Here is a 115,343-nt window from a genome sequence, read left to right on the forward strand (position 1 = left end):
GAATACGATATGGGCACTCGTTCTGCCAGGTGCTGTCCCCATATTCAGTGTCATCCTCGTGATGAATTTCTTCTCCGCTGTACCTAAGGCGCTTGAAGAAGCAGCGTTCATCGATGGAGCAAATCCCATTCAGGTCTTGTTCAAAGTGTATGTCCCTGTGTCCATTCCTGCGCTGGCGACAGTCGCCTTATTCAGTATCGTGGGTACATGGAATGACTTCTTCAGTGGTTTGATCTATATGACCAAAGTTAGCAATTACCCGCTAATGACCTATATTCAGTCCCTTAACGTGAATATTGCCGATTTGCTTCAAGCAGGCACCAATTCCAGTGAACTCAGCAACCTGACTGAAATTTCGAACAAAAACCTGAACGCAGCCAAAATCGTGGTCGCTGTTATCCCGCTTTTGCTGATTTATCCGTTACTGCAAAAATACTTTGTGACTGGCATTGTCGTCGGATCGGTCAAAGAATAACGTTAAGGAGGTTTAATGAACATGGAAAATAAAAAATGGTGGAAAGAAACCGTTGTGTATCAAATATATCCACGGAGCTTTCAAGATAGCAACGGAGATGGCATCGGCGACTTGAAGGGCATTGTGTCCCGATTGGATTATTTGCAGCAACTCGGCATTGGTGCGATCTGGTTATCACCCGTTTGCAAGTCTCCTCAAGATGATTACGGATATGATATTTCAGATTATCAGGACATTGATCCGATGTTTGGGTCTTTGGAAGATATGGAAACGTTAATTCTTGAAGCCAAGAAACGAAATATTCGGATCATCATGGATCTGGTGTTGAACCATACATCGGATGAACATCCCTGGTTTCAAGAAGCCAAAAAAGGCAAAGACAATCCGTACCATGACTACTACGTCTGGAGAGATGGTGTTGAAGGAACACCTCCGAACGACTTGGGGTCCACCTTTGGTGGTTCAGCTTGGGAATGGGTGCCTGAAATCGGGCAATATTATTTGCATCTATTTTCCGTAAAACAGCCAGATCTCAACTGGGAAAACCCGAAAGTCCGACAGGAAATATACAACATGATCAATTGGTGGATCGACAAGGGTGTGGGTGGTTTTCGACTTGACGTGATCGACTTAATCGGTAAAGAGCCAGATGCAAAGATTACGGGAAATGGACCTAATCTGCATCAATATATCAGGGAACTGAGCAAGGAGACGTTTCAAAAAGCGGAAGACCTGCTAACGGTTGGAGAAACATGGGGCGCTACTCCGGAAATCGCCAAGCTGTACAGCAATCCAGACGGTAGTGAGTTTTCAATGGTCTTCCAATTTGAACACATCAGTTTGGATGAACAAGAAGGCAAAGGAAAGTGGGATCTTAAACCTTTGGATGTGATGGCATTAAAAAAAGTGCTGTCCAAGTGGCAAACGGAGCTCAAGGGTGATGCCTGGAACAGTCTGTTCTGGAACAACCACGATTTGCCACGTATCGTATCACGTTGGGGAAATGATGGAGAATTCAGAGTTGAATCGGCTAAAATGTTGGCTACCCTTCTTCATGGCATGCAAGGTACGCCTTACATATATCAAGGTGAAGAGTTGGGTATGACGAATGTTCAATATTCGATCGAGGATTATCGGGATATTGAATTGCTCAACTTTTATAAGGAAAGAATGGGGAATGGTTATCCTGAACAAAGCGTGATGGAGTCGATCTACGCCAAGGGACGTGATAATGCACGCACACCTATGCAATGGGATACTTCCGATAACGCGGGTTTTACACAAGGGGAACCTTGGATTAAGGTGAATCCAAATTATAAGCAGATCCATGCCGAGGAAAGTTTGAATAATCCCGAATCCATATTCCATTATTACCGGAAGTTAATTCAATTACGAAAAGATCATGGAGTCATTGTGTATGGTGATTATGAGCTGATCTTTCCAGAGAACCCAGACGTGTTTGCATATACCCGAACGCTGAATGGTACGACAATTCTTGTGGTATGCAATTTCCAGGGATATACGACAGAACTCCCGCTTCAGGAGCAATTGACAGGGTCCCATCGGCTTTTGATAGCTAACTATACAGGTGAACTATCGGAGAGCGAATTACGTCCATACGAAGCCAGAATGTACCTTATCCATGATTAAAGCATAATACGTTATATAATGTTGAGTTCTCAAGAAAGAAGGATTGTATTCAATGAAAAGAGTATGGTGGAAAGAAGCAGTAGCTTATCAAATCTATCCGAGAAGTTTTATGGATTCCAACGGAGATGGGGTTGGTGACATCAAGGGGATCATATCCAAACTGGATTATATTCAAGATCTCGGTATTGATCTGATATGGATCTGTCCGATGTATAAGTCACCTAACGATGATAATGGTTATGACATCAGTGATTACTGTTCCATTATGGATGAATTCGGCACGATGGCTGACTTTGATCAATTATTGCATGAAGTGCATCACCGCGGCATGAAACTCATTATGGACTTGGTAATCAATCATACAAGTGACGAACACCCGTGGTTTATTGAATCCAGAGCTTCACTGGATAATCCCAAACGGGATTGGTACATCTGGAGAGATGGGAAGAATGGGGACGAACCAAACAACTGGGAGAGCATCTTTGGCGGTTCTGCTTGGGAATATGATGAAGTCTCCGGACAGTACTATCTCCATCTGTTCTCCAAAAAACAACCGGATTTGAATTGGGCAAATAAAGAAGTTCGGAAATCCATATATGAAATGATGAATTGGTGGCTGGATAAAGGGATTGATGGTTTCCGTGTGGATGCAATCAGCCATATTCACAAAGAAGAGGGCCTCTTGGATATGCCAATCCGAGAAGGCGTCAAGTACATCTCCTCTTTTGAAAAGCACATGAATGTCAAGGGAATCCAGAGTTATCTGCAAGAAATGAAAGAGAACACTTTATCCAGATATGACGTCGTGACTGTTGGGGAAGCGAACGGAGTAAAGGTAGAAGACCAGGAGGATCTGCTGGATTGGATCTGTGAAGTCAGAGGGAAATTTAATATGGTTTTCCAATTCGAACATCTTGACCTTTGGAAAAACAGCACGGACAGAGAACTGGATATCCTCAAATTGAAAAACGTCTTGACCAAGTGGCAGAAATCCCTGGAAAACGTCGGTTGGAATGCTTTGTTTATTGAAAATCATGATCAGCCCCGCAAAGTTTCATCTTGGGGAAATGACAGTGCTTATTGGTATGAAAGTGCCACTGCGCTTGGTGCCATGTACTTTTTCATGCAAGGTACGCCTTTCATATATCAAGGGCAAGAAATAGGCATGACCAACGTGGCTTACCCATCTATAGAAGATTATAACGACATCGCTGATCGGAATATGTATCAGATCAAACGCGAAGAGGGGATGTCGCATGAGGAGATCATGAACATCATCTGGGCTTCAAGTCGCGATAATTCCAGAACGCCGATGCAGTGGTCTTCGTCCAAAGAGGCCGGGTTTACCACCGGTACGCCATGGTTAAAAGTGAATAAAAACTACGTCAATATTAATGTAGAGAAACAACTTCAGGAACCACGTTCCATCCTTCACTTTTATAAACAAATGATTCAGCTGCGAAAAAAACACGATACGTTGACTTATGGTATTTATGAGCTTCTTTTGCCGGATCATCCGAGTGTATATGCATATACACGTACACTGGCAGACGAACAGGTGCTGGTCGTCATCAATCTTACTGAACACATCGTGGAGCTTGAGGAAGCTGAGCTTGGCCTCAACTTTTCAGAGATCTGGCTTACCAACTATGAGAAAGGTTTACTGCCACTGGTGTTGCGACCGTTTGAAACCATTGTTGGATTAAGCAATAAAGTAAAGTAAAGTAGAGTAGGATACGGAAAAGGAAAAAGGCGCCTATATCATTCAGAAAATGATATAGACGCCTTTTATTGTTGTGTAACCACATGAAATCAGCTGCGAATATTCGTTTTATTGATGGAGAACATCCGCGTATTCAGAGATACGTTCGAAACGTCCCTTGGCAAACGGGCATAAAGGTAAAATCTTAATACCGTTTTCTCGCGCGTATTCCACCATAGCTTTGATAAGTTCATCGCCAAGCCCTTGTCCTCGGTAAGCATTTTCCACCAAAGTGTGATCAATTATGTATAGCTCTGGACTCGAGATTACATAGGTCATCACCGCAGCAATGTCACCGTTATCTTGAATAAGGAATCTTTTATTGGCAGGTTCATGTTCTACGTTATGCATGTTCATCCTCTTTCTTTGTTGAATATTCACCGTCCAGAAGCTTATACGTCAAAGCTCCGCTTGGACATGTGTCAATATGCCGGGCAATGGCCTCCGAAGTGTCACCATCAGGATCAACCCAAGGACGCTTGCTTAAATCAAAAACAGCAGGGAGGCCCTTTACGCAAATCCCGGAATGAATGCAGACATCCGAATTAAACATGACCTCGATATCTTTGCCGTAGTATAACTTTTGTTTACTCATAATTCCTCACATCTTTCACTGTTGAGTTTATTTACAGATCTATAAGTTCAGGCTTACATGGCAAGCAGTATCTGCTTGGCTCTCAATGTCCGAATTATAAATGAGGAATCGTTAATTAGTCAACGTGACAAATCTCCTAATACGTTGGTGGATGCTGTCCTATACTGATCATTCTCTTCCAGAGGTATTTCTCATCCGCCTCGCACACATCATCTAACAACACCTTTAATGAGATTGTGATTTAGTCACTTCGATCTGAAATTGATCGGAATATGATTTGAGATTGCCTGCAAGACCGGCGAGTTCCCCGGAGATGTTCGACAGTTCACTTGCCGATCGCTGCTGCTCCACAGCACTAGCCGTGACTTCTTCGGCCATGGCTGAAGTTTCCTCGGTTGCGGAAGCAATATAACTGAGGTTTTGTTCCAGCTCCTGACGAATAGAGTGCATATCGATCGTCCGGCTGTCTAAACTCTGAGCCAACTCATGCACTTCGGTCGATAAGCGGCTAACCTGTCCAAATGCCTGGAGGCAATCAGCGATCTGTTTCTCTTGTTCCTTAACAGCTACCATATTCGCATCAAAATGACTGCCCATCCGATGTATCTCTTGAACAAATGAACCCAGGATCTCATCAATCTCCTGGATCGAACGTTCGGATTGTTGAGCGAGCTGTCCCATTTCACCTGCAACGACTGCAAAGCCTTTACCCGCTTCTCCAGCTCGGGCTGCTTCAATTGAAGCATTCAGGGATAGTATTTGAGTTTGTTTTAAAATGTTGTGAATTTGACCGCTAATAGAGGAAGCGAGTTCGGATTGAGTCGTCAGAGACCTGGAAATATCCTGTTGATGCTCAACACGCTTGGCATTCTCTCGGCCCTTCTCAAGCAGAACCTCATGTTCACGTGTAACTTGTACTTGAACAGAAGATAGCTGCTCTGAAGTATAAGTAAACTGTTTCACATATGAACCTACTTCATCCATTATTTTGCTCAGATTCTCTGAATGCTGGACGGAGTGTTCTGTCTCTTCAGCCTGTTTCATTGAACCTATGGCAATTTCCTCAATCGCTCTGGAAAGTTCTTCGCTTTGACGCTGGTTTGTCTGAGCGGTTTCCGAAATATCTTTTGATGACTGTTGTAATGTATCTGAACCTTGCTGTATTCCCATCAGAATGTTCGTCAATTGGGCAACCATGATGTTAATCAAATCACTGATGTCACCGAGTTGATCATTGGTCATATGTGTGGATACGACTTTGAGATTCCCATCAGCAACCTGTTCGAGGCTTGACTTAATATCGCGTACTTGTCTAAGAATACCTCGTACTACGAATAACATCATGATCAAAGAAAGAATCAGTACAATCACAAAAATCGGGATTATGGTCGAATATGCATTATTCAGAGATGTCGCGGAGACTTGATTCACTGCTCCAGCAGAAATATCAATGCCCAGATAGCCAATGACAATACCTTGCGAATCCTTGATTGGTGTAAAGGAGGACAATAGCTGTCCCCAAGTTGGATCATCTACAATGCCTGTTGTGACGACTTCACCGCGTAACAAGCGTTCCTGAATCTGGGGATTAAATTCCATTGGAGTCGCGTAAGGGCTATATTCCGTATCGTCCCAATCAGCTCCATCTACGGTGTAGAACCACCCGTCTGAAGTTTTGTTATACATATAAACATACAAGGCTCCCGATTGAAGCCTAACTTTAACGAGTTCGTCCCTAAGACTTTTATATTCGTTGCTCTCCTCTGAAGCAGTAGAAGATAATGTCTTAATTAATTCCGACTCCTGACCTAGTTGAGAGGCGGTATTCACAGCCAGCTGCTGATTGTTATGCTGCATGGTCATTAATGATGCATTTTCACTGGAGTCGATGGTGGCCCATATGATTAGACCGCCCATAGCCAGTAGCGGAACCAGAATAATCAAATACAGTTTGAACCTTAAATCCATCTTTTTTTTGCGAGTCTGTCTCACGTACGGTTCCCCCTTGGATGTAATAAAGTAAATATGGTTATTCGTATAACCCCATACTATTTATCGTAATATTGGAGGGGGAAATGAAGACTAACACTAAATTTGTATATACATATACGTAGGAGAATATGATCATTTGTGCTACCAGTGCACTCAACCCGAATGTAGAAGTTACGTCTTGCATCAAGAAACGTTGTCATTACCAAAAAAGCTCCACCAGCTTTGGGAATGACATGTAGACAAGCATGAGGGATATCCTGGACAAACCTCTTTGCATAAGCGAGGGGCTGCCATCATCTTCCTCTCCCCATAGAACTTGAACAGGAACCTTCAGCTCGGGTAAATCTGTTCTATTGGATTCAGTATATTTTGCATTATAGTGAGCTACTTACCCTTTATTTGATCGAATTGATAAGCGGGTTATTTTAACGGAGACTGGGAAAAAATTGTTGCTACATGCCCAAAAAATGCTTGAGCTGTATCATATGATTAAGGAAGTGACTGCTGCACAATGGGAATTAACAGGTAATATCGTGATCAGTATTGGGGAAACGTTGTTGATCTATCGTTTTCCACCTATTATTGAAGAGTTCAAAATGCATTGAAGAGTATCAGATCGGGATTACTTCCAATATTGAATTCTGGAGTATTGAAGCTGTGAAACAGTCGATATTGAGCGGTATGGGCATATCCTTGTTACCTCGAATTACGGTAGAGAGATCCCAAAAACAAGTGGATCTCTCCCCAAGTGGAAGCTTTTATCGAGATCGTTAGAAATCATGCCTCCCTATGGTAAGAAATGAGAAGAGTGTCTTCTGTTAATTTCCCGTTAAAATACTTCTTCCGCTTTAGACAAAAATGAAGAGACTATAGCTCATCACTATGGTCTCTTTCTGCTGGTCATAAAGATTAACAAAAAAGTGCCTGCTCATTTCAACTGTCCTTTATACTCTACCATTGAACCGTTTGATTGCTTCCTCGGTCATCGGCGTGAAGAGATTAACCAGATTACCGTCAGGATCGCGAAACAGCACAGCACGATTCCCCCACGGCATTGTGGTAGGTTCCTTTACCCACTCATCGACAAACGGCTTCAAACGCTCGTATTCGGCATCAACATCGTGGACGTGGAACTCAATAATGACAGTACGATTGTTGGCCGCCACAGCGGAACCAGCGCCAAATAGTTGCACCGTCTGGGAGTGGCCGATCGCTAGAGTGCACGATGGCATAACGAGTTCGGCAAAGACAGGTGCAGGGCGTTCTGCTGAAACACCCATAATTTTCTCATAGAACTCGACGAGACGATCCACGTCATCAGTAATGATGCGCACAGAAGCAAAATTCACGAGATATCATCCTTCCTATAATAAGTAATACATTTTGGATCAAAAACACTTCGTATTTACTTCTACTCCTTTACAATTGCTTACTCCAACTATACAAATACACTACTGACAACAGTATGTCAGTAGTGTTTTATGAAGAAACCACCGTCCACTAGCCATCATTCTATAGAAAGTATTAGAGTTTTAAAGTGAGGGTACGTGCTAAAAATCGATTGTACTTGGTGGTAAACAGTGTTACTCTAAAAGTCTGTGTTCGACAATATATTCAACACTAGCCACCAATTTAGTTATAAAGAAAGGTAACACTATGATAAAAGTTGAAAACTTATCCTTCTCATTTCCACAAAAGGAACTATATAAAAACATTTCATTTACGTTTGAAGAGGCACAACATTGTGCTTTTATCGGAACAAGCGGCAGTGGAAAAAGTACATTGATCGATATCCTGATGGATCCGGAACGATATTTGTTCGAGGGCAAGTTAGAGATAGACCCCGATTGCAGAATTGGGTATGTGAGTCAGTTTTTGCAAGTAGACAAAACAAAAGAAATGACCGTTTTTGAATATATCGCAGAAGAATTCATCAAGATACAAGATGAAATTACAGCAATTTATGCGGAGATGGCCACCACATCGGATATGGATTCCCTGATGGAAAAGCTTCAATTGGCTTTGGATGCCTTCGAAGCGATGGATGGGGACAATTTCGAAAAAAACATCAATAAACAGTTAAACCTTGCCAACCTCATGAAGCTCAAAGATCTTAGTATATCCGCCGTAAGCGGCGGGGAATTCAAACTTATTCAAGTGATGAAGGAAATGCTGAATCGTCCAGACTTCATGATTATGGACGAACCCGATGTATTTCTAGACTTTGAAAACTTGAACGCGCTTAAAAAATTGATTAACACCCACAAGGGAATGCTGCTCGTTGTTACGCACAACCGATATCTGTTGAACCATTGTTTCAACAAAATCATACACCTTGAAAACACAGAGCTCCAAGAGTTTGACGGGCGATATATCGATTATAACTTCTCACTGCTTCAGTCTAAGATCGAACTGCAAGAAATCGCAGTTGCTGAAGCTGAAGAAATTGAGAGATATGATCACATCATCGACAATCTTAGAGAGATCGCCACGTATAATTCGGAAGCCTCCAGAGGAAGAGCGTTAAAAGCCAGAGTCAAGTTTCAAGAGAGATTGGAAGCACGTCGAATAAAAGAGCCATTTGTCGATATCAAACAGCCGAATATCCGTTTTGGGATCGATAAGGAAATGGAAGACACCGTTGTGGTTAACGTCAATAACTATAGCGTTTCCTTTGACGAGTTGCTTTTGGAAAATGTGAACTTTGAGATCAAATCGACAGATAAAGTAGCCCTGATCGGTCCTAACGGTACCGGGAAAACGACTTTACTCCGAGAAATCTTTAAAAATAATCAGGATTCCATTGAAATAAATACCGACGTTAAAGTGGCCTATTTATCTCAGGTTCAAGGCGAAATGCTAAAAGATTCGAATACCATACTAAATGAATTCATTGATTCCGGGTTTCAAACGTATGATGAAATTAGATCGTATCTTCCAAACTATGGCTTTGAAGGAGAAATCCTTGATCAAAAGATTGAATCGTTATCTGGCGGAGAAAAAAACTTGCTTCAATTGGCTAAAGTTTCTGCCAGTCAAGCCAACGTATTGCTTCTGGATGAACCGACAAGCCATTTAGACATCTATAGCCAAATCGCATTGGAGAAAGCAATTGAGGACTACAAAGGTGCGATTATCATGATTTCTCATGATTTCTATTCGGTTGTAAATGGTATGGATTATGTTTTAATTATCGAGGACAAAACGATTAGTAAAATGAGTATAGAAGAATTCAGACAGATGATTTATGCGAGTCATTTTGATGAAAACTATCTAGAAAATGAACAAAAGAAAAAGTCTGTTGAAATGAAAATTGAATTGGCTTTAAAAGATACTAATTTTGAACTTGCAAAGAGTTTGGTTGATGTGCTAGAAAAGCTGATTAAGTTGCTTTAGACAAGGTGAATATTCCATAAATCTAAATCCCCCTGTATGTGGATTAATCCGCATACAGGGGGATTTACTTCTAGAAACAGCTAAACGAGCTGATTCGCTGCAGATCAATGCCGGTGTATAGCCAGAAGAAGCCATTCCAACGAAAGCCAGCCACCGAATTTCTACCTACAAATACCGGGTACATCCAGAAGCCGGGACCACGATCCGGCCAAATATATGTGTAACGAAACAGGCAACCGGATATGGCTCTTGGATCTACCGCATATAACGAAGCGGGTTGCTGTGGAATGAATGATGGTGGCGGTCCGGTAGGTGCCTGCACGCCTTGTGGTCCGCCGCCTCCACCCCCGGGGAACGGTGGAGGACCAGGAATTCCACCGGGTCCTCCCGGTCCTCCGGGACCCCCAGGTCCGCCAAAGCCTCCACCAGGTCCAAAAGGAGGTAAAAATGTCATATCACATCACTCCTGTTCATTAGTCTAATGTATTGTATGTAGGCAATTGAGCAGGGGAATGGGTGGAAGCCTATAGAAGGCCGCTAAAAATCAAGTCGAATCAAGCAAATTAAATTGCAGAAAAATGTCGAATAAAGTGATTGCTAACTAATTTATTATAACGAATTGAATATTAGCAGTGTTTGGCTGTTACTGGTAAAGCAGGCATGACCAAAATGATTTTGCATTTTCCTTATGTAAGTAGGGGAAGGCATATCGTTTTGGTCTTTTTTATATCCAAATCGAATTCCGGCAAAAATAACGGACCAAAGCAAAAACAGAGTTGGATTTCCAGCTTCCTAACTCACACAAGATTACCAAATGATAACTTTTTATTATAACTATTGGAAATTTGTTATATGTAAGCGCTATCCAAAGAACTATAATCTATTTATCTGGATGTTAATCCGTTCAGAAATACTTAGACCAAATCAAGAGGAGGAATTGTATGAAACGGTTAGGTCGATGGAATATAACAGCCTTGGTTCTTGTGCTGGTACTCGCCATGCTTCCATTTTCGAATGTCTCACATGCAGCCAAGGCAGTTACGGAAGTGGAGGGAGGTCATATGAGCACAAACTTTGAAGACGGTACACTTCAAGGATGGAATCCACGTGTCGGTAGTGAAATTCTGACAGTGACACAGCAGGAAGCACACGAAGGTCAGTCCAGTATGCTGGTCGCCAACCGTGAGCGTTCCTATCATGGGCCGATGTTATCCATGAAGGATCTGCTTAAGCGTAACCAAGAGTACGAAATTACGGCATATGTAAGACTTACCCAGCAGCCCACCACGGATCAAACACTACAGCTTACCACATATAAAAAAACAAATGCCGAAAGCTGGAACCCGATCGGCAGCGTGAAGATTGCCAAAGCAGAATGGAATACATGGCACAAGATCACCGGAAAATTTCAATATAGCGATGATCCCACTGAATTGAATTTGTTCATCGAAACACCCTACATCTCTGAAGATAGCGTAGATACGTTATCGTTCTATGTGGATGATGTATCATTTACTCTGGCCGAGCAACTGGAGATTGAAGAAGGGATTCGATCTCTGGAGGACCTGTATCAAGATGATTTCCCCATTGGTGCAGCGGTGTATCGCTGGCAGTTGGAAGGCGCATATGGACAACTGCTCACAAAACACTTTAACAGCTTGACCGCAACCTATGAGATGAAACCGAAGTACATTTCTCCTTCCGAAGGTGTTTATGAGTTCGAGGCAGCCGATCAATATGTTCAGTTCGCCGAGGAACATGGTATGGGCGTACGCGCACATGCGTTGTTGTGGCATATTGATGCTGCAGAGTGGATGTTCAAGGAACCTCAGGGTAACCCTGCGAGTCGAGAATTACTACTTGCCCGGATTCAGGATTACGTTGAAACCGTCATGACCCGATACAAAGGTAAGATCTATGCCTGGGATGTGGTAAACGAGGCGATTGCGGATAGCAATGGTGATGCCAACGGTTTACGTAAAAGTCCCTTTTATGAACTAATCGGTCCGGATTACATTGAGAAAACCTATGAATTCGCCCGTGCAGCCGATCCGGATGCCAAATTATACTACAACGAATACTTCACGGAAATCCCTGAGAAAAGAGAGCATATGTATCGGTTGGTCAAACGACTGAAAGAGAAGGGGCTCATCGATGGTGTGGGTTTGCAATCCCACTATAACATGGAATCCCCGCCCATCGGCGAAATTGAAAAAACGATCAACATGTTCGCCGAACTTGGATTGGATATTCAGATCACGGAACTGGATGTGGATAGCGGAATTCCATTTGGTGAAGAGATGTCCGATGAAGTTGCGGTAAAGCAGGCGTATCGATATAAGGAACTGTTGGATTTGTACAAAAAACACAAAGATCACATATCTTCAGTTACCTTATGGGGACTCCAAGATGAGAAGTCTTACAACAACCAGGCTATGCTGTTTGATTCAGCCCTGAAGGCCAAAAAAGCATACTGGGGACTCGTGGATGAATCCAGCTTGCCTGTGTTGACACAGAGAGCCGTCTCACTTTCAGGTAAACCGGATATCAAAAAACAGTCACAAGATCCGCTCTGGAACAAAGCGGTGTCTACTCCACTGAAGGGTGATTCTTCAGGATCAGCTAGTTTCCGCACCTTATGGGATCAAAGTAACCTATATATCCTTGTGGATGTTCAGGATGCGAAGGCTGACGTGAATGACAGAGTAGAACTCTTTATTGATCTCAATAATGGCAAGACCACCTCATATGAAGCAGATGACCGACATGTAATCATTAAGCGGTCGGGTAAAGCTGAGGGCGCGGAGCAACGTTCATATCGTGTACGTGAGACAAAAGTCGGATATCAGGTTGAATTGTCCATTCCATGGGGTGGTATCCAAGTCGGATCAGAATATGAAGCCGGCTTGGATATCCGTGTGACTGACGGCGGTGCAAGTGGGGCACAACATTATAATCCACTGTACTGGAATGATCGAACACAATCACAGGAGCAAGATACAAGCAAATACGGCGTGATTCAACTTGCTCCTATGCCCAAATCTGCACAAGCTGTGCAAGGGATTGTTCAGATTGATGGGAAGAAAGACGCATCATGGAATAAGGCTGTACCATTTGAAGTAAAACGGTTGAACCAGAGCGAAGGTGCAGAGGCAGTGGCTCGCGCAATGTGGTCAGGTGAGTATCTATACCTGCTGATCGACGTCACTGATCCAAACATCATTACAGACAGCATTAACCCATGGGATCAGGATTCGGTTGAGATTTTCCTGGACGAGAATCACCAGCGCACACCGTATTTTCAATATGATGATGCCCAGTTCAGAATCAGTGCAGACAATGTGGGAACCTTTGCAGGGGGGGCCTCACCCGGACGCCTTGTAAGTGCTGTGAAGAAAACAAATAAAGGATATCTCGTAGAAGCAAGAATCCAATTACATTCACTGACACCCAAAGCTGGAAATGTTCTCGGTTTCGAGCTTCAAATTAACGACAACCAGGGCGGAGGTAAGCAGAACGTAGCCAAGTGGAATGATATGACCAATGAGAGCTGGAGAAACACTTCCCAGTACGGAATAATCACTTTTGTTGGAAAGAACAAACTCGGGCATTAAACCATCGGCAGTAATTGCAAGAATAGAAACCATCATAACAGTGGCTAAAACTCAACCATTGTTGTGATGGTTTTCATCGTTTACATACGTCACCGAAGGGTGATAAGGGGCGATACAATCTGCCTTGACTATATTTAACAGCCCTTGATATACTAAATGGATGTTATTTTCTCTTTTATGGGGATAAGAAAGTTATCAACTACATACAACCGTTTGCGAGGGAGCCTTAACCGGCTGAGAGGGTGTTAAACCGACCTTACCTGATTTGGATAATGCCAACGTAGGGATGCAACGATGAAACGCTGACTTGGGTAGCTCATGCGAACCCCCCTTGTTTTAGTGTATTTGTCTGCGAAACATCCATAGGATGTTTCGTTTTTTTGTTTTTAAATACGTACATTATGAATTGGAGGAACATATGTTGACTATTTCAGAGAGACTGTATCAGGCAGCACAGCCCGTGTGGAAGGAATGTCTCGAGCATCCCTTTGTTAAAGGAATCGGAGATGGTTCCTTACCGGTCGAACAATTTCGTTATTATTTGCTGCAAGACTACTTGTACCTGTATGATTATGCCCGTGTATTTGCACTAGGTATCGTCAAGTCGCACGATCCCAAATTGATGCAGTTTTTTAGTAAAAACGTAGATAACATCTTGAATGGCGAAATGAAAATTCATCGTTCTTATATGGAGCGATTAGGAATTACAGAGGATCATGTTTTTCAGGTAAAACCTGCACTGAAAAATGCAGCTTACACTAACTATATGCTCTCTGTTTCCCATGCGGGTGGCATAGCAGAAGTACTTGTATCCATTCTGGCCTGCTCATGGAGTTATGCAGAGATTGGTCAAGTCCTTGCTCAAAAACCAGGTGCAGCTGAGCATCCTTTTTACGGAGAGTGGATCACAGGATATGCTTCCTCTGAATACAACAACAGCAATCAATCCCTTGTGACGTTAACGGATAAACTATTAGAAGGCTGTAGCGAGGGAACGTACCAACGGATGGAGGATATTTTCGTGATGTGCAGTCGTTTTGAGCTTGATTTTTGGGAGATGTCATGGGGGCTGGAGCCTTGAGTTCAATGTTAGTTAATTCAATTAGAGAGCAGCTAATCAAGATGAGTACAGCGAATAATCAGAACGTGTCAGCCCCAAAAGAGATGATTAAACATTTCAACAACAAGCCCTGATATAATAAGCAAATAGCAACTATCTATTTTCTATGGAGGTGAGGCTATTGAAAACAATCGGGGTAGGGTTCTTACATGCACGGCTCTATGCAAAGCCAGTGAAGGATATGGCAATGCTTTGCATAGAGCCCGGGAATAATCACATTGCCAACGACGAATCGTAATATTCTACTAACTGGCTTTGCACCTTATTGATCTATTAAATAAGGAGTGAGGCCCATGAAATATTCAAAAGCCGAGTCTATTTTTCCGGAAGAATTGTTACGGATCATTCAAGAATACGTTCAAGGGGAATTGGTTTATATCCCAAAACCCAAAGAGGCGCACCTAAAATGGGGCGAGAAAACAGAGAGCAAGAGTAGGGTCTCTGCTCGAAACGCTGAGATTAAATCCTTATTCTGCAATGGAGTCAGGATAGAGGAGTTGGCGGGTCGGTATTTCTTGTCCTGCGAAAGCATAAAGAAAATAGTCTATACAAAGAACTAATGAAATCCGCTAACTCGTCGTTTCGACGGTTTAGCGGATTTTGTGCAAAGATGACTTAAATCAACTTATACATAGTAACCGCACCTCTAAATCGATAGACTCAAGTTAAGGTTGTTGTGATGAAGGACGGCCGGATCATACAAAGAGGTGTAACGAATGAACGAAATCATAAAGAAGAAGCTGCTGGACAAAAATGAACTGCTCATTAACATGGTGATTGAACGCGTAAAAAGAGATTTTCTAGAGGATATCGCCATTATTGGGCTTACTGGTTCATTTAGCACCGGTGACTTTCACGAGAAGAGCGATCTTGATTTAGTCATCATAAATAATACAGAAAAGGGATGGGAAATATCCGATTGCTTCATCTTGGATGACGTTGGATATGATATCTATTGCACGCCATGGGATTCAAGAATACAAGAGCAATCCACCTTGGAGAGTTCCAACGTATCCAGCCTAACCGACCTAAAAATACTCTACTATGCAACGCCTGAGGATTTGGAAAAATTGAACGAATTCCAGCAAAAAGCTCTTGATGCACTTGCGAATCCGATAGGAGAAGCGTGTCTTAATCGGGCAAATAAATGGATCGATCTGGCTAAGCAAGCATACAGCAATACGATGCTTGGTGAAGATATCGGTTCAGTGCGATATGCATCTGCTGGGGTTCTGTACAATCTAGTCAATGCCTTGGTGAGTATGAATAACACGTGCATTAAACGAGGGATCAAGCGATATTTGGAAGAGATACGTTCGTTTCGTTATGTTCCGGATGATCTCGAATCCTTATACATGTCAATCATCGAAGCTCATACCATTGAAGATATTCGAATAACATCTTTTAATATGTTGAATAGCGTTACGAGGTTACATAGCACGATGTGTGATAACTTCATTGTTAAACCGGTTCCGACCTTTGATAATCTTGGAGGAACATACGAAGAACTGTGGTGCAACTACCGCAATAAAATTTTGAACAGTGTTACAACGAACGATGCTTCCTACGTCTTTCTTTCGGCCTTTGGAGCACATGAGTATCTTGATGAAATGGCCACGGAGAAAGGCACCAAGAAATATGAACTTATGCAATACTTTGATGCAAGCAATTTACCAGTTATGAAAGAGAAGCTCCTTGAAGTGATGGATGAATATCTAGAAGAGTATGATAAGGTCGGCAGAGAAGTCGAACGTTTTACAACCTTTGAGCAACTATATGCCCATTATATGAATCAATGACCTTACGTTCCAGCTAGTAATAAGTCCGGGAATTGAACACAAGGAAAAAATTATTTTACAATGATTGTCAGTACGTTTATAATACAATCACCACGTAGATTACCCAACAAAAAAGTGAAATATTGTAATATCTAGCCACACTCGGCTCGTCATATTCTTGAGCCGCTTATTACAACATAATAGATATCGGAGGTATGGTTATGGTCAAGAAGAAAATTTCGACAGCCATCAGCGCAGCTTTAATCGTTTCTATGCTGGCTACTGGCGTGATCGTCGCTATTGAAGGTAAAACAACGTTAGAGGTAGCGAAGTCAGCAGGGGATAAAAAGGTTGAAGTTATTAAATGAAAGCAAGACATTAATTAACCTGTAGCGGGACAAGAACATATTCCAATTAAAGTCGCTATTTTAGCGACTTTTTTTGTTTTATCGGTACATGTTCGGGTCTTGGGCTAAGGACAAGAACTTGTACCGATTGCGGATAGATGTTGATGTGCAAATTTTCTATTTTGAAAATCCAGTCGTACTTGTACTGAAACAAGCCCCTTAAACAGCGTTTTTTTCGTATTCCAAACGCCTTCCAATGAATCTCATTTAGCCAATTGCGGAATGCCTCACCCAAGCTATTTACTAGCGTTTTTGGCGTGAGAGAAAGAGGGGGCAGCTTAACATACGTTTTCGTCCAATACCATTTGACGCTTAGATATGTATACGTTTAGTTCAGTTCTTACCACACTTATTATCAGTGACCCTATATCCGTCTCCAGTCTTATTCTAACTAGACTAAAGTCTCGATTGGTTGCTAGGCTCAGGTTTGTTTCGCGAATTCTAACACAGTGTTAAACTCCTAATCGGAATACATATACTTAAAGGAGTGGTATGAATTGAGTACATATATGATAAAAGACAGAAAAAAGAACTCCGAGGACGGAAGCACGATTCAATCATCAAGGAAAGGGTTATTCGTTTTTTTCGCTATGCTGATTCCATTAACGATTATCAGCTATGTTCTGGCCTTAAACGTATCACCCGTGTTTGGTCTGCTGCTCATGTGGGCACCTGGCCTATCCTCCATATTTGCCCGTTTAGTACTGCATGAAGGATTTTCGGATATTTCACTGCGGATCGGAGGAAAACGAACCTTAAAGGCCATCCCATTTGTGTTGCTATTACCGGTTATCATTGGTTTATGTGCTTACGGATTCGCCTGGGTTACGGGGTTAGTGGACTATGTGAAGTCAGGAGATGTCTTTATTGTCAGCCTTGTACTATCTATTATCTACCAAATGTTCGTAGGCACGGCCATCGGTGTGATCAGCAGCGCGGGAGAAGAGTTGGGATGGAGGGGATACATGCTCACCAGACTCATCAAAGCGAGAGTGCCTAAACCCATTTTAACAAGCGGTTTGATCTGGGGAGCGTGGCATATTCCGGCCATTCTGCTAGGGAACTATTATTCGGGACCGTCACTCGCCTTGTCCATTGTACTGTTCCTGATTACCATCAGTTCTTTTAACTTCATAATTAGTCACCTGCGATTGAGCACAGGCAGCATTTGGCCCGCAATTCTGCTTCACGCTTCCTGGAATGCCATCATTCAAGATGCATTTGACGAGTCAACAAAAGGAGAAAATGTCTTCCTATGGACGGGTGAGTCGGGTATATTGGTGGCTTGTGTGATGTTGATTGCCACCTGGATCTTTTCTAAAAAATCTGACTATAAGCAGCGTATATGATACTCTCTGGGTACAGAAAAATCCTTCTACTGGTGATAGAAGAGAAAGGGCGAACCTTAGAAATTGAATTATTTACGTTTCTTTAAAATATCAAAACCGAGCTAACGGGAAACGTTAGTCCAATAAAACCAAGAAAACAGTCGATTATGAACTACTCCCTGTCAAGTTGACAGTTAAAAAAACAAAATAATGGTTTCATTGAGATGCCTTGGCTCGGATGACGTGCTAAGGCATTTTATTATGCTGCTCTTCGGTATTCGTTCGGTGATATACCGCCCAAACGCTCTGTGTAACGGTAGTTGTTATAGTAGCGCACGTACCGCTTAACCGCGCTGTGAAGATCTTCATAGGTGTCATACTTCGTCAGATAATAGCTTTCTGTATGGCTTGATACCGCCTCCAGCAGGCTGCCTTTTGTAATGAGCTGAACGAGACTAGGATTTTACAGCACAGACTATTTGTAATATTAAAACTTAACACAAAATAATTATACCCGGGTAATATTGATTTTATCTTTTTACCCGGGTATAATTATTGGGCAAGGAAGAAAAAGGAGGTATAACATGGAGGCTTCACCTGCTCAAATAAGCTGTACTGCTTTTTTAGAGAAAGATTGTTTTGCCAAAGGCACTTTAGATTACGTTGTCGGAATCGTAAAAGATACCTTGGAGGACAGTAAGTTCGTACAACTGCTTATATTTGACGATTTGACGGGTAAACCACTAGATATTGATTTTCGTGGAAAAACAGCTGAGGTGCTTGAGCGGTTAAACAGCCAGGCTGGACATATATCGGATACGAAAGAAAATGAACAACCCTCTCGCAGGGTTGGCCGTCCTAAGCTGGGAGTGGTGTCCGGTGAAGTTACTTTGCTTCCTCGACATTGGGACTGGCTTAAAGCTCAACCCGGAGGAGCCTCCGTAACGCTGCGAAAATTGGTTGATGAAGCTCGCCGCTTGGGAGAGAACGAAAGTAAAGTTCGCGCCGCACAAGAAGCAAGTTATCATTTTATGACTGCAATGGCGGGCGATTTCCCTCAATATGAGGAGGCTTTGAGAGCACTGTATGCCGGGAATAAAGATCACTTTTACGGATTAATTGATGATTGGACACCCGATATCAGAGACTATATTAAGACTTTAGCCAAGGGTGCATTCATACAGGAAGAGAGTTAATAACCACTTAAACGACGTTCACAACAGCAGATAAAGAAGGAAAGTGGGGTATGTAACGTGACTGAATCATCTCGTTACATTGAACCGACTAAAACTGGTCCCGAAACTGAACATTGGGATTTTGTCATGTTCGTCAGAGCAACACAGCGTCGTTCCTGGCCTTTTCAAATCATGTATCCTACTTGGAAGGGACTGGACGGCGAACTGCCGCCATTGAAGATTCTCGACTATTGCCCATAACAGAGTTACCATAAAATTAAGTTTAAGGAGAACATAACAATGAATATGTTAAGAGCCAACGGCATAGAACTCGCCTATGACAGTTATGGCAGCGAAACGGATGAAACCATTCTGTTGATCGCGGGGCTCGGTACCCAGATGATCCGTTGGACCGTTCCATTTTGTGAAATGCTGGCGACCCGGGGATATAGAGTAATTCGTTTTGACAATCGGGACACGGGTCTATCCACACACTTTAGCCATCACGACACATTGGATTTTGAAACACTTGCTAAAACACTCATGTCGGGACAACTCCCGGTTATTCCATACACACTTGATGACATGTCTGATGATACAATTGGATTGTTAGATGCCCTGGGGATAAAAAATGCACATGTCGTTGGACGTTCGATGGGCGGCATAATTGCCCAGCTTGTTGCCAGCCGATATCCGGAACGTGTTCTCTCGCTTACTTCCATCATGTCAACAACAGGAAATCCCGAACTTCCACCAACATCGCCTGATGTAATGGCGTTAATGACTCGGCCAGCACCAAACCCGATGAAGGATGAAGCTATGTACTTAGCTCATAGTGTAGCTTTTGCCACACGTATTGCGGGTACGGGTTATCCATTTGAAGAGAACGAATATCGTTTAATGATTCGAGAAGAGGTTCAGCGAGCTTATGATCCGGGGAGTATTGGGCGGCAAATTGCAGCTATTGCAGTTTCTGGAGACCGTCGTCCACAACTTGCAAAAAAGTGAAGGTTCCATCTTTGGTAATCCACGGGGTGGAAGACCCTATGTTTGTGCCAGCATGCGGACAAGATACGGCTCAATCCATCTCTGGTGCAGAATTTATGTTACTTAATGGCATGGGACATGATCTGCCGGCACCATTGTTTGAAACGGTTGTAGATGGAATCGTACGGACAGCCCGGCGAGGGCGCTGATGGTAAGCGTCCTCAATTCTTTTAAAATGGTTCTTCAGCTTTCGAAAAGAAGTTTTCCTACGATGACACAGTGAACTGTACCAAAACTTACCGCTTCAGCTATCGCGAGGAACCCTTATCATTATGAATAGTGCCATGGAATATATCGAAACAAATTTTGCAAGCTGTCTAAGAATAGTGCAAATCCAAGTAATGTCGTGGGGCAAGACTATGGTCCCATTGAAGTCGCTAATATAGCGGCTTTTTTATTTTATCGGTACAAGTTCTTGTCCCGAGCCAAGGACAAGACCATAATCCAATAATTCATTCGATGAGCATGAAATCGAGAATGTAACGCAGGATTAATACATAAAAAATTGTGCTTTTATTGGGTTTATAATACTAACGATATTTTGTCGAACAAATTAAAGAGAAGCCTAGATGTAAACTTTTGATTGTACGTGTCCGACTAATTGCAACATTCGAATTCAAAATTAAGGAGATGCACTGACTGCCGAATAAGCGCTTTTCAATAGCCATCTTTAATTTACATTTGTAATCATTTTGTTTTTAAAAAATAAAGAAATGATTAGATCAACTTAAATAAAAGTTGTTATTTTCAAATAATCAGTCATAAATTGTGCAAATGTAAACTTAAATAGATATTAATATATGACTAAATGTTCATTTATCCAAAAAAACTTTGACAAATGAAAACGAGTGGATTATTTTGTTAAGAAGGAATGTATTTTTTAGACACCTTTTACGATTCTATTAGAAAAGAGGGTATGGAATGAACGATAAATCTAAATTCGCAATATGTCTTCTGGTGGCAACGGGATTAACTTTGACTTCAAACGGTATTTTTACATCTAAATCAATTGCGGCTAGTACTGTACTTGCTGATCAGGAAACAAATAAACAGGCAAAGGAGGAGCTTGATATTTTTGAAAGCGCATCCAAATCAAATACCAATCTGATAGGCTGGCAAGTGAAAGGAAAAGGAGGATTAGAGGATACTTCAGAAGGAATCTTGCTAACTTCACAGCCTAAAGAAAATGTAATGGCCATCTCAGAGACAGTGTCCGATGATTTTATCTATGAAGCTGATGTCATGATCAGGGATACGAAGGCAGATGCAACATTGTTGTTTCGATCTAATGAGGATGGCTTTAGCTCGTACATGCTGCAAATCGTTCCGGACGCAGGTCTGATTCGGTTAAGAGATGCAAGAAATGGAGATGGGAGATTAAAGGAGGAGCGTAAAGTTTCTGTTGAAATGGGGCAAATCTATCATCTCAAAGTGAAGGCAGTGGGTTCCTCGCTAAAAGTATATTGGGGCAATCAATATAAACCATTAATTGATGTTCAAGACATTTCGTATCAAAGCGGTAAGCTTGGACTCCATGTATGGGATGGATCCGCCTTGTTTTCGAACATCGTGGTGAGCGATCTGAAAGGTAATTTGGGTACGGTGCTTTCTAACAAGGGAAAATGGCAGCCTGATATCTACGGAAAAAGAGGGACGGTAGAACAGGAGAGCAAAGCACAGCAAATCTATAATAAAGAGGCAACTGATATGGTCTATGAAGGGAATATTACCCTTCGTCCTGATTCTATTGCAGCTCTCGCATTTCGATCTTCAAGCGATGGAGCTGAAGGATATGAAGCTACTCTTACGAAGGAAGGAGATCAGGTCCGTGTAAGTTTGACGAATACAAAAGGAACAGTGATTGCAAGTTCGCAACGTACTTATCCGAGTCAGATGGGAGCCAAACATCATGTGGAAATCAAGGCAAAGGGAGATCGAATTCAGGTCTTCCTGGACGGGTACACTACGGCCGCGATTGACGTGAAAGATTCAACCTACAGAAGTGGAAGTACTGGAATCGTCGTAAAAAAGGGAACGGCTTACTTTCAGGATACTTATGTGACAGAACAGAGCCAATATTACAATGAGATATATCGTCCACAATATCACTACACACCAATACGTGGTTCAGCGAGTGATCCGAATGGACTTGTCTACTTCGAAGGAGAATATCATCTCTTCCATCAGGATGGGGGAACATGGGCGCATGCGGTAAGTAAAGATATGCTGAACTGGAAACGGCTTCCGATTGCACTTCCCTGGAATGATCACGGACATGTCTGGTCTGGGTCGGCTGTTGCGGATATGACAAATGCATCTGGTTTATTCGGAGATTCAGGAGGCAAGGGCCTTATTGCATACTACACTTCCTTTAATCCGGATAGCCCAAATGGGAACCAGCGTATAGGTTTGGCCTACAGTAAAGACCTAGGCCGTACTTGGGAGTATTCGAAGGAGCGCCCGATTGTGATCGAGAACCCAGGTAAGAGCGGAAATGAAGTTGGGAATTGGGATTTTCGCGATCCGAAAGTGATCCGTGATGACGAGAATAACCGCTGGGTTATGGTTGTGTCCGGAGGAGATCATATTCGTTTCTACACCTCAACGAATTTACTTGACTGGACATTGACAGATAATTGGGGATATGGGGATTACGTTCGCGGAGGCGTATGGGAATGCCCTGATTTGTTCCAGCTTCCGGTAGATGGAACGTCACAGAAGAAGTGGGTTATGATGATCAGTACAGGAGCGAATCCCAAAACAGGCGGATCAGATGCCGAGTATTTTATCGGTCATTTGACAGCTGATGGTAAATTCGTGAACGATAATCCGGCGGGTAAGGTGCTAAGAACAGATTTTGGTAAAGAATTTTACGCTTCGATGTCTTTCGCTAATATGCCTGATCATCGCACAGTGATGATGGCGTGGATGACGAATTGGGACTATCCGTTCGCTTTCCCAACGTCCAATTGGAAAGGTGAACTAACCATCCCGAGAGAAGTATCATTGGTAACGACCGAAGATGGAATTCGTATGGTGCAAAGTCCAATCAAAGAATTGGAATCACTGCGTAAACCTTTGTATTCTGCTTCTAACAAGTCGGTGAGCCCTTCTTCCGGGAATCTGCTAAAAGGTATTATTTCAGGTGCTTACGAAATTGAAGCTGAAATTGAAATCCCTGAAACCAGCACAGTGACCGAGTTTGGCTTTAACATTCGTGAGGGTGCAGATCAGAAGACGGTCGTGGGTTATAAGGCAAGCGATAGTCGTATGTTTGTGGACCGAACTGCATCGGGCGAAACGGATTTTTCTAACCTTTTTAGTAAGAAACATGAAGCACCTATGCAAATGGAGAATAATCGGATCAAGATGCGTATTCTTGTGGATGAGTCTTCCCTTGAAGCCTTTGGTAACGACGGCAAAGTCGTCTTTTCAGATGTTATATTTCCGGATCCTGCTAGTAGAGCAATGAGTTTTTACGTAAAAGGTGGGAATGTGAACGTTGTTTCCTTGAAAGTGCATCAACTTGAATCTGTCTGGAATGAGGACATTCCTTCAAAAGCTCAAATAAAGATGGATATGAGTGTTCGGGAACTGGGGGTAGGCGAGTCGGATACACTGCAGGCGATGGTTGAGTACGGACCAGGTTTAGGCGTTCAACCGCTTAAGTGGAATTCCAGTAATAACGAAGTAATAACCATAGACTTGGCAGACAACTCACACGCAGTTATTAAGGCAAAAAAAGAAGGGGAGTCCACCGTCACTGTATCTACTCCGAATGGTAAAACTTCCACTAGTGTGCTCGTTAAAGTCATAGGTGGCGAGTTCCGGACAAACCTCAGTGGATGGACTAAAGATCTATCTGCTGCTTCATGGTTAGTTAGTGAACATGGAATTCGTGGTAAATATTTTAGCGATGCGAATTATATTGCCAAAGAGAAGGCTGGGAATTTTACGTATGAAGCAGACATGATGCTCAGTGAAACAGGAGGGGCAGGTTCTGTTTTGTTCAGGGCTAGCGAAGATGGTCGCAGTGGTTATTATCTGAATCTAGACCCTAACATGAAGGCAATCCGTCTGTTCTATAAAATCAATGGAGGATTTGAAGAACGGCAGGTTCTTGCAAAAGTACCATCTTTCATTCAGCCAGGTCAAACGTATAAGGTGAAAATAGAAGCGAATGGTCCGCATATTGTCGTTCACGTGGACAGTCAAAAAGTCATAGATATCATGGATGGTACTTTTGCAGAAGGCCACTTTGGACTCCATGTATTTGGCGGCTCCGCATCTTATCAGAACGTCAATGTCAGCAACGATGAACCTGCAAACATCACCAAGTCCAGCCTTGTAAATACCGTAACACAGAAATCCATTTATACAGTGAACCTTGTCAACGGGGAGCCCGTTACCTTGCAGGATGCAAGTGCGGCTTCCGTCCAGAAGTGGGTATTTGTTCCGACAGGCGACGAAGCAGGTTCGTATTCGATTCGTACTACGGGCGGTCAGACGCTTGATCTGGATATAGGGCAAAACAAACTTCAGCTGTATCATTACTTAGGGTACAATAACCAGCGTTGGGTCCTTCACGAGAACAAAGACGGATCAGTTCATATTACTTCAGCTCATCATCAAAAAGCATTAGAAGTATCGGAAGATGGGACCGAACTCTTCCTAAATGAACTGAATCCATCACTTGATCGACAAAAATGGATATTAACGAAGTAATTAAAATTTATTGCATGATGGCATATCTCATAGATATTCCAATAAAGAAGTGCCGCGGGACAGGAACATTGTTCTATTCAAGTCGCTATTATAGCGGCTTTTTTCTTTTAACGAGAGGAATCAATCATATATTATATTTTTTCCTTCTTCACTTAGTTTTCTCAAAGATGTAATCATGTGATTAATCTCTTCTTCAGTGTGTCTTTCCCATGAAGCTAATTCAGCTACTATTTTAAGTGGCGATTTAGATCGATATGAACGTGTTGGGTTTCCAGGAAACCTTTTATCAGTTACGTTTGGATCACTTTCAAAATCTCCTAATGGTTCTACAATGTAGATTCTTTCTTTTGCATTAGATCTTGCCAATTCAGCACCCCATTTGGCAGCATTTAATGTTGCAGTAAAGTATATATGGTTAGAATTTTTCTCTTGGTAATTTGATAAGAACTGTGGTTCTAATAAATCACCAATTTGCAGTTCTGCTTTTGTACCATGAAAAAAAGGACCTTGATCTATGATCACTTTTTTGTCATCCATACTGATCCACCTCTTTTTTAGTATTGTATTTAGCAGTATAGTGTAGGAATTTCAAAAAAAACAGTCTATAAAAAAATAAAAAATAACGGTATAATTTAAGTAGAGAGAATGATACTGAGTCCAATAACCCAAGTTTAAGAAGACAGCCGATCAGCGTGATCGGCTGTTTTTTATTAACTAACGAGCAGCTTAAAAGATAATCCGTTCAAGGCAGGTCTCTGATTATCGAGTAGTGTTGTAATGCCAGAATATATAGTTGATAAGAATTATCATCCATGATATATTGTTAACCAGTAAACTAAATATAAGAATTTATTCAGAAACACCCCATTTTTAAAATTGATATTTTTGTTTACAAGTAAATAAGGAGCGATCAAAGAATGATCTCAAAAGATCGAACAAAACAGTTGCTTTATGACCAATTTATCCGTTTTTTACATGTGTATGAGAACCACAAGGATACAGAAATCGAGCATTTCCTAAGTATCGCCCAGCGAGAAAGCATCGAGAAAATCCCTCAGCATTTGACCGCGGTTCATATGATAGATTGCATTGGCAAGCATGAGCCCATTAACAACACGGGTATTGCCGAGGCGATGAATTTGTCCAAAGCAAGTATCACCAAAATTGGCAACAAACTGCTGGAGGAAGGATTCGTCAAACGCACGAAAATGAATGACAACAAAAAGGAGAGCTATTTCCGGTTGTCACCGCAAGGCAAAAAAATCTTTGAACTGCATGAACGTCTGCATATACATAAGGCAGAGCGCTTCTATCGTACTCTCGACAAATATTCGGAAACGGAGCTAAAAGTAATCCATCAATTTCTTCAAGACAGCAGTATAAATATTGAATCCAGATAGAACAAAGGGGAGTGAAACATTTGAGTCTGGCGGAATTGATCAGGGAGCGCAGGAGTATTCGTAAATGTAACTCTACGCCGGTGGACCAGGAGTTAATTGTAGAATTACTGCGTAAGGCTATACGGCTTCAACCATTTGTTGAGTCTGGCTCGTGGCGTGTAGTATATGCCGGAACGCCGGAAGCGCGCAAACGGTTGGTGGACTGCATGCTGGAACAGATGTCACAGAGCAAGCTCGGCAAGCTGATTCCCGGGAAACTTCTGGATGTTTTTAAAAAGAGATTTACCGATATTCCTGCCCACGTCATTGTTATGTCCACTGTAGGACCGAATCGTCTGACCAATGACCGTAATTATGCGGCTGCCTGCGGGGTGATGCAGAGCTTCCAACTGCTGGGCTGGGAACGAGGGTTAGGCATGTTGTGGGATACAGAGTCCATGATTCAGCATGAAGGGTTCTTCAATGGTATTGGCTTACGTGAGGATGAAAGATTTGTTGGGATTCTTCATATAGGATATTACGACAAAGCGCCAAGAAGTCGGAAAAGGACACCAGCCGAGCAAAAGTGGACCGTATTGCGAGGACAGTCTACATAGAAGAGGAGGATATGAAAATGAAATTGTCAGATCTGGAAGGAGACATGGACGGTCCGAGTGAGTTTTTGGAACAACCGGTATCGCAGGATCTAATCCTTGAAATGCTCAATCATGCCGTATGGGCGCCAAATGATGGCCTCCGAGAGCCGTGGCGATTCATCTTTGCCGATAACCGGTATGGGGACATCATGCAGGGATTACAGGGGCCTGCCCCTGCATATCTTCTGGTCTTGGTGAAGGAAGAGGCGGATCAACATAAGCGAGAAGAAGACTTTGCGGCTGTCTGCTGCCTAATTCAGAATTTCCGCTTGCTGGCTCATGAGCAAAGTCTGGGCGTGCGTTGTACCTTGCATGACTGGATGTACGACCCGAGCCGTACTGAAATGTTTGGTGTACTGAGTAACGAGCGCATTGCTGCGGTTCTGGAATTGGGATACGGTGAGAATCAGTGGAAAGGAAATACGGAGTTACCTGAGACTCAACTTCATTTTGAACTGCTGTAGGGGTGGAGATGATGGGATGAGACTCCAAATGGAAAACCTCGGCTCGTCATCGTCTTGAGCCGCTTATTACATAATAAATATAGGAGGTATGATTAGGGTCAAGAAGAAAATGTCCACAGCACTCAGTGCAGCTTTAATCGTTTCTATGCTGGCTACTGGCGTAATAGTCGCTATTCAAGGTACAACAACGTTAGAAGTAGCGAAGTCAGCAGGGGATAAAAAGGTTGAAGTTATTAAATAAAGCATACGCGAGACCTGCTAGAAAGTTAAAAAAACCTCAGCTCGGTTAACCCGGCTGAGGTTTTTTCTGTATCATTATGCATTGAAAAAATGCATGCCTAGATGAAATAAGAATAGAAAAAAAGTAAAGTGATGCTGCGGTGCAAGAACTTCTACCAAATGCCTATTAGGCGTATCTAATCGTTATTTTCCCTTTAATTCGTTAAGCTGTTCACGAAACCGCAAAATCAGTAATAAACTTTAGAATTTTTTAATATCTTACCACTATTTTCTTAAACACTCTTTTCTAAAATGAGTGGAAAGGGAGGCAAAACAGGAAACAGAATGAAAGACTAAAGTTAACAGTGAAAGGAGGAATTTAGAAAACCATGAATAAATGGCTCCGTAAGGATGCTTCGGCGGCCATGTTCTTCCTTGTGCCAAGCGGCATCGGATTTGCACTCTTTTACCTTATCCCGTTTGCCATGGGCGTGTATTATTCGTTTATGAGCCATTCGGTAGACGGTCATTTTGTGGGACTCGATAATTATCGTGAGCTGCTCGGAAGTGCTTCTTTCCTCAAAGCAGCTTCCAACACGTTATACTTCACTACGATCAGTGTTCCACTTATGATCCTGCTGTCATTGGGGCTCGCGATGCTTCTGCATAAAAATGTCTATATCCAAAAATGGCTTCGAACAGCTTATGTGATGCCGCTTGTTGTGCCCACCGCCTCGATCATCATGATTTGGCAGATCCTTTTTGATTGGAATGGGTCCCTTAACGCCTGGCTGGATAGTTTCGGATACGGACGGATGGATTGGATGAAATCCGAATCGGCACGTATAGTCGTGATTATGGTCTATATATGGAAGAACATAGGTTACAACGTTATCTTATTCCTTGCCGGGCTTCAGCAAATACCGAAGGATTACTATGAAACGGCTCGTATTGAAGGTGCAGGTCGTTTACGGCAATTTCGGAGTGTTACACTGGTTTATCTGACTTCAACGATGTTTTTTGTAGTGATTATGTCCATTATTAACTCATTTAAAGTGTTTCGGGAAACGTATCTGATTGCAGGCGACTATCCCCATGACAGTATTTACATGATGCAGCACTATATGAACAATATGTTCATATCACTCGACATTCAGAAACTAACCGCAGCGGCATCCTTGATGTTTGTCAGTATACTGCTGGTTGTTCTAGCTCTGTTTGCGATGGAGCGTCGGCATCGGCAGTACATGGAATAGGAGGTGAAGCAAAGTCTGTGCGAATAGTCTACATATTGAAAAATGGTGTGTTAACATTCATCCTGAGTGTTATTGCCTTGATCTTAATATCACCTATTGTGATTATATTCACAAATTCTATGATGACAGAACTGGAAATTGGGATCAATTATGGTCTCATCGGGCAAATGAATGAATCAGCCGTCGGTAGAGATGGTGTATTTGCAAACTTGAAACTGATACCGGATAAGGTGTCCTTTGCACAGTACGGCAAGGTATTTCTCGACAACCCGAAATATCTGATGATGTTCTGGAATTCGGTGTTCATGGTCGTACCGATTATTGTAGGTCAGACTCTTGTTGCGGCTCTGGCTGCCTATGCATTCTCCAAGCTAAAATTTCGCGGCCGGGACTCTATGTTTTTGGTATATGTCATGACGATGCTCATGCCATTCCAAGTCACGCTGGTACCCAATTACATTATGGTCGATATGCTTGGGATGCTGAATACTACAAGTGCTATCATTCTTCCTGGCATCTTCGCAGCTTTTGGCGTGTTTATGCTCAGACAATTCATGCTGGACATTCCCTACGCCTATATTGAAGCTGCCAAAATGGACGGAGCAGGACATTTAAGGATATTTGTTACGATGATTGTTCCGATGATCAAGCCAGGATTAGCGGCACTTGTGATTTTGCTCTTCGTTGATTATTGGAACATGGTGGAACAGCCTCTTATTTTTTTAGACGACCCGTTCAAGCAGCCGCTGTCCGTCTTTTTATCTACGATTAATCAAAGTGACAAGGGTATCGCTTTTGCTGCATCCATGCTCTATATGGCCCCGATGGTGATGGTATTTCTGTATGCGGAGTCGTATTTCATTGAGGGTATTCAATTATCCGGAGTTAAAGGTTAACTTTTCAGTGCTGGTTTTGGGAGGAGAAGAAAGGATATGGAGTTAAATACAGGGTTTGCTGAGCAAAGACGAAAGCGAATTATTGTAGTCGTGTTCATAAGCTTTATGGGATTGCTGCTGCTCTTCACATTGTTTAGCAATACGCTGCAATCGCTGACTTTACCGAAAGTGACTACGGAGCAGCCCAAAATGGGAGACATTCAGTTAGTTATTGAAGGTAGCGGAATCCTTCAGCCGATTGCTGAAGCCAAGGTATCCGGTTCAACAGAACGGAAGACTCAGCAGATTCTTGTGAAAGAAGGCGAACGTGTAAAGAAAGGACAGAAGCTTATCACCTATGATAGTCAATCGACAAAACAAGAAATTGAACTTGAAGTAACAAATCTGGATAAGCAGAAGATCGAGCAGCAGAATCTTCAGGACCAATTCATCCAATCGTCCCTCGAAGAAGATGAACTTAAGCTGCGCAGCGCACAACGTGAAATTGAAAAAGGCAAACTTGATATTGCTGCGCAGGAGCGCAAGATCAACGAAATGAGAGAAAAACTGTCCAAAGATCAGGTACTGACCGCTCCGTTCGACGGTATTATAACGAAGTTGAACGCGGTAGAAGGACTGGCTTCCGCAGGCGAACCGGATATCATTGTCTCGAACAGCGGGGAAGGTTACAAGTTCGAGGTTAATGCGGATGCAAAGCGTTTATCCAGGTTAGGGGTATCCATCGGAGAACAGGTCAAGGTAGAGGTAGATACAGATCAAAAGCGGCAAGCCAACAGCATGGATGGCATCATTGAAGAAATCATTAATAGGGAGCCACTTATAGAGGGAGCCTCTGATAAAGGAGCGGGGATGGTAACCATCCCGCAAAAGATCCTTCGTATTAAGCTCCTCAATGCCGAACTGAAGGGAGGTGAGCAGGCTCGGATTAAAATCGAGAAAAGTTCTCTCGATCAAGGGCTGCTTGTTTCCAATGAAGCTATTCATCAGGACCGGGAAGGCACTTATGTTTTTGTAGTCGAGGAGAAGCCGGGGGCACTCGGTAATGTATTTGTTGTTCGCAAAGTCAAGATTGAGTCCAGCGAGAAGAATGACAAAGAAACGATGATCCAAACCGACATCATCTACGCAGAGGATAAGATCATTCTGAACAGTAGCGAGCCTCTGCAAGATGGTGACCGTATCCGCTTGGAATAGTGAGACGTAACAATAAGAAGAGTTCAGGAGGAATTTTACAATGAAAAAATGGCTTTTGCTCCTTTCTATGGGGGCTATTATCACGAGTTTAACCGCATGCAGTTCAGGGGGAAGTAGTACAGCAGATAAAGTGACATCGAAAGATGGAAAAACAGTGCTTACCCTGTCTGTGACAGAGTCGATCCCATTCTATCAAACAGTGGAGAAAAAATTCGAAGAGAAATACCCGGACATCGATCTTCAGATCAATGCATATAAGACGGGAGAACAATGGGGATCAGGGGAATACGAGAAGTATCGGAATTCTATGAATACCGCCATGTTATCGGGAAAAAGCATGGATATCATTGAAGTTGATGACCTACCGTTGAAAGAATATGTAAGCAAAGGTTTTCTTCTCGACATGAACGACTTGCTCAATAAAGATCAGACATTGGATAAAGACGATTTGCAAATGAATATTTTGGACGGTTTGAAGGTGAATGATGGAATGTATACCGTACCTTTGGGGTACAGGTTACGAGCATTTGTAGGAGATGGGGAAATGCTGAGCAACGCTAATGTTAAGTTTGATGATAAGACCTGGAACTGGAAGGAGTTTGAGAAGGTTTCAAAGGAAGTAATCCAAAAGAAAAGTGGTACCGATAAGCTTTATGCCTTAGCGTCCTACCCGCCGGAACTCCTCTTTCAGGAGATGCTTGTCGAGAACTACGCTGCATTTGTCGATCCTTCGGCCAAAAAGGCAACATTCGATTCTCCCGAATTTGTGAATCTGTTCGAGCAGGTTAAACAAATGTACGAGGAAAAGATTGTGACATCGGAAGAAGCAAAGCCGGGCAATCAAATGTTCAATTCCACATCAATTACGTCGCCAATTGATTTTATCGAAGGTCCCTACATGCTTTTTGATCAACCCAAGCTGCTGCAATCACCGCAGGCGGGAGAAACCGGAGATCGAAAAGGCTCGCGAGTATCTACTATAAAACAGTTCGCAATCCATGCCAAATCGCCCGTAAAGGATGAGGCCTGGAATTTCATCAGCTTCTTATTGTCGGAAGAAGTGCAAATGTTACAAGATCGAGAAGGATTCTCGATGCTTAAATCCGTGAATGAAAATAAGATTGATAATCTTCGAGAAAAAGTTAAAAATGGCGAATACAAGCTTCCAAATGGGGAGATGGCAAAAGTATCGGATGAACAGTTCGCCGTGTTTAAACAAGTTGTTCAAACCGCCGATCAATATGTAGATCTGGATGTTAAAGTGTTAAGTATTGCCGGAGAAGAGTCCGTTGCATTCTTCAGCGGACAGAAAACTGCCGAGGAAGTAGCCAAACTGATCCAAAACCGGGTCACAACTTATCTAAACGAATAGGTAAATGGCGGGAAGCAGCCTGCATTCGTGCGATGCTTCCTGCTTCACAGAATTAAAAGCGGGCAAATGTCTTTTTATACAGGGAGGTAGATTCATGTATAGGCCGAAAAAAACATATGTGACAATACTACTCACTGCCGCCGTGTTGGGTCATTTCATGGCCCTTGACGTATACGGGGCATCCACGGCTGATCACCTCGTTTCCAAATCTACTGTAGCCAGGTCAGGTCTGACATTAGATCAACTGGGCTCAGTTTCGTTGAAGCAGAGCGTCCATGTAAAGCTGACGGAGATGGATGTTTTTACTCAGCCAGGTGGAAGTATTCTCATATATACGCTTCGTTACAGTAACAGCAGCGGCAATAGAATGGATCTTATCGATTATTTTTCCAAGGTTTCTACGCCGAGTGGTACGACTATAAAAGGAAAAGCAGTGACCCGTGATGCTGATAAACGAACGGTGCCTGCGAACAGCAGCCTGTCTGTGACGTACTATGCAAACATTGGAAACTCGACAAAGGTCAATGGGATCAAAATTTCCATGTTCGGATGGGATTTTAACAGTACAAATTATCAGAAAAAGCTGGGACAATTCACGGTTCCTGCCCAGTACTCATCTGTAATTCCGATAGGTAAGAGCAAAAAGATCACAATAAATAATCTTCCTGTTACAGCCAAGGTGGATACCTTGCAGAGGTATAAAATTAATGGAAAAGTGTATGTTCAATTGGGACTCAGGCTCTCAAACGGAGGAACCAAAATGCTGAGTGACCTTGGATATAAAGCATATCTAAGGTCAGCGGGCGGTTCAACATTTCAGCTTGTACCCGATTCAGCCAGCTCAGGCTACAAGCTTCAGTCTCAGGAGAGCAGAGTCATCAGTTATTGGGCTGAGATACCCTCCACGATGAAGACACATGGCATGACTCTGCAGCTTGCGCAGGAAGATGAAGTATTGAAGATCCAGATCCCAGTGCAATCGTTCAACCTTCCCGATGCAGCCCCGGATGTTGCTGTAGTGCAGGGCAAAAGCACCAAGATCATGATGAAACAGCAGCCAATCACGGTCAAGGCGGAACGGATGCAGCGAATGAATCATAATGGAAAAGTATACATGAGAGTGGCCGTTCAATATGCAAACAGGGGCAAGAAGGTACTAAGCGATCCCGGATATAAAGCACAACTGAAATCGGCCGGGGGCTCAGTATTCGATCTTGTGCCTGAGGATGATACAGGGAGCAGCTTCAAGATCCAGCCAGGGCAGAAACGAACGATATATTATTTAGCAGAGGTTCCATCCAACCTTAAAGCAGAACTTATGACGATGCAATTTACGCAAGAAGACGAAACGTTGAACATGATGCTACCCGTAAAAACCTTCAAGCTGCCAGCTGTTACCGCTGATAAGCCTGTGCCGGATTATGGCATCAGAAAAATTTCGATGAGCCATCAAACGATTGAAACGCAGTTGAAATATGCTTCTGTATATACTGAGAACAATACTGGCAAATGGAATATTCAATTCCGCATTAAAAATCTCGGTGAAAAATCCGTGAAGCTGCCAGCTTATGAGCTTTCTATTAATACGGATGAAGGCTACAGCATTCCGGTGAACGCCAAGGCAATTGACCATGTTACCCTGAAGCCGATGGAGGAGAAGCTTATTGATCTGGATGTAGATGTGCCATTGCATATGAAACAGAATACGCTGCAGCTGCAATTGACGGAGCCTGCTACGGAAGGGAAGATTAGCTTCCCGACGGCACTTTATAAAGTTCCATATGCTCAAGAAGGCAAAAGCCATCCGGGCTTAGAAGATATCATTGAGAATAGTCACGGGACATTTGGCGTGAAGCTTAGCTCATATCAGCGGCTGCCATGGAGAGATAAAGATCAGATCGTAGCCCGAATCAGCATTCGTAATACCAAAACGACGACCGTGCAGCTGCCTGTGCTGAAAGCAGCAATAAATGCTGGAATGCGGGATCTCAGTAGTACAGGCCAAATCGTGGTACAGGATAACCAAACGACCTTGGCGCCCAATGAAACCGCGGAACTCTATGTCCTTGCTAACATGCCGTATTCGTATAATTTCAATCAATTACGAATTGAGCTCCAGGAAACAGCAGGCGAAGACGTTACTAAATTTCTGTCGTTGAACTTCAACCCGTTCAACAACGCTATGAGCCTGGTTCCTGCAGGCGACGCTTATCCCATCCATACTCCAGGCAAGAAAACAGAAGTCCGTGAACGCTTGACCACCATTTACCATGATGCTAAGTCCAATCTAATGTACACGGAACTGGAAATGACCAACCAGGAAAAACGGCAATCCAAGCAGTCACAGTTAGTTGCTTACTACAAAACACCAGATAACGAGTATTTTGAGGCAGAGGTCAGCCAATCGTCCGCCAAGACCAGTCCGAAAGGGAAAAACCTGGTGACGGTCTGGAGCAAGCTTCCACTAAATGTGAATACTTCGCAGCTTGAACTGTATGTCGGAGAAGGGGTTGCGAATGGAAAGATGGCAGATGTCGGGGATGAACTCACGGGCTCTATTAATACTGTTCGTTTAGCACTTAGCCCTAGAGTTGTACAACCAGCAACGAACCTGCAACATGTGGAATTGTTTCCGTATCAGCTCAACATTACGAGAGGTGAGGGGACGCTTAGCGCAGGGAAAGATATGCTTAATATCGTTATTTATTATGATCTCTTAAGAAATGGAGATTATGAGACAGGTTCTACTGACCATAAGCTCATTATGGAAGTCATTGACCCGAGCGGGAAATCCATAGAGAAGATATTAACACTCGGTACCGATTTAACCGTTGGCAACAATAAATCATACTTCATGAACTTGAATACCAACTTAAGCAAAATCGTAACTAGTGGGACAGTTCGAATCAATCTGTATGATGAGTTCCAAGGGCGAAGAATGTTGCTCGGAAGTCAAGTCTATCCATTCATATATGAAGAGCAGGAGAATAAACCAGATAGCGAATAAAAATAATAATACACATGCTATTGAAGGACAACATCTCTGAAGATATGATACTATATTTTCGGAGATGTTTTTTGTCGACGGACAAGAACATACTCCCATCAAGGTCACTATTTTAGGCGACTTTTTATTTTATCGGTACAAGTTCGTATTCCAGATACGGTCAACCTGCATTGTATGAAGAAGGAGAATGGCAGTACAATCACAGGTATGACAGAGACTAATCATGGAGTTGCGTTCCATGCCTGACTCAAAGTAGGGAACTTATATTAGTAATAACAATTCATGTCGAGGGACTGATAGGGTGATAGGGATGAGAAGACTTGAGTCGGATATGTCAGTAAACAACGAATTGTTTTCTGATATTGTCAGGTACGAACACGAAACGATAAGCGGTACAACCATAATCAACTCAAATGTTGGTTCACCCATATTTTGGAGCTGTACCCTGCAGCATCTGATATTTGATACGTGCGATCTTACAAATGCGAGATTTTTTGCCGGTAGTACGATTGATCATTGTACATTTATTCGTTCCGACTTGCGCTCTGTTGGCATTGCCAAAGACGAAGCTGTTTTCACCAAGTGCGAATTTTCCTCCTGCGATATGAGAGGGATGACATTGGAGAATGCTACGTTTATCGACTGTACTTTTTATAAATGTAGATTCAATGACCGGATTTTACAAGCGGCGAATATCGTCAATTGTTCCTTTACCGGCAAGCTAGTGGATATTACGTTTGAGGGAAATGGCAACCAAAAGTTAATCGTCAATTTTGAAAATTGCATCCTTGACGGTGTTCGTTTTGTGAGCTGTGACCTGACACAATGTATTCCGCCAAAATCCAAAAATCATCTGTATGTTGAACAGATATCCGCACGTGTGAAAAATGCTTTGATGAAGATAGACGATGACCCTAATCTATCTGAAGATGATCGGAAAGTACTGATACGCAGTCTGCGCAAGCTGGCGCAAATGGAACAATATATATTTAACACAGCGCAGATGAAGAAAATATATGGTGATTTTTTTGTTGAACAATTTTTCAGCAGTCTGGATTGTAACATTGTGTAACAGAAGAGACAAAATTTTAAAAATGGATTGAAGTGAAAGGAAAGGGCCCGCTGAACCAAAACATCATAACTGATTGAGCTTGCTTTCAGGCTCTTCACCATTTTCTACACGTCTTATATTCTTTATAAAGAAATCATATCTTGTTTTATGAAATTTCCGACCATCAGGCATTCCCGCTGTATGGGGAGTAAGTATTACATTACCCAGATTCCGGAGCTCACTGTCAATAGGAAGCGGTTCAGATTCAAACACATCCAGGCATGCGCCTGAAATATCCCCGTTTTTTAATGCATCAATCAAGTCTCTTTCGTTGACTATGCCGCCTCGGGCTGTATTGATAAAAAGAGTAGTGTTTTTCATTTTTTTGAATGCCGCTTTGTTGATCAGCTGTTTGGTTTGCTCATTCAAGGGTACATGTACACTGACGATGTCCGATGTGCTTACAAGAGTATCAAAATCCGTCATTTTCACAAAACCATCCGATTGTACAATGGCATTTCTCGCATACGCCAGCACTTTCATATCAAAAACCCTGCAAAACGCAGCTACTTTTTTTCCAATAGCACCCAAACCGATAATTCCAATCGTTTTTCCTTTTAACTCACTCCCTGCATAGTCCAATTGATTTTCATCCATCTTGTTTTTCATGAAAGTATCAAGAAACGGTATGTTTTTATAATAAGACAATATCAGTGCCATTACATGCTCGGCCACTGCCTGTGCATTTACTCCTCCAGCATTGGCCACCCAAATGCCGCGCTGTGTACAGGCAGGGACATCCACATTATCAAATCCTGCACCCGTCTGTACCAATTTTAATTTTTTTGCGTTAGAAAGCAGACTGTGATCCACTTTAATATGTTCAGGGATGATTACCTGGCTATCTTCAATATGATCCAGCATTTCTTTTCCGGGCGGAACAATCACAACGTTCCAGTCTTGCGGAAAACACCTTGCAATATTTGATTTTGAGGTCTCGCTAAAATAGCCAACGATGAGAATTTTCATTGCTAAGCCACCTTTCATAAGCTATACCGTTCTTCGAATAAAACCCGGTTGATGCACGTCATTTTATCCTTTTAATACAATTTTATCAAGAAAATCTCGCCAAGTTCTATTGAATTGGAATGGAAAAGAATCTAGATAAACAATATACTAGCTATATAGTTTTTTATTGAGGTGAATATCAAATGGATGAAATCGATGAGTCAAAACAAATTGTACTACAAATCGGCGGTGCATTAAAAAAGTATAGAAAAGAAAAAAACATGACCTTAGACGACTTATCAGAATTAACGGGCGTAAGCAAACTTACTCTGGGGAATATCGAACGTGGTGAGACAAATCCAACTTTGGCCATCATATGGAAAATTTCAAAAGGTATATCTTTACCGCTATTGGCTTTGTTCACATCAGAGAAACCTGTTAGTTTGTATCGAGCAGGGGAGGGACTGCGGTTTTCTAATGATGAGAAAAATTGGATCATTGAACCCGTCTTTAAAAGCAACGATATTGAAATGTGTCGGGCTTACTTACAGCCAAATAGCTCGTATTACCCTGAAGGTCACCATGTGAATACCACTGAAATTGCGACAGTAATGACGGGTTCCATCGAGTTACAAGTCAATGGAGAGATTTACACATTGAATCAATATGATACGATCAGTTTTCGTGCAGATTATCCGCACGCTTATACCAATCATACGAATAACGAAACAGTGCTCCATATTTCCTTAAAATATGGTTTCTAGTCGTCGAAAATTCACTTATTAAATGCAACTCCGAATTCCATGACGGGAATTCAGAGTTGTATTTTTTATTCAATTTTAGTATATCATAAAATAATTATTGTTTATTAAAGTATATTATACTATACTTTTATTATTCGCGCGGATGTTATAGCAAAGTTTTCAGCCAACAAATAGCAAAAATAAGACGTAATAATTCAGGAAGGAGAAATGAAGAATGCCGAATAAACAAAATAATAAATTCGTGCCAGCCTCTGCAGCGCTGATCATTCTCGGCATTATTGTTATTGCAGCTAATTTACGTACTCCCTTAACCTCAGTTGGTCCTTTAGTGGGTTTTATAAGGGATGACGTTCATATTTCAAATACATTAGCAGGTCTGATCACAACGGTACCCTTGCTTGCTTTTGCTTTATTATCACCTCTTGTACCAAAATTAGGACGGAGGTATGGGGTTGAGCGTATCATTTTGATTGCCCTAATCTTTCTGACTGTTGGTATTGTAATACGATCTTTATCTGGCGCAGCTAATCTCTTTATTGGAACAGCAGTTCTTGGATTCGCCATTGCCGTTTGTAATGTATTATTGCCCAGTATAATTAAACGGGATTTCCCAAATAAAATTGGATCCATGACAGGCGTTTACTCCATTTCAATGAATTTATCTGGGGCAATCGCTTCGGGAGTCAGTGTACCGCTAGCCATAAACGGAGGGCTAAAATGGCAAGGAGCACTTGCGGTATGGGGGATACTAAGCTTTGTATCGATCCTGTGTTGGTTACCCCAATTAAGAAATCAAACGAACCAAACAGCCAAGACGAGTCAACAGATGGCCAGCAACGATGTGAATGTCTGGAGATCTCCGCTTGCCTGGCAAGTAACAATCTTTATGGGGATACAGTCCATGGTTTTCTATGTGTTGATCGCATGGTTGCCCGAAATTTTAAAGCAGCAAGGAATTGAATCCAACCAATCAGGCTGGTACCTCTCGATCATGCAGTTAGCGATGCTTCCATTTACCTTTATTGTCCCTGTTATTGCTGGGCGTATGTCTAACCAACGTTTGTTAGTAATCATCACAACCATTTTGCTTTTGACGGGGACACTCGGACTTCTTTACGGAAGTTCCAATGTCATTCTGTTGTGGATCGTCATACTCGGAATTGGTGGAGGTTTCGCCTTTAGTTTGGCCATGATGTTTTTCGGATTGCGCACTGAAAATGCGCATCAAGCAGCGGAACTATCTGGCATGGCCCAATCGATCGGATATCTTCTTGCCGCAATCGGTCCAGCCCTTATAGGATATCTGCACGATGCAACAAATAGTTGGAACCTGCCACTTTTCATTCTTCTTGGGGCTTCGGTCTTACTCTTTTTAGTTGGTATCGGAGCAGCGAGTAATCGTGTTGTAGGTAGTCAAAATAGATACAAAATGTCACGGAAAGGATGATAACTATGTTTGACAAAATTCTGGTCGCCATTGATAAAGGTGAAATAACGAACAAACTCCTTGATGCAACCGTTGAAATAGCCCAAAATAAACAAGTTCAAGTTACCTTAGTTCATGTTAGCCAGAGTTATGTGCCGATCGGTATGACGTTTTTACCAGAGAATTTTCTGGAAGACATAATGAACGAAATGGAGAAAGCGAGTTTGGAACAGTTGTATCAAGCCAAATCTAAATTAAAGTCTGCGGGAATTAACCCGGAAACTGTTCATCTTAAGGGAGATCCTGGGCATGAAATATTGAATTATGCAAGGGATACCGAGCAGCAACTTATTATTATCGGAAGCCGTGGGCTAAGGGGCATAAAAGAAATGATGCTTGGAAGTGTCAGCCACAAGGTTTCACAGCTATCAAGTTGCCCGGTCCTCATTGTACATTAACCCTCTAGGAACTGGAGAACGTTAATAGTATAAATAAATGTTAGAAATCATTCCGCTTGGGGTTCAAACAGAATTCATGACAGATCTCAAAAACTCAATACCATGAAATAATAAAAAGCCCGCAAAAACGCGGGCTTTTGTTCGTTTTAACATCAAGTATACATTACCTGCCGGAAATTTCATTCAGCGAGATTTCTTGTTCCTCCAGCAGTCGTTTCAGCTTTTGGCGCTGCCGTTTTTCCTTCTGACGGCGCTCTTTGTCCTCAGCCTTTAGAGCCTTGAGCAGGGAGAAACACATACCAATAAGGACAATAGCGAACGGCAATGCGGTTACAATGGATGCCGTCTGGAGGCCAGTTAACCCCCCGCTGATTAGCAGTACTACCGCGATAGAGGACTGCATGATTCCCCAGGTTAATTTCACTCTTGCACTTGGGTCCAGCTTGCCATCTGAAGTAAGCATGCCCAGTACAAAGGTAGCTGAATCAGCCGACGTAATAAAGAAGATCATGATCAGCATTGTGGCGATGAATGCCACGATCGTGCCCAAAGGCAGCTGCTCCAGCATAAGGAATAAAGCGGTTGTTGTATCTTCCTTGACAGCCTCCGCCAGATGAGCGGCATTGAACAATTCCATGTGAAGTCCTGTTCCGCCAAAGACGGAGAACCAGATAAATCCGAAAAGACTTGGAATAACCATGACGTAAATTACAAATTCCTTTATGGTTCTTCCTCTTGATACCCTTGCGATAAAAGTGCCGACAAAAGGAGCCCACGAGATCCACCATGCCCAGTAAAATAACGTCCATGCTCCAATCCAGGTTTCTCTTGAGAACGGGGTCAGTCTCAAACTCATGTTAATAATGTTCTGCATGTAACTGCCCAAGGTCGTCGTGAATGTGTCAAATATAAAAGAAGTCGGACCAGTCACTAATACAAACATCATCAATAGCACAGCTATAACGAGGTTGGTGTTGCTCAGAATCTTAATCCCTTTATCCAGACCGGTGGTTGCCGAGATCAAAAACAGTACGGTTACAACTATGATAATGACAACCTGAGACAGAGTCGAGTTAGGAATACCGAATAAGTGATTCAGACCCCCGCCGATCTGAAGTGCACCCAACCCAAGCGAGGTCGCAACACCAAAGATGGTGGAAATGACCGCCAGAATATCAATGACCTTTCCAAGCCAGCCTGCAGCAAGACGCTCACCTATCAGAGGAATAAAGGTGGAACTGATCAGCCCTTTGTATCCTTTCCGGAACTGGAAGTAAGCAAGCGCTAGGCCGATGACGGTATAGATAGCCCAAGGATGCAGCCCCCAGTGGAAAAAGGAATAACGCATTGAAAGTATGGCTGCTTGCGTTGTTTCGGGTACCGCCCCCTCAGGGGCAGATAAATAGTGGGACAGCGGTTCAGCTACTCCCCAAAAAACCAGCCCAATGCCCATACCAGCGCTAAACAGCATGGACAGCCAGGAAAGCGTAGAATACTCCGGCTCATCATCGTCATCCCCAAGCCTAATACCGCCAAATCGGCTGAACGCCAGATAAAAAGCAAAGACCAGGAAGAACAGTGTAGCTAGCAAATAAAACCAGCCAAAATTCTGAATAGAGAAGTTGTAGGCAACATTAGCCACATCCGCCAGCTGATCAGGAGCGACGGCTCCCCATATTGCAAATAGTGCAACGATGATAATTGTGATTGTAAATACCATGATGAGACCTCCGTTATGTAAGCTTAAGCCAACTGTTCCTTAGTATGTGCTAGTCCGACTTGTAATATTTCGGAAAGCTAGCTTTTGATAACTTAAAACAAACTGCAGTGTAATGAAACACCCGTCGGTTTATTCGTTCCCTTTTTAGTGAGGAATTAGTGACAAAGATTCAGGATTTAATTAGGATATTTGTATTAATTCAGAATCCGAGCATAATTATTTATGCATAAGAACGAATACCCATTATAGTCGCTATTTTTGCGGCTTTTTGTTGTATCACATAGACTTTTATCTGTAAATACAAGGAGTTATAACGTTCAAAATAGAATTCTAGTTTAGAGTGATTGTCTATTTCCAATATTAGTTATATTGGTCAAGTGACACGATTCACCTATTAAAGGATATTACTTCTTATCCTTTTATGAAAAAATTGAAGGGATTGATACGGATGAAAACTAAACAATTATTAGATATGAATAATAACGTGAACAACGGCATGTACGGTTTTATTGAAATTCCAGGTAAACAAAAAATGAATTGGTTTGAAAGCGAGGAACAAATAAATGAAATTGGTCTTACAAAATGTAGAGAAGAGTTTTGGTGAAAAAAAAGTATTAGCCAATTTAAGTTTTCAATTTGAAAAGGGAAAGATCTATGGCCTTCTTGGGCGCAATGGCGTCGGAAAAACAACGTTATTCAATTGTTTAGGTGGCGAGATCCAAGTGGATGGCGGCAAAATGAAACTTGTCAACGGATCAAAAACGCGTGACTTGGAAATCGATGATGTAGGATACGTTTACTCTTTGCCACTGTTACCAGAATTTCTGACAGGATATGAATTTGTACGTTTTTTCATCGATGTTAACGTAGATGTGATTGAAGGACGAGGAAACAATATTGATGCCCTGTTTGATATGATGCACATTGCTCAGGATGACCGACATAAGCTCATTAAACATTACTCGCATGGGATGAAAAATAAAGTTCAAATGTTGTTATTTTTACTCATAAAACCTACAGTGATCCTGTTGGACGAACCTTTAACTTCCTTTGATGTCATCGTTGCGAGTGAGATGAAACAATTGTTACGTGATTTAAAAAAAGATCATATCCTAATTTTCTCGACCCATATATTGCAATTGGCAACGGATCTGTGTGATGAGTTAATTATTTTAAATCATGGGAGTTTAACACAGATTTCACCCGAAATCCTTACTCAGCCCGACTTTGAAGAACAGGTAATTGAATTATTACGGAATGAAAGCCAAAGCGGAAGTACGAAGGAGAACGCCGATGACGGGAATGATTAGTACAATTTCTCGCATATGGCAGTTACAGATGATTACGCTGGTCAACCGTTTGATCTATTTCACGCATAATTTACCGTTTGTTGCTCATTTAATCAGTGAACAAACTTATGCTGCTTTTCGGACGAAACGTGCAATTGGTGCAATTGCGATTATTTTATTATTTGTCGTTGGTTTATTGGAAAGCTTATTATATTTCGGGGGAATGTTTGCATTGCCCATGCTCTTATGGACAGAGAATGTTAATCCTACGGAGCATTTTAACCTTCTTCTTCACATGTATTTTTGCATAAGTGGCGTAATGGCTGCGGTAACGAGTGCAAAAGTGTTGGAATCAAACAAAATGAAGTATACATCTATCCGCCTTATGCGGATAAACCCAACCAAATTTATGCGAGCTACGCTATTTTATCGGTATACGACATTTTTCATCTATCAAGGGATTGCTATGACTCTGGTTGCGATACTTTTTAAATTTTCAATTCCTCATGCATTGCTGATTGTGGGAATGATGACTTTTTGGCGAGTGATATGTGAATCTTTACATTTGGCATTATTTAAATGGAAAGGCATTATTCTTGTACAGAAAATATGGGCTACGAGTTTGAGCATGTTGCTGGCACTGACTTTTGCTTACCTTCCCTTCACAAAACTAAACCTTCCTCTATTTGGATCTGTGATATTGGATCAACCGGGGCTTTTGATACTGATATCGTTGTTCGGGGCTATCTGTGGGTATGTTTTACTAAAACATACGGATTTCACATCTGCAGTGCGCGCAGTAACAAACCATGCTGATCCATTGTTAAATCCAGAAATACGGATGGCTGATCTTCAACAGAGAATGGTTCAGTCAAAAGAACATGATCTTAGCAGGCCTACGTCGTCTAGCCTTCATGTCAACGAGCAGCGCACATTAGAAAAAAAGGGATACGAGCAATTACACGAAATTTTGGTTACCAGGCACACCGCTCTCCTCCGTGCACCGTTCCACAGACGTTTATTGGCTATTATGATCATAGGCATACTCCTACCTTTGTTGGTACTCATTTTCAAAAATCATCTTTCACTAGATTCAATTGAAAGATTCTCACCTTTAATCATTATGTTCATGCTAAATCTGACCGTAGGTAGCCAGATTTGTAAGGCTCTATTCTACCATGTTGATAAGCCGTTGATGCGCTATCCATTTTACCGCCAGCATGCGAAGCAGCATTTTCTGTTACGATTTAGAAGTATATTAAGCATAAATCTTAAGTTAGGTTCTTGTTTAGCAGCTGTAGTAAGTGTATCTATACTTGTATTAACTGGAGGACAAGATATAAGTACACTACTTCCTATCTGGGTTACAACCATTGCACTGGCTGTATTTTTCTCAGTACATCATCTGTTGTTATACTATGTGATTCAACCTTATACCACTGAGTTGGAAACCAATAGTCCTCTTTTCTCATTCGTAAACGGCCTTATTTCATTGAGTTTTGTTGTGGCGATGTATCTAGGTCCTCCACTATGGGTACTAACCGCTATTATCATCGTGTTGACTATAGCCTATCTATCCATTGCTGTCCTTCTCGTAACCAAATATGCTCAAAACAATTTTAGAGTGAAATGAGAAGGAGTTTCCAAAGCATTGAGTCTTAATCCCCACTAGGGCCTATGTAATGTAGGAGGGATGAGATTCAATGCTTTTTTTGATTATGAGGAGGCATTATAAATAACAGAAAAGGATGTTGGAGAAGGGCTGAATGTTCAGCAAGTTTATTAGCAACATTGCTTCTGTTTTAATCTAATCGTTATTTTGTGATAAATGTTTTCCCTTTTTTATTGCAGGAAAATGGGAATCAGAGCACGAAATATGTTGATAATTATGCTAAAAAAGTTGCTTTGTGCACAATGATGTATCCAAAGCTGGATGTGCTTGAGCAAAGAGAAAGGTGTGTCACTATCCATGAAAGAACCATCTGAACACCTCATTGCCATGCTAGGTCAGCCTTATGATTCCAGGCGTGTTCAACAAATATTGCAATCCTTCGGTGTCAAACGTATGCCGAAGGCGAGCGATTATTTTAGTGACGACATTATTTGGTCTGTAAAGTCATCTATCCGCCTAGACGTTTATCGCTCACCGAAAATTCATGAACTGACTGGACGTGACGATCTGAACACGGATGAATGGATAATCGGCGCCGTCCATTTTCTTGCTCCTGGATCGGATGACCGAATCCATACCCCATTTCCAGGACAGCTTCCTGCCGGAATGACAATGAACTCAACGCCAGATATGTTGATTCGTGAATACGGTCAACCTGCATTGTATGAAGAAGGGGAATGGCTCGGGGGCAGCGGTCCGTTTCTGGCTTGGCGTGAATCCGGCATCAATGTCGCCATTGAGTATGAAAAGAACGAGGACGACAGTGCAATGACATGTTATACTGCCTGTTTAGTTGGATGTATCGGCGCTTGGCGAAAGGATTACCCGGAGGTTTTTGCTCCCTGAAGAAATCAAAAAAAGAAGCACCCACGCTGGTCTGCACCCCCATGGTAGGACTGAGACCAAGCATGGAGGGGCGTTCCATTCCTAGCTCAAAGTAGGGAACATATATTAGTAATAACAATTCATGTCGAGGGACTGATAGGGTGATAGGGATGAGAAGACTTGAGTCTGATATGTCATTAAACAGCGAATTATTTTCTGATATTGTCAGGTATGAAGACGAAACGATAAGCGGTACAACCATAATCAACTCAAATGTTGGTTCACCCATATTTTGGAGCTGTACCCTGCAGCATCTGATATTTGATACGTGCGATCTTACAAATGCGAGATTTTTTGCCGGTAGTACGATTGATCATTGTACATTTATTCGTTCCGACTTGCGCTCTGTTGGCATCGCCAAAGACGAAGCTGTTTTCACCAATTGCGAATTTTCCTCCTGTGATATGAGAGGGATGACATTGGAGAACGCTACGTTTATCGACTGTACTTTTTATAAATGTAGATTCAATGACCGGATTTTACAAGCGGCGAATATCGTCAATTGTTCCTTTACCGACAAGTGACCTGACACAATGTATTCCGCCAAAATCCAAAAATCATCTGTATGTTGAACAGATATCCGCACGTGTGAAAAATGCTTTGATGAAGATAGACGATGACCCTAACCTATCTGAAGATGATCGGAAGGTACTGGTACGCAGTCTTCGCAGGCTTGAGCCTATGGAACAATATATTTTTAACACAGTCCATATGAAGAAAATATATGGTGATGTTTTGGTTGAACGATTTTTCAGTAGTCTGGATTGTAACATGGCGTAGATTTTCTCGAACGATTCCATAGAATGATGAAGCGCGTTGTATAAGTTATCGCAATAAGGGGGAGTGTAGAAGAAAAAAGGTGGAAGAGAAATGTTCCGATTATTCATTTTGATACCCTGTTTTTTTCTGTTGCTTGGAACAACTTATAGTGCCTGGGGAGCAGAGATTACCGGATCTTCTCTCATAAAAGATCTTCAAAAAGGCGGATACATCCTTTATATCCGACATGGAGATGCAACTGTAGGGGCAGATCAACAAAACTTTAGTCTAACAGATTGCACTACGCAGCGGAATTTAAGTGTATTGGGAAAGGAACAAGCTGAAAAGTATGGCGAGGCTATCCGTAAATTAAACATTCCCCTCCAAATACCTGTAGAAGCAAGTCCTTTATGTAGAACCCTCCAAACGGCTCAGATTGCTTTTGGTACACAACAGGTAAAAGTAAATGATTTCTGGTTAAACATATATAATCTCAGTCAAAATCCGAGCACTGAAAAAATAAATAGTACATTGCGAGCATTTACAAATGAAATTGAACAAATACCTCCGACTCATGTTAACAGAGTAATTATAGCCCACTCTTTTCCTCCCGGGATAGGAGTAGGAGAACTTGCGAGTATGGAGACCGTTATTCTAAAACCACTGGGAGATCAAAAAGGGTATGAGGTTATTGGGAAATTGACATTAGAAGATGTTTTACAGCTAGCCGGAGTGTCAAATTAGATCAAAGATTGTATTTCAAGAGGAAAAATTTAAAAAAATGGATTGAAGTAAAAAGAGAGGGGCCGCTTTTGGTGACAAAAGTTGCCCTTCTTTGATTTCCTCTTGTATTTATCTTATTTCCCGCTGGTCTTGTCCAAATCAGTTTGCCCGATATATGGAATTCAAGTAATTCGAAATTGATGAAGCATCATCAATGGAGGTACGCATTGCAATATATCCGTCAGGACGAATCAATACAAGTTCTTTACTTGTTACATCGTAAATTCGATAGGCATTACCTGCTGTGTCTATTAAACCTTCCGCTGCCCTTTCCACGTTGGATGGCAGAATATAATGTATGTTGAGTTCGTTGTTGGTGAAGTTCTTCAGCGAAGGATCGACGCTGTTTGCAAAAGCCAAAAGCGTCCAGTGTTGGCCTCGCAATAGGTCAAAGAGACTTCCTGCAAATCCGGTGCCTTGCAGGCCCGTAGCATTAGGAGCACGATCCCCAGGAAATGAACGGGTAGCATTTGTTCGAGCAGAACGACGGGTAAGCGAACTTGAGCGATAGGAAATGAGTAGCCCACTCGTCAGATCGTCGGATATGGTGCTCAAAGTTTGGGACAACCCTCCGCCTTCAGTCGCCGTTCCTATGACCACTCCCATCTTCTTCGTGCTGTCCTCAAGAACAGCTTGAGCCACTGGGCGGCGCTCCTCATCGTACGTGTCGAGTAAGGCGGTGTCCGCTCCTCGTATCACATCCGCCAGCTTCCAGCCGAGATTGTACGCGTCCTGCATCCCCGTATTCATGCCTTGACCACCGGCCGGCGAATGAACATGAGCAGCATCGCCGGCAAGGAAGACCCGGCCGTTGCGGTAACATTCAACCATACGAACGTTCACCCGGTAGATGGACAGCCAGGAAGCAGCCGTAAGCCGAACACGTCCGGCCCCTGCGCGACGATCAAACATGGCTTGATACGCCTCTAGCGAAGGCTGCTCTGGTTCTTCGATGTCTTCCGGAATTGTAGCCTGCAGTTGCCAAATATCGGATTTTGGCAGCGGCGTCACCCCGATCATCCCCTCCGAAGAAGTCCAGATATGGATATGGTCACGATCTAACCCTTCCAATCGTACATCGCCAAGATACCATCGCTCTTGATCGTGTGTTTCCCCAACTAGCGGTAAGTGAATAAACTTGCGGATATTGCTTTTGCCCCCGTCAGCGCCAACTACATAACGAGCGCGAATTTGCTCTTCTCCTTGTGGTGAATTCACGGTTATCGTTACACCATCCTCATCCTGAACAAGACTTATGGCTTCCATGCCCAACTCAACTTGACCGTCAAGCATTGCATATCGGTCGCGCAATGCTTTTTCTACATCATATTGAGCAATCCAGACCGGATCGCGATAGGGTGTTTCAAGTTCGGGGCTGGCTGCAACGGTAATAGACGGCTTGTCCACACTCCTGCCATCTGCGGTATAATAACGAACAGGCACATCCACAACACCTGTGTCAATAATGTAGTGGACGGCCTCCAAATCATCCACAACTTCAAGCGAGCGAGGCTGTATTCCTTTGGCGCGAGAAGCAACGTTAAATAAGGAGCTTCGTTCAATAATACGATGGTCGATGTTTCGACGGGCCAGATCACAGGCAAGGGTAAGCCCTGTAGGACCGGCCCCGACAATAAGAACATCAACAAAAGACGGCTTGGTATTCATGAATAGAATCCTCCTTGATCATTGATTTGATATGCTACATTTGTTATACTACACCGTGCAGTGTAGTTTGTAAACAGAACAGAACTCTAATCAATTTCTGATGGTATACCTATAAGGGGGCAACGTAAGAATGGATTATACGGAAAACAAGAAAATCCGCAAAGGCTCTTCAGACAAAAGAGCTAAAATTATTGCGGCAGCACGAGACCTGTTTCTTTCCGATGGGTTTGATCGATCCAGCGTCGATGCGGTCGCAGCTAAAGCGGGAGTTTCCAAACGGACAGTTTATGATTATTATGGCGACAAACAGAATCTACTGCTTGCCGTTGTTGAAGAATCCAGTTTGGCGGTTCTTGACATGATTGAGCAAGGGATTTCAGATCACCTCTTGGAATTCGAGGATCTGAAGCAGGCGCTCATCTTATTTTGCGAACAAATCGTAGCTTCTGCGAACGGTTCGTCCGATTACATGGCTTTGATCCGTCTGGTTATGGTGGAAACCGCCAACCTGCCAGACTCGTTTTTTGATAGGCTGGATAATGCCACTGAAGAGGGGATTATCAAGAGGTTTACAGAGTTTGGACAAACCGGATTGCTCCATGTGCCCGATCCTGAAATGGCTACAAAGCACTTCGCTGCATTAACGTTTTTATTGGTATTTAATCAACCCAGAAAAACAGAGGCATTGGAAGAGGAACAAACCAAACGTATCATCACTGAAGGGGTGCGTGTCTTTCTTTGCGCTTATGCGCCTCGTAGCGTTCAAAAGGAAGATCAACCATCATACTGAATGCGATTTTGTTCAAAAATAAAAAAAGGACTGTAAACATTCATCTTCTATCGATGAATACTTTCGGTCCTTTTATGTTTATACCGTACTAATAAACCACGGGATCGGTTTCCGCCTCTCTTTGTTAACGTCTTCGGAAGGCTCCGCCGCGTGCCAGAGCGAAGAAGATGAGCAGGGCAATAACCGAGCCAACAATGGCTGGAATAATATGAAATCCGCCAATCACCGGTCCCCTTGGTCCCAGCAATTCCGTTCCTAACCAGGAACCGATAAAACCCGCAATAACGTTCCCAAGTACACCGCCCGGTACGTCTCGCCCAATCAAGTTGCCGCTTAACCAACCAATAAGTCCACCAACAATGAGTACCCAGAGCAGATCCATGGATTGTTCTCCTTTCTTCGGGTTTACTACAAGTTATGTTGGGTTCGTTGGAATATACCTCATGTTCCTGTTGGTGGAGGAATCTAAAGCGTCTGTGCTAATATGGGTTAATATATGATTGAAGCTGGAGAACAAGCTAGATAGGGGTGCTTGTACATTTGAAGAAAATCCTAGTCATTGATGATGAAATCGCAATTCGAGATTTAATTGAGCTGGTGCTAAGACGAGAAAACTATGATGTGCAGACCGCAGAGGACGGCAAAACGGGCCTGCAGCTGCTCGACTCTTTTCAACCCGATTTAGTGGTACTAGACCTGATGCTGCCAGACTGCTCCGGTTATGACTTGTGTAAGGTAATTACCGGAAAACGTGCCATTCCTGTGATCATGCTCTCTGCCAAAAATGAGGTAATTGACAAGGTGCTCGGACTAGAGCTAGGGGCGGAAGATTACATGACCAAACCCTTTGACAATCGTGAATTGCTCGCTCGGATCAAGGTGATTCTGAGAAGAAACGAGAGTAAGGAGGAATCGAGTGAAGGGACAGAAGTGAAATCTACACGCATCATTCATGAAGAGCTGACATTTGATCTGGAAAGCCGCAGGGTACTTAAAAACGGTGTACCCGTGTCTTTAACGGCCAAAGAGTTCAAAATACTGGAAACGTTACTCAAAAGGCCAGACAAAATTTATACCCGGGATGAGCTGCTGCAGATTGGATGGGGATATGACTTTATGGGAGACAGTCGCAGTGTGGATATGACCATCATGCGACTACGGAAGAAGCTCGAGGATAACGCTGACGAACCGAAGTACGTCAAAACGATCTATGGATTTGGCTATCAACTTGGAGGTGGCGAGGCCTGAAGTATGCAACCCGGTTACTGCTGAATTATTTATTTTTCTCCGTGCTGTCTTTTGGCATCATCATTTTTGCGGTAAATAAAGCTATCGATTACTATAGCTTCGTTACCATTGAGAAACAGATGATGGAGAAGGCAGATCTGTCGGAGTTGTCCTTCCGTGAGGTGTTGGCACAGCATAGGTCCTCGTCAGGAGAGCCCCAGACGAAGGAAATTGTCAGACTTGCTCTGGAGAAGCTGAAAGCTTCAGGCAAGGAAGTACGTATCTATGACAGCTCCAAGCAGTTGCTGGGCCTAGCTGTGGATGGCATCATCATTAATGATGGCAAACCGCTTATTTTTGACAAAAATATTGAGAAAGCACTAAGCGGCAGTTATGCCTACACCGTCACGGAAGATCATCTGCTTTATTTTGCGACGCCCATTCAGGATCAATTCTACGAAAACGCTTATGTGTATGAATTCGTGGATGACATTTCCTACTTTTATGCGATCATGGATCAAATTCGTTATATCCTGTTTGTCGGTGCAGGCGGATTTATTGTGCTGATTACGTTATCCAGCCTGTGGATTGCACGCAACACAACCAAGCCGATTAAGATACTGCTTAGCGCTGCGCAAAGTTTCTCCAGACAGGAGTTTCGGAGAGTTCATCTAAAACGGAAGGATGAGCTGGGCATGCTGGCAGATGGGCTGGATTCCATGGGGCGGCAGCTTCATGATTACATTCAGTACCAGAAACAATTTGTCTCCAACGTATCTCACGAGTTAAAAACACCCTTGGCAGCCATTCGTGGTTTCTCTCAATACTTGGTTGAAGGGGAGACCGAGAACAAGGAGCTGCAAAAAATCTATGCTCATCTGTTGCAGGAATCGGATCGGCTCACCCGCTTGATTAATGAACTGTTGTTGTTATCCCGATTCGATAAGGCTGGTTCTAACGATTTGGAAGTCGAGAAGACCGAAATGAACGAACTAATTCAGCAAGTTGTAATGAATATGGGAGCGAAGGCTAAGGATAAAGGGATCGAGATCAGAGTTAGTCAGGCGGAGGAAGAACCGGATGATGAGGGTACGACAAGAGTGCACGCCAACGTGAATCCAATGCTGATGTCCCATGCGATCGCTAACCTTGTAGACAATGCCATCAAATATTCAGCTAGTCCATCGCTGATCGAATTGAGGTTGGAACATACGCCAAACGAAGTAGTTATACGGATATGTGATCAAGGCATAGGCATCGCGGGCGACGAGCTGGAGCGAGTGCAGGAACGCTTTTACCGGGCGAAAAATGCAAGTACAGCAAATGGTTCAGGTCTTGGACTTTCGATTTGCAAAGAGATTGTAGAGCGGTTTAATGGATATATCGACATCGAAAGTCAAGTGGGAAAAGGGACAACCGTTACAATTGTTTTGCCTCGTGCGTAGACCTGCATCTAAACCCAAGCCTAAATCTTAACGTTACAAGATTGGTACATTTCTGTTATAAGACTAACAAATGTTTTATTTATAATCACTTCATAAGAACAAATCACACATTTATGGAGGGATCATGATGAAATTAACTAAGAAAGCTGCAAGTTTTATCGTATTAGGTGCTTTACTAACGGGGGCATTAACTGGCTGTCAGTCCAGTGAAGCTACATCTCCCGCAACCGGACAGAACACAACAAATGAACAGAACACAGGTGAAGGTGCGACAAATGCTAATGCGCCTGCTTCCGAAAATTCGGAAGAAAAGGGCACTGAAGCTATTAAAGAAGGTTCGATGGAGAAGGAAGGCAATGTGGTGCTGAAGGAACTTGCTTTTGTCTATAATGAGCACACCATTGCGATTTCGGATACAGCGAATGAAGATCAGATGGAACAGATGCTGGGCAAACCGGATAACCTGAAATCTCATACGTACAGTGCCGACGATGGAACAAATATGGATAACTTAATCGGTTTTACGGAAAAAGTGTACACGTATCCTGGTCTGGAGATTAAAACAATCAGTATACCGAAGGGGAAACAAGACTCCATCTTTCATATCGAAATCACAGATCCTAAGTACGCGACAGTGCGAAACATTAAAGCAGGAGATAGCCTGGATACACTCAAAAACGCATACCCTGAGGGGAAACTGCTTGGTGATGGAGCCCCTGATGAGGAGGATGACTTCCGTTACGAGCCATCCAATTATGTGGATGTGATGTCGTTTCATATCAAGGATGCCAAGGTAGAGAGCATTCAGATCTTCAGCCTTCTGGACTAATATTTAGTGATCGATGTTGGCAAGCCATTCATTCGATTCACCTTTAACACATGTATAAAATGAAAGTTAACCCTCTTACATCCTGAAAAGGAGTATTGAGGGTTAACTTCATTTTAGGACTTTTAAATGAAGCGCTGCTTGGGCAAATGCAACCCATGATTAGCGAGTTTGCAAACTGAAACTTTGTTACGTTTCGTCCGCGATGAGCGGTTAAATCCGGCTGTAGCTTCTGCGACCAATCATGTCTGGCTACAAGCTTCCCGTCCGTTTTCTGCACAAGATCAACCTCCAACAAACGGTACCCTCGATTGACCTCTCTCCGAACCTGTAGGGAATTCTTAGAGTTCTCATAAGATAGATACTAGCATTTTCAACCTCTTTTTATTGTTCGAAAATTTTCGAATTATGTATTGCAGCTATGTGGGAAGTGTGATATATTTCTTTTCAGGCCAAACAGTTCGAAAATATTCGAACTGAAACTGCACTGCATAAGACAGTATAGACAATATAGGAGGTAATAACATGTCCAATACAGCAACCGCTGGCAATACTACCAACTCTCTGAACACCGATGCAAACATCACGATGTTAAATAATTATTTTCGCTTGTTTGATGCATCTCGCACTGACGACCGGGCTATGAAGGATTTGTTATCCCTGTTCACGCAGAATGCTGAAATTGTTTCAAACGGTAGCAGTCGTACAGGATTCGAGGTGGTTATTAAGACTTTTTATGAATACAATAAAGACATTAAACATATGTGGGATGCATGGGTTCTTCAGCCCGACGGCAGTTATCGAACTAACTGGGCAGTATGCGGGCAAGCAGTAGATGGCACGGTGTATGCGAAGGCGGGTATAGATATTATGCGTGTGAACGAGTCAGGGCAGATTGTGTATCTGAAGAACGTACAGACGACTGAAGATGCTTACAATGAATATAACTCGTAAGATGAATATTGGTGCTTGTTACTTCATAGGCCTCTGGTAAGCAACCATTGCTGATTTGCTACATAGTAACCCATTTTTTTGATCAGTAGGCATAATTTTATCGACTTATATTTTAGTTTCACAGGATCTGTGGCCTTCAACCGAACTATCCTAAAACCAAAGAAACCGATGGGACTTTACATAAGTAAAATGCCCATCGGCTTTTATTTTATCTCAACAATAATATACCTTCTTATTCTGGTGAAAATATGTCATAAGGGATAATTTTGCTATGTGCGTAGCGTAGAATGAGCTTCATGTTAGTCTAACATGATTTTCTCGTTAACCATTTGATAGTAATACTCATCCATCTGTTCTGCCGTAACATCTTCTTCAAGATGATATATCCACCACGTCACAAGTAAACTAATGACCCCTGAATGATATTCCGCTAAAAGTTCTATGGGAGGTGAAAATGGTTTCCCTCTTCTTTTTAATTCCAGAAAATCTCTTCTGGATATATCTCCGATATAGTTTTTGAAAAAGTCAGTAAATCCCTTGTCATTCTTCTGGTTTTGAACAATTGGCTCCAGTAAATTCTCCAACATGAATCTAGATAGGCTTTGCAAGGGTTGCCGAAGCCGATCTTCTATACTCATTTGTAAATAATCCTGAAGAACCCACGTGAGGGTAGCGGATAACAGCGCAAATTTATCCTCAAAATGTTTGTAAAACGTTGTACGGTGAACCATCGCTTTGTCACATATCTCATTAATCGTGATATTGCTGAATAGTTTGCCTTGCTCAGATAACAGATCTCTAAAGGCCGTAATTAACAATTTATGAGTCCGGGCAACTCTTAAATCAAGCTTTTTTTCATTGATTTTCATCTACACCACTTCCATATCGTAGTTTAACTATATACCATCCCTATATTGATTCTTACTATAAAAGAAATTTTGATTATATTGGTATTATAAGTAATATTTTGTTTTTTCAACAAGTGTAGATTAAAATCTAATTTCTAGAAAGGATGAATCTTCGGTGTCCGACATGAAAAAAGCTGTGGTGATCGGAGCAGGGATTGCTGGATTAATTACTGCAAGAATGTTAGCTGATTATTATGAGGAAGTATGTGTGATTGAAAGGGATGAATTCCCTTCGGAGCCAAATAACCGACAGGGTGTACCTCAATCTTTTCATCCACACCGCGTACAACCACGCGGCGCGCTGATTATGGAACATTACTTCCCAGGATACAATGACGAATTGATAGCATTGGGAGCGATCTCTTCACACGATGAGAAGCTTATAGTTACTAATCGATACGGTACATTAGTTAACAATGAGGATCCTTCTTCATTTAAAATTGCATCGTGCAGCAGAGCTTTGCTGGAATGGGTGCTACGCAAACGAATCCAAAATATCCCTCATATAAGCTTCTTAACAAGTATGGAAGTTACTGGACTCATCGTATCTGAAGACCAGCATGCTGTTACAGGCATTTATACCAAAGAAAGAAGCGGTGAAAAAAGGAAAGACCAACTTCCAGCGGATATGGTTATTGATGCTTCAGGACGTTCTTCCAAATTGATTAGGTGGCTTGATAAATTAGGGTTGAATGTGCCAGAACCAGAAGTGCTAAAGGTATCTCTTGGTTATAGCACCCGTTATTACAACATTAAATCCTCCATTCCGAACGAATGGGTGATGTCTGATTCAGATCCTGAGCAAGGTATTCGTGCAGGCATATTTACGCGCATTGAGGATGATATCGCTGGACTCATTCTTTTCAATGCTGGAGGAGATGAGTATCCGTCCACTCAGCCCGAAGAGTTTCAAGATCAAATCAAGCATCTATTTGCTTCAGATAAAATTGTGAAGTTAATGGAGCAGTTGGAGCCATTGCAAGGGCCTAGGGGGTACCGTATTTCCGAGTCTGTTCGTCAGCATTTTGAACTCATGGAAGATTGGCCCTCTGGTTTACTCGTCCTTGGTGATGCATTTTGTAGCTTTGATCCTATTCACGGACAAGGTATCACCGTTGCTGCGGTCGAAGCTGAGACTATAGGGAAGTCTTTGGAAGCAAAGCGCTTGCATCCCGATCCGCAGTTTGAACGGAACATATTGCTTCGTATGCAGCAGGCCATCGATCCGGCTTGGTGGCTTAGTTCCGTGGCTGACCTGCGTTGGAGAGGGGTAGAACATGGTGGGCCTTATGAACTGAAAGGAGTGGATTTTGCTCAGAAATATATCAACTTATTTACGAAGCAAGCGATGAAAAAAGCAGATCAGGAAAAAGATAACCATCTCTTTTTTATGCAATTCCTAATGAATGCTTTGATCCTTCCTCCAAGTGAATATTTCAAAGCGGATGTCCTGGACATGATTCTAAACGACAATGGTTCAGAAGAAGAAATTGAATTAAGAGCAGCGCTTCGTGTCCAGGATTCGGATTTGTTCCAGCAAAAATTAGATGAGATCATTCCATTATTCCAACCCGAATATGATGAAGAGATTAAGAAACTGCTGGAAACACTTGAGCCTGCCTCTTTTAATGGATAACTTATCATGATGAAGTCGTCATTTTGACGGCTTTTTTATTTTGTGTCTATTATGATGGCGTGTTAGAAGTACAGTTACCCTTGAGCTAACATGCAACAATCCTTTGAAAAAAATGAAACTCTACGTTACTTTTATGTTACAAATGTGAATCTCTGATACCTTGTACTAAATACGAAATAACATGTATTTTATGCATTAATCTATGTAACATAAGTTGTGAAAACAAATACATGATAAAAAACCGATAAAGCGAGATTCATTTATATCCAGATCCGCTCAAGGTTTAAAAGAAAGGTGGCTTACCAAATGAGTCAAACATTTCAATTTCCGAATGGTTTTTTGTGGGGAGGTTCCGTCTCTGCAAACCAAATTGAAGGTGCTTACCAAGAAGACGGAAAAGGACTTTCCATTCAGGATATCATGCCAAACGGCATTCAGACACCTCCGACGATTGAACCAACAGAGGATAATATGAAGTTATTTGCGATTGACTTCTATCACCGATATAAAGAGGATATTAAACTCCTTGCAGAAATGGGTTTCAAAGTTTTTCGTACGTCTATAGCTTGGTCCAGAATCTTCCCGAAAGGGGATGAACTTGAGCCAAACGAAAAAGGTCTTCAATTTTACGACAACCTCTTTGACGAGTGCCGGAAATACGGGATTGAACCTCTAGTTACGATCTCTCATTATGAAACTCCTCTACATCTCGTTAGGGAATACGATGGCTGGGCGAATCGAAAAATGGTCGATTTCTATGAACGATATGTGCGAACCATTTTTGAGAGATACAAAAGCAAAGTGAAGTATTGGCTCACATTTAACGAGATTAATTCGATTCTTGAACACCCGTTTGCAAGTGGCGGGATTAACACGCATAAGGATCAACTTAGCAAACAGGCCCTGTACCAAGCGGTTCACCACGAGTTTGTTGCAAGTGCAATGGCGGTTAAAATTGGGCATGAAATTAACCCGGATTTCAAAATTGGTTGTATGGTCATTGCTATGCCGATTTACCCATTGACTCCTGACCCTAATGATATGATCAAAGTGATGGAAGCGGATCATAAGAACACAGGTTTTACGGATGTTCACGTGCGTGGTTATTACCCAGGTTACATGAAACGTTATTTGAAAGATAACGGGATTACCATTCATTTCGAGCCTGGCGACGAAGAAATTTTGAAAAACACCGTTGACTTTATTTCCTTTAGCTATTATCAAAGTAGTTGTGAAACGGCTGATCCTGCCAAGCAAATTAAAGGAGAAGGAAACCTGATTGGTGGTGTTCCTAATCCGCTCTTGACTGCGAGTGATTGGGGTTGGCAGATCGACCCCAAAGGCTTAAGGTACATCATGAATGCAATGTATGATCGTTATCAGAAGCCATTATTCATCGTTGAAAATGGATTAGGAGCCGTAGATGAACTGATCACTGACGAAAATGGTAATAAAACCGTTATTGATGATTATCGCATTAAATATTTGAAGGAGCACTTGCTTCAAGTCGCTGAAGCCATTCAAGATGGTGTTGAATTAATGGGATATGCATCATGGGGTTGTATTGATTTGGTTAGTGCAACAACTGCAGAAATGAAAAAACGGTACGGATTTATCTATGTGGATCGTCATGATGATGGTTCAGGAACATTGGAACGCTTTCGTAAGAAGTCCTTCCACTGGTATAAAGATGTCATTCAGAGCAACGGGAGCAGCTTGTTTCGTGAGTAGCAGGTGCTAATGTTGGAACATTGTTGATTACAGATCAGCTTAAAGGCCTACAGAATAAAACTAAGAAAGGGCCGCCAGTCAGCGGCTCTTTCTTAGTTTAATAATTGATATTTGAACGATTAGGGAGTAGAAGATGAGAAGAAAAATGTTTTTAATTATTGCTTTATTTGTTGCTACATTGAATTTGCGCCCGGCTATTAATTCCATATCTCCGCTGCTAGATACGATTCGGGAGGATCTGGGGATGAGCGCTGCACTAGCCAGTTTGCTAACTTCAATACCTGTACTATGTATGGGCGTATTTTCACCTTTTGCCGTCAAAGCAAGTGGGAGATGGGGAATAGAACGAATCATTGGATATTCCCTGATTGTGGTCGGAATCGGAATAGCTACTCGGCTATTTACACAGTCTACGTCCGTTTTACTTTTATCAGCATTGATCGTAGGTATCGGGATCGCTTCGATCGGCCCGTTAACTTCAGGTTTTATTAAAAAGTATTTTCCCGATCATGTTCCATCTATGATTGCACTCTATAGTATTGCAATCACTGTAGGGGCTGCGGTCAGTTCAATGGTATCGATTCCCTTAAAGACATACTTCAACTCTTGGCAGATAGCAGTAGGAGGGTGGGCATTCATTGCCTTTGTAGCAGCGATCATCTGGTGGATCATGGTGAAGCCTCGATCTGAATCTGCTAATGCTAATGTGAGTGAAATAAAAGAACGTCCGATAATTAAACTTCCCTGGGGAAATAGAAGCGCATGGACGCTTACGCTTTCATTTGGATTAATGGCTATGTTGTTTTATTCTTTTACAGCGTGGCTCCCGTTAATGATTCAGGAAATGGGGTATAGCAAATCCTATGCAACGCTTTGTCTGACCATATTTGTTGTCATCCAAATCCCGATTAGCTTTGTCCTTCCTGTATTATTGAAGAACTTTCCTTCAAGAAGAGTATGGATGGTTGGTGAATCTCTGTTCATGATTGTTGGGTTGATTTTATTGATGATGAATTTCATACCGATGGTTTCCGTTGTACTCTTTGGAGTTGGAGCAGGGGGCTTGTTCACCTTAAACCTGATGTTACCGATTGATTCTACAACCAATGTGAACGATGCAACTTCCTGGTCAGCGATGCAGCAATCTGCCGGGTATGTTATTGGAGCGCTGGGTCCAATATTGCTAGGCTGGATTCATGATGGTTCCAATAGTTTCACACCTGCTATGATTGGAATGATTGTGATCATCATTCTAATGATTATGACGCAAATTGCAGCAACACGAAGGAAAAAAGTAATGGAAAGCGTCTAACGTACTCATCCCATCGAGAGCCATAGTGACTTAAAAGAGAGCCCAAAAGGCTCTCTTTCTGGTCTTTATTTATAGAGAGATCGAGTTCTTTCTCATAGCTCCAATTCTGTATTTACCATTTCTTTGAAAACCTCTCGTCCCAGCCATTCCAACAGGAAAGTAACAGGAACCTGAGTGGTGATGTTCGTGGATTCGTAATACTCTTCTTTTACATAATAAGGGATACTTACATCTGATATTTTAGCCATGGTGGATTGGCGATCGTTCGTTATCGCCACAATTTTATTTTTCTCCTGCTTGATCCGTTGGAGATAAGGTAGCACAAACGGGTTTTCACCTCGCGTAGATAATGCAATCGTAACACTGTCTTTTTGAATTCTGGTATGGATGGGGTAATGAGGATCTTTTATGTACACGGAACAGATCCCTAGATTTGAGAAAAATCGGGCTCCATACTCTCCTATTATTCCGGAGCTCCCGATACCAATAAAAATAACGCTACTGGCATTAGCAATTAACTTTGCTGCCGTCCGAATTTTCTCCTCCAATTCAGGAGCTTGAGAACGTTCAAAAAACCCATACACTGCATGATGTGGACTTTTCAACTCCTGCTTCGTTAGTTTATCTTGTTGGGAAACGAGCATCTTAAGTTTTACTTTAAATTCGGAAAATCCCTCACATTGATTCTTTCTGCAAAATCGCAGAATGCTGGCTGTAGATACATGAGTTTCATCGGCCAGTTCTCTGATACGCATGTACGCCACTTTTTCCATGTTCTGAGAAATATAGTTATATAAAGATAGTTCCAATTCGTTATAGGATGAGATTTGCTCACTGGTGAACATGGATATGCACTCCCTTAGACCATAATAAAAATAATAGGTGACCTGCTTAGGCAGTATACATTACCTATGTTTAAAAAACAATGTGTTACATTTTTGTAACAAAAATCATCTCGTGTCAAAGGAAACTAAACACTTAAATCATATATATTTTCTTTTCTGTTCTGAGTAACATGACGTTATAACATATGTTTCGCACTTCCATTATAACTGGCTAGACGCGTCCATGGTCAGAGAATACCTTATTATACGTCGAAGGAGCCTTACAACATGGATAAACAACAATTGTCCAAAGATATTCTCAAACTGGTTGGTGGGGAAGAGAATATCGATCAAGTTACACACTGCATGACTCGACTCAGATTCAATCTAAACGATAACAATCAAGCAGACAGAACAACGTTAAAAAACACACCTGGCGTTATGGGTGTAATGGAAAACGGTGGACAGTTTCAGGTGATTATTGGCAATGAAGTTTCCGAAGTGTACAGAGCACTAGTGACCAATATGAGCATGAAGCCTAACGCAGAGAGTGCTCCAAAAGGTGGAAAGAAACAAAGGAATCCGATCAGCGCATTATTTGACTTCATCTCGGGCATGTTCACGCCAATCCTGCCAGCAATTGCTGGCGCAGGTATGATCAAAGGGATCGTGTCCATTCTGGTGGCTTTTGGTTGGATGACGAATACAAGCTCAACCTATATCATTTTATCCGCCGTTGGTGATGGTGCATTCTACTTCCTGCCTATTCTTCTGGCCGTTAGTGCTGCGAAGAAAATGGGTAGCAATGTTTATGTGGGAGCTGCATTAGCGGCTGGTCTTATGCACCCAACCATTACAGCCTTGTTTCAAGAGGGTAATACATCGTTTGCAGGCATTACAGTTATTGCTACATCCTATGCATCATCGGTTATTCCCATCGTCATTGCAATCTGGATCTCTGCTTACGTGGAGAGAGCTATAGACCATGTTACGCATGCTTCACTCAAAATGATTGTTGTACCCACTGTAACGTTACTTATTATGGTACCGCTAACCTTGATCGCGATCGGGCCACTGGGTGGCATTATTGGAAACGGTTTATCTGGGGGTATCAGATGGTTATTTGATAACGCATCCATTTTTGCAAGTATTTTAATTGGTGGCACGATGTCTGTACTGATTATTACTGGCATGCATTACGCACTGTTGCCGCTTGCAGTTGGTTCGATTGCAACACTTGGTTACGATTTTATCGTTCCATTAATGTTCGCAGCTAATATGGCCCAGGGTGGTGCCGCATTTGGTGTGGGCTTCAAGTCTAAAAATACCCAAACCAAATCACTTTCATATTCTACAGGACTGACCGCTCTTATGGGAATTACGGAGCCAGCCATGTACGGAATTAACATGAAATTCAAAAAACCATTTATTGCAGCGCTCATTGGGGGCGCAGTCGCTGGAGCGTTTCTGGGAGCCTTTTCGGTTAAAGCCTATTTCATTAGCACTGTAGGTCTTCCGGGAGCTGCCTCATATGTCGGTCCAGACATTAGCAACCTGCTCTATGCACTAATTGCTGCTTTGATTGCATTCGTTGTCGCTAGCATCATTACTTATATTCTGGGCTTCCAGGAAGAGGTACCTGCACCATCAGCAACGTCTGCAACTATATCTGTAGTAACTGAAGACACTGAATTACAGGATGAACAAATATTCAGCCCTATCAGTGGGGAAGTTAAGCCACTTAGCCTGGTTCCAGACCCTGCTTTTTCAGAAGAAATGATGGGTAAAGGATTTGCCATTCAACCTGCAGAAGGACGTGCAGTTTCCCCAGTTAACGGCACAGTATTCTCTGTTTCTAAGAGTGGTCACGCTATTGGTCTCGTAAGTGATCTTGGCGCAGAGATGCTCATTCACATTGGGATTGATACGGTAAAGTTGAAAGGCCAATTTTTCTCGCCAAAGGTACAGGCTGGAGCAAAAGTATCCGTAGGCGACCTATTGATGGAATTTGACCGTGAAGAGATTGAAAAAGCGGGTTACAACATGATAACGCCGGTCATTATTACGAATATGCATCAATATACCGATGTGGAATCAGCTGGTCGTACCAATATTCTTGAAAAAGAATGGATGTATACAGTCAAAGTTTAATCTGGTTATACCCATAGCGACAGTGTTCCAAAGCATCTTTGGAACACTGTCGTTTTTGTCTTGATGTTGCATAGCAAAACCCAAAAAACTCCTTCTACATAATATTAAGCTGATACAAAACACTGCGTAACATTTGAGTAACAAATGTGATCTCATGTTAATTCAAACTAAAAGGCTGAAAGGTATATATTTATTTGAATAATAAAAGTAACATAAGTTATGCAAATGAGAATCTCTTATGGATTTAACACTGAAAGGTGGAACACAAATGAATCTAACCATTCGCTTAGGGGCTGTTTTTCTGTGGGAAAGTCTCTAGCTACTAATTCAATAGTATCTGGTTGAGAATATTTAATATATCTATTTTTCTAGAAATACAGAAATAAGAAGGTGCAATTGTTGAAAAATATGTGGAAAATATATTTATTAGCTGTAATTAGTTTTCTTAATGGATCATCAGAATATGTTATTGCCGGAATCCTGGACAAAGTAGCTGAATCTAGCAACATTTCAGTTTCTTCTGCTGGACAGCTCATTACTGTGTTCTCTATAGCTTTTGGTGCAGGGACTCCTTTCTTAATTGCTTTTACATCTAAATTAGACCGAAAAAAGCTCTTAGTTTATGCATTAACGGTATTCTCTGTTGTTAACATTTTAATTGCAACGATCACAGGATATGAGATGCTTATCGTAGCTAGAATTATTTCAGCACTTAGTGCCGGTGTTATTCAGGTTACGCTCCTTACTCTTGCTGCAGCTTTGGCTGCTCCAGGCAAACAAGGCAGTTCAATTGCTACTGTTATCATGGGAAATAGTACGGCATTAGTTATCGGTGTACCTATAGGCAGGGTTGTAGCTTCCCATTATGATTGGAACATTATCTTTATTGGTCTTGGAGTAGCCGGACTTATTCTCTTATGCCTAGCGCTGCTGATCATACCTAAAGTCGTTGCTGAAAAAGCGGTTCCTTTGCGTGATCAGTTTACATTCATTATGCAACCCCGTATTGCAGCAGCGTTACTGATTACGTTCGTGTGGTTAGGTTCATATTCCATTTTATTTACGTACATTTCGCCGTATCTCCTAGATATATTTAACATGAGTGATCAAGGTGTAACGGTAGCCCTGTTTATATTTGGTATTGCCAGTGCTATTGGTTCCAAAATAGGAGGACTCAGTACAGATAAATGGGGTACATTCCGTACCCTAGCTGGTGGAATGATACTCCATGCCATTGTATTACTGTTGTTCCCGTTTATAGGCCAATCCATATTTCTTCTATATATATTACTTATTTTCTGGGCACTAGCAGCCTGGTCCTCAGGTACGCCGATCCAATTTCAGCTTATAAGTCTCGCTCCTGCCGCTTCTGGCATTGTACTGAGTCTGCATAGCGCGATTGGACAAGTTGGAATGGCTGCCGGAGCTGGTGTTGGGGGTATTGCTGTCAACCACAACTTGTTGAACTATATTCCATGGATCGGTGCGCTTGCCCTTGTGATTGGCATCGTAACAACGCTGCTTGATAACTCTCTATCTAAACGAAAACAAACGAAACAATCTTTGCATTAAATAATCACTTGTATTATCTTTCTTTGATACATGCCGGTTAACGATATACAAAACCTCTATAACAATAAGAAAGCAGCTGACCCAAGTGATCAGCTGCTTTCTTTGTTTTATAATTCATAACTCATTAACCCAATGATAGTAGGTCCAACTGCACCATTAAGTTCACAGCGAATGAAGCCGTAGACACGATCTCGTCAAGCTTATCGACGGTTTCCGCATACATTTATATACCGATTGAGGCGAGTACTAACCTCCAAGCCTTGTTACACCACAACTAACAGTACAATAATTCCGAGAAAAATCAGCCAGCATACTGGGTGACCGAAATTTAATCCCCAGCCGACACCAAACCTTTTCTCGACAATTAGATTTGGATCCTTGCGATTGAAATAAATCATACCTAATAGCCATTTTTCATCATCATGGACAGGTCTGAAATTGGAGTGATCTGCCGATTGCTCCAATCGGCTTCCGCCCTGACCAGCCCAGAACGATAAGGCTAAGGCGTATAGGATGATAAAGGCTATTATGATTAGGACAATGGGAATAGCGAAATTGATGTTAAGCAGAGATATCATATTTAGTTGCACGACGGACAACAGGATAACTATTAAAAAGCTTGCTGTAATCATAAAACCTGACCAAGTACGGCAGAAAGTTACGTCTTGTCTGATGGAAAGGTTAGGATCAGTGGGTTGAACCTGCTGCTTCACTCTGCGAATACTCCAATTCTCAAATATGAACACAAGTATTAAGAACACTTGCATTATCGTAGGCATAAATACAGAACCATAAGATTTAGCTGCATACCCGTCTACGTTCCAACTGCTGTTGTAATGGATCGGAATCTGGTCAGGAATTAGGTCGTAGTTAAGTAGCACCGTTACAATACCAACAACAATAATGAAAACATGGATGAGGAACCACTTACTAGACAAGCTAATGTTTCTTTTCCCAAAACCAGTGTCCACTGCCATGATCGATGGTTCAAGAGCAATAGGCAGCATAGGTAGTAAACTTTTCATTTTGAAATGATAGTTAATGTTTATGACTAGGGAGATTACGACCATGGCGAGTGAATAAGTGACAATGATCCAACTTTGTTGCTTGGAATGTTCATCACCGTATATTAGGCAGATGATACAAACAATGAATAGGATGGTATGAAAGGTAGCACTAATCTTAGCATATGACTTCCGCATCTGGCGTAGAGGTTCGCTATGAAATTGTACAGCGCTGACGGTGACCCCAAAACTAATCGTCTCTCTTGTTAAATAAGGCATGCTTACCATGAGTACAATGGTAGGTACAAATACAAAGATCAATACTATAACAGGCATTATCGTCATATCATTCGCCCCTTTGATACATAAGTGTGTATTCGAAAACTCTATAAGCTTTAGAGCATATGCGATGCATCACTATGTCTTTTTGCTTATGATTATTATTTTAACTTAGGGTAAGTAATCGACTTGAATATAAGTTGATTATAATTAATTTTATTGACTACTTCCCGTTTTAGATAACGTTATAATATAAACAGAGTTCAAGACATGAATACAATAAACGGAGGGGTAGGATTGAACAAGTATGTGTTACATATAGTTGCAAGTGTAATTTGCATATTGTTACCTGCTGTTGGTCTCCTATATGTTTTGTGGGATAGCCACCAACCCAAAATAGGACCTGTAGGAGACGGAAAACCGAATTATCCTTCAATATCTCAATGGATATCTATTGGCTCTTCTTTTATTCTTGGAGTAGTTAATTTACCTCTTTCCATAATTCGATATAGACAAAAGGCTAAAGAAGATATTAAAAGTTAATGCTTTATTACGTTAACGTAGAAACTATAATTGAATAAACGACAAGAATGAAGCTGCCTGTGTTAGACCGCTGCTTCATTACATTAACGGGCAGGATAGATGAATTTTGTGAATGTACGCCAGGTATGCGAATGATAAAAACATAAGTTTAACTTTTAAGATTAAAGTCATGCTACAGTCTTCAGAATTCGCAGAATTCGTCAAAGGAAGTACGATCGAAGAATAAAGAGGTCGAACCCGTCAGAGTACAAATGGTATACACTGCTTTTTATTTGACTCATTTATAAAAGAACTAGGCAGTAGATTGCCTATCGTCAGGCAAGAGATGGGTAATCACGATAAATCTGAATTAAAGCTGGAGGCGAATAAGATGCTGGAATTAGAGTTTACGACTATAGAGGAGTGGGATGAAGCATTATGGGCGCGGATGGAGCAAATCTATCATGAGGCTTTTCAAAGCGGCGCTAAGACAAAAGCGATTCTGCGCAGTATGCTGGACCGGAAGATTGGTTATTTACACACGGGCGTGCATCATGGAGAAGTGGTTGCGATGGCTGTTACTGGACTGGAGGGGAAGGTTGCGGAGCGCATCCTGATCATCGATTACCTTGCGGTTGAACAGAAGTTGCGTGGGTGGGGCATAGGGACCTGGATGCTAGAGCAACTCAGAGCCTGGGCGTTAAGGGAACACCGGATCAAAGGTATGATTATCGAGGCGGAGTTCGGGACAACGGAGGCTCATCAGGAACGCATTCAGTTCTGGCAACGCAACGGGTTCATCCTAACCTCCTATGTCCATCAATATAGAATGGTGCCAGAGCCGTATCAGGCAATGATGCCGCCACTGGATACAAATACGCATGTGCCTGACGATGGTGAAGCACTGTTTCGTTATATCAATGCTTTTCACAAGGTTGCTTACCGGAAGAGTTAGACCGCATTCAATGGAGTTGTGGAAATGAATAGAGTCAAGTTAAATATAGCACCATTCTCTTTTGTGTTTAGTTTAATGTAAGGACCATTAAAAACGGACATATGAAGAACCAGTCTTCAAACTTTGGGGAGGATCGGTGCTTTTGTTCATTTATATAAAATATAAAATTTTATGTTTATCCATTGTGACTATCCTCTTTCAAACAGGATGTAAAACGATCAGTTCTTGACTGCACGGTCAATAACTGATACATTAATCCCATGAGCAGACCAAGAGAATTTGATGTCGATCGTGTATTACACCAGTCTATGGAAGTGTTCTGGAATCAAGGCTTCAAAGCGACTTCTTATGAGGACCTTACGCGTACTACAGGAGTCAAAAAGCAAAGTTTGTACTGTGTTTTTAAAGACAAGCGATCGTTGTTCCTGAAGGCGCTGGCACTATACCGTGAACAGGTTATAGCGAAACTGAAGGAGATTGAAGCCCTGGATTCGTCTCCCGTTGATAAACTGGATGCCTTACGATATTCCCTTTTAGACGATGAAACTGGCTGCCAAGGGTGTCTAATTGTGAATGCATCACTCGAATTCGGAACAGATGACGAGCAGGTCACACGCGAAGCTGAGCTCATGGCAGAAGAGGTTCAACTGGTATTAGAGAAGATCATAAGTAGTGGCCAGAAACAACAATTAATTTCCAACCGGTATACGAGTATAGAGCTTGCATCTTACCTAAATAACACCATTCTTGGTGTGAGAGTTATGGAGAAATCAGGTTCATCCCGTGAACAGATCGAGACAGTTCTGCATATTTCATTTGGCATGATCATGTCTTGATCTTTTTTTTGTGAAATTCTTGACTACAAAGTCAAAAATAATTGAAGGCGGATTAAACCACCACGAAACCTTGAAGGAGGTGGGGCTTTTCGATAAAAAGCGTGTATTGATTCATTTGGAAGTAACGTCTAGCTGTTAACCAGGCTGGTTGCTGTTTAACATCTCCTAGGTCAATTTATATAAAACAAAATTTGTGGAGGTTATTATGAATTATTCTCAATCCGTAGAAGCATTGTTCCAACCTATAGAGTTAGGTCACTTGAAGTTATCCAATCGGATCGTGATGGCGCCGATGACGCGTCAATTTTCTCCGGACGGTATCCCGGGTTCGAATGTTGCGGGCTATTACCGCCGCAGAGCAGAGAACGCAGTGGGGCTTATTGTGACAGAAGGGACAATAATTAATCATCCGGATGCATCCAATCAAGCCAATGTGCCGCACTTTTATGGCGAAGCTGCAATGAATGGTTGGGCACATGTTGTATCTGAAGTACATGAAGCTGGCGGTCGAATTATTCCACAGATCTGGCATATGGGAGCCAAGGGTCATGTTAATGATTATTCGGAAGCTGAGATTGCTACAATCGTTCAGGAATTCGCACAAGCAGCCTCAGAAGCGAAACGCGTTGGGTTCGATGGTGTTGAAATTCATGGAGCACACGGCTATCTGATCGACCAATTCCTGTATGAGAAAACCAACTCTCGTACGGATCGTTATGGTGGAGATATGATGGCTCGCACACGTTTTGCAGTTGAAGTGATTGAGGCTTGCCGTAAAGTAGTGGGATCGGAATTCCCTATTGTACTGCGTTTATCTCAGTGGAAGACAGATGATTATCAGGCTAAATTGGCTGAAACACCGGAATTACTGGAGCAGCTTCTCGCACCGTTGGTTCAAGCTGGAGTTGATATCTTCCACTGTTCCACACGCCGTTTCTGGGAACCGGAATTCGAAGGGTCTGATCTGAATTTTGCTGGATGGACCAAAAAACTGACTGGCAAACCAACAATTACTGTTGGATCGATTGGTCTTGATGGTGACTTTACAAGTCTGTTCACAGAAGGTAAAGGCGCAAGTAACGTCGGTATCGAGGGATTGGTACAACGACTTCAGAATGATGAGTTTGATCTGGTTGCTGTTGGACGTGCTATTCTGGTCGACCCTGAATGGGCTAAGAAAATTCAAGAAGGACGTACTGGTGATCTGGTTCCATTTACAAGAGAGGCGATGACTGTACTTACTTAATTGTAGTTATAATCATTAGGAATATGTATTAATCAAACACACCTTCAAGAGAATGAAACCTTGTCGTAAGATAGGGAGATCATCTTGGAGGTGTATTTGTAATAGCAACCAGAGTGAGTTATCCGGTGGAACTAAAGATGAAAGCCATAGAAATGAGACTGGCAGAGGTACAGGTATCTAAATGGAAAATTGCACTGCTTAGAGCAGAACAGCGAATCTTGCTAGGCCTGACAGACATCCCATGCATGTGACTATCTATTCATTAGTGCTAAGTGACAACAAGTGTTTTAGATTGTCATCAATAAATTGATTATCGGCACTGTTGATTCCACGACCAGCAAAATGGCCCCAGATCGATTGGATTGGTTTCAAGACAGCATTAGGTATACGCTTAGCTTCGTATTCATTATCGGCCGCAGTGCAGAAGAGATCCGTGCTTCCGGGCATGATACAGGCAAAAGCTTTTATGCTCTGAAGTGATTTATCAAAGTCTCCGTTATAGGAGGGGTTTGCACTGATATCTGCATGTTGACCTGTCCATAACATGGCCAGAACATTATGCGGATCCATATTCATAAAGCTATTTTCCCAGACACCAGCTACAAAATCCTCCAATGTGTCAAATCCCATCTCACGGTAAAGCTCTTCTCTATAAAACGCATGTGATAGTCCCCATCCTGCATAGACCCGACCAACGGCACGCATGTCTGTCGAACTTAGTTGGTTTAATTTACTTGAGTCGAAGCCAACTGCAGATAGCAGGGAAGCTTTCACGCCTTCCAGGACCACAAATGTGTGTGGCCAGGGTTTGGCGATGCCTCCGAAAGGTGCGATTCGTTCGACCATCTCCGGGTAACTTGCCCCCCATTGAAATGCCTGAATGCCTCCCATCGACCACCCGACGACGAGAGCAATCTTTTGAATACCGAATTTTTCGGTCAGCAGTTGGTGCTGGAATCGAACGTTGTCATAGATGGTTACCTGTGGAAAGTTAGCCCGATCGAATGGAAGAGGCGTGTTACTGGGAGAGGAAGAGAGTCCATTCCCCAGCAAATTGGGAACGATAATAAAATATTTCTCTGGATCCAGTGCCATCCCACTGCCAATAAGCCATTCATTCTGAACATGCTGATCCCCAAAAGCCGTTGGATAGACAATAACATTATCCTTCTGTTCATTTAATTTTCCGTATGTTTTGTAAGCAAGAAAAGCGTTTGGTAACGTCACTCCTGATTGTAAGAGTACATCACACAAATTAAAAATTTCATAATCCATCGTATAATAGCTCCCTTCAAAATGAAAAACCACATGTTCACTGTGATCTCTTGTACTCAGTATAGAGCTGTGATACCCTCAATAAAAGTGAATATAATTCAAGATAGTATTCAATAAAATTGAAAGATGAAGGGGGATCATCGGATGGAATTGCGTCAACTGAATACGTTTTGTACGGTTGCAACAACGTTGAATTTCACACGAGCAGCAGAAGCGCTGAGCTACGTTCCTTCCAACGTCACGATGCAAATTAAAGCATTGGAAGATGAGCTAGGTGTTCGCCTCTTTGATCGGTTGGGCAAGCAACTCGCGCTCACAACTGCGGGTAAACGCTTTTTAACACACGCCCAAGGCGTTCTTGAAAAAATGGACGAAGCTCGCAGTGCTGTCCATGATAATGAAAAACTAAGTGGTACCTTAACGATAAGTGCAAATGAGGTTATTTGCTCCTATCGGCTTCCACCTGTCTTCCAACGGTTTCGTTCCCAGCATCCGGGAGTTCGTCTAATCTTCCGCTCAGTTCCGAATCAAGAGCTCAAGCAAACGCTCTTTGAGGGAACCACGGATATTGTTTATATGTTGGATGAACCCATTCGCTCTAGTGGACTTTCCGTGGAACCTTTGCTGGAAGAACATTTCCGATTGTTAGCTGCTCCAGATCACACACTCGCCAAACGAACTGTGCTGCAATTGGAAGATTTTCATGAAGAAGTGTTCCTGACAAATGAGAAGGGTTGTCCATATCGAACGATGTTTGATCGGTCATTTGAGAAAGAGGGGATTGATAGCATTACATATTTAGAGTTTCAAAGTGCTGAAGCCATTAAACAATGTGCAATTTCAGGCATGGGTATTGCCTTTCTTCCTGAGATCGTCGTGGAGTCTGAAGTTGAACGTGGAGAACTTGTTGTCCTCCCATGGCAAATTCCGGACTTGCAGGTATATACACAGATGTTGTGGCATAAAGACAAATGGATTTCACCAATGCTGTTATCTTTTATAGAAGCAACCAGGGAAGTTTTTGGTTCACAGAGTGAGAATAAAACCGTATAGCTTATGTACGAGACATCAAACTGTTGAGCACAGTAAAACGCTGTTGAAAGTGGGGAAATATTATTTATGATTCCATTAGTATATGACCAGATTAACCATTGGGGAAAAGACGATGAATTTTTCCTTGCATTGTTAAAGAGACAAAAAGTAGAATTTATAGCTGACCTGGGCTGTGGAACAGGAAGATGGACCACTCATCTTGTTCAGCGCGGTTATAAAATTACCGCTATAGATCCCAATGAAGAAGCGATTGAGATGGCGCGAAGTAAAGATAATTCTGGAAATGTGAATTGGATTATAGGTGATAGTGCGGATTTACAAACCAATACCTATGATGCGGTGATTATGACAGCCAATGTTGCACAGGTATTTCTTACAGATGATAGTTGGAAGCGAGTGATCTCAGACGTATTCCGATCCCTAAAAATGGGGGGGCACTTTATTTTTGATACAAGAAACCCTTTGGTAAAAGTATGGGAAGAATGGGAGAAGGACAAAACTCCTGACTTCGCTAAAGATAGACTAAGCGGAGATCCTTTAGAAATTCACACAGAATATGAAGGGTTTGAGGGAGATATTTACACTTTCTATGAAATTGTAAAAAATACCAAAACAGACAAAGTGTTAGTTCATGAAAAAATGCAGCTGAGGTTTCGAAATCAAGAAGAATTCGAAGAGTCGCTGAAACAAATCGGTTTTTCAAAAATCAAAACATATGGTGATTGGGAATTTAAACAAGCAAATTCTGAGAATAGATCGTTTATTTTTCATTGTGTAAAATAGCAGTTAGTGAAGAAAATATCGAGGGACAAGTACCCATTGAACACAATTCTTATTCCTAAAATAGCTACAGACAAATTTCATTCAAATCCATTTAATGAAATTTGTTCATATATGATGAACTGGAGTATGATGGGGGAAGGCGATGCTGATAATTATCATATAATCAATACCAAGTATAGAGTGTAATTTTATATAGGTCTAAAGCTTTTGGACCCGGCTACACAACACCATAGTTCCTTGAAGGGGGACATCTGTTTTGGATGAGCAGTTTCTAGATTTATTGGCCGAGAAATATGATACGGAAGAAAAAATCATAACAGAGATCATCAACCTTGAAGCGATCTCCAATCTCCCGAAGGGAACCGAGCATTTTGTCAGTGATTTGCATGGGGAGTTTCAGGCTTTTCAGCATGTACTAAGAAACGGTTCGGGTACCGTCAAAGAGAAGATCAAAGAATTATTCCGGGAAACTTGGACGGATCAAGAAATCCATGATTTTGCGGCATTGGTTTATTACCCGGAAGAAAAAATACAGCTGGTTATAGGGGAACTGAGCAATAAACAGGCTTTGAACCAGTGGTATAGACTAACAATTGAACACATGCTTAAGCTTATTTCTTATGCCTCTTCCAAGTATACACGCTCAAAATTGCGTAAAGCTCTGCCGGAGCAATATGTATATATTGTAGAAGAGCTTTTATACAAGACGGATTCGACCAACAATAAGGATCCTTATTACGAGGAAATATATCGGCAAATTATATCCTTGGGCCAGGCGGACAATCTCATTATCGGCCTTGCTTATACGACACAACGCCTGGTGGTTGACCATCTTCATGTGGTTGGAGATATCTATGACCGGGGGCCGTACCCCGATAAAATTATGGATACGTTGATCAACTACCATTCTGTAGACATACAGTGGGGGAACCATGATGTCCTCTGGATCGGAGCCTACGCAGGTTCTCTGGTCTGCCTTGCGAATATTATTCGGATCTGCGCCAGATATGACAATCTGGACATCATTGAAGATGTATACGGAATCAATCTGCGCCCACTGCTAAATCTGGCGGAGAAATATTATGAAGACAATCCGTCTTTCAGACCTAAACTACAGGCTGGCCATAATTTATCGGAGCAGGAAATTCTGCAGATCACCAAAATTCATCAAGCCATTGCCATGATCCAGTTTAAACTTGAAAGCCCGATTATCAAAAGACGTCCATACTTTAATATGTCTGAAAGACTTTTGCTGGAGCAGATTGATTACGACAACAATGAAATCAACATCTGCGGAAAAACGTACCTGCTGGAAAACACCTGTTTTACCACTGTTAATCCGCAGAAGCCTGAAGAATTGCTGGAGGAAGAACGCCAGGTGATGGAAAAACTGCTGTTCTCCGTTCAGCATTCCGAAAAGATGGCCAGACATATGAATTTCCTCATGAAAAAGGGTAGCCTTTATTTAAAATACAATGGGAATTTGTTAATCCACGGCTGTATTCCTTTGGATGAAGAAGGAAATATGGAAGAAATGCAGATTGAAGACAAGACATATGCGGGCCGTCAATTGCTTGATGTTTTTGAGGATTATTTACGTTACGCCTTTGCACATCCGGAACAAACAGAAGATCTGGCGACGGATATGGTATGGTACATCTGGACAGGGGAATGTTCCTCACTCTTTGGCAAGAGAGAAATGACCACTTTTGAACGTTATTTTATTCAAGAAAAAGAAGCACATAAGGAGAAAAAAAATCCTTACTACCATTTACGTGAAAATGAAGAGATCTGTCGAAGAATCTTGCAGGAGTTTGATTTGAATCCGGATCATGGACATGTCATTAACGGGCACACGCCAGTCAAAGAAATAAGTGGAGAGAGCCCTGTTAAAGCAAACGGAAAAATGATCGTGATTGACGGCGGTTTTTCCAAAGCCTATCAATCCACCACAGGCATTGCCGGATATACCTTGCTGTACAATTCTTTTGGCATGCAGCTCGTCGCCCACCAGAAATTTAAATCAAAAGAAGATGTGTTATGCAACGGAACGGACGTATTGTCTGTGAAAAGACTGGTGGACAAAGAACTGGAACGGAAACTGGTGAAGGAAACCAATGTTGGGGAGAAGCTGCTGCAGAAAATCTCGAATTTGAAGGACCTTCTGGAGTATCGTAACCCTGTTCAATAGGAATTGCGGTTAGATCGTTAAAATCACTTTCAAGCATATGTTATAGCATGTACTTGAAAGTGATTAATTTTCTAATCGACATCAGATATTATTAATTTCATTGTATGAACAATCAATTCAATACGAGTAAATTTTGGATTGGTGGTATCCTTTGAAAGGAAGTTAGTGTACTTTAAATATCTCTTAAAGGTTGACAAATTGAATCATATCACACAAAATACATGCTATAGCATATATTAATCCTATATGTACAACTTAATGAAAGAAGGATAGCTATGTTCATTTTTATTACCGTTTTACAGATTCTTTTAGGTCTCTTTTTCCTATTCACAGGAAGCAAAATTATTTCGGGTAAAATGGCCGACGAATTCAAACGATTTGGATTGCCCTCTTACTTTAATGTTCTGACCGGTTCGTTTGAGATTGTGGGAGCCATTGGTATGATCGTTGGCATATGGATACCTATTTATGCACTTTTGGCGGGTGTGCTTCTAGGTGGAACGATGCTTGCTGGGGCGTTTACCTTGATTGTTTTAGCCAAAGACCCCATACAAAAGGCCATTCCTGCACTCATTTTGTTTGTTCTTAGCTTGATGGTGTCGATGTATCATTTCTTTTAAACGACTTATTTAAGCATGATGGCGATATAAAGTAGTTTGTAACAATCGTTCAGATCACCTATAATTGGTGTAAGAACATGATGAATGAGGGTACAACAATGGACTTATACGATGTGACTGGTTTTTTAATTCACCGTACTGATCTTAAGCTTACAAATTATTTTATCAAACAATTGAAACCTTATAAGGTCACGCCTGAACAATGGAGTATTATTTTTTATATGGATATTGATAAAGCTACGACTCAAAAAGAGCTGGCAGAGGCAATCGATCGGGATCAAACAACTGTCGTGAGGATGATACATTCGTTAGAACGTAAAGAAATGGTTCGACGTATGATTAATGATCAAGATAAGCGTTCACATCATTTATATTTGTCTCCTAAAGGAGAAGAAGTAAAGCAACAGTTGTTGTTAACGGTCAAAGACGCTCATAATTACGTCACACGAGGGTTAGAGCCGGAGGAACTAAAACAGTTAAAAGTAATATTAGAAAAACTGTACATGAATGTGCAAGAGGATTAAACGAATTGACACGCTAGGTTTTAAAGCCCCCCAAATACATGCTGTAGCATATATTTGGGGGGCTTTAAGCGACTCTGCTTTCTTCTTGCAATTTGCAAAGCAGGTGCACTCCTGGGAACTTGAAGAAAATGAACAGACGAATGTTAGGTGAATATCTAATTGAATTTACTTTCAGGCTCTTCACCATTTTCTACACGTTTTATATTATTTATAAAGAAATCATATCTTATTTTATGAAATTTCCGACCATCCGATGTGCTTATAAGTGTATCGAAATCCGTCATTTTCACCACGTCCTCAGATTGTACAACAGCTTTTCTTGCATAAGCCTGCACATTCATATCAAAAACCCTGCAAAACGAAGCCACTTCTTGCCCAATAGCGCCCAAACCGATAATCCCAATCGTTTTCCCCTTTAACTCACTCCCTGTATAGTCCAATTGATTCTCATCCATCAATCAATGCCAACGTTCCAGTCTTGCGGAAAATACGCTGTAATATTTGATTTTGCAGTTTCGTTAAAATAACCAACGATGAGAATTTTCATATCTATACCACCTTTCATAATCTATCCCATGCTAATCGTATGGAAAAGATTCCAGAATAACAATATAGCTCCTGATTTCAGTGAGTGGGGGGAGTATGTCAATGTTTGATTACTCTAATAGTGGAGCTAAAGCCAAGAAAATATTAATGAATGAAATTTACGAATAGACTTGATTCTGGAAGTTGCACCTGAGACTGAAGTTCTTCTACGTACTGCTGATGTATCAGATAAGCAAGCTGTTCAAAAATATGTAGATGATACGGTTCAAAAGACGTTTTGGTAAACCTGAAGAAGTAGGCCGTCTTGTTGCCTTCCTGTTATCTTAGGCAATGTCCTGATGAGGATACCTACAATGAAGAAAAAGAGCAGGTCATCCAGAAGATGGCTTGCTCTTTTCTTGCGCTGATTTTTTGATATCTACACTTCACTTCTAACGCGATCGCTCCTACTTACCTCGACTCTGGATAATATCCACCATCTGTTTAAGCGCCTTTTTGGCTTCGGGTATAGGAAAAACGGGGAAGACATGATTCATTTTGGGATACTCGAAATAGTTGATATCAACCGATTGCCGGGTAGCTTTTTCTTTGAATTTTCGGGCATCCGGAAGGAATAATTCATGTGTTCCTATAAACAGTGAAATTTTACCCAAATTTTTAATTTCCCCATGAATCGGACTGAGCAAGTAGTGTGAGCGAGGGGTTTCACCTGCATACCTTCTCCCAGACTCAACCAGCATGTCCCAGTTCAACATCGGCTCTTTATCCATCATGGCGATTACTTCAGGGTTGCTTAATGTAATATCAAGCCATGGAGACAGCAGAATAATGTCCTTGGGCTGTGGCAATCCTTGTTCCAATAAATATTGCGCAAAAGCCAAGGAAAGACCACCACCAGCAGAATCGCCCATTATGACGATGTTTTCCGGTTCAGTTATTTTTAATACATGCTCATATACCCTAAGAACACTCTCAATTGCATCCATGTACTGATAATTCGGTGCTTTCGGGTAAATTGGCGCATACACCGTGCAATGAAGTTGCTCCGTTAAGTTGTTTAAAAAATGCCAGTGCCATGTCAGCGGTTGCTCAACATATCCTCCACCAGGCAAATACAGAACAACTCGTTCGCCCGAGAGAGATTTGGATTTCAACATATACGTGTCTACCGGGAGACTGTGTTCTTTGGTAATATTATACTTCTGCTTAAGTTTGGCAGGTAATTCATAGGGCATGCTGTTACTCTTTCCGCGTTCCTCCATAAACTCATTCACATCAAGCTTCTTTTTGGTCATTCTCAGCAACAATTCGACTAAGAAACTTCGTATACTCCGCATCATATCGACCTCCTATATAAAGAATACTTGAATACAATCATAAAATATATTTAAATATAATTTAGTATCATAAATATTATTTTAAAGATAAGAGGGATGAAATGAATATTTCACAGTTGCAATATTTATTATCTGCTGCACAGTGGGGTTCATTCACGAAGGCCGCGAGCGTGCATCATCTCACCGTGCCAACGATTAGTCAGTCCATCAAACAATTGGAAGAAGAGATGGATACCGTTATTTTTTACCGTACCAAAAAAGGAGTCGTACCAACAGCAGAAGGAGAGCTTATTCTGCAGCATGCGGCAGCCGTCCTCAAAAATATTGAACACATGCAGAGTGCATTGCTCAGTTTCAAGGAAGAATCCTCAGTGTGCATCACGATTTCCACCATTCCTGGATTTGTTCCTCAAGTGGTGCAGACCATGTTGGAACTGATGAATACATATCCGACACTCAAAGTTCAGATGATCGAAGGAGATACACTAACGGTGATGAAACATGTTCAAGAGGGTTATGCGCACATGGGATTACTCTCATATAATAAAAGCCAACAGGACGATTTGTTCAAATGGGTTCCTATCGTTGAAGGCAACGCAGTGTTGATCATGAACAACCGGTCGTCATTACGCTTTTTTAAAACAATATCACCTGAAGACTTGCACAATGAAGTATTTGTTTTATACAAAGACGAACATATTGAAAATATCGCTCATACGTTAATTTCCACTAATCATACCAACCGTATCGCCTTGATCACGAATAACATCGATGCATTGTGCCAAATGATTGTTTACGGCAATGCTATAACGATTGCTCCAGATTTTATATTAAATGCGTTGTCTTCCACCTATCGTGAACAATTCGTAACAGTTCCTTTACAACAATTCAGCTCTGAGAAAGCCATCTTGGGGAGAATCACACGAACAGATGAACCGCTTTCTAACATGGTCGAAGAATTTACAACCAAGCTGGCTAACCTCGTGCAAAACCCAAAAGGCTCTTCGTTGGATCACCCGTAGTTCTTGAAGCTGGAGGAGATATCCCCGATGCGATTTCTAAGTAATAACGGTAGTAGACATTCTGATGCAGCATAGTTTATGACGCTCTACATAACAGATGATAACATTTTGTTTTTTTGAAGATGGTACACTTCAGGGATGGACTGCACGGGTTGGTGCGGAAAACCTCACAGTAACAGAAAAGGAAGCACATGAAGGGAAGTCAAGCATGTTGGTTACCAACCGTGAACGCTCCTATCATGGACCCATGTTCTCGATGAAAGAGCTGCTTCAGCGTAATCAATTATATGTAATTACAGCATATGTCAAGCTTACACAAGAGCCAGCTTCCGATTAAACGTTGCAGCTCACCGCGTATAAAAAAACGAATGCCGAAAGCTGGAATTCGATCGGCAGCGTGGAGATCGCTAAAGCGCAATGGAATACTTGGCATAAGGTCACTGGAACATTCCAGTACAGCGATGACCCTGCTGAGATGAAACTATTCATTGAAACGCCTTACATCTCTGAGGATAGCGTATGGCATTCTCTCTTTTGTAGGAAAAGACAAACATTAAATCATCGTTAGTTATCACTGTAAAGTCAGAACCCTCGTACTTGTGGAGAGAACGATCCATATGTACGGGGGTTCTTTTCGTGCAAACAACAAGTCATATTAACAATTTGTTATCGAAGCTATGGTTTTATCATGTTGACTTGGAGGGAGCCAATCTATACTTAAACCTACGGAGATTAAACAGAACCTTGGCTAACGTCTCTGAAACCAATAGAGAAAGAGGGGGAGCACACGAATGAGTAATGCCAAAGCCACCACACCCACCCAAGTCGATGTGATTCGTCCGAGTCCCCGGCGTACCAAACGCAAAAAAGGCTCCAGGCGAACGCTGGCACTGGATCTGATGTTATTGCCAGCAGTTATTTTGACGTTCATATTTGCGTACATACCGATGGGCGGATTGGTCATTGCTTTTCAGGATTATAAGCCCTGGCTCGGGTTTGCAAAGTCTTCCTGGATCGGACTGGAGCATTTCCAATTCCTGTTCAGTATGCCGGAGAATGTGCAGGTGATCTGGAACACCCTGATTATTGCAAGTTTGAAACTGATTGGAGGTCTGATTGCACCGCTGATCTTTGCCTTACTCCTTAACGAAGTACGAAAGGAAACCTTCAAGAAGAGTATACAAACGTTCGTTTATCTGCCGCACTTTCTGTCATGGGTCATACTAGGCGGAATTTTGCTGGACATGCTTGCAACAAAAGGTATGATCAATCAGTTTCTTGGGGCGGTGTTTGGTCTTGAACCGATCTTTTTCCTTGGGGATGGCACTTGGTTTAGAATGGTCGTTGTTACAAGTGATATCTGGAAGGAATTCGGGTTTGGTGCCATTATCTTTCTTGCCTCGCTGGCAGGCATTAATCCAGCACTATACGAGGCAGCTGAGGTAGACGGAGCAAGTCGCTGGCAGCAGACCTGGTCCATTACGATTCCGGCTCTCATTCCCATCATGATTGTTGTAGGAACGTTGTCCCTCGGGAATATCCTGAACGGAGGATTCGATCAGATTTTCAATCTGTATAATCCGCTCGTTTACGATAAGGGTGATATCATCGACACCTTTGTTTATCGGGTAGGTCTCATCGATGGTAAGTTTGGATTCTCGGCTGCAGTCGGACTTTTCAAATCGGTGGTTGGATTCGTGCTGATCGTAATCGCATACCGTGCAGCGTATAAATTTGCGAACTACCGTATTTTCTAGAAAGGAGACCTCACCGCATGTATCATAAAACCAAGCCGTACAAAGTATTCACCGTGTTTAACTATACGTTCTTAATTTTATTATCACTACTCTGTATAATCCCGTTGATCCACATTCTCGCAGTCTCCTTCAGCGGTAAAGCAGCCGCCAATGCGAATCTGGTTGGACTCTTTCCGGTTGAATTTACACTTGATGCTTATGAGAAAACATTGGCCAATGAGAACTTCCTTCGTTCCCTATGGATTGCAATACAGCGAACCGTGCTGGGTACAATCCTGAGTATGGTTATTGTCACGCTGGCGGCCTACCCTTTATCCCGGGAGAATCGCAGCTTCAAACGACGTAACATCTACACCTGGTATTTTGTATTTACGATGCTGTTCAGCGGAGGATTAATTCCATTCTACATTCTTATCCAGAAACTCAATTTACTCAACACGATGTGGGTGCTTATCCTTCCTGGAGCGGTATCTGTCTGGAACATGATTCTTTTATTGAATTTCTTCCGCAACGTTCCCAAAGAGCTGGAGGAGGCTGCCTTCATCGATGGTGCGGGTTACTTTCGAACATTGATCTCTGTCTTTTTGCCCGTGTCGATGCCAGCCATCGCTACACTCTCCCTGTTCTCCATGGTAGGGCACTGGAACGCCTGGTTCGATGGGTTGATTTTCCTGACGGATCACGAAAAGTATCCATTAGCCACCTTCCTCCAGACGATCATCGTACAGCAGGACTTCAGTAAAGTTTCCGTGCGGCCCGAAGACCTGGAGAACATCTCACAACGGACGATCAAGGCAGCTCAGATATTCATTGGCATGGCACCGATTTTGGTTGTATACCCCTTACTGCAACGCTTTTTTGTTAAAGGGATTGTACTTGGTGCTGTTAAAGAGTAAGACGGATTTAGATCTAACCAATTTAGAATGATATGGGGGAGACAACATGTTTAAAACATGGCAAAAACCGCTTCGCATATTGATGGCTGCCACAATGTTATCTGGTGTGCTCGCAGCATGCAGCAATGAATCGACATCAGAGAAAAAGCCTAGCGACAGTAATGAATTTTATTCCGCTCCGTTTGAAAATGGTAAATATGTTGAACCGGTTACCATTTCGACTGTATTTCCGATCACCAGCAGCTTGAAGTTCAAAAATGGGGAAAACATTGAAAATAACGTTCATACGAAGTGGGCTCACGATACACTGGGGATCGATATTAAATACTTATGGACGGTGAGTGAACAAAATAATGCGTACCAGACCAAACTTCGTCTCATGTTAACCTCGGGTCAGAAAATGCCGGATATTATCTCTTTCCGTGGTGACTCTACGCTAATCAGTGATTTGATCGAATCGGGTCAATTCACGGATGCGGGGGAATTATTTGATAAATATGCCTCCGATGTATACAAAAAAGCGATGGCGGAAGATCCAAACGTATGGAACCCGTATATGCGTGATGGCAAACGTATGGCTATTCCTATTCTGGAGAACGCTTACAATAATGATCCCGTCATGTACATTCGGGAAGATTGGCTCAAGAAGTTAAACTTGAAAGCACCAACCAATTTAGCCGAGTTGGAAACGGTGATGGATGCCTTCGTCAATCAAGATCCGGATGGCAACGGCAAGAAGGATACGATGGCTCTGTCTGTAGGTTTCAAGAATGATCTGAACACCTGGATGTCGGAATCCGGCTGGATTTTTGGCATGTTTGGAGCGATGCCTAATCAGTGGAACAAAGCCGCAGACGGTTCACTTGCCTACGGCTCCATCCAGCCAGAGATGAAACCCGCACTGACGAAAATGAAAGAATGGATGGAAAAAGGATACATTGATAAGGAAGCGGGACTTTATGATGAGCCCAAAGCAACGGAGGCGTTTACTGCAGGCAAGTCCGGTATAATCGTTGGCCCTTACTGGATGACAGGCTGGCCGCTCCCGGATCTGCAAAAAAACGTGCCTGATGCTGAGTATAAAGCATATCCACTTCCGGCCGGCCCTGACGGGAAGATGGGACGACATGGAACGCCAATAAGTACAGGAGCCGTTCTCATTAATAAGGATATGGAACATAAAGATGCATTCTTTGTATATCAGAACTATTTGTTTGATCACTGGGCTAATCCGGACAGCACAACGTTCGTGCACGGATTTGCTAAAGGTTATGATTATGACATCGCTCCAGACGGAACCGTCTATAAAGAACTGCAAAGCGACAAAATTCCTGGCGGCTGGATTGATGCGATCCGTTATACGTTGACGTTTGACGGCGCGATTATCCCTAACCTGATGATGAATACCCTGGCAGAACTTGCAGGGGGTAAAGAACCAACCACTCAGTATGAGAAAAACCTGGCAGACCGTATCCCTGAACAGATTAAGGCCGCCAAGATTGTCATTGACCAAAAAGATATTATCATGCCTGAGATGTTCACGGGTGTACCCACGAAAACACAAGTTTCCCGAGGCGATATGCTGAGCAAGCTGGAAAAGGAAGTGTTGAATAAAATCATTTATGGTCAAGCACCCGTTGATGATTTTGATGCATTTGTGCAACAGTACATGTCTTCTGGCGGTAAACAGATCACCGAAGAAGTAAACGCATGGTATGACACGATAAAATAAAAAACGAACCGCTCTTCATCTACAAGGAGTTTCATTTACCTGTGTACATGAAGTGCGGTTTTTTAACTTTATTGCTCCCGGTAATCCTGAGGCGTCATACCGAATTTATCGCGAAACACCTTGATGAAGTATTGGGAGTTGGCGTAGCCCAGTTTATCGGAAATCTCATATACCTTATCCTGCGAATGATTAAGCAGGTAGAGGGCAAGATCCATCTTGACACTTAGAATGTACTCACTCAAGCTGATGCCTTGAATTTGTTTGAACAGCTTGGAGACATAAACCGGATGCAAGGATACATGATCCGCGATCGATTGGAGACTGAGGGAGTGCAGATTGGCAGAAACAAACGTCTTGATCTGATGTATGACATCATGTTGCTCATCTAAAGACTGTTCCTCCAGCTTCGTTCGCAGCCGATCAAGCATGTTTTCAGCCCAATCTGTAAGTTGGGATACAGACCGAAAAGGCATACGCGGAACCCATTCGTTTCCGACCAAATCGGATAACAGCGCATGATTTTTGTGGGCAATGTAATGAAAAGCCGATAACAATATAATCTGAATCTCATCCAGATGTTCTTCAGTTTGTTCAGGCAGCGTGCTATACCCAGTCTCAATTCGGTGCAGACGTTCTTTGAATACTTCCCATTGTCCCGTTTCAAGCAAATAATTGAAGGTTGGTGGTTCATATAATATATGCAAGGAACGAATGGACACAGGACGATAGCTTTCCTGAAGGGAAAGGAAGTACCCTGTACCGTTACCTACCTGCTTTTTCAGAGCGGACTGGGCTTGCTCATACATGTCCCGGATATCATGCTGGAGTTTACCCTTCTGGCTCAGGATGACGGAAATGCCACCTTTCAGATATTCATTGACATTATGATGCAGCTGTAGGGAGATATGCGTGAGACCCTGATTCTGATCCTCCAGCTGATCCTGCTCCGGCAATTGCTTACTGTGACTTAACTTTAACAAGAAAACCAGATAATCGTAATGATCACGACAATGCCAGGTATGAAAAGCTGTGTTGTATAACTCACATGCGATGTTGGTCACGGCATACTCAAACAACTGCAAGCTGCTCGTTGTATGCCTGGTGAAATGTTCTTCCAGGCGTACCAGAACGAGTTGAACTTCATCTTCGGCATGGAAGGGCAGATGATAGTGTGCCAACTTGTCGTTCAAAGCATCTTCTGCATAACGATTACCTTCAATCAACTGATTCAGCAGCCTGTCCTTCAACGAAGGCAGGTGCTCGCGAAACGAGTTCATCGCCTGTTCATAGGACAAGGCTCTGCGGATTTGTTCCTCAATGGAAAGTACTGTTTTTTCCAGACATGCCGCCAGTTTTTCGACATCAAGCGGTTTTAGCAAATACTCAACAACCCCGTGTCTGGTCGCTTCTTTCGCATACTCGAACTCGGCATAACCGGTGAGCAAAATACAGGGCAGGTTGGGTTTAGACGCCTTGATCTGCCGAATCAGCTCAAGTCCGTTCATCACCGGCATTGAAATATCGGTAATCACGATATCTACGGTCTGTTCATCCAGAATGGATAAAGCCTGCATTCCGGAATATGCTTTGTGAATACGCTCGATCCGATATTCATCCCATGGAAATGAGATCTCAAGATCGTCAATCACATAGGATTCATCGTCAACTAACAGAATCTGATGCATCTGCAATATCCCCCTTATGTATAGTAATGATGCACAGGGTACCTTCATATAAGCTGGATTGAACGGACAAGCCCGATCGTTTACCATATGTGAGTCTGATTCGCTGATTGACATTTCGAACTCCTGTTCCGATCTGTTCCTCTGGGCGGGTTAGTTCATTCATGTGTTTGCAGATCAGTGACAGTCGCTCTTCCGGCATGCCTACACCATTATCTGCAACGATGATACGGATGACCTCATGGTCCTGCTCCGCGCGAATCGTAATTTTCCCTGAACTCATGGAGGGTTCAATCCCATGTTTGACCCCATTTTCAACGAGTGGCTGCAAAATCATACGAGGGATACGGACCGAGAGAAGCTCTTTGGGTACATCGATATCAAAAGTGATCGTTTTTTTTCGCATATGAATAATGGACATGTAATGATTCACAAAACGAAGCTCTTCACCCAGCGTCGAATCCATATCTTCAATACGATGAATATAACGGCAGTAGGAAGCCAGCTCCAAGGTCATGGCTGTGACCGATTCATAATCCTTTACACTCGATTTGCTCTGGATATAGTTGAGACAGTTGTATAGGAAATGGGGATTGATCTGAGCCTGATACTGCTTGAGTCTGGCCTCTTTGACGGAAAGTTCTCCAATAAGGACCTGCTCAATTAATGTCTGCGTATTCTCAGCCATTCGGTTGAACGATCGACCCAGGATTTCAAATTCCATAATATGGGTTTCGTCGACACGGCTGGAGAAATCTCCCCGGTCAAACCGGTCGATCGCTTTACGCAACCGAATAATGGGTTGTTGAATCTGATTACGCAGAGCCAAGATGTACAAAAGCGAAAGAAGCAGCAGGGCTACAAGTGCCAGCACAAACAGCGTATTGTTACGTGAAATCGATTGCTGAAGCTGATTGGTTGGATGATAGTCGATAAAGTACAAATCCAGAATACTTGCTTTCATATAAGTAATGAAGTAATTCCTGTCCTGAAAGGAGATTTCAAAGAAACCTCTGTCATTTCTGAGCTGTGGAACAACCTGAGCATCAGCCTGGGCAAGTCCAAGGGAGCCTGAACCTCGAATGGCTGTTTTAAAATGGGAATCATACAGCATCGGTGTTCCGGATGTATAATCAGACATCATTTTCTGCAAAACATCTAATGAGATCCTGATCTCGATATACATCGGCCCTCGATGTCCCTTGGTGAGATGTGAATAATAACCTGTACCATCCTTGTTCATATGTAATATCCATTGATCGAGCGGATCTTTGGACATGGAGAATGATCGAAATGAAAACTGGGGATCAGAAGATACCGTGTCCTTTTGATCCGGATAATACAAAATAATGGTATTGTTCCATGAGGTGGAAGCACTGTTTAATGCCAGCTTCTCAATGAGCTCCAGCTTGGCCTTGTATTTAGCAAAATCATTTCCGTAATGAAGAACATATGTATAACCTCTGACGGATTGATCCTCTGATAATGTTAGCGCATTCATTAATACCTGCTCAAATTGATTCGATAGCTGGGAGGACATGAATCGCACTTCGCCCAATTTATTCTTTTCTAACTCTCGTTGAATATCTTCCACATTTAATCGATAGATCCACCAGAAGATCAGTACAATCAGCATAAACATCAAAACTAGACCGAGTGCCAGCTTTGAAAAAATAGAGCCGTTCTCTGTGGGACACTTTTCCTTCAACATGTCATTTCCTCCTGTAGAATAAGAACGATCATCTCTAGCTTTATTCTACAATATCTAGCTTTATAAGGGGAGGGAACATGAGGACAAGGGGCTTACAAAAGACACCACTTAAAGGTGGATGTCAACGAACAGAACCCTGGAGCTGCGTAATTCTATAGTAAATGGGGTTTGTATAAATCGGACGCTCCGAATTCGATGGTCCTATGCCAAATATAAATATTTACCTCTTGCATAAAGAACGTATGTTCGGTTTATAATATATAGAAACATACGTTCTTAAATGTACAGGAGTGATTTCAGTGTGGACTAAGCAGCGAACCATTATGCTCATTGATATGCAGAGTTTTTATGCTTCAGTCGAAAAGGCAAAAATGCCCCAATACAAAAATAAACCACTCGCCGTTGCAGGCGATCCAGCAAGACGTTCTGGCATTATCCTTGCCGCTTGTCCGTTGGCCAAAGCTAAAGGTGTATCTACCGCGGAACCACTCTGGCAGTCTCTTCAGAAATGCCCTGAACTGATCATTGTAAAACCTCACATGCAAGAATACATCGAAGTTTCCACTCAAATCATGTCCATTATTGAGGAATTCACCGATCTGGTCGAGCCATACAGTATAGACGAATTATTTGCTGATGTTACAGGGTCTATGCATCTATTTGGTAATGATCCAATCGATCTGGCCAAACAAATTCAAGACAAAATCTATAATGAAACAGGGGTTTATGCCAGAGCAGGAATTGGTGAAAACAAAATTATCAGTAAATTGTGCTGCGATATGATTGCTAAAAAAGCGGAGGGTGGCATTTTTCACTTAAAGAAAGAGGAGTTGCATCTTCACATTGGAGATAAGCCCATCCGCGATATGTGGGGGATTGGCTCAAGAATGGAAAAACATCTGTGGAAGATGGGTATCCGAACCATTAAAGACCTGGCGAATACACCTCTTTCTAAATTAAGAAGCAAGTGGGGTGTTAATGGAGAAGTCATCTGGAGAGTCGCCAATGGACTCGACAATTCGTCGGTAACCGTCAACACACACAGCACACAAAAGGATATCGGAAACGGAATGACCCTGCCTAGGGATTTCACAGAAGCATGGGAGATCGAAGTGGTTATTCTCGATATCTGTTCAGAAGTGTGCAGAAGAGCCCGTAAAAAAGGGCTGATGGGTAGTGTCATATCTGTGAGTGTATCGGGAGCAGATTTTGATCACCCCACTGGTTTTCACAGGCAAGTTAAACTGTCTGATCCTACAAACATAACCGTTGATGTGTGCAAGATCGCCAAACGCATATTCCATCAACATTGGGATGGGCAACCTGTGCGCCGTGTAGGCGTATCCCTGTCTCAATTATCCAACGCGGATACATATCAACTATCTTTCTTTGATGATCAAGAGCAGAAACGAGCCATTGATCAGGTGATGGACAACATTAAGGATCGATATGGCGACATTGCCATTCTGCGAGCGAGCTCCATTACGGCTGCAGGTCAAGCGATTGATAGAGCATCTAAAATTGGGGGGCATTACAAATGAGCAAAAAACTGGAGGCCAATGGATTATGGGAATCGAGCCGCATGATGCTTCCACAACATAAAGAACGAATTATACAGCATCGTACTCAAATTCATCATCAAGCGAAACCACTGATTCATGAAGATGAGTGGGAGATTATTGCTCAACATATAGATATGTCCCTCAACTATACGTTGCAAGCCACCTTTGAAGTGTTTAATGAGTCAGGCAATCGGTATATACACGGAATCGTCACTTCAGTCAGCGCCTTTGGAAAAAAAATAAAAATTGAAATGGATAATGGATTTGAATGGGTCGATTTTGATCAATTGGTCACTGTAAAGTTTGAAGAAGGAGGAGGTGTGTACGGTGAGACAAACTTCTGAGGAACTTGCACTCGTAAAGAGGCTGGTAGAGCTTCCGTATCTTTTAGGTGCTCTGGAGGTAGATAAGCATAAAATATACGCTTCAAACTTTAAAATGAAATCGGTGTATATTGATTACCTGGACGGTACCCAAAAGAAAATTGCTTTAGAGATGTACAAATCAAAACAAAGTTTAAAGGAACATCATATAAAAATCATTGAAGAGGAGAGATCCGAGCTGAGTTTAACAGTAAATTATTCGGTAAGAGGTTACCTTCACAAAATGACATTATTGTGGAGCAAAGTGAAAGTGGATGTGACCTTAATGCTTACGGAACATATGAGCGTTGATATTACTGATATGCCAACATAAACATAGAGTTAGAGCAGAATACAGTATATAACGTCATGGGGTGGATATAATACAGCTATAACCATTGTTTTCTTCTCCCGATTTGGGTAAACCGACCTTTGAAATTGAAGGGTCGGTATTTTTTGTCTCAAAATTTTGCATTGGCATATTAAACATATAAAATGAGAGAAATCACGCGGCAGATACATTTATCCATATTGTTTCGACTAAAACAAGGATGAATCCTTCAGAAGGGTGATACCAACATACCTGGATTAGTACGGCGTGGTTCCGTTATCTTGACAGCCAAGATTATTACATACAACGTTGAATAAGAGTAATATGTTGATGTCCTCTTGAGCATGTTTTCTGTGAAAGATATGAACGCTAAACGTTATGTCTTGTAGTTGAACTAACGGCGGATTTTCAATTTGTGGAGGGGAGAAAGAAATGGACTACAACAATTCACGGAATGAAGCGGTTTTTGAGACGAAACGGCTCCGTAACTGTACCATAGCGGCGGGTCGTCGTCATACCGTTGCCCTTAAATCTGACGGAACAGTAACAGCTGCGGGTGATAATAAATATGGTCAATGTAAGGTAAGCGATTGGTGCGATATCGTCGCAGTTGCAGCGGGTAATGTTCATATGGCTACGAATACAGGTAATGCCCATACCGTTGGTCTTAAATCTGATGGTACGGTAACAGCTATAGGTTGGAATAAGCATGACCAATGCAATGTAAGCGAATGGCGCGATATCGTAATCGTTTCGGCAGGTTGGTGCCGTACGGTTGGGGTTAAATCAGATGGCACCGTGGTTGCGGTGGGGCGAAATAATGAAGGGGAATGCAACGTGAGAAGCTGGCATGATATTGTATCGGTCACGACGGGTGACTGGCATACAGTCGGTCTAAAAATAGACGGAACGCTAACAGCGGTTGGTAACAATAAGTATAACCAATGTAACGTACACGACTGGGGCGACATATTAGCTGTTTCGGCGGGGTATCTTCATACGGTTGGGCTCAAATCGGATGGCACGGTAGTGGCTGTGGGAAGAAATAATGAAGGTGAATGCGGCGTAAGCGGTTGGCGCGATATTGTAGCAGTAGCAGCGGGGAGTTATCATACCGTTGGTCTTAAGTCTGATGGTACGATGGTTGCTGTGGGTTCGAATAAACATCACCAATGTGATGTAAGTGGCTGGCATGACATTAGAGCTGTTTCGGCGGGCTGTGCCCATACGATTGGACTAAAATCGGATGGTACGATGGTTGCTGTGGGTGATAATGATTATGGACAATGTGATGTAAGCGGATGGAGTATCATTCAACAATAAATAAAGGAATTTCATATCGAGGGACTAGATCATGGTCCCATTGAAGTCGCTATTTTAGCGGCTTTTTTGTTTTATCGGTACAAGTTTTATTCCCAAATCAAGGACAAGAACATGGTCAGATTACCAATCAGCATATAAATAATCGGTTCTTCTCTCCATAAATTCATTGATCTAACGAGAAAGATAGTCCATATAGGGTAGGGGGGGATGGTAATGTGTTAATAAAGGAGTTGATCTACTTGGATGATACGATACTTGAGGCCGCCTCATGTGACCATACATCTTCAAACGAGCGGAAAAGCCATCATTCGGAGAGTACAAAGCGAAAGTTAAATAGCCGGTTGAATCGGATTGAAGGGCAAGTGCGTGGAGTAAAAGGAATGATTGAGAAGGACACGTATTGTGATGACGTATTGCACCAAATTGCCTCCATTCAATCCGCGTTGAATGGAGTAGGAAAGCAGCTTTTGGAACATCATATGAAAAGCTGTGTCATTGAACGGATTTCAGAGGGCGATCACAAAGTTTTGGATGAACTGATGATCACTGTAAATAAGTTAATTAAATAAGCTAGAATATTACAGGTACCTCTTGTTGTATTCAGGCAAGAAGAATGTCAGGAACAAGAATATGCTCCCGTTGAGTCGCTATTATAGCGGCTTTTTGTTTTATGGCTTTAGCTCAGTGAGTGCGTGTAACGCGCGAAACAAAAAACCACCCACTATGCGGGTGGGGGGACCTGAGGTTTGATCACCAAGACCGTTCCGATAAAATTAGATGTTCAGGCTGGGTGAAGGAATGATCTAGGGTGGCAAACAAGAGCTGCAGCCTAGCTCCCACAAAAGTGGATGTGTAAATCCCACATTGTATTCACCCCGAAGTATAGACGGAAAGAAATCTATAGATACTATGTAAGTACAGTTATAGAAAGTACTCTAAATGACTATATTAACAAATTTAACGCCTTCCACTAAGGAGCTGGTAGCAGAAGGGGATCTAATTGCAACTCATTTTCGCTGGGCATCGTTCCAAAAAATTAGTAGATGGATAAATAGATTAAAGTCGAAGAGAGACTGCATTTTGCACTCCCTCTTCTTAGTGATTTTACAATTAGGAAATATAAACTACTAGTTTTAGCCTATTTTTTGCGAACCATTGAACCACACAGATTTGATTGACAAGGTATCTGAAATATTAGTGATCGGATCACCGTTAATGAGAATAAGATCAGCGCGTGCACCTTCGGTAATCCGGCCACGATCATGTAGACCAAAGCAACGGGCCGGTTTGGAAGTAGCCGACTGAAGAGCTTCGATCGGAGTGAACCCAGCCTTCACCAGTAGCTGCATTTCGTGGTGAACACTGGCCCCATGAGCAAGGCCACCAAGGTTCGGAACGGGAACCGGTGCAACATCCGTCCCTACAAGAATATCAACTCCGGCACGGTGAAGATCCATCACATTTTTAAAGCTGTTCTCCATATTGCCTTGTGGGAACGTATTGAAGCTTGAGTTCAAGATATCGATCCAATCTGGGCTTAATTTGGAATGAACTCGTGGATCATTAGCCAATTCTGATGCCGGATTACCTATAATCGATGAATTCAACACCAAGCACGGTGTAACAAAAGCTCCAGAATCAGCTATGGATTTGACCAATTCGGACGTGTACTCGGGTCTGTCGATAAACAAGTGCCCCAAACCGTCGACTCCAAAATCGATGGCTGCCTTCGATGAAAGAGCCGTCAAGACGTGGGCAATAACCAACTTATCAAATTTGTGGGCTTCAGTAACAGCTGTTTTTAGAATCTCGTCACTTAGAACAGGCAGGCCAGGTGCACCCATGACCGTTCCCTCTTCAATCATGATCTTAATATAGTCAGATCCATTCTCCACTTGGGTATGCACATGTTTGATCGCTTCTTCAACCGTCGTCACTTGAGGTATTTCGTCGTGATCGTGAGCGTAGGCGGCCAACATTGCTTCCCGGTCTTCCTCCGATAACTTCTCTAGTTCCTTTAATACAAATTCAGGTATTTCATCTCCATCAGGCAGTAATTCATCTGGGTGCCCACCAGGAGCGGTAATCGCTGTACCAGCAGATCGGACGTCTGCGATGTCATCCACATTTTTAAGCTGAATTTCGCGCCCTCTTTTAGTAAAATCGCCGTTCATTTCAAGTTCTGTTGTAACACCGAATTTTAAGGCATCTCGTAATCCGCCAATTGAGGTATGAACATGTGCATCAATGAGACCAGGTATTAATGTCGCATTTTCTCCATCGATAATTGTTGCATCGCTCGGGATGTCTCCGCCCACTGAGATAATGGACACCCCTTTTATGACAATATGTCTGGGAGCAATAATTTGATATCCATCAAAGATCCGTACATTTGTAATCGCCGTAATTTCTTCTAACCCAGCATTTTGATTTAATTTCTCCATCATAAAAAATCCTCCTAATGTGTTTGTGATTCAACACTTCGGAGTATAACTGTTAGGTATCTAACAGTCAATAGTCTAATGTTTATTTGACAAGCCTATTGGGATCACTGTATATTTTAGCTACTTACAATTAGATTCCTAACAATTACGGAGGGGACGATGGACGGTCATGCATTCCCGAGAAGATACGCCTTTTATGGAATTGTTTCAAATTATCGGTCTTAAGTTAAAGAAAAGAGCGGATGAGAGTATAAAAGAGTTAGGATTAAGTTCTCAACAAGGAAAAGTAATTGATTATATTTATGAGAATCAAGATAATCATATTATTCAAAAGGATCTTGCAGATCGGTTCCATCTGCGTGGGGCAAGCGTTACAAGCATGCTTCAAGGTCTAGAGCAAAAAGGTTTCATCGAACGTAAAATCCCGACCAATAATGAACGGCAAAAAAATATTTATGTATTACCAAAAGCGGTTGACTTGATTGAAGACTTCAATAACTCATTTCAAAAAGTGGAGGATGAAATCGTTCAAGCCCTTAATGACGAGGAGAAGCAAATCTTAAAGAAATTATTGATCAGAATTAATGAACGCATATAACAGAAGGGCAGGCAGAGGTAACTGGTGGCCAGAACACTGATTTAATATTGTCTAGAAAAAATTGTATAAGGACAAGAACATTAGTTCAGTGAAAGTCACTATTTATGGTCATAATCCTGTCAAGTAGACAAAAAGACGAAATTTACCCTACGACCGTTTCTCGGTATTCCACCGGGGGATGGTCGTTTGGATTATGAGACATACAAAAACTGCAATATTTAAAAATAAAAGTGAGAGGAGCATCATTAATGTTTGATGACATTGATTTCTCACCAAGAATTATTGCTTACACCTCGAATAATTTACATAACTTGGTCCCAGAGTGCTCTAAATATGTAAGGGAAATAATAGGATGAAGATAGTTGACACTTAATAGAGTAAATACTTCATCGTTTGAAAATCTTTCTATTTAAGGAGGTATATTAATGAAAAAACTTGAAATTAAAGTATCTAACTATGATCCCAAGTATGCTGAACATACAGTGAAAATGTGGAGAGATAGTAAGGAACGGGCAATTCGTCAGGCTGAAAACCATAGCTTCGAAAACCATCTATATTTTTTAAATCATATACTATCTAAACAGTATCAAATAGATTTAGCCTTAATTGATGAAAAAGTAGTTGGAATGATTGCCTATAGTGAAACTGAGATAAGCCAACTTTACATTCATATTGATTATCAAGGGAATGGAATAGGGCGAACCTTGCTTAATAAAGCAAAAGCACAAGTAAATGGAAAATTAACTTTATATACATTTGAAGTTAATAAAAATGCCCAAAGATTTTATGAGAATAATGGTTTTGAAATCACTGGTAGAGGACAAGAAAATGAAGAGAATTTACCTGATATACGATATGAATTGAAGTTGTAAAAATCGAATATAAAGTTACATTCAAAAAAGTGAACAGTCTGCAGGTTAGCTGGATGCTTGACCACCCAACCATATTCACTGGAACTGTAATCCCATGTATTTATTATCTTGACAGTAATTGAGTCTGACTCGTAATATTTGAAGTGGAGATGTAGGAAAGGGGACTCGCTGGACAATGTGGAATTCCTTGTAATGATTATCTAAACTGGATCGCTCGACTTGGTGTTTTGGTTATTACCACACGCCTCGTTTGTGATGCCGATCTGCAATCATTCAAGGGACGCGAGGAACCGTTTGATCAAACCCGGGCGCGGATACTTGATGTATCCGTTTTTGTTATACCTAGGATAATTCCATCTCCAATGAAAAATGGATTTCTCCCTCCCTTATTAAACGGAGGAAATAAAATGACCAAACTACATGGAAAAACCGCTATCGTGACAGGCACAAGCCGCCCTGGAGGGATCGGAACTGCCGTCTGCCGCACGTTGGCACACGAAGGCGCTAATGTGTTCTATACCCATCTGTACGATTACGATAAGACAGAGAATCCGGGAGATGCCGACAAGAACTGGCCGGATCTCTTCGCTGAAGAACTTCGCTCTTATGGCATTAAGGCAGCGCATATGGAGGTCGATCTTACCGATCCCACTTCTCCAGCGCGAGTGCTTGATGCGTGCCGGTCGGCTGTCGGGCTGCCGACCATTCTCGTCAACAACGCTACGTACAGCGTATCAGCTGATTTCCGTCAATTGACTGCATCACTGATCGATGCGCACTGTGCCATGAACATTCGAGGTACGTTCATGCTATCGGCCGAATTTGCGCGTATGCTGGAGGTTGAACTGGCCGGCCATCAGGCCCTTAACAGCGGCCGGATCATCAACCTTACGTCCGGTCAGGGTAAGGGGCCGATGCCTGGCAATCTCGCTTATGCCGCAACAAAAGGCGCCGTCTCCACCTTTACCGAATGTCTGTCTGCTGAACTAGCTCCTTTTCACATTACTGTGAATGCTGTTGATCCCGGTCCTACCGATACGGGTTGGATGTCAGAAGAAGTGAAAAAAGCCTTGCTACCGGGATTTCCGATGGGCAGGATCGGTCTTCCTGAAGATGTATCCCGTCTGATTGCTTTTCTGGCAAGCGACGATTCCCAATGGATCACCGGACAAATCATCCATTCTAGAGGTGGGTTTTAATTAGGAAAACAGTTCATTAACGCACGGGATACAATAGTTCCATAAAACCAAATAAAGCCGCCGATCAACAGGATCGGCGGCTTTATTCAATTACTGAGCAGTAAAGTTTAGTTATAATCAACTTTTATCACCAGAAAATAAAGTCTGCTTGGTAGAATTGTGAAGTAAAAATCACACTAACTGGAGTGGATACTATGCTTTCTGAGGAAGATTATGCGAAGGTAGCGAAAGAAGCTTTACATCAATACCCAATCATTTGGGAAAAACTTGTGTATCTCGGAATGAGTGATAATGTTACATTTCAAGTTCAGACCAACGATGATAATCAAAAGTATCTTATCAAAATCCATACCTCAACGATTTCCATTCACTCAAAAGGGAATGTCGCATCAGAGCTTATCTGGCTTGAAGCTTTGGTTAAAGATACAAATCTCGTCGTACCTGCCCCTGTCAGAAATTTTCAAGATGATCTGGTACTCCGCCTGTTAACGTCTTCGGAACGCTCCACCGCGTGCCAGCGCATAGAAAATTAAGAGAGCAATGATTGACCCAACGATCGCGGGTATGATATGAAATCCACCCACTACCGGCCCCCTCGGACCCAACAGTTCATATCCTAACCATGATCCAATAAAACCAGCAATGATATTTCCGAGTACGCCTCCCGGCACGTCCCGTCCAATCAGATTTCCACTTAACCAGCCAATCAGCCCACCGACAATAAGTATCCAGATTAGATACACGAATTGGCCTCCCTTCGATTGATTTATTACAAGTTATGTTTCGTTAGGGGGAATGTTGCGGATGATCTGAGAATCGACCACGAAACCATTTCCATTTTAATCCAAGGATAGTAAAATCGGTTGTACCACTACTCGTATGAATGCTGGTGCAGATGGGATTAAGGATAGCCAGTATAGAAAGGAGGCGCTTAGTTGTTCATGTTTCGAAGTCCTGTTATTGTAGCCGTATTGATGATGTGTCTGATGTCATTTTTGGCTGCTTGTTCTGAGTCAGAGCAAGCGAAAGATGGGCATGCTTCGACACAGGCTAACTTCACAGAAGAAATGCAGAGCCTCAATCTGAATCTGGAAGAACCGTCATGGAAGCTGGATACCACACCCGTCAATCTAACGTGGTTCGTTGGGGCCGAATGGTACGGGCACACTTGGGGTGAAAGCCTGGCTTCCAAATATGTCACCCAAAAAACAGGGGTCAATATCGAATTTGAAGTACCTACTGGTGAACCAAGCGAGATGTTATCACGGATGTTGACGACCGGTAGTCTGCCGGATTTGATAACCATCGGCTCTTGGGAGAGTGCGGTTAACAAACTTCGAGAGAGTAATCTCATCTATGCCCTGGATGAGCTCGCCAACCAGTATGATCCTTACTTTTACAAGGTAGCAGGTGATGGTGCTCTACAGTGGTATCGGCAGGAAGACGGGCATACCTATGTCATTCCTAATGATGCATACAGTCCCGAACAGATGCGTTCAACCGGCTTGACGGGAGCGAACCAAACCTTTCTCGTACGTAAAGATCTGTATGAATCGATGGGCAAACCGGACCTTAGCACGCCGAAAGGTTTTCTAAATGCACTACAGTTGCTAAAGAATCAATATTCAGTTTATAAAGGACAGCTGATCAGTCCATTTTGGGCACAGGGGAATGCATCCTATGGGATGACCGCATATTTGCAAAATCTGCTTGCAATACCCCATGAGCAGAACGGTAAAGTATATGATCGAATGACAGATCCCGATTATATCGAGTGGCTGAAAACATTTCGTACCGCTTACGAGCAGGGCCTGATTAATGTTGATTTTCTGGTCGACTCCAGTGCACAGGTGCAGGATAAAACCAACCATGCCCAATATTTTATGATGATTCGGGAATGGACAGACATATCGGACCTCAATTCGAAATTGGAAGTCCTTACGAATCAGAATTCAACCTATATTGCTGTAGATGGACCCCGGAGCAGCAGGGGAGAATCCGCCAAACTGTTCCCCGGCAGCATGGATGGCTGGATGGTTACGATGATTAGCAAATCCACGAAAAACCCTGAACGAGCCATCCGTTTTTTGACCTATCTGGCCAGCGAAGAAGGCCAAAGGGATCTATTTTTGGGCAAAGAAGGTGAAACTTGGGCGATGGAGAACGGCAAACCGCAGTTGACGGCGGCAATGGTCCAGTTGCATGACACGGATCGGGAGCGGCTGGAAAAGGAATATGGCATTATGGATACCTACTGGATGCTGCGAAACCCTGCTTTTGTTAACCCGTGGAGACCAGAGCATACTCCGTCCATTGAGCAAATGGAGGCGTTCGCTAACCAACACGCCGATCTGGACAGCGGCATCTATAAGGGACTCGATCCTGTAGGAGATTCCGATATAGCGTTAGCCTGGTCACGTATTTCTCAGAATTGGGAAGAAGTGCTGCCAGAACTGATTACAGCGAAGGATGAAGCTGCCTTTGACAAAATTTTTGAAAATTTTCTGATACGTCGTGTGAACTACGGCTTTAACCAGGTGATGGAATATCGCCAGGCTGAACTGGAGCTGCGAAAATCCAAGATAGCCAGATAACCATTCCCTAATACATCGTTATCTACGAGATAACTAGTAATATAGGATATGACAAAGGTGGTGAATACATCAGAATGAAATACCTGCTGACGAGATTGAGGAAGCTTTATCGCAATGCCCGTATATCCCAAAAGCTGTTTCTGGCATTTAGCCTGATGATTGCGATACCTGTTATTTTGATATCCTTTGTGTATATCCGTATGCAAGAAAACCAGCTATATAAGGACGCTATGGCAACGGGCAACAGCCACGTTTCATGGCTGAATGAACAATTACGCGGAAGAATGGACATGATTGAGAACGTTTCCAATACAGCCCTCACTCAAAAGTCATTTGTGGATTTTATTCATTCCAATATGATTGTGGATGGACTGCGTCTGGTAAAGTTTAAGCAAAACCAGTATGAGCAAATGCTCAATATCATTCAAAGCAATGCGATGATCAGTGAGCTTAGCTTTTACGTCGATAACCCAAACTTGTATGAAATCTGGCCTGAAATCTATCATTACAAGAAATTTTCGCCGCAGGATTATTGGGTAAAGCTTCGAGATGAAGGTGGTGCGGCTTACCGCTTATTTTCTTTTAGGGATGGTGAGCACACCTTATCCTACTATCGTCTGGTTCGCCTTCAAGGGCAGGAGCAAAAACGCCCTAGCATTATGGAAGTGCGCGTTCCCCACAGCATGTTTTTCAGCGACCTGCTACAGGAGAACAAGGGGGACTTCTTTTCGGTGTTGATGAACGAAAGTAATCCTCCCCAGTATGTTTACAATCCCCAGCATGAGTTTTCTGAGAAGTACGGGCTGGGGCTGGAGGAGATCCTTGGCAGTATTCATCGCCAGCTGGATATATCGCCGCAGGAAAGCCCACTTCAGATCAGGGTGGGAGATCAGAGTTACTATGTATTGTATCGATACATCGCTCCGTTGAACACTTATGTAGTCGATATTGCTTCCCATCAGGCATTGATGAAGGGACCGCGCAGTTGGTATGCATTTGTGGTAACGATTACATTATGTGTATTGCTGCTATTTATGCTACTCGTATCCCAAACGACGCGGCGTATTTTCCGGCGATTGGACAGCGTACTCGTTTCAATGCGTCAGGTACGGAAAGGCGAGTTGGATGCAATAATTGATACAGGCCTTGATGAGAACGAAAGAGGAGATGAAATCGATGAGGTGGCGGTGAATTACAATAAAATGTTACATGAGGTCAAACGTTTAATGACACAGGTCGTGGATAAGCAGTTAATTGCCAAAAACGCACAGTTGCACTCCCTGCATTCGCAGATTAACTCCCATTTTTTATATAACGCCCTGGAATCGATCCGGATGGTGGCAGAGGTACAGAGGCAGCCTGCTATAGCCAATTCATTGGTGTCGTTGGGCTCGCAGCTGCGCTACAGCATGCAGTGGCGTAGTGATACCGTTGCTGTTCGTGAGGAGCTTGCCAATATCCAAAGTTATATTGAATTTATCAACTTCATGGAAGGCGGCAATATCGTTATGACGGCAGATCTTCCGCAGGAGATACTTCGCTACGCCATTCCCAAGATGTGTATGCAGCCCATCGTTGAAAATGTTGTTCATCACGGGGCACCTTCAGGCGGTAGCGTATCTATAGAAATTACCTTTTCTGTGGAGAATGACAGTCTGCTATTCATTAACATAAGAGACTACGGAGAGGGGTTAGAGCCTGAGATGTTACACCGTCTTCAGGCAGTACTGCGAAGCGAATCGGATACGCCGATGGTTACTAGCAGAAGTGGACTTGGTTTGGAAAACGTGAATAAGCGGTTGCAGCTTCATTATGGCAAGAATTGCGGTCTTTGGATTGATAGTGTGCAAGGTGCATACACCTGTGTAACGATACGCTTGCCTTGGGAAAATGTAAATCTTGGAGGGTGGTAGGGCATGATTAATATCCTGATTGTGGACGATCAAAAACACATTCGTGACGGCCTGCAGGCCATGCTGCATCAATTCCCTCTGGAACTGAACAACATATATTGTGCCGCGAGCGGGATGGAGGCGCTGTGCCTATTGCGGCAGCATTGCATTCACATCGTTATTACCGATATCAGGATGCCGGATATGGATGGGTTGGCACTCATGGCTCAAACCAAAGAGGAATATATGGATGTGGAATACCTCATTATCAGCGGTTATAGTGATTTTACATATGCCCAAAAAGCGATCGGGCTTGGGGCAAAGGGCTACTTGCTAAAACCTTTGAAGCGAGAGGATCTGCAAAATTCCCTGGAGCATGTATGGCAAGAGATTCAGACACGGCAGGCACTTACGCATAATATGCAGCATGTATCCCGTCTCGCCCAAGAGACCGAGAGTAAAGAATTAAGAATGTTTATGCAAGGTGCGTTAAGTGATGACGCATGGATTCTTCAGATTGAGGAACAAAATGATGCATTATGGTGTAATTATCGCCTAGCCCTGCTGAGGGAAGAAGTTGGCATTAACCAGCCCGGAGCCAGCAGCACCCATAGTATGGAATCCATTGCTTATCGTGTGTTTGGCAGACAAGGTTGTATTTGCCTGCAACATCGCCCATACCTGATCCTTGCGGTGGATGCGTCCATAGATCCAAGTGTTTATCCTACAGCGCTAAAGGAAGGAAATATCAATGCCATAACGGCCATGACTAACCCGATTCAGGGATTAAAAGAACTACCAAACAGCTATAACCAAGTACTTGAGCTCTATCGCCACAGTTACTTGTTTCCTGATCAGTGCAGTATCTTCCCAGCACATATTGAGCACATGGAGCAGCAGTGGCAACTTCCCTATGAAGACTTGTATGGACTCTTCCAATCAGTTGGAACAGATAACAGTGGAATAATTACTCAGGGTATTTCTGCACTATTTCACAAAAAGGTGCTGCAACGCTATCCTATTCGCTATACCCAACAGCTCTGCGCCGCTACCGTTCAGATGATGGAGGAATACGAACGAGTTATCCGTCCTTATATGGGGGAAGACGAGCTGGACCTTGAATCATTGCGTAATCTCTTTGATTATCAAGGGATGCGTGATTATATACAAGCATTGCAACAGCAGCTGCTCCGGCTGAATCAGTTCTATTATGACTATAAATGCAGCTATCGCCATTCGCAGGATCTAAATGAAGCCATTCGTTATATACACGAGAGTTACCATAAACCGCTGGACCTTGCGATGGTATCTAATCATGTATCGCTTAATTATGCTTATTTTTCAAATCTGTTTAAGAAGAATATGGGTAAAGGTTTTGCTGAATACCTACGAGATGTGCGTCTGGATAAAGCACGGCGGCTTCTCGCCGAAACTGATCATAAAATTGTTGAGGTGGCTGCTATGGTTGGATATGAAAGCTACAAAAGCTTTACACGGGCGTTCCGACATGTGATGCAGATCCAACCCACAGAGTACCGACAGATGATGCGGCAGAAGGCAGATTGAATCAAAAGCCAAAAAAATGGGATACCACAAAAACAATTGTACCTTTTCAGCGAATTAACCTATTCGATAGAATAAAGATATCCCTTCATGTAAGCGATTTCCTTAATGCACATGGATTGGGAGAAGTTATTATTCTATTAAAGGAGGGCAATTATGAATCCATCTCACTTTAGGGAGAAACGGTTTATGAAAATGGTGCTCGGTATGTTGCTTGTGGTTGTGATGCTGACTAGTGTTGGCATACTGCCAGCTTCAAAGGTTCAGGCAGCGGGGACTACCGTAACCTCAATGGAGTACTTCTCACCCGCAGACGGGCCTGTTATTTCAAAATCAGGGGTTGGCAAGGCCAGCTACGGATTTGTTATGCCTAAGTTCAATGGGGGCTCCGCGACATGGAATGATGTTTACAGTGATGTAGGCGTTAATGTAAAAGTGGGCAACAACTGGGTTGATATCGACCAGGCAGGCGGTTATATCTATAACCAAAACTGGGGGCACTGGAACGATGGCGGCTTCAATGGCTATTGGTTCACCCTCTCCGCAACAACCGAGATTCAACTGTACTCCAAAGCGAATGGTGTTAAGCTGGAGTATCAACTTGTATTCCAAAACATCAATAAAACAACCATCACAGCGATGAATGCAACACAAGGTCCACAGATCACAGCAAGTTTCACAGGCGGTGCAGGCTTTACATATCCAACGTTCAACAATAATCCTGCGGTCACTTATGAAGCTGTTGCGGATGATTTGAAGGTGTATGTCAAACCTGTAAACAGCAGCACCTGGATTGATATTGACAATAACGCAGCCAGCGGCTGGATCTACGATCAAAATTTTGGCCAATTCACGGATGGCGGCGGTGGGTACTGGTTTAACGTAACGGAGTCGATCAATGTCAAATTGGAATCAAAGACTTCTTCGGTTAACCTTGTTTATACGATTACATTTAATGAACCTACACGAAATTCATATGTCATTACGCCATACGAAGGAACAACCTTCACAGCAGATGCGAATGGTTCCATTGGAGTTCCGCTTCCGAAAATTGATGGGGGGGCGCCAATCGCCAAGGAATTGGGTAATTTTGTATACCAAATTAACATCAATGGACAATGGGTTGATATGAGTAACTCCAGCCAGAGCAAATTTGCATACTCCGGTAATGGGTACAACAATATGTCCGATGCCAACCAGTGGGGATACTGGGCCGATTACGTCTATGGCCTTTGGTTCCAGCCGATCCAAGAGAATATGCAGATTCGTATAGGCTATCCACTGAACGGTCAGGCAGGCGGAAATATTGGCAACAACTTCGTCAACTATACCTTTATCGGCAATCCCAATGCTCCACGTCCGGATGTATCCGATCAAGAGGATATCTCCATCGGAACACCAACCAACCCGGCTATCGCGGGCATGAACCTCATCTGGCAGGATGAGTTTAACGGAACTACGTTGGATACAAGCAAATGGAACTATGAAACAGGATATTATCTCAACAACGATCCCGGTACATGGGGGTGGGGTAATGCAGAGCTGCAGCACTACACAAACAGCACCCAAAATGTATATGTACAGGACGGAAAGCTGAATATCAAAGCCATGAACGACAGCAAATCTTTCCCGCAAGACCCGAATCGGTATGCACAGTATTCTTCAGGGAAGATTAACACCAAGGATAAACTGTCCTTGAAGTATGGCAGAGTCGATTTTCGTGCCAAGCTTCCTACCGGTGATGGTATATGGCCAGCACTGTGGATGCTTCCACAAGACTCGGTATACGGCACTTGGGCTGCATCAGGTGAAATTGATGTGATGGAAGCGAGAGGCCGTCTGCCTGGATCACTAAGCGGTACCATACACTTTGGTGGCCAATGGCCCGGGAACCAGTATTCGGGCGGCGATTATCACTTCCCGGCAGGGCAAACTATTGCCAACGATTATCATGTATACTCGGTAGTCTGGGAAGAGGACAACATTAAATGGTATGTAGACGGCAAGTTTTTCTATAAAGTCACTAACGAGCAGTGGTATTCCGCAGCTGCACCGAATAATCCGAATGCACCTTTCGATGAGCCGTTCTACCTCATTATGAACCTGGCAGTCGGCGGAAACTTTGACGGCGGCCGTATCCCGAACGCCTCCGATATCCCGGCGACTATGCAAGTGGATTATGTACGCGTGTATAAAGAACAGTAATAAAACAGCTGTTTCCATAATTAAAAAAACCGTTGATCTGATTCAGATGATCAACGGTTTTTTATTGTTCATTAGTCTGCGCGAGCTTGAGCATATGGATTAATATGGTCAGAATGAGGACAGAGTAGAGTTCTCTGTCCTGAATTGTAAAGTGATGTTGTAATGTCAAAGAATGAAGTTGATAATAATTATCATTCATGCTATTTTGTTCACCAGTAAATAAGGAGCGATCACAAGATGACTTCAAAAGATCGAACAAAACAGTTGCTTCATGACCAATTTATTCGTCTTTTACATGTATATGAGAACCACAAGAATACAGAAATTGAGCATTTCCTAAGTATCGCCCAGCGAGAAAGCATTGAGAAAATCCCTCAGCATTTGAGTCTGGCGGAATTGATCAGGGAGCGCACAAGCATTCGTAAATGTAACTCTGCGCCGGTGGACCAGAAATTAGTTGTTGAATTACTACGTAAGGCTAATCGGCTTCAACCATTTGGTGAGGCTGGCTCGTGGCGTGTAGTATATGTCGGAACTTCAGAAGCACGCATACGGTTTTGGTGAACTGCATGCTCGAACAGATGTCGCAGAGCAAGCTCGGCAAACTGATTCCTGTTCTTGGATCAAGAAGATATTTTTCAAGTCAGGTATGATTGTGGAACGAATATTATTATTGATGTTGGGTGGTATGGGAAGGAGTTTGCTGTTGTGGTAATTAAAGATTATGATTGGGATAACCCACTGATGGAAAAACGATGTGTAGACTTGAATAAGTTACATGAATTCGTCCAAAAGTGCTCTGAATATGTAAGGAATATGATAGGCTGAAAATAGTTGACGCTTAATAGAGTGAATACTGCATCTTAGAGAGATTAATAATTCCCAAGTGATCTCAGCTCCAATTAAAGTATTGAAATAAATACACAGAATCATGATACTTGGTAGCGAGTGTCGATGGACAAGATTAAAGCGACTTACATAAATACGTAGGAAAAGAGGGATATAAATGACTACGCTAGGATTGATACGACATGGAGTCACGGATTGGAACGATGAATATCGAACACAAGGCCATTCCGATATTCCGCTTAATGAGAGAGGTCGAAACCAAGCTGAACTATTGTCCAAAAGAATTGGCATGGAACATTGGGACTATATTTATTCTAGTGATTTGTCCAGAGCACTTGAAACAGCGGAAATCATCGGTAAGATCAAGAATATTGAAGTGAGAACAGACCCGCGCTTAAGAGAAATGAACTGTGGGCTTATAGAAGGAACGACAGAACAGGAACGCGTCAAACGGTGGGGATATGGATGGTCCAGACTAGATCTTGGTATCGAATCAAACGATGAGATTGTAAAAAGAGGAAAGCAGTGCCTTACCGACATATCATTAAGACACCCAGACCAGAAAATATTAATTGTGAGTCACGGTGCATTCCTTGGAATGACTCTGAAGAGACTCGTACCCCATGTCGACATGACAGAAAGTCTCTTGAATACATCGATTACCCTGCTGAATACAGGGCAATCGCGATGGAACTGTTCGCTGTATAATTGCACTAAACATTTATAAATCTTTAGCTGTTATCGAAAACATCATAGGCCAAGCAATGCATCGTTAAAGATGAGCTCCTAGAAGAAGTCAAGAAAACAAGAATATGTTCCCATTGCCGATTAGTTGATTAACTAAGTAAGGGCGATGGGTCTTTTTTTTATAACTGAAATACTAAAAGGCTGATTTGTCGTCGCCAGAACCTACCTTGAGCGACAGGGAGACGAGAGCACGGGCTCGAGCCTGTTCTAGATCCGAATCTTCTTGGCGCACACCCTTCATTTCAGATCGACCGCAACTTCGCTGCCTCTTCCAGGGGCTGTGTGCAAAGAGGTGAAGATCAATTGTGATAACGCTTGAGTTGAGTTAAATCGCGTCATGTATCGGAAGATTGTTGCATGGAAACTACTCTATTCGGTCTTTATAATGAGGGCAGACTTGGGCAGGAGAGACATAACCGGCTCCGCTCAGGGCACAGCATGCAACAATAAGGAGGCACATAATGCTAACTAGCAATACAGCTGTACAAGTGCATCAACAGGATAATAATCTTGTAAGCGTTACAAATGGGCACGTGAGCCTGGAGATTAATCTTGAAAATGGTGAAGTGTCATGCATCGGCAATCATTCTTCCCATGTGAAAGGCATTCGTAGTGCTTTTCGCTGGCAGGGACGGGAATACAGCACGGATCATTATCAGAACCATGAGCTAACGACACAGGAAGATATTGTTCGAGAAGGTTTTGGAAAAGGTATCCGCTTGGTTGTTCTGCATACAGCCTCGTTGCTGCCGCAACTGGAGCAGCATTTCTATATGTATGAATCCTCACCGTATGTACTGGTGCAGACCGCTATAACAGGTGATGAAGAGCTTAAGGCGAATCGCATGGCTGTCATCCAATCCAAAACCATATCCCTTGGCGGAGAATCCGGCCAAGATGAACCAAGCATTCTATGCGTTCCGTTTGATAATGATAAATGGGTGAGATATACGGTGGTCAAGCCGCCGCTTGATGTGGAAAGCTACGAAGCGACAGCCTTGTTCGCGCCCCAGAGCCGCCGGGGAATTGTGATGGGTTCACTTACGCATAAAGTATGGAAAACAGGGATTCGTATGCAAAGCGAAAAAAGTGGACAGCTTGAGGGACTTGATCTGTACGGTGGTGCCGTGAGTGAACTGACTCGCGATTCCCAGCCTCATGGTTATGTGAAGGGAAAAAGAGTGGAATCTCCCCTGGTATTTGTCGGGTTCTATGAAGACTACCGTGAAGGTCTTGAAGCTTACGGTCAGGCGAATACCTGGATTGAGGCTCAATTGCCTTGGGAGGGCGGTGTTCCGATCGGATGGAACAGCTGGTCTGCGGCCATGAGTGATCTGGACTATGATCTGTATACAGCGACCAGCGATTTTCTAAAAAATGAAGTACAGCCGCTTGGATTCGAGAATGAGAATACGTTATACATCAACTTTGATGCGTTCTGGGACAATTTTACGCCGGAAGAAATGAAGAGTGCGTTGGACCGGGTACGGCAAAACGGACATAGAGCAGGCACCTACTGGACCCCATTTGCCTTCTGGGGAGGGCCTGATCAGTTCGGTCAGACAGTCGAAGGAACGAACGGAAAATACACCTATGCTGATATCCTGCTGCGTGACGGTGAGGGCGAGATCCTGCCGGATGTAGACGGTGGTCTGGCTATTGACCCGACACATCCTGGAAACCTGCAAAGGATTGACTGGTTCACGGACAAATTCATCTCGGAAGGTTTCGAATATATCAAATTGGATTTCTTGGCGCATGGCGCGCTGGAAGGGCAGCACCACAACCCGGATATTACAACAGGAATCGCTGCTTATCATTATGGCATGTCTTATTTGCAGCATAAGCTCTCGCCAGACGTAATCGGACGACCGTTTTTCATTAACTTGTCCATCGCCCCATTATTTCCTTATGCTTTTGCCCACAGCCGCCGTATCTCCTGTGATGTCTTCGGTACACTTGCGGATACGGAATACCTGCTGAACTCATTGACACACGGCTGGTGGATGAGCAATACGCTCTATCGCTACAATGATCCTGATCATTCGGTGTTGTACAAGAGCTTCAACCAGGAAGCAACCGGTTGGCATGAAGGACGCAGCCGTCTGACCGCTTCAGTTATTGCCGGTACAGTGCTCCTGCTCGGGGATGACTTCCGCAAAGAGGAAGCTGCCGAACGAGCAAAAGAATGGCTTGGCAACAAGGATATTTTGAGCGTTGCTCGTATGGGCAAAACCTTCCGTCCAGTTGAAGGTGATTATGGGAAGCTGTCTTCTGACGTGTTTGTCCTGGAATCGCCAGAAGAGAAGGGTTTCTATCTTGCCGTCTTCAATTTTGATGCTGAACAAGCTGCGGTTAAATCCATCTCGCTGAAACGGGCAGGGCTAAACGCCAATGCCCTATACAATGTGCAAGATCTGTGGGAAGGTTCACAAGGGGAAACGTCTGGAGAGCTCACGGTCTCACTGGAACCGGCGGAATCCAAAATCTTTAGATTGACTGTGAAGGGAAACTGACTGGGCGAAAAGACAAACCAGAGCTGTGTACGGTTTTAGGATATAAAAACAAAGTCAAACGCGCGCTTATGTATCTCACAGATCGCGCGTTTGTCTATTTTGGGAACGAGTCTATTTCTAAAGATAATCATTATTGGACTGGAGGAAATGATATGAACGATTTTACTTTATGGTATTCAACTCCTGCTACGGATTGGTCTCAAGGCCTGCCGCTGGGCAATGGTAGGATAGGAGCAGTAGTTATGGCGTCTTCGCATCGAGAGGTATGGAGTATGAGCGAGGTTACCTTCTGGTCGGGTCGGATTGAACAAGAACAGCCTTCCGAAGGAGGCAAGGCCGCACTGGAAGAGATGCGTAGCTATTTCTTCTCCGGCGATTATGATGAAGGAGATCGTCTTGCCAAACAACATTTGCAGCCAAAGAAGCGTAATTTCGGTACCCATCTTGGATTATGTGAAGTTGTTATTGATATGGAGAAGAAGAATTCGAATTCGGATGAAGGGGGAAATTTCCAACGTGAGCTGGATCTGACTCAAGCGCTGGCCGGGGCGTTCTCGAAGAATGACGACAGCATGATTCGACGTGAAGTTTTCGCTTCCAATGTCGATGATCTAGTGGTCTCCAGAGTCTGGAGCGAAGTTCCGGGTGGGGTAACCTTTACACTTAGCCTACAGGCAGGTACGGAATCATTTAAGGTTGTAGCTTTAGATGACAATACGCTTGAATTCCAAGGACAGGCAACGGAAAATGTACATAGTGATGGGAGTTGTGGCGTATGGTCCAAAGGTTTGGTCAAGTTGGTTATTTCCGGGGGAACCATCGCAAGTAGAGATGGTCGATTGATCGTGACCGGAGCGGATGAGGCATGGATTTATTTTGTTGTCAGTACGGATTATCGCCGTACAGATCAGGATTGGGAAACAGAGAGCGGGTCTACGCTTTTGAAGGCTTTAGACAAGGGATATGCCTTGCTCAGGGAGGAGCATATTCGCGATTACGGCGAGCAATATGACAAGGTTGATATTCAATTGGGGGGCAAGAGGAAAGCCGATCTGGCTACAGATCAACGCATTCGTTTGTTGGAACAGGGTGATGGGGATGAAGATCCGCAACTGTTCGCATTGTTTTTTCAATATGGACGGTATCTGACCATTGCGGGTTCTCGCAAGAACTCTCCGCTGCCGCTCCATCTCCAGGGAATCTGGAATGATGGTGAAGCGTGCCGGATGGGCTGGAGCTGTGACTATCACCTGGACGTGAATACCCAGATGAATTATTACCCCACAGAGATTGTGAATCTGGGAGAGAGCCATCTTCCGCTGTTGCGCTACGTTGAAGATCTGGCACTGGCAGGCAGAGAAACGGCACGTAACGTATATGGATGCGACGGATGGGTCGCTCATGTGTTCTCCAATGTATGGGGTTTTACGTTACCTGGATGGGAGACCTCTTGGGGATTGAATGTTACAGGCGGATTATGGCTGGCTACACACCTGATTGAGCATTATGAGTACAGTCAGGATCGTGTTTTCCTTGAGAATGTGGCCTATCCCGTACTTAAAGAATCGGCGGCTTTCTATCTGGACTATATGTGTGAGCATCCTCGGAACGGTTGGCTGGTAACGGGCCCTTCGAATTCGCCGGAAAATCATTTCTATCCTGGTAATTCGAGAGAGGGGGCACAACAGCTGTCCATGGGAACGACAATGGACCAGATGCTGGTGCGCAGGCTCTTTGAGTTTTGTCTTCATTCAGTTGAACTTTTGAACAAAGACGAAGAACTCGGACGCAAGCTGGAAGAAGCAATTGGCAATCTTCCACCTCTACAGATCGGCAAGAAAGGCCAGTTACAGGAGTGGCTTGAGGATTATGAGGAGGCGCAGCCGGAGCATCGGCATTTGTCTCATATGTATGCGCTGTATCCGGACAGTCGGATTACACCTGACCATACACCGGAACTCAGTGCGGCAGTAAGGATAACGTTGGAGAACCGCATGGTCCAGGAAGAGTTGGAGGATGTTGAATTTACAGCTGCTTTGTTTGGACTGGGTTTTGCGAGATTGCATGATGGGGAGACGGCATATAAACACCTCTCACATTTGATTGGCGGCCTGTGCTTCGATAATCTGTTCACCTATTCCAAATCTGGAATTGCTGGAGCAGAGAGTAATATTTTTGTCGTTGATGGAAATTTCGGCGGTACAGCTGTCGTAGCGGAGATGCTGCTGCAAAGTTATGCGGGCGAGATTCACCTTCTTCCAGCGCTGCCACAGGCATGGAACACAGGCTCGATAACCGGGCTGAGAGCAAAAGGGAATGCCGAGGTTGACATCGTCTGGGAGAACGGACAATTAATTTATACGAACATTCAAACTTTCTCTGCAGGAACGTTCACTATTTGTTGGGGCAAACAAAGAACGATCCTTCATGCCGAAGCAGGCGAAATGTACTATTTCAATAGCGAGCTGGAGTTGGTAAAATAACGATCTATACTTGAAAATGACTTTCATTGATATGAACCATGGTCCCACGGGGGGAAAAACATATAATAGAGACAGAAAGAGACAAAGGGAGGGGACATGGATGTACAGTATTTTTTTGGTAGACGATGAAGAGCTGGGACTCGAGATGATGAGGGATTATATCCGTTGGGAAGAGATGGGGATCTATATCATGGGAACGGCGAGTAACGGCAGGGAGGCCTTGGAGAAGATTGAGGCCACCCAGCCTGATATCGTTCTTACCGATGTTCAGATGCCGATCATGAACGGTATTGATCTGGCGAGAAAGATACATGAGAGCTACGACTCGATCCAGGTGATGTTTCTGACCGGACACGATGAATTTCAATATGTAAAATCGGCTATCAACGTAGGGGCCGTGGGATATATGCTAAAACCTTTGGATATGAACGAAATTGAAAGCGTTATCAGTAAAGTTAAACAGCGTTGTGAAGAGGTTGCAATGAAGAACCGTTCCATGGAGGCGGCCAAAGCCAATATCCTGAAAGAGTTATCTTACGAAAAAAATGAGGCTCGTGCTAATGATCTTGCTTGTAGTTACAGCCGTCTAACCCGACAACCAGAGACCGCCCGATATGCAATGGTCTTGTTCAGTATCGATCCCAAGGAGGCTGAAGAGGAACAGCAAAGTCTGGAGGAATGTACAGGTCGGCTGGTGGCTTTTCTCGACCATTTCTTCAAGGCGAAAAACATGAAAGCGATCTTTGTGGATTACAAGGAAGGAGAGACAGGTGTATTTATGGAAGCGGCACAGCAGCCGGGACATTATGCGTGGGAAGACTTGGCTGAGGCTATTCGTAGTGCACTGGATTTCACGGTGACGGCTGCCGTAGGCAGACAAGAGACCGCGTTATCCCATATTCACTGTCTGTACGAACAGACGCGAACCATCTTGAATGAGCGTTTCTATGAAGGTTCAGGCACAATTATTCATGGGGGGAAGCTTTCGAACCAGTTTTATACAGAACATATGCCCCCTTTTGAACAAAAGGAATGGTTTGAGGCTATTAACCGACTGGATTTTGAATGGGCGGCACAGAAGCTGCACGGGTATATTGAGGGATTGGCAACACTGAGAGTCAAGAAAAAAATCATCTGCGACTGGTCGATAGATCTCGTGAATGAGCTGCTGGAGCAGCTTCATAAACCTGTTCCGAAGCGGGCTGAGCTGTATCACTCCATCTATAATGCACTGACTCTGCATGAGATCGAGGATCTGATTCTCGGTACTGCGGAAGATGCGGTGAGCATGCTGGGCGAGCGGTTTATGGACAAAAATGCAAAATTGATTCACAAGGTCCGTACCTTCATCGATCAGAATTACAATCAGCCGATTACCATCAACAGCCTGTCTGATCAGGTCTATTTGTCACCGAACTATTTGAGATCCATTTTCAAGGACAAAACAGGGATGACAATTCACGATTATCTGACACGCATCAGACTGGATAAAGCCAGGGAACTGCTGGCAGACGGCTCGCTCAAGATTCACGATATCGCGCAGACCGTGGGCTATGAGAGTACATCCTATTTTATTTCTCTATTCTTGAAGACACAGGGCGTAACACCCAACGAATACAGGAAAAGTATATGACTATAGAGGCTGTCTGGTAATGATGGTATTGATATGGCAAATGAAAGAGGCTTTCCTGTATGAATAGTAACATTGTGGTATGGAACATCCCCCTCCTCCTTTTTACAATTAGGCATATAGGAAAGGAAGGAGGAGAGAGGGGATTTGATTTGACAGCTCTTTATGAAAGCGATTACAAAATTGGCTGTGAACCACTGCAGGAATAGGCATAGGGAGACCTAACTCAATCATTAGATAATGGAGGCATGTTATGTTGGGACGGATGATGAAAAAAGGATTTGTGTTCTTTATCATTTTTTGCTTGGTAGTTGGCGGGGGCCAGTTCGCCCGAACAGTTCACGCCGATGATATGAATACCTATGAAGCCGAAGCGGAAGGGAATACTTTGCTAGGTAACGCGATGATCTCTGATAGCCCGACGGCTTCAGGCGGCAAGAAGGTTGGAGGCATGTATCAGGGCAGTTCCTTGCAATTTAATAATATTGCTGTAAGTGAGACAGGAAATTATAAGATTTCCGTTTACTACATTTCAGGTGATTCGCGGCCATTCAATATTAGTGCGAATGGCGGGGAGAAGCAATATGAAGAACCGTCCAAGACATTCGACTGGGATACGGTGGGAACATATGATGTGACCCTTCCGTTGAACGCTGGGACCAACACCATCCTGATTGATGACAACAACTGGTATTCTCCCGACATCGACAAGATCGTGATCCGCGGTTTGGACAGTGGCCACCCGGGAGAAGGGGACGGAGACGACTGGAAGAAAAATTTGCATGGTGCAATTATCGAGGCAGAAGCGGCCGACAACATTTTGAAAGGCAATGCCAAGGTGGTAGACAGCAGCATTAGTTCGGGTGGGAAGAAAGTAACCGATCTGAACAAAAACAGTTCACTGCAATTTACGAATATCAACGTACCGGCAGATGGTACATATTTGATCCGAATATCTTATATCTCCGGTGATCAGCGACCTGTTTATATGCAGGTGAACAATGACACGGACGAGATGATTGATCTGCCCAAAACGGCAAGCTGGGACACGATTGGCATGTATGATGTGGAGGTATCTCTTCATAAGGGTGTCAATATCATTACGTACTCGGATCATGATTGGTACTCCCCCGATTTTGACCGAATTGAAGTCATCCCGTATACGCTTAGTTATGAAGCCGAAGATTCGGGCAATACGCTGACTGGTGAAGCGCGTGTAACAGAGAGTCCGAATGCTTCCGGCGGCAAGAAGGTCGGTTATCTTAATGGCGGTAGCTCCTTGACGTTCAATAAGATTATAGCCCCGATGACAGGTAATTACCGTGTTACGGTCGCTTATTTTTCCGGTGATCCGCGCAGTTTCTATGTCCGCGCAAATAACGGGGAAGAGCAGTTCCACGACCTGCCCAAAACATCGGATTGGGATACGGTAGGTACGTATGATCTTACACTCCCCTTAACTCAAGGCGAGAATACGATTACTTTTTCAGACAACAATGGTTATTCTCCCGATCTGGACCGGATTATCGTAGAGCCTGCGATAGAGACAGAACCCGAGAATCCCGGTGAAGGAGATGACGATCTGGGAACACCGGGTGACTCGCAACGATACGGGGATATTACGGTGACTGATTACACGTATGGCCTTCTGGTATCGAACGGACAATACGAAGTGTCTTATAATACCCAGACTGGATTCGTCGGTTATAGCTGGGCAGACGGACAGAAGATGCGGGGTATCTTCAGTAGCATTAAAATTGGTGAGAGTCTTGTGGAAACCAAAGGGTATGAGAGTCATACGAGCAGTGGAGCACCGCTGGAGATTCAGGATGGATTCGGCAAAGGCATCGAGTTGAGCTTTGTTCATACGTCAACTGGTAAACCAACCATGAAGCAGATTTATCGGCTTTATGAAGATCAATCGTATTTCCTCAACCGTCTGGATGTCTTCAGTGATACAGAGATTCAGAGCAATTATATGTCACCCATTACCGTGAAAAATACGGGTGGTTTAGATATCGGCGTCAGCTCGGATAATCGAGTACTTACGGTGCCTTTTGACAATGATGCCTGGATTCGCTACAAATCTCAAACGATGAATCGGGCGGATACCAGCTACGAGATGACGACAGTATTCAATAACTCGACTCGTAACGGTCTGGTGATCGGTTCAGTAACCCATGACACCTGGAAGACAGGTATTGACTGGAAAGGCTCAGCTAATCAGTTGAATGAATTTGCTGTATATGGTGGTGCAGCCAGTGACGTTACCCGCGATACTCAGCCACATGGCAGTCTGACTGGTACTGAAATATCCTCACCCATGATTATGGTAGGCGGTTTCAGTGATTACCGTACAGGACTTGAAGAATACGGTAAAGCCAATGCGATCATCACGCCTCCCCTAGCGTTAAATCCAGATCTGCCACAAGGTGTACCTGTTGGCTGGAATAGCTGGGGAGCCTATGATAGCGGGCTGTCGTATCAGAACGTAGTGGATGTGTCCAATTATTTCAAGAACAGCCTGGCGAAGTTCAATAATAACGGCAATGTATTCATTAATATGGATTCCTACTGGGATAATCTGAGTGATGCAGAGCTTGCCCAAGCTGTATCTGTCATTAAGGACAATGGTCAGCATGCAGGCATCTATTGGGGACCATTTGTGTATTGGGGCAACGATATGAGCCAAAAAGTGGATGGTACCAATGGGCAATATACGTATGGTGATATTGTACTCAAGGATGGTGCAGGGAAACCTCTTCCTACACTGGATGGAGCATATGCACTGGATGTGACACATCCGGGGAGTCAAATGCGCATGAATTATTTTCTGGATAAGTTCAAATCACTTGGATTCACATTCATCAAACTGGATTTCCTAACCCATGGCTCGCTGGAAGGCCAACACTATGACACTAATGTGACGACAGGGATCCAGGCTTACAATGAAGGGATGCATTATGTCGAAGAGCGATTGGATGGGAAAATGTTTATTAGTGCGTCCATTGCACCGATCTTTCCAAGTCAATATGCGCATAGCAGACGGATCTCTTGTGACACCTATGGCAAAATCAATGAGACGGAGTACATGCTCAATTCATTGACATATGGATTCTGGCAAAATGGGACGATTTATTCCTATACAGACCCTGATCATCTGGCATTAAGCAGAGCATCAAGCTTGGAGGAAGCCCGCAGCCGGGTAAATTCCGGTGTAATTGCCGGCACGGTGATGATGGATTCCGATGATGTGAACGATCCCAAGGCACAGGAATACATGACATCATTGTACAATAACATGGATGTTCTTCAGGTGGCGCTGAAAGGCAAAGTATTCAAGCCGCTTGAAGGAAATACGAATGCAAATGCCGCAGATTCGTTTGTTCTGAAGGAAGGCAATGATTATTACCTTGCTGTATTTAATTACAACGGCAACAGTTCAGCAAACAAAACGATCGATCTGGGCCGCGCCGGACTGAATGATTCCAAAACCTATACTTTAAAAGACTTGTGGACAGGTGAATCTTCGTCAGCCACAGGTTCATGGTCCATCTCGCTGGGGCCGGCTGAATCGAAGTTGGTTAAATTGACCGAAAAAACGATTATCCCTGAAAATCCAGGCAACCCAGGAAACCCAGGTAATCCAAGCAATCCCGGCAACAACAATAATACTACTAGTGGGAACTCCGGCAACAGCACAGCTCAGGAGAACGATACAGTAACACTGATCATCACAGCCGATATGCTGAAAGTGGACAGTGGAGCAGGGAAAGCCGTTGTGGACATCAAGGCTGGTACTCAGGAGCTACAATTGTCATCTGCTGTTTTACGCA

102 protein-coding genes, 1 pseudogene and 1 riboswitch (2 of these 104 cut by a window edge) are annotated in these 115,343 nt (G+C 42.8%); of the genes and pseudogenes, 82 read left to right on the plus strand and 21 right to left on the minus strand.

Annotation, left to right across the window (positions count from 1 at the left end; all coding sequences use genetic code 11):
* The 3 genes in view from ACETMN_RS16610 to ACETMN_RS16620 are tightly spaced (at most 52 nt apart) and all read left to right on the plus strand, a layout consistent with a single transcriptional unit that may run on beyond the window.
* Window positions 1-475: the 3' portion of a carbohydrate ABC transporter permease gene (locus tag ACETMN_RS16610; RefSeq protein ID WP_091020978.1), read on the plus strand. It extends 419 nt beyond the left edge of the window; 475 of the gene's 894 nt are visible here — the last part of the coding sequence; the start codon falls outside the window, past its left edge; its stop codon occupies window positions 473-475.
* A gap of 21 nt (window positions 476-496) precedes the next feature.
* Entirely contained in the window at window positions 497-2,125 is a 1,629-nt protein-coding gene (locus tag ACETMN_RS16615; protein WP_091020979.1) for a glycoside hydrolase family 13 protein, read from the plus strand.
* Window positions 2,126-2,177: 52 nt separating this feature from the next.
* Window positions 2,178-3,848: a glycoside hydrolase family 13 protein gene (locus tag ACETMN_RS16620; RefSeq protein WP_091020980.1), complete on the plus strand. Its 1,671-nt coding sequence runs from the start codon at window positions 2,178-2,180 to the stop codon at window positions 3,846-3,848.
* A gap of 108 nt (window positions 3,849-3,956) precedes the next feature.
* Here ACETMN_RS16620 and ACETMN_RS16625 read toward each other — a convergent pair whose 3' ends face one another.
* The 3 genes from ACETMN_RS16625 to ACETMN_RS16635 all read right to left on the minus strand — a co-directional run bounded on the left by ACETMN_RS16625 (window position 3,957) and on the right by ACETMN_RS16635 (window position 6,474).
* A complete protein-coding gene (locus ACETMN_RS16625; RefSeq protein WP_036615433.1) occupies window positions 3,957-4,238 on the minus strand; it encodes a GNAT family N-acetyltransferase in 282 nt (93 codons plus the stop codon).
* On the minus strand, window positions 4,231-4,482 hold the full coding sequence (locus tag ACETMN_RS16630; protein ID WP_091020981.1) for a (4Fe-4S)-binding protein: 252 nt from the start codon (window positions 4,480-4,482) through the stop codon (window positions 4,231-4,233). The genes ACETMN_RS16625 and ACETMN_RS16630 overlap by 8 nt, the downstream gene beginning before the upstream one ends.
* Window positions 4,483-4,707: 225 nt before the next feature.
* Window positions 4,708-6,474 (minus strand): methyl-accepting chemotaxis protein, encoded by a 1,767-nt coding sequence (locus tag ACETMN_RS16635; protein ID WP_091020982.1) that lies wholly within the window; start codon window positions 6,472-6,474, stop codon window positions 4,708-4,710.
* Window positions 6,475-6,941: 467 nt separating this feature from the next.
* Between ACETMN_RS16635 and ACETMN_RS16640 the strand changes: the two genes are divergently transcribed.
* Together ACETMN_RS16640 and ACETMN_RS16645 are read left to right on the plus strand one after the other, a co-directional pair.
* Entirely contained in the window at window positions 6,942-7,079 is a 138-nt protein-coding gene (locus ACETMN_RS16640) for a hypothetical protein (protein ID WP_411734790.1), read from the plus strand.
* Entirely contained in the window at window positions 7,057-7,248 is a 192-nt protein-coding gene (locus ACETMN_RS16645) for a hypothetical protein (protein WP_411734791.1), read from the plus strand. Before ACETMN_RS16640 ends, ACETMN_RS16645 begins: the two co-directional genes overlap by 23 nt.
* Window positions 7,249-7,418: 170 nt before the next feature.
* On the opposite strand, the gene ACETMN_RS16650 is transcribed toward ACETMN_RS16645, so the two are convergent.
* A complete protein-coding gene (locus ACETMN_RS16650; protein WP_091020983.1) occupies window positions 7,419-7,823 on the minus strand; it encodes a VOC family protein in 405 nt (134 codons plus the stop codon).
* A gap of 307 nt (window positions 7,824-8,130) precedes the next feature.
* Here ACETMN_RS16650 and ACETMN_RS16655 point away from each other — a divergent pair, with 307 nt between their 5' ends.
* The gene (locus ACETMN_RS16655) at window positions 8,131-9,870 is read left to right on the plus strand and encodes an ABC-F family ATP-binding cassette domain-containing protein (RefSeq protein WP_091020984.1); all 1,740 of its coding nucleotides are present in this window, start codon (window positions 8,131-8,133) and stop codon (window positions 9,868-9,870) included.
* A gap of 70 nt (window positions 9,871-9,940) precedes the next feature.
* Here ACETMN_RS16655 and ACETMN_RS16660 read toward each other — a convergent pair whose 3' ends face one another.
* Window positions 9,941-10,324, minus strand: a complete 384-nt coding sequence (locus tag ACETMN_RS16660) for a collagen-like protein (protein ID WP_179198701.1) — start codon at window positions 10,322-10,324, stop codon at window positions 9,941-9,943.
* Between the two features lie 487 nt (window positions 10,325-10,811).
* Here ACETMN_RS16660 and ACETMN_RS16665 point away from each other — a divergent pair, with 487 nt between their 5' ends.
* The 6 genes from ACETMN_RS16665 to ACETMN_RS16690 all read left to right on the plus strand — a co-directional run bounded on the left by ACETMN_RS16665 (window position 10,812) and on the right by ACETMN_RS16690 (window position 18,138).
* On the plus strand, window positions 10,812-13,484 hold the full coding sequence (locus tag ACETMN_RS16665) for an endo-1,4-beta-xylanase (RefSeq protein WP_091020986.1): 2,673 nt from the start codon (window positions 10,812-10,814) through the stop codon (window positions 13,482-13,484).
* Between the two features lie 207 nt (window positions 13,485-13,691).
* A riboswitch (TPP riboswitch) is annotated at window positions 13,692-13,789 on the plus strand.
* A gap of 113 nt (window positions 13,790-13,902) precedes the next feature.
* A complete protein-coding gene (gene tenA / locus ACETMN_RS16670; RefSeq protein WP_091020987.1) occupies window positions 13,903-14,565 on the plus strand; it encodes a thiaminase II in 663 nt (220 codons plus the stop codon).
* A gap of 332 nt (window positions 14,566-14,897) precedes the next feature.
* Window positions 14,898-15,164, plus strand: coding sequence for a CD3324 family protein (locus ACETMN_RS16675; protein WP_091020988.1), 267 nt, complete (start codon window positions 14,898-14,900; stop codon window positions 15,162-15,164).
* Window positions 15,165-15,320: 156 nt separating this feature from the next.
* Entirely contained in the window at window positions 15,321-16,403 is a 1,083-nt protein-coding gene (locus tag ACETMN_RS16680) for a nucleotidyltransferase domain-containing protein (RefSeq protein ID WP_091020989.1), read from the plus strand.
* 200 nt (window positions 16,404-16,603) lie between these two features.
* Window positions 16,604-16,750 carry a hypothetical protein gene (locus tag ACETMN_RS16685; protein ID WP_165789879.1) on the plus strand — a complete coding sequence of 49 codons (147 nt, stop codon included), beginning with the start codon at window positions 16,604-16,606 and terminating at the stop codon, window positions 16,748-16,750.
* Between the two features lie 548 nt (window positions 16,751-17,298).
* Window positions 17,299-18,138, plus strand: a complete 840-nt coding sequence (locus tag ACETMN_RS16690; protein WP_143786605.1) for a type II CAAX endopeptidase family protein — start codon at window positions 17,299-17,301, stop codon at window positions 18,136-18,138.
* A gap of 238 nt (window positions 18,139-18,376) precedes the next feature.
* Here ACETMN_RS16690 and ACETMN_RS16695 read toward each other — a convergent pair whose 3' ends face one another.
* Entirely contained in the window at window positions 18,377-18,559 is a 183-nt protein-coding gene (locus ACETMN_RS16695) for an IS3 family transposase (protein WP_091021030.1), read from the minus strand.
* 142 nt (window positions 18,560-18,701) lie between these two features.
* Here ACETMN_RS16695 and ACETMN_RS16700 point away from each other — a divergent pair, with 142 nt between their 5' ends.
* The 5 genes from ACETMN_RS16700 (at window position 18,702) to ACETMN_RS16720 (ending at window position 25,064) form a co-directional block, all read left to right on the plus strand.
* Window positions 18,702-19,313: a DUF2239 family protein gene (locus ACETMN_RS16700; RefSeq protein ID WP_091020991.1), complete on the plus strand. Its 612-nt coding sequence runs from the start codon at window positions 18,702-18,704 to the stop codon at window positions 19,311-19,313.
* 57 nt (window positions 19,314-19,370) lie between these two features.
* Window positions 19,371-19,553, plus strand: a complete 183-nt coding sequence (locus ACETMN_RS16705; protein WP_256975431.1) for a hypothetical protein — start codon at window positions 19,371-19,373, stop codon at window positions 19,551-19,553.
* A 39-nt stretch (window positions 19,554-19,592) separates the two neighbouring features.
* Window positions 19,593-20,300, plus strand: a complete 708-nt coding sequence (locus tag ACETMN_RS16710) for an alpha/beta fold hydrolase (protein ID WP_411734792.1) — start codon at window positions 19,593-19,595, stop codon at window positions 20,298-20,300.
* A gap of 38 nt (window positions 20,301-20,338) precedes the next feature.
* Window positions 20,339-20,488 carry a hypothetical protein gene (locus ACETMN_RS16715; protein ID WP_411734793.1) on the plus strand — a complete coding sequence of 50 codons (150 nt, stop codon included), beginning with the start codon at window positions 20,339-20,341 and terminating at the stop codon, window positions 20,486-20,488.
* Between the two features lie 772 nt (window positions 20,489-21,260).
* Window positions 21,261-25,064, plus strand: a complete 3,804-nt coding sequence (locus ACETMN_RS16720; protein ID WP_411734794.1) for a GH32 C-terminal domain-containing protein — start codon at window positions 21,261-21,263, stop codon at window positions 25,062-25,064.
* 120 nt (window positions 25,065-25,184) lie between these two features.
* On the opposite strand, the gene arr is transcribed toward ACETMN_RS16720, so the two are convergent.
* Window positions 25,185-25,601, minus strand: coding sequence for an NAD(+)--rifampin ADP-ribosyltransferase (arr, locus tag ACETMN_RS16725; protein ID WP_105598868.1), 417 nt, complete (start codon window positions 25,599-25,601; stop codon window positions 25,185-25,187).
* Between the two features lie 380 nt (window positions 25,602-25,981).
* Between arr and ACETMN_RS16730 the strand changes: the two genes are divergently transcribed.
* The 10 genes from ACETMN_RS16730 to ACETMN_RS16775 all read left to right on the plus strand — a co-directional run bounded on the left by ACETMN_RS16730 (window position 25,982) and on the right by ACETMN_RS16775 (window position 36,579).
* Complete coding sequence (locus ACETMN_RS16730) at window positions 25,982-26,464, plus strand: MarR family transcriptional regulator (RefSeq protein ID WP_411734795.1); 483 nt, start codon at window positions 25,982-25,984, stop codon at window positions 26,462-26,464.
* 11 nt (window positions 26,465-26,475) lie between these two features.
* Window positions 26,476-27,060: a nitroreductase gene (locus tag ACETMN_RS16735; protein WP_223199701.1), complete on the plus strand. Its 585-nt coding sequence runs from the start codon at window positions 26,476-26,478 to the stop codon at window positions 27,058-27,060.
* A gap of 17 nt (window positions 27,061-27,077) precedes the next feature.
* On the plus strand, window positions 27,078-27,563 hold the full coding sequence (locus ACETMN_RS16740; protein ID WP_091020996.1) for a hypothetical protein: 486 nt from the start codon (window positions 27,078-27,080) through the stop codon (window positions 27,561-27,563).
* An 88-nt stretch (window positions 27,564-27,651) separates the two neighbouring features.
* Window positions 27,652-27,804: a hypothetical protein gene (locus ACETMN_RS16745; protein WP_179198702.1), complete on the plus strand. Its 153-nt coding sequence runs from the start codon at window positions 27,652-27,654 to the stop codon at window positions 27,802-27,804.
* Between the two features lie 367 nt (window positions 27,805-28,171).
* Window positions 28,172-29,038 (plus strand): carbohydrate ABC transporter permease, encoded by an 867-nt coding sequence (locus tag ACETMN_RS16750; protein ID WP_091020997.1) that lies wholly within the window; start codon window positions 28,172-28,174, stop codon window positions 29,036-29,038.
* Between the two features lie 17 nt (window positions 29,039-29,055).
* The gene (locus ACETMN_RS16755; protein WP_091020998.1) at window positions 29,056-29,934 is read left to right on the plus strand and encodes a carbohydrate ABC transporter permease; all 879 of its coding nucleotides are present in this window, start codon (window positions 29,056-29,058) and stop codon (window positions 29,932-29,934) included.
* Window positions 29,935-29,970: 36 nt separating this feature from the next.
* Window positions 29,971-31,128 carry an efflux RND transporter periplasmic adaptor subunit gene (locus ACETMN_RS16760; RefSeq protein ID WP_091020999.1) on the plus strand — a complete coding sequence of 386 codons (1,158 nt, stop codon included), beginning with the start codon at window positions 29,971-29,973 and terminating at the stop codon, window positions 31,126-31,128.
* Between the two features lie 40 nt (window positions 31,129-31,168).
* Window positions 31,169-32,500 (plus strand): ABC transporter substrate-binding protein, encoded by a 1,332-nt coding sequence (locus tag ACETMN_RS16765; protein WP_091021000.1) that lies wholly within the window; start codon window positions 31,169-31,171, stop codon window positions 32,498-32,500.
* Window positions 32,501-32,594: 94 nt separating this feature from the next.
* Window positions 32,595-35,507, plus strand: a complete 2,913-nt coding sequence (locus ACETMN_RS16770) for a hypothetical protein (RefSeq protein WP_411734796.1) — start codon at window positions 32,595-32,597, stop codon at window positions 35,505-35,507.
* Between the two features lie 310 nt (window positions 35,508-35,817).
* Complete coding sequence (locus tag ACETMN_RS16775; RefSeq protein WP_210108253.1) at window positions 35,818-36,579, plus strand: pentapeptide repeat-containing protein; 762 nt, start codon at window positions 35,818-35,820, stop codon at window positions 36,577-36,579.
* 63 nt (window positions 36,580-36,642) lie between these two features.
* On the opposite strand, the gene ACETMN_RS16780 is transcribed toward ACETMN_RS16775, so the two are convergent.
* On the minus strand, window positions 36,643-37,587 hold the full coding sequence (locus ACETMN_RS16780; RefSeq protein WP_411734797.1) for an NAD(P)-dependent oxidoreductase: 945 nt from the start codon (window positions 37,585-37,587) through the stop codon (window positions 36,643-36,645).
* A 182-nt stretch (window positions 37,588-37,769) separates the two neighbouring features.
* Here ACETMN_RS16780 and ACETMN_RS16785 point away from each other — a divergent pair, with 182 nt between their 5' ends.
* From ACETMN_RS16785 to ACETMN_RS16795, 3 genes are all read left to right on the plus strand, one after another.
* Window positions 37,770-38,330 carry a helix-turn-helix domain-containing protein gene (locus ACETMN_RS16785; RefSeq protein WP_091021004.1) on the plus strand — a complete coding sequence of 187 codons (561 nt, stop codon included), beginning with the start codon at window positions 37,770-37,772 and terminating at the stop codon, window positions 38,328-38,330.
* Between the two features lie 214 nt (window positions 38,331-38,544).
* Window positions 38,545-39,777 carry a CynX/NimT family MFS transporter gene (locus tag ACETMN_RS16790; RefSeq protein ID WP_411734798.1) on the plus strand — a complete coding sequence of 411 codons (1,233 nt, stop codon included), beginning with the start codon at window positions 38,545-38,547 and terminating at the stop codon, window positions 39,775-39,777.
* 5 nt (window positions 39,778-39,782) lie between these two features.
* Window positions 39,783-40,214 carry a universal stress protein gene (locus tag ACETMN_RS16795; protein WP_411734799.1) on the plus strand — a complete coding sequence of 144 codons (432 nt, stop codon included), beginning with the start codon at window positions 39,783-39,785 and terminating at the stop codon, window positions 40,212-40,214.
* A 163-nt stretch (window positions 40,215-40,377) separates the two neighbouring features.
* Here the strand turns inward: ACETMN_RS16795 and ACETMN_RS16800 are convergent, their stop codons facing one another.
* Window positions 40,378-41,934, minus strand: a complete 1,557-nt coding sequence (locus ACETMN_RS16800; RefSeq protein WP_091021007.1) for a BCCT family transporter — start codon at window positions 41,932-41,934, stop codon at window positions 40,378-40,380.
* 448 nt (window positions 41,935-42,382) lie between these two features.
* Between ACETMN_RS16800 and ACETMN_RS16805 the strand changes: the two genes are divergently transcribed.
* The 7 genes from ACETMN_RS16805 (at window position 42,383) to ACETMN_RS16835 (ending at window position 47,283) form a co-directional block, all read left to right on the plus strand.
* Window positions 42,383-42,538, plus strand: coding sequence for a hypothetical protein (locus tag ACETMN_RS16805; RefSeq protein ID WP_179198703.1), 156 nt, complete (start codon window positions 42,383-42,385; stop codon window positions 42,536-42,538).
* Window positions 42,498-43,244 carry an ATP-binding cassette domain-containing protein gene (locus ACETMN_RS16810; RefSeq protein ID WP_411734800.1) on the plus strand — a complete coding sequence of 249 codons (747 nt, stop codon included), beginning with the start codon at window positions 42,498-42,500 and terminating at the stop codon, window positions 43,242-43,244. The genes ACETMN_RS16805 and ACETMN_RS16810 overlap by 41 nt, the downstream gene beginning before the upstream one ends.
* Window positions 43,228-44,856: a hypothetical protein gene (locus ACETMN_RS16815; RefSeq protein ID WP_411734801.1), complete on the plus strand. Its 1,629-nt coding sequence runs from the start codon at window positions 43,228-43,230 to the stop codon at window positions 44,854-44,856. The genes ACETMN_RS16810 and ACETMN_RS16815 overlap by 17 nt, the downstream gene beginning before the upstream one ends.
* A gap of 336 nt (window positions 44,857-45,192) precedes the next feature.
* Window positions 45,193-45,741, plus strand: coding sequence for a hypothetical protein (locus tag ACETMN_RS16820; protein ID WP_411734802.1), 549 nt, complete (start codon window positions 45,193-45,195; stop codon window positions 45,739-45,741).
* A 443-nt stretch (window positions 45,742-46,184) separates the two neighbouring features.
* Window positions 46,185-46,304, plus strand: a complete 120-nt coding sequence (locus ACETMN_RS16825; protein WP_373419916.1) for a hypothetical protein — start codon at window positions 46,185-46,187, stop codon at window positions 46,302-46,304.
* Window positions 46,249-46,560 (plus strand): hypothetical protein, encoded by a 312-nt coding sequence (locus tag ACETMN_RS16830; RefSeq protein ID WP_411736455.1) that lies wholly within the window; start codon window positions 46,249-46,251, stop codon window positions 46,558-46,560. Before ACETMN_RS16825 ends, ACETMN_RS16830 begins: the two co-directional genes overlap by 56 nt.
* 90 nt (window positions 46,561-46,650) lie before the next feature.
* Window positions 46,651-47,283, plus strand: coding sequence for a histidine phosphatase family protein (locus ACETMN_RS16835; RefSeq protein WP_091021010.1), 633 nt, complete (start codon window positions 46,651-46,653; stop codon window positions 47,281-47,283).
* Window positions 47,284-47,421: 138 nt separating this feature from the next.
* On the opposite strand, the gene ACETMN_RS16840 is transcribed toward ACETMN_RS16835, so the two are convergent.
* Window positions 47,422-48,990 carry an FAD-dependent monooxygenase gene (locus ACETMN_RS16840; RefSeq protein WP_411734803.1) on the minus strand — a complete coding sequence of 523 codons (1,569 nt, stop codon included), beginning with the start codon at window positions 48,988-48,990 and terminating at the stop codon, window positions 47,422-47,424.
* A 130-nt stretch (window positions 48,991-49,120) separates the two neighbouring features.
* Between ACETMN_RS16840 and ACETMN_RS16845 the strand changes: the two genes are divergently transcribed.
* Window positions 49,121-49,780, plus strand: coding sequence for a TetR/AcrR family transcriptional regulator (locus ACETMN_RS16845; RefSeq protein WP_091021012.1), 660 nt, complete (start codon window positions 49,121-49,123; stop codon window positions 49,778-49,780).
* Between the two features lie 124 nt (window positions 49,781-49,904).
* Here ACETMN_RS16845 and ACETMN_RS16850 read toward each other — a convergent pair whose 3' ends face one another.
* Entirely contained in the window at window positions 49,905-50,162 is a 258-nt protein-coding gene (locus ACETMN_RS16850; protein ID WP_091021013.1) for a GlsB/YeaQ/YmgE family stress response membrane protein, read from the minus strand.
* Window positions 50,163-50,320: 158 nt separating this feature from the next.
* Here ACETMN_RS16850 and ACETMN_RS16855 point away from each other — a divergent pair, with 158 nt between their 5' ends.
* From ACETMN_RS16855 to ACETMN_RS16870, 4 genes are all read left to right on the plus strand, one after another.
* Complete coding sequence (locus tag ACETMN_RS16855; protein ID WP_091021014.1) at window positions 50,321-51,028, plus strand: response regulator transcription factor; 708 nt, start codon at window positions 50,321-50,323, stop codon at window positions 51,026-51,028.
* Between the two features lie 41 nt (window positions 51,029-51,069).
* Window positions 51,070-52,452: a sensor histidine kinase gene (locus ACETMN_RS16860; RefSeq protein WP_411734804.1), complete on the plus strand. Its 1,383-nt coding sequence runs from the start codon at window positions 51,070-51,072 to the stop codon at window positions 52,450-52,452.
* A 127-nt stretch (window positions 52,453-52,579) separates the two neighbouring features.
* On the plus strand, window positions 52,580-53,281 hold the full coding sequence (locus tag ACETMN_RS16865) for a hypothetical protein (RefSeq protein WP_411734805.1): 702 nt from the start codon (window positions 52,580-52,582) through the stop codon (window positions 53,279-53,281).
* 522 nt (window positions 53,282-53,803) lie between these two features.
* Window positions 53,804-54,232, plus strand: coding sequence for a nuclear transport factor 2 family protein (locus ACETMN_RS16870; RefSeq protein WP_310335719.1), 429 nt, complete (start codon window positions 53,804-53,806; stop codon window positions 54,230-54,232).
* A gap of 299 nt (window positions 54,233-54,531) precedes the next feature.
* On the opposite strand, the gene ACETMN_RS16875 is transcribed toward ACETMN_RS16870, so the two are convergent.
* The gene (locus ACETMN_RS16875; protein WP_076327468.1) at window positions 54,532-55,101 is read right to left on the minus strand and encodes a TetR/AcrR family transcriptional regulator; all 570 of its coding nucleotides are present in this window, start codon (window positions 55,099-55,101) and stop codon (window positions 54,532-54,534) included.
* Window positions 55,102-55,264: 163 nt separating this feature from the next.
* Between ACETMN_RS16875 and ACETMN_RS16880 the strand changes: the two genes are divergently transcribed.
* The 3 genes from ACETMN_RS16880 to ACETMN_RS16890 all read left to right on the plus strand — a co-directional run bounded on the left by ACETMN_RS16880 (window position 55,265) and on the right by ACETMN_RS16890 (window position 59,819).
* Entirely contained in the window at window positions 55,265-56,776 is a 1,512-nt protein-coding gene (locus ACETMN_RS16880) for an FAD-dependent oxidoreductase (RefSeq protein ID WP_256975437.1), read from the plus strand.
* A gap of 306 nt (window positions 56,777-57,082) precedes the next feature.
* Window positions 57,083-58,507, plus strand: coding sequence for a glycoside hydrolase family 1 protein (locus ACETMN_RS16885; RefSeq protein ID WP_091021018.1), 1,425 nt, complete (start codon window positions 57,083-57,085; stop codon window positions 58,505-58,507).
* Between the two features lie 133 nt (window positions 58,508-58,640).
* Entirely contained in the window at window positions 58,641-59,819 is a 1,179-nt protein-coding gene (locus ACETMN_RS16890; RefSeq protein WP_091021019.1) for a CynX/NimT family MFS transporter, read from the plus strand.
* A 92-nt stretch (window positions 59,820-59,911) separates the two neighbouring features.
* Here ACETMN_RS16890 and ACETMN_RS16895 read toward each other — a convergent pair whose 3' ends face one another.
* A complete protein-coding gene (locus tag ACETMN_RS16895) occupies window positions 59,912-60,664 on the minus strand; it encodes a MurR/RpiR family transcriptional regulator (RefSeq protein ID WP_091021020.1) in 753 nt (250 codons plus the stop codon).
* Between the two features lie 267 nt (window positions 60,665-60,931).
* On the opposite strand from ACETMN_RS16895, the gene ACETMN_RS16900 reads away from it, so the two are divergent.
* Both ACETMN_RS16900 and ACETMN_RS16905 read left to right on the plus strand, forming a co-directional pair.
* A complete protein-coding gene (locus ACETMN_RS16900; RefSeq protein ID WP_091021021.1) occupies window positions 60,932-62,794 on the plus strand; it encodes a beta-glucoside-specific PTS transporter subunit IIABC in 1,863 nt (620 codons plus the stop codon).
* Window positions 62,795-63,202: 408 nt separating this feature from the next.
* Window positions 63,203-64,366 carry an MFS transporter gene (locus ACETMN_RS16905; RefSeq protein WP_256975438.1) on the plus strand — a complete coding sequence of 388 codons (1,164 nt, stop codon included), beginning with the start codon at window positions 63,203-63,205 and terminating at the stop codon, window positions 64,364-64,366.
* Between the two features lie 263 nt (window positions 64,367-64,629).
* Here the strand turns inward: ACETMN_RS16905 and ACETMN_RS16910 are convergent, their stop codons facing one another.
* Window positions 64,630-65,715 (minus strand): DUF1648 domain-containing protein, encoded by a 1,086-nt coding sequence (locus ACETMN_RS16910; RefSeq protein WP_091021023.1) that lies wholly within the window; start codon window positions 65,713-65,715, stop codon window positions 64,630-64,632.
* A gap of 231 nt (window positions 65,716-65,946) precedes the next feature.
* Here ACETMN_RS16910 and ACETMN_RS16915 point away from each other — a divergent pair, with 231 nt between their 5' ends.
* From ACETMN_RS16915 to ACETMN_RS16930, 4 genes are all read left to right on the plus strand, one after another.
* On the plus strand, window positions 65,947-66,192 hold the full coding sequence (locus ACETMN_RS16915; RefSeq protein ID WP_091021024.1) for a hypothetical protein: 246 nt from the start codon (window positions 65,947-65,949) through the stop codon (window positions 66,190-66,192).
* A gap of 370 nt (window positions 66,193-66,562) precedes the next feature.
* Window positions 66,563-67,126 (plus strand): GNAT family N-acetyltransferase, encoded by a 564-nt coding sequence (locus ACETMN_RS16920; protein WP_091021025.1) that lies wholly within the window; start codon window positions 66,563-66,565, stop codon window positions 67,124-67,126.
* Window positions 67,127-67,386: 260 nt separating this feature from the next.
* Window positions 67,387-67,962, plus strand: a complete 576-nt coding sequence (locus ACETMN_RS16925) for a TetR/AcrR family transcriptional regulator (RefSeq protein WP_091021026.1) — start codon at window positions 67,387-67,389, stop codon at window positions 67,960-67,962.
* A gap of 205 nt (window positions 67,963-68,167) precedes the next feature.
* On the plus strand, window positions 68,168-69,208 hold the full coding sequence (locus ACETMN_RS16930; RefSeq protein ID WP_179198704.1) for an NADH:flavin oxidoreductase: 1,041 nt from the start codon (window positions 68,168-68,170) through the stop codon (window positions 69,206-69,208).
* A 255-nt stretch (window positions 69,209-69,463) separates the two neighbouring features.
* Here the strand turns inward: ACETMN_RS16930 and ACETMN_RS16935 are convergent, their stop codons facing one another.
* Window positions 69,464-70,483, minus strand: coding sequence for an alpha/beta fold hydrolase (locus tag ACETMN_RS16935; protein ID WP_091021027.1), 1,020 nt, complete (start codon window positions 70,481-70,483; stop codon window positions 69,464-69,466).
* Between the two features lie 144 nt (window positions 70,484-70,627).
* Here ACETMN_RS16935 and ACETMN_RS16940 point away from each other — a divergent pair, with 144 nt between their 5' ends.
* The 5 genes from ACETMN_RS16940 to ACETMN_RS16960 all read left to right on the plus strand — a co-directional run bounded on the left by ACETMN_RS16940 (window position 70,628) and on the right by ACETMN_RS16960 (window position 75,654).
* Window positions 70,628-71,536 (plus strand): LysR family transcriptional regulator, encoded by a 909-nt coding sequence (locus tag ACETMN_RS16940; RefSeq protein WP_091021028.1) that lies wholly within the window; start codon window positions 70,628-70,630, stop codon window positions 71,534-71,536.
* Between the two features lie 66 nt (window positions 71,537-71,602).
* The gene (locus tag ACETMN_RS16945) at window positions 71,603-72,319 is read left to right on the plus strand and encodes a class I SAM-dependent methyltransferase (protein WP_105598894.1); all 717 of its coding nucleotides are present in this window, start codon (window positions 71,603-71,605) and stop codon (window positions 72,317-72,319) included.
* A 256-nt stretch (window positions 72,320-72,575) separates the two neighbouring features.
* The gene (locus ACETMN_RS16950) at window positions 72,576-74,510 is read left to right on the plus strand and encodes a fructose-1,6-bisphosphatase (RefSeq protein WP_091020168.1); all 1,935 of its coding nucleotides are present in this window, start codon (window positions 72,576-72,578) and stop codon (window positions 74,508-74,510) included.
* Window positions 74,511-74,779: 269 nt separating this feature from the next.
* Window positions 74,780-75,130 carry a DoxX family protein gene (locus ACETMN_RS16955; protein ID WP_256975369.1) on the plus strand — a complete coding sequence of 117 codons (351 nt, stop codon included), beginning with the start codon at window positions 74,780-74,782 and terminating at the stop codon, window positions 75,128-75,130.
* 98 nt (window positions 75,131-75,228) lie between these two features.
* Entirely contained in the window at window positions 75,229-75,654 is a 426-nt protein-coding gene (locus tag ACETMN_RS16960; RefSeq protein WP_091020165.1) for a MarR family winged helix-turn-helix transcriptional regulator, read from the plus strand.
* A gap of 155 nt (window positions 75,655-75,809) precedes the next feature.
* Here ACETMN_RS16960 and ACETMN_RS16965 read toward each other — a convergent pair whose 3' ends face one another.
* Together ACETMN_RS16965 and ACETMN_RS16970 are read right to left on the minus strand one after the other, a co-directional pair.
* Window positions 75,810-76,109: an NAD(P)-dependent oxidoreductase gene (locus ACETMN_RS16965; RefSeq protein WP_256975367.1), complete on the minus strand. Its 300-nt coding sequence runs from the start codon at window positions 76,107-76,109 to the stop codon at window positions 75,810-75,812.
* Between the two features lie 537 nt (window positions 76,110-76,646).
* Window positions 76,647-77,540 carry an alpha/beta hydrolase fold domain-containing protein gene (locus ACETMN_RS16970; RefSeq protein ID WP_256975366.1) on the minus strand — a complete coding sequence of 298 codons (894 nt, stop codon included), beginning with the start codon at window positions 77,538-77,540 and terminating at the stop codon, window positions 76,647-76,649.
* A gap of 98 nt (window positions 77,541-77,638) precedes the next feature.
* On the opposite strand from ACETMN_RS16970, the gene ACETMN_RS16975 reads away from it, so the two are divergent.
* The 5 genes from ACETMN_RS16975 (at window position 77,639) to ACETMN_RS16995 (ending at window position 82,944) form a co-directional block, all read left to right on the plus strand.
* Complete coding sequence (locus tag ACETMN_RS16975; protein ID WP_091020161.1) at window positions 77,639-78,559, plus strand: LysR family transcriptional regulator; 921 nt, start codon at window positions 77,639-77,641, stop codon at window positions 78,557-78,559.
* A gap of 97 nt (window positions 78,560-78,656) precedes the next feature.
* Window positions 78,657-78,896: a carbohydrate binding domain-containing protein gene (locus ACETMN_RS16980; RefSeq protein ID WP_091020160.1), complete on the plus strand. Its 240-nt coding sequence runs from the start codon at window positions 78,657-78,659 to the stop codon at window positions 78,894-78,896.
* A 562-nt stretch (window positions 78,897-79,458) separates the two neighbouring features.
* Window positions 79,459-80,316 (plus strand): ABC transporter permease, encoded by an 858-nt coding sequence (locus ACETMN_RS16985; RefSeq protein ID WP_256975368.1) that lies wholly within the window; start codon window positions 79,459-79,461, stop codon window positions 80,314-80,316.
* Window positions 80,317-80,333: 17 nt separating this feature from the next.
* The gene (locus tag ACETMN_RS16990; protein ID WP_091020156.1) at window positions 80,334-81,212 is read left to right on the plus strand and encodes a carbohydrate ABC transporter permease; all 879 of its coding nucleotides are present in this window, start codon (window positions 80,334-80,336) and stop codon (window positions 81,210-81,212) included.
* A 46-nt stretch (window positions 81,213-81,258) separates the two neighbouring features.
* On the plus strand, window positions 81,259-82,944 hold the full coding sequence (locus tag ACETMN_RS16995) for an extracellular solute-binding protein (protein ID WP_091020154.1): 1,686 nt from the start codon (window positions 81,259-81,261) through the stop codon (window positions 82,942-82,944).
* Window positions 82,945-83,012: 68 nt separating this feature from the next.
* On the opposite strand, the gene ACETMN_RS17000 is transcribed toward ACETMN_RS16995, so the two are convergent.
* Complete coding sequence (locus ACETMN_RS17000; RefSeq protein ID WP_179198665.1) at window positions 83,013-84,629, minus strand: response regulator; 1,617 nt, start codon at window positions 84,627-84,629, stop codon at window positions 83,013-83,015.
* Window positions 84,607-86,337, minus strand: coding sequence for a sensor histidine kinase (locus ACETMN_RS17005; protein WP_091020151.1), 1,731 nt, complete (start codon window positions 86,335-86,337; stop codon window positions 84,607-84,609). The genes ACETMN_RS17000 and ACETMN_RS17005 overlap by 23 nt, the downstream gene beginning before the upstream one ends.
* 323 nt (window positions 86,338-86,660) lie before the next feature.
* Between ACETMN_RS17005 and ACETMN_RS17010 the strand changes: the two genes are divergently transcribed.
* From ACETMN_RS17010 to ACETMN_RS17035, 6 genes and pseudogenes are all read left to right on the plus strand, one after another.
* Window positions 86,661-87,878, plus strand: coding sequence for a DNA polymerase IV (locus ACETMN_RS17010; protein ID WP_179198666.1), 1,218 nt, complete (start codon window positions 86,661-86,663; stop codon window positions 87,876-87,878).
* Window positions 87,875-88,243, plus strand: coding sequence for a YolD-like family protein (locus ACETMN_RS17015; protein ID WP_091020148.1), 369 nt, complete (start codon window positions 87,875-87,877; stop codon window positions 88,241-88,243). Before ACETMN_RS17010 ends, ACETMN_RS17015 begins: the two co-directional genes overlap by 4 nt.
* Entirely contained in the window at window positions 88,227-88,595 is a 369-nt protein-coding gene (locus tag ACETMN_RS17020; RefSeq protein ID WP_091020147.1) for a hypothetical protein, read from the plus strand. Before ACETMN_RS17015 ends, ACETMN_RS17020 begins: the two co-directional genes overlap by 17 nt.
* Before the next feature lie 429 nt (window positions 88,596-89,024).
* On the plus strand, window positions 89,025-89,915 hold the full coding sequence (locus ACETMN_RS17025; RefSeq protein WP_091020145.1) for an RCC1 domain-containing protein: 891 nt from the start codon (window positions 89,025-89,027) through the stop codon (window positions 89,913-89,915).
* 239 nt (window positions 89,916-90,154) lie between these two features.
* Window positions 90,155-90,484 (plus strand): metal-sensitive transcriptional regulator, encoded by a 330-nt coding sequence (locus tag ACETMN_RS17030; protein WP_256975364.1) that lies wholly within the window; start codon window positions 90,155-90,157, stop codon window positions 90,482-90,484.
* Between the two features lie 239 nt (window positions 90,485-90,723).
* Window positions 90,724-90,844 (plus strand): annotated as a pseudogene (locus ACETMN_RS17035) (IS200/IS605 family transposase); the annotation flags it as partial.
* Window positions 90,845-91,048: 204 nt separating this feature from the next.
* Here the strand turns inward: ACETMN_RS17035 and ACETMN_RS17040 are convergent.
* Window positions 91,049-92,359 (minus strand): amidohydrolase family protein, encoded by a 1,311-nt coding sequence (locus tag ACETMN_RS17040; protein WP_091020176.1) that lies wholly within the window; start codon window positions 92,357-92,359, stop codon window positions 91,049-91,051.
* Window positions 92,360-92,528: 169 nt separating this feature from the next.
* Here ACETMN_RS17040 and ACETMN_RS17045 point away from each other — a divergent pair, with 169 nt between their 5' ends.
* From ACETMN_RS17045 to ACETMN_RS17060, 4 genes are all read left to right on the plus strand, one after another.
* Window positions 92,529-92,957 carry a MarR family winged helix-turn-helix transcriptional regulator gene (locus ACETMN_RS17045; RefSeq protein ID WP_091020144.1) on the plus strand — a complete coding sequence of 143 codons (429 nt, stop codon included), beginning with the start codon at window positions 92,529-92,531 and terminating at the stop codon, window positions 92,955-92,957.
* 425 nt (window positions 92,958-93,382) lie between these two features.
* Window positions 93,383-93,829 carry a GNAT family N-acetyltransferase gene (locus tag ACETMN_RS17050; RefSeq protein ID WP_411734807.1) on the plus strand — a complete coding sequence of 149 codons (447 nt, stop codon included), beginning with the start codon at window positions 93,383-93,385 and terminating at the stop codon, window positions 93,827-93,829.
* A 407-nt stretch (window positions 93,830-94,236) separates the two neighbouring features.
* Window positions 94,237-95,028: an SDR family oxidoreductase gene (locus tag ACETMN_RS17055; RefSeq protein WP_091020140.1), complete on the plus strand. Its 792-nt coding sequence runs from the start codon at window positions 94,237-94,239 to the stop codon at window positions 95,026-95,028.
* Between the two features lie 185 nt (window positions 95,029-95,213).
* Window positions 95,214-95,561, plus strand: coding sequence for a hypothetical protein (locus tag ACETMN_RS17060; protein ID WP_411734808.1), 348 nt, complete (start codon window positions 95,214-95,216; stop codon window positions 95,559-95,561).
* Here ACETMN_RS17060 and ACETMN_RS17065 read toward each other — a convergent pair.
* A complete protein-coding gene (locus ACETMN_RS17065; protein ID WP_091020138.1) occupies window positions 95,514-95,771 on the minus strand; it encodes a GlsB/YeaQ/YmgE family stress response membrane protein in 258 nt (85 codons plus the stop codon). The two genes, ACETMN_RS17060 and ACETMN_RS17065, sit on opposite strands and share 48 nt — an antisense overlap.
* Window positions 95,772-95,969: 198 nt before the next feature.
* On the opposite strand from ACETMN_RS17065, the gene ACETMN_RS17070 reads away from it, so the two are divergent.
* The 11 genes from ACETMN_RS17070 to ACETMN_RS17120 form a co-directional block, all read left to right on the plus strand.
* Window positions 95,970-97,622: an extracellular solute-binding protein gene (locus ACETMN_RS17070; protein WP_179198663.1), complete on the plus strand. Its 1,653-nt coding sequence runs from the start codon at window positions 95,970-95,972 to the stop codon at window positions 97,620-97,622.
* 74 nt (window positions 97,623-97,696) lie between these two features.
* On the plus strand, window positions 97,697-99,535 hold the full coding sequence (locus tag ACETMN_RS17075) for a sensor histidine kinase (RefSeq protein ID WP_091020135.1): 1,839 nt from the start codon (window positions 97,697-97,699) through the stop codon (window positions 99,533-99,535).
* 3 nt (window positions 99,536-99,538) lie between these two features.
* A complete protein-coding gene (locus tag ACETMN_RS17080; protein WP_091020133.1) occupies window positions 99,539-101,080 on the plus strand; it encodes a response regulator in 1,542 nt (513 codons plus the stop codon).
* Between the two features lie 153 nt (window positions 101,081-101,233).
* Complete coding sequence (locus ACETMN_RS17085; protein WP_256975363.1) at window positions 101,234-103,282, plus strand: glycoside hydrolase family 16 protein; 2,049 nt, start codon at window positions 101,234-101,236, stop codon at window positions 103,280-103,282.
* Window positions 103,283-103,519: 237 nt separating this feature from the next.
* A complete protein-coding gene (locus tag ACETMN_RS17090; RefSeq protein ID WP_179198662.1) occupies window positions 103,520-103,846 on the plus strand; it encodes a hypothetical protein in 327 nt (108 codons plus the stop codon).
* A gap of 442 nt (window positions 103,847-104,288) precedes the next feature.
* Complete coding sequence (locus tag ACETMN_RS17095; protein WP_091020132.1) at window positions 104,289-104,858, plus strand: histidine phosphatase family protein; 570 nt, start codon at window positions 104,289-104,291, stop codon at window positions 104,856-104,858.
* Window positions 104,859-105,339: 481 nt separating this feature from the next.
* Window positions 105,340-107,394 carry an alpha-galactosidase gene (locus ACETMN_RS17100; protein WP_411734809.1) on the plus strand — a complete coding sequence of 685 codons (2,055 nt, stop codon included), beginning with the start codon at window positions 105,340-105,342 and terminating at the stop codon, window positions 107,392-107,394.
* 152 nt (window positions 107,395-107,546) lie between these two features.
* Complete coding sequence (locus ACETMN_RS17105) at window positions 107,547-109,877, plus strand: glycosyl hydrolase family 95 catalytic domain-containing protein (RefSeq protein WP_411734810.1); 2,331 nt, start codon at window positions 107,547-107,549, stop codon at window positions 109,875-109,877.
* A 100-nt stretch (window positions 109,878-109,977) separates the two neighbouring features.
* Window positions 109,978-111,510 carry a response regulator gene (locus tag ACETMN_RS17110; protein ID WP_091020127.1) on the plus strand — a complete coding sequence of 511 codons (1,533 nt, stop codon included), beginning with the start codon at window positions 109,978-109,980 and terminating at the stop codon, window positions 111,508-111,510.
* 59 nt (window positions 111,511-111,569) lie between these two features.
* Window positions 111,570-111,716 (plus strand): hypothetical protein, encoded by a 147-nt coding sequence (locus ACETMN_RS17115; protein WP_179198660.1) that lies wholly within the window; start codon window positions 111,570-111,572, stop codon window positions 111,714-111,716.
* Window positions 111,717-111,760: 44 nt separating this feature from the next.
* Window positions 111,761-115,343, plus strand: partial view of an S-layer homology domain-containing protein gene (locus ACETMN_RS17120; RefSeq protein WP_411734812.1) — the 5' portion only. The gene runs 983 nt beyond the window's last position; 3,583 of the gene's 4,566 nt are visible here — the first part of the coding sequence; it begins with the start codon at window positions 111,761-111,763; the stop codon falls past the right edge of the window.

Origin of the sequence: Paenibacillus sp. M2, from assembly GCF_046713495.1 — a bacterium.
GTDB lineage: Bacteria > Bacillota > Bacilli > Paenibacillales > Paenibacillaceae > Paenibacillus > Paenibacillus amylolyticus_B.

Excerpts from the sequence above, each read along its gene's own strand:
- ACETMN_RS16615 (WP_091020979.1), top strand. The coding sequence starts at position 497 with ATGGAAAATAAAAAATGGTGGAAAGAAACCGTTGTGTATCAAATATAT.
- ACETMN_RS16620 (WP_091020980.1), top strand. The coding sequence starts at position 2,178 with ATGAAAAGAGTATGGTGGAAAGAAGCAGTAGCTTATCAAATCTATCCG.
- ACETMN_RS16625 (WP_036615433.1), bottom strand. The coding sequence starts at position 4,238 with ATGCATAACGTAGAACATGAACCTGCCAATAAAAGATTCCTTATTCAA.
- ACETMN_RS16630 (WP_091020981.1), bottom strand. The coding sequence starts at position 4,482 with ATGAGTAAACAAAAGTTATACTACGGCAAAGATATCGAGGTCATGTTT.
- ACETMN_RS16640 (WP_411734790.1), top strand. The coding sequence starts at position 6,942 with ATGCTTGAGCTGTATCATATGATTAAGGAAGTGACTGCTGCACAATGG.
- ACETMN_RS16655 (WP_091020984.1), top strand. The coding sequence starts at position 8,131 with ATGATAAAAGTTGAAAACTTATCCTTCTCATTTCCACAAAAGGAACTA.
- ACETMN_RS16660 (WP_179198701.1), bottom strand. The coding sequence starts at position 10,324 with ATGACATTTTTACCTCCTTTTGGACCTGGTGGAGGCTTTGGCGGACCT.
- ACETMN_RS16665 (WP_091020986.1), top strand. The coding sequence starts at position 10,812 with ATGAAACGGTTAGGTCGATGGAATATAACAGCCTTGGTTCTTGTGCTG.
- tenA (WP_091020987.1), top strand. The coding sequence starts at position 13,903 with ATGTTGACTATTTCAGAGAGACTGTATCAGGCAGCACAGCCCGTGTGG.
- ACETMN_RS16675 (WP_091020988.1), top strand. The coding sequence starts at position 14,898 with ATGAAATATTCAAAAGCCGAGTCTATTTTTCCGGAAGAATTGTTACGG.
- ACETMN_RS16680 (WP_091020989.1), top strand. The coding sequence starts at position 15,321 with ATGAACGAAATCATAAAGAAGAAGCTGCTGGACAAAAATGAACTGCTC.
- ACETMN_RS16685 (WP_165789879.1), top strand. The coding sequence starts at position 16,604 with ATGGTCAAGAAGAAAATTTCGACAGCCATCAGCGCAGCTTTAATCGTT.
- ACETMN_RS16690 (WP_143786605.1), top strand. The coding sequence starts at position 17,299 with ATGATAAAAGACAGAAAAAAGAACTCCGAGGACGGAAGCACGATTCAA.
- ACETMN_RS16700 (WP_091020991.1), top strand. The coding sequence starts at position 18,702 with ATGGAGGCTTCACCTGCTCAAATAAGCTGTACTGCTTTTTTAGAGAAA.
- ACETMN_RS16710 (WP_411734792.1), top strand. The coding sequence starts at position 19,593 with ATGAATATGTTAAGAGCCAACGGCATAGAACTCGCCTATGACAGTTAT.
- ACETMN_RS16715 (WP_411734793.1), top strand. The coding sequence starts at position 20,339 with ATGTTTGTGCCAGCATGCGGACAAGATACGGCTCAATCCATCTCTGGT.
- ACETMN_RS16720 (WP_411734794.1), top strand. The coding sequence starts at position 21,261 with ATGAACGATAAATCTAAATTCGCAATATGTCTTCTGGTGGCAACGGGA.
- arr (WP_105598868.1), bottom strand. The coding sequence starts at position 25,601 with ATGGATGACAAAAAAGTGATCATAGATCAAGGTCCTTTTTTTCATGGT.
- ACETMN_RS16730 (WP_411734795.1), top strand. The coding sequence starts at position 25,982 with ATGATCTCAAAAGATCGAACAAAACAGTTGCTTTATGACCAATTTATC.
- ACETMN_RS16740 (WP_091020996.1), top strand. The coding sequence starts at position 27,078 with ATGAAATTGTCAGATCTGGAAGGAGACATGGACGGTCCGAGTGAGTTT.
- ACETMN_RS16745 (WP_179198702.1), top strand. The coding sequence starts at position 27,652 with ATGATTAGGGTCAAGAAGAAAATGTCCACAGCACTCAGTGCAGCTTTA.
- ACETMN_RS16750 (WP_091020997.1), top strand. The coding sequence starts at position 28,172 with ATGAATAAATGGCTCCGTAAGGATGCTTCGGCGGCCATGTTCTTCCTT.
- ACETMN_RS16760 (WP_091020999.1), top strand. The coding sequence starts at position 29,971 with ATGGAGTTAAATACAGGGTTTGCTGAGCAAAGACGAAAGCGAATTATT.
- ACETMN_RS16765 (WP_091021000.1), top strand. The coding sequence starts at position 31,169 with ATGAAAAAATGGCTTTTGCTCCTTTCTATGGGGGCTATTATCACGAGT.
- ACETMN_RS16770 (WP_411734796.1), top strand. The coding sequence starts at position 32,595 with ATGTATAGGCCGAAAAAAACATATGTGACAATACTACTCACTGCCGCC.
- ACETMN_RS16775 (WP_210108253.1), top strand. The coding sequence starts at position 35,818 with ATGAGAAGACTTGAGTCGGATATGTCAGTAAACAACGAATTGTTTTCT.
- ACETMN_RS16780 (WP_411734797.1), bottom strand. The coding sequence starts at position 37,587 with ATGAAAATTCTCATCGTTGGCTATTTTAGCGAGACCTCAAAATCAAAT.
- ACETMN_RS16785 (WP_091021004.1), top strand. The coding sequence starts at position 37,770 with ATGGATGAAATCGATGAGTCAAAACAAATTGTACTACAAATCGGCGGT.
- ACETMN_RS16790 (WP_411734798.1), top strand. The coding sequence starts at position 38,545 with ATGCCGAATAAACAAAATAATAAATTCGTGCCAGCCTCTGCAGCGCTG.
- ACETMN_RS16795 (WP_411734799.1), top strand. The coding sequence starts at position 39,783 with ATGTTTGACAAAATTCTGGTCGCCATTGATAAAGGTGAAATAACGAAC.
- ACETMN_RS16800 (WP_091021007.1), bottom strand. The coding sequence starts at position 41,934 with ATGGTATTTACAATCACAATTATCATCGTTGCACTATTTGCAATATGG.
- ACETMN_RS16805 (WP_179198703.1), top strand. The coding sequence starts at position 42,383 with ATGAAAACTAAACAATTATTAGATATGAATAATAACGTGAACAACGGC.
- ACETMN_RS16810 (WP_411734800.1), top strand. The coding sequence starts at position 42,498 with ATGAAATTGGTCTTACAAAATGTAGAGAAGAGTTTTGGTGAAAAAAAA.
- ACETMN_RS16815 (WP_411734801.1), top strand. The coding sequence starts at position 43,228 with ATGACGGGAATGATTAGTACAATTTCTCGCATATGGCAGTTACAGATG.
- ACETMN_RS16820 (WP_411734802.1), top strand. The coding sequence starts at position 45,193 with ATGAAAGAACCATCTGAACACCTCATTGCCATGCTAGGTCAGCCTTAT.
- ACETMN_RS16825 (WP_373419916.1), top strand. The coding sequence starts at position 46,185 with ATGAGAGGGATGACATTGGAGAACGCTACGTTTATCGACTGTACTTTT.
- ACETMN_RS16830 (WP_411736455.1), top strand. The coding sequence starts at position 46,249 with ATGACCGGATTTTACAAGCGGCGAATATCGTCAATTGTTCCTTTACCG.
- ACETMN_RS16835 (WP_091021010.1), top strand. The coding sequence starts at position 46,651 with ATGTTCCGATTATTCATTTTGATACCCTGTTTTTTTCTGTTGCTTGGA.
- ACETMN_RS16840 (WP_411734803.1), bottom strand. The coding sequence starts at position 48,990 with ATGAATACCAAGCCGTCTTTTGTTGATGTTCTTATTGTCGGGGCCGGT.
- ACETMN_RS16845 (WP_091021012.1), top strand. The coding sequence starts at position 49,121 with ATGGATTATACGGAAAACAAGAAAATCCGCAAAGGCTCTTCAGACAAA.
- ACETMN_RS16850 (WP_091021013.1), bottom strand. The coding sequence starts at position 50,162 with ATGGATCTGCTCTGGGTACTCATTGTTGGTGGACTTATTGGTTGGTTA.
- ACETMN_RS16865 (WP_411734805.1), top strand. The coding sequence starts at position 52,580 with ATGAAATTAACTAAGAAAGCTGCAAGTTTTATCGTATTAGGTGCTTTA.
- ACETMN_RS16870 (WP_310335719.1), top strand. The coding sequence starts at position 53,804 with ATGTCCAATACAGCAACCGCTGGCAATACTACCAACTCTCTGAACACC.
- ACETMN_RS16875 (WP_076327468.1), bottom strand. The coding sequence starts at position 55,101 with ATGAAAATCAATGAAAAAAAGCTTGATTTAAGAGTTGCCCGGACTCAT.
- ACETMN_RS16880 (WP_256975437.1), top strand. The coding sequence starts at position 55,265 with ATGAAAAAAGCTGTGGTGATCGGAGCAGGGATTGCTGGATTAATTACT.
- ACETMN_RS16885 (WP_091021018.1), top strand. The coding sequence starts at position 57,083 with ATGAGTCAAACATTTCAATTTCCGAATGGTTTTTTGTGGGGAGGTTCC.
- ACETMN_RS16890 (WP_091021019.1), top strand. The coding sequence starts at position 58,641 with ATGAGAAGAAAAATGTTTTTAATTATTGCTTTATTTGTTGCTACATTG.
- ACETMN_RS16895 (WP_091021020.1), bottom strand. The coding sequence starts at position 60,664 with ATGTTCACCAGTGAGCAAATCTCATCCTATAACGAATTGGAACTATCT.
- ACETMN_RS16900 (WP_091021021.1), top strand. The coding sequence starts at position 60,932 with ATGGATAAACAACAATTGTCCAAAGATATTCTCAAACTGGTTGGTGGG.
- ACETMN_RS16905 (WP_256975438.1), top strand. The coding sequence starts at position 63,203 with ATGTGGAAAATATATTTATTAGCTGTAATTAGTTTTCTTAATGGATCA.
- ACETMN_RS16910 (WP_091021023.1), bottom strand. The coding sequence starts at position 65,715 with ATGACGATAATGCCTGTTATAGTATTGATCTTTGTATTTGTACCTACC.
- ACETMN_RS16920 (WP_091021025.1), top strand. The coding sequence starts at position 66,563 with ATGCTGGAATTAGAGTTTACGACTATAGAGGAGTGGGATGAAGCATTA.
- ACETMN_RS16925 (WP_091021026.1), top strand. The coding sequence starts at position 67,387 with ATGAGCAGACCAAGAGAATTTGATGTCGATCGTGTATTACACCAGTCT.
- ACETMN_RS16930 (WP_179198704.1), top strand. The coding sequence starts at position 68,168 with ATGAATTATTCTCAATCCGTAGAAGCATTGTTCCAACCTATAGAGTTA.
- ACETMN_RS16935 (WP_091021027.1), bottom strand. The coding sequence starts at position 70,483 with ATGGATTATGAAATTTTTAATTTGTGTGATGTACTCTTACAATCAGGA.
- ACETMN_RS16940 (WP_091021028.1), top strand. The coding sequence starts at position 70,628 with ATGGAATTGCGTCAACTGAATACGTTTTGTACGGTTGCAACAACGTTG.
- ACETMN_RS16945 (WP_105598894.1), top strand. The coding sequence starts at position 71,603 with ATGATTCCATTAGTATATGACCAGATTAACCATTGGGGAAAAGACGAT.
- ACETMN_RS16960 (WP_091020165.1), top strand. The coding sequence starts at position 75,229 with ATGGACTTATACGATGTGACTGGTTTTTTAATTCACCGTACTGATCTT.
- ACETMN_RS16965 (WP_256975367.1), bottom strand. The coding sequence starts at position 76,109 with ATGGATGAGAATCAATTGGACTATACAGGGAGTGAGTTAAAGGGGAAA.
- ACETMN_RS16970 (WP_256975366.1), bottom strand. The coding sequence starts at position 77,540 with ATGATGCGGAGTATACGAAGTTTCTTAGTCGAATTGTTGCTGAGAATG.
- ACETMN_RS16975 (WP_091020161.1), top strand. The coding sequence starts at position 77,639 with ATGAATATTTCACAGTTGCAATATTTATTATCTGCTGCACAGTGGGGT.
- ACETMN_RS16980 (WP_091020160.1), top strand. The coding sequence starts at position 78,657 with ATGATAACATTTTGTTTTTTTGAAGATGGTACACTTCAGGGATGGACT.
- ACETMN_RS16985 (WP_256975368.1), top strand. The coding sequence starts at position 79,459 with ATGTTATTGCCAGCAGTTATTTTGACGTTCATATTTGCGTACATACCG.
- ACETMN_RS16990 (WP_091020156.1), top strand. The coding sequence starts at position 80,334 with ATGTATCATAAAACCAAGCCGTACAAAGTATTCACCGTGTTTAACTAT.
- ACETMN_RS16995 (WP_091020154.1), top strand. The coding sequence starts at position 81,259 with ATGTTTAAAACATGGCAAAAACCGCTTCGCATATTGATGGCTGCCACA.
- ACETMN_RS17000 (WP_179198665.1), bottom strand. The coding sequence starts at position 84,629 with ATGCATCAGATTCTGTTAGTTGACGATGAATCCTATGTGATTGACGAT.
- ACETMN_RS17005 (WP_091020151.1), bottom strand. The coding sequence starts at position 86,337 with ATGTTGAAGGAAAAGTGTCCCACAGAGAACGGCTCTATTTTTTCAAAG.
- ACETMN_RS17010 (WP_179198666.1), top strand. The coding sequence starts at position 86,661 with ATGCTCATTGATATGCAGAGTTTTTATGCTTCAGTCGAAAAGGCAAAA.
- ACETMN_RS17015 (WP_091020148.1), top strand. The coding sequence starts at position 87,875 with ATGAGCAAAAAACTGGAGGCCAATGGATTATGGGAATCGAGCCGCATG.
- ACETMN_RS17025 (WP_091020145.1), top strand. The coding sequence starts at position 89,025 with ATGGACTACAACAATTCACGGAATGAAGCGGTTTTTGAGACGAAACGG.
- ACETMN_RS17040 (WP_091020176.1), bottom strand. The coding sequence starts at position 92,359 with ATGGAGAAATTAAATCAAAATGCTGGGTTAGAAGAAATTACGGCGATT.
- ACETMN_RS17045 (WP_091020144.1), top strand. The coding sequence starts at position 92,529 with ATGCATTCCCGAGAAGATACGCCTTTTATGGAATTGTTTCAAATTATC.
- ACETMN_RS17050 (WP_411734807.1), top strand. The coding sequence starts at position 93,383 with ATGAAAAAACTTGAAATTAAAGTATCTAACTATGATCCCAAGTATGCT.
- ACETMN_RS17055 (WP_091020140.1), top strand. The coding sequence starts at position 94,237 with ATGACCAAACTACATGGAAAAACCGCTATCGTGACAGGCACAAGCCGC.
- ACETMN_RS17070 (WP_179198663.1), top strand. The coding sequence starts at position 95,970 with ATGTTTCGAAGTCCTGTTATTGTAGCCGTATTGATGATGTGTCTGATG.
- ACETMN_RS17075 (WP_091020135.1), top strand. The coding sequence starts at position 97,697 with ATGAAATACCTGCTGACGAGATTGAGGAAGCTTTATCGCAATGCCCGT.
- ACETMN_RS17080 (WP_091020133.1), top strand. The coding sequence starts at position 99,539 with ATGATTAATATCCTGATTGTGGACGATCAAAAACACATTCGTGACGGC.
- ACETMN_RS17085 (WP_256975363.1), top strand. The coding sequence starts at position 101,234 with ATGAATCCATCTCACTTTAGGGAGAAACGGTTTATGAAAATGGTGCTC.
- ACETMN_RS17090 (WP_179198662.1), top strand. The coding sequence starts at position 103,520 with ATGACTTCAAAAGATCGAACAAAACAGTTGCTTCATGACCAATTTATT.
- ACETMN_RS17095 (WP_091020132.1), top strand. The coding sequence starts at position 104,289 with ATGACTACGCTAGGATTGATACGACATGGAGTCACGGATTGGAACGAT.
- ACETMN_RS17100 (WP_411734809.1), top strand. The coding sequence starts at position 105,340 with ATGCTAACTAGCAATACAGCTGTACAAGTGCATCAACAGGATAATAAT.
- ACETMN_RS17105 (WP_411734810.1), top strand. The coding sequence starts at position 107,547 with ATGAACGATTTTACTTTATGGTATTCAACTCCTGCTACGGATTGGTCT.
- ACETMN_RS17110 (WP_091020127.1), top strand. The coding sequence starts at position 109,978 with ATGTACAGTATTTTTTTGGTAGACGATGAAGAGCTGGGACTCGAGATG.
- ACETMN_RS17115 (WP_179198660.1), top strand. The coding sequence starts at position 111,570 with ATGAATAGTAACATTGTGGTATGGAACATCCCCCTCCTCCTTTTTACA.